Origin of the sequence: Microvirga pakistanensis, from assembly GCF_004458765.1 — a bacterium.
Classification (GTDB): Bacteria; Pseudomonadota; Alphaproteobacteria; order Rhizobiales; family Beijerinckiaceae; genus Microvirga; species Microvirga pakistanensis.
In genome coordinates, this window is record NZ_SPJX01000469.1 from 1 (window position 1) to 115,343 (window position 115,343).

A 115,343-nucleotide genomic window follows, 5' to 3' on the forward strand; every position below is an offset into this window, starting at 1 on the left:
TGCTGCCTCACCGCAGCCAAGGCGCCGCCGCCACAGGCATGATCTCCCGGAGCCCGCGTCGACAGTCCGCCTAAAAGAACCGTGCGCGGGGAGCCGACAGGCTTCTCCCTTTCCACAGCATCGAGCCGGTCCGCTCCTCGCGCCCTCCCTCGATCGCCTCTCCGGTTCAGGCCGCGCGCCACATGGCCCGCAGCCCAATCCCGCTTGCCGTTTTCATTCCATTCCTTGTTTTCACCATTGCCCGAGAACCATCATGATCCAGGACCACGACGTTCCCCTGCTCGACATCCCCGATTGCGACGACATTCTGCGCCGCCTGTCGGACCTGCTCAGGATCCACAAGATCTGCCGCAGGCGCGCGTGCCGCCGCAACGGGCGCTGCCAGGGCGGCTACGGGCCGCCGTGCTATCTGGAGCGGCGCCACTGGTTCGTCGAAGGGCTCGAATACGAGATGGACGAGTGCCGGGCCTATTGGGACGAGATGCGCCTGCAGGCTGCGCTCAAGCGGCCGCGGGCGCGGCCCTGACAGGCGGGCGCCGTCAGGCCGCCGCGGGCGTCATCTCGAAGGCCGCGTCGTGGAACTGCGCGAGGGCGGAGCGGTGGCCGATGCTGCGAATTGGGATCGGCCGAGGCTGCTCTTCAAGCAGGCATCTGCGGCGTGACGACTTTGCCGCCTTGCGGGAAGTCGTAGATCTTGCCGGTCTCCGTCCACGAGGGCAGCGCGAGCTTCACGATGTGCGGGGCCAGATCCTCGGGCGTCTTGAGCGTCAAGGGGTCCTCGCCGGGCATGGCGGCGCGGCGCATGGAGGTCCGCAGGGGGCCGGGGCTCACGAGCATCACCCGGATCGGGGTCGTGACGGTCTCGGCCGCATAGGTCCGCACGAGGGCTTCCAGGGCGGCCTTGGAGATCGCGTAGGTGCCCCAATAGGCATTGCACTTGTGGGCCGCGCCCGATGTCAGGAAGATGGCCCGCCCCGCATCGGAGGCCCGCAGCAGCGGATCGAAGGAGCGGATCAGCCGGTAGTTGGCCGTGACGTTCACGGTCATCACCTCGTCCCAGACCGGCTGGTCGATATGGGTGATCGGCGCGAGTTCGCCGAGCTGCCCCGCATTGCCGAGGAGGATGTCGAGCTTGCCCCAGCGCTCGTGAATCGCGGCGCCGAGCCGGTCGATGGCGTCGAGATCCTTCAGGTTCACGGGCACGAGGGTGGCCGAGGAGCCTTTGGCGCGGATCTCGTCGTCGAGGCTCTCCAGCGCGCCCTGCGTGCGGGCCAGCGCGATGATGTGCGCGCCGGCTTCGGCCAGGGCCAGGGCGGCCGCGCGCCCGATGCCGCGCGATGCGCCGGTGACGACCGCGACGCGGTTGAGAAGGGGCTTGTCCATGGGTTCGAAATGATCCTCAGTCGGCTTCCGCCAGCAGGGCGAGGCGGCGCGGCGTGGCGACGGTAAGGTCCGTCAGCGCCGTCGGGTAGTCGCCGGTGAAGCAATGGTCGGTGAATTGCGGCTGGCCAGCGTTGCGGCTCTTTTCGCCCATGGCCCGGTAGATGCCGTCGATCGACAGGAACGCGAGCGTGTCCGCGCCGATATAGTCCCGCATCTGCTCCAGGTTGTGCGTGGCGGCGAGCAGCTTCTCCTTCTCCGGGGTGTCGATGCCGTAGAAGTCGGGGTGGGTGATCGGAGGGCTGGCGATCCGGAAGTGCACTTCCTTCGCGCCGGCCTCGCGCATCATGCGTACGATCTTCACCGAGGTCGTGCCCCGCACGAGGCTGTCGTCGACGAGAACGATGCGCTTGCCCTCGATGGCCGCGCGGTTCGCCGAGTGCTTCATGCGCACGCCGAGCTCGCGCACCGACTGCGTGGGCTGGATGAAGGTGCGGCCCACGTAATGGTTGCGAATGATGCCGAGCTCGTAGGGCAGGCCGCAGCTCTGGGCGAAGCCCAGCGCCGCCGGAACGCCGGAATCCGGCACCGGGATGACCACGTCCGCGTTGGCCGGGGACTCGTTCGCGAGTTCGCGGCCCATGCCCTTGCGCACCTCGTAGACGCTGCGGCCGTTCACGATGGAATCGGGGCGGGCGAAATAGATGTATTCGAAGATGCAGGGGCGGGCCGGCACCTTGTCGGCGAAGCGGAAGGATTCCACGCCCTCGTCGGAGATCACCACGCATTCGCCGTTCTCGACGTCGCGGACGAAGCGGGCTCCGATGATGTCGAGCGCACAGGTCTCGGAGGTCAGGATGTAGCGGCCGTCGAGTTCACCCAGCACCAGCGGGCGGATGCCCATCGGGTCGCGGGCGCCGATCAGCTTCTTGTTCGTGAGAGCCACGAGGGCGTAAGCCCCCTCGATCTTCTGGATCGCCTCAACGAATCGGTCGACCACCCGGTCCTTGCGGCTGCGGGCGACGAGGTGAACGATCACCTCGGTATCCGTGGTGGACTGGCAGATTGCGCCGTCGCGGATCAGGTTGCGGCGAAGGGTGAGGCCGTTGGTGAGATTGCCGTTGTGAGCCACGGCGAAGCCGCCGCCGTCCAGTTCGGCGAAGAGGGGCTGAACGTTGCGCAGCACGGTCTCGCCGGTAGTCGAGTAGCGCACATGGCCGATGGCGGAGACGCCTTCCAGCCGCTCGATGGTCGCCCGGTCGGAGAAGCTGTCACCGACAAGGCCCAGCTTGCGCTCGGAATGGAACACGCCGCCGTCGAAGGAGACGATGCCGGCCGCCTCCTGCCCGCGGTGCTGAAGGGCGTGAAGCCCAAGGGCGGTGATCGCCGCCGCATCCGGATGACCGTAGATGCCGAACACACCGCATTCTTCACGCAGGGTATCGCCGTCGAGGTCGAGGTCCACCTTCTTAGGGGTGACCTGCCACGTCTCAGACCTGGAAGACATCATGATTTCCTTGGGACCCGCGCCCCCACCGGCGCGGGCCTTATGTAACCATCCTGGGGCCAAACGCCAATGGGTTTTCCTGTCGCTCTTCAAACAGTGAACAGAAGAGGATCAGCCTCGGCGCTGAGGCGCCTGCGGGGCAGGGGCGGCGGGCGCTGCCGGTGCGGGAGCGCGCTGCGGGTCCGGCTCGGCCGGCTCGGCCGGCTCGCCCTCCTGGCCGTTGGGTTTCCTGAGCTTCTGGATCAGGGCTTCCGCGTTTTCCGGCAGCATGGCGATGATGCTGTCGCGGGTGTTCTCCATGGCCGCGCGGGTCTTGGAGGACGTCGCCCATTCGGGCTCCTTGCCCTGAAGCAGCCAGCCCAGGAAAGCCCAGCCGATCACGCAGATCAGGAATCCGCGGGCTGCGCCGAAGAAGAGGCCCAGGGTCCGGTCGAGAGCCCCGATGCGGGAATCGAGGATCAGGTCGGAAATCTGGACGGTGATGATGGATACGATGATCAGGGTCACCACGAAGATTCCCCCGATGGCCGCCACGAGCGCGACGGTGTTGCTGCTGATGTACTGCTGCGCGATGGGCAGCGCGGTTGGATGCAGGTACCAGGCCGCGGCGGCGGCCACGACCCAGGCGACGATGGCCAGAACCTCGCGGGTGAAGCCGCGCACGGCAGCCAGCAGGGCCGAGATCAGGACGATTCCGATGACAACGAGGTCCAGGACAGAAAAGGGCATGAGCCGAGCCTACGCAGAAACAGGGACAAGGGCCGCATTCGCGGGATGAGGCCAGGCTGTATAGCTCCAAGTGACGCTTTCGTCACCCCTGTGGTGGGTCGAGGAGCCGAGACGGGGAGGAGAAACAAAAAGAGACCCCGGCGAAGCCGCCGAGGCCAAGGGAGAGAGGAGGACCTGTGAACTCTTGCGGACGGCAGAAGCGCCGGAAAAGCTCAGATACAAGACCTACAGGATGGCAGGAGAGGGTCAATTAGACCGGATGGTCTATGAACCAAGCTCGGAGCAGGAAACCTTCTACGAAGCCCTGCGCCGCCGGGCCGCGATTCCGGCAACAAGATCAGTGATATGGCTGATCGACGAAGTGACGAGCGGGAGCTTTTCCGGCTTGTTTTTGTCGATGCGCGGGGCGGGGGAGACGGCACTCGAGAAGCCGAGCTTGGCGGCTTCCTTGAGGCGGGCTTGCTCCTGCGCCACCGGGCGGATCGCGCCGGACAGACCCAGCTCCCCGAAATAGACCGTGTCGGGCGGCAGCGGGTTGCCGGACAGGGAGGATACGAGGGCTGCTGCCGCCGCGAGATCTGCGGCGGGCTCGGTGATCCGCAGCCCCCCTGCGACGTTGAGATAGACGTCATGCATCCCGAGCTTCAGGCCGCCATGGGCCTCCAGCACCGCGAGCACCATGGACAGGCGGCTCTGGTCCCAGCCGACGACGGCGCGGCGCGGCGTGCCGAGGGACGAGGGGGCGACGAGCGCCTGGATCTCCACGAGCAGCGGGCGCGTGCCTTCCATCCCGGCGAAGACCGCCGTGCCGGGAGCGGCCAGGTCGCGCCCGGCGAGGAAAAGCTCGGAAGGGTTGGGGACCTCGCGCAGCCCCTGATCGGACATCTCGAAGACGCCGATCTCGTCGGTCGGGCCGAAGCGGTTCTTCATCGCGCGCAGGATGCGGAAATGATGGCCTGTATCGCCCTCGAACGACACCACCGCGTCGACCATGTGCTCGACCACCCGGGGACCGGCGATCTGTCCGTCCTTCGTGACGTGGCCGACGAGAATGACGGCGGTGCCCGTCGTCTTCGCGAACCGGATGAGCGACTGGGCCGAGCCGCGCACCTGCGTGACCGTTCCGGGCGCCGATTCCACGGTCTCGGTCCACATGGTCTGGATGGAATCGATGATCGCGAGCGCGGGCGGCCGGCCCTGGCTCAGGGTCGCGATGATGTCCTCCACATTGGTCTCGGAGGCGAGTTCCACCGGCGCCTGGCCCAGGCCCAGACGCTCCGCCCGCAGGCGCACCTGCGCCACCGCCTCCTCGCCCGAGATATAGGCCACCCGCTCGCCGCGATTGGCGAGAGCGGCGGAGGCCTGCATCAGCAGCGTCGACTTGCCGATACCAGGGTCGCCGCCGAGCAGGATGATGGATCCGTGCACGAAGCCGCCGCCGGTCACCCGGTCGAGCTCCGCGATGCCGGATGGCGTGCGCGGGGCTTCCTTGGTCTCGCCGGAGAGACCCTCGAGCGGGAAGATGCGCCCCTTCGCGCGCGACGGGCGCGTGGCGACCGGGCCCGCCATGGGACTTGCGGAGCCCGCTTCCTCGACGATGGTGTTCCAGCCGCCGCAGGCCTCGCACTTGCCCTTCCAGCGGTTATAGACGGCTCCGCATTCCTGGCAGACGAAGGAGGGATGACGCTTGGCCATCAACCCTGCCTTCCATGATAGGTGCGGGCATAGCGGCGGCCGAGATTGGTCAGGATTTCGTAGCCGATGGTTCCGGCGCGGCGGCCCACTTCGTCGATGGTGAGTGAACCGCCGATCATGGTCACGGTATCGCCGCGCTTGACGTCGTTCTCAGGAATATCGGTGAGGTCCACCGTGATCAGGTCCATGGAGACGTTGCCGGCGAAGGGGCAAGGACGTCCGGCGACGAGCACCTGGCCCGCCAGAAGCTCCTCACCGCTCTTGCCGCGCGCACTCGCGGAGCGTGGGTAACCGTCCGCATAGCCGATGGAAAGCGTGGCGATGCGGCGCCGACCGAGGGCGAGCCAGCGCGCATTGTAGCCCACGGTTTCGTCCTCCTCGACCCAGCGAAGCTGCACGATGCGCGCCTCAAGCCCGACGACAGGACGCATGGGGTTTTCCCGGTCCGGCACCGGGTTGCCGCCATAGAGAGCATAGCCCGGCCGCACGAGATCGAAATGCGGCTTCTCCTCGAGGAAAATGCCGGATGAATTGGCCAGCGAGGCGGGAATCCCGGGCAGCGTTTCGCGAACCGCCTTGAACGCCTCGATCTGACGGAGATTGATCGGATTGCCGGTCTCCTCCGCGCTCACGAAGTGGCTCATGAGAAGCGCAGTCTCGAAATCTTTCAGCTCCGCGCGATCCCTGAGCGTCAGGCCCTGGGAGACCGTCAGACCAAGGCGGTTCATGCCGGTATCGACATGGATGGCGGCGGCATGCCGCCAGCCTTCGGCCCGGCAGAATGCCGCCCATTCCTCGATCTCCTCGAAGGACCCGAGGACGGGCCGCAGCCCGTGCCGGAGGTAGGCGGGAGAGGTTCCAGGGAACAGGCCGTTGAGCACGTAAATCGTGGCGCCTGGCGCGACGGCACGCACCCGGACGGCCTCGCTTAGATGCGCCACGAAGAACGTGCGGCACCCGGCCTGCGCCAGGGCAGGCACGGCCTGCTCGATCCCGGTGCCATAGGCGTCGGCCTTGACCACGGCGGCGGTTTCCGCGCCGCCGGCGGCATTGCGCAGCGTGCGCCAGTTCGATGCGAGCGCGGCAAGGTCGATGTGGAGGAGGCCGCCGGCCGATTCCTGGGAAATGGGAGTGGCGGTGCTTGTCTGTTCGGTCGTGGTCAATCGCCGATCCGTTCGGGAAGTTTGTCTTCGTCTGCGAGGTTGGTGAAGCGGGTGATGTCGGCCTGGAAGGCGAGCTGCACGGTCCCGGTCGGTCCGTGACGCTGCTTGCCGATGATCACCTCGGCCTTGCCGTGGACCTGATCCATCTCCGCCTGCCACTTGAAGTATTCTTCGGTGCCGGGTTTAGGCTCCTTGTTCTTCAGATAGTACTCCTCGCGGTAAACGAACATGACCACGTCGGCGTCCTGCTCGATCGAGCCGGATTCACGCAGGTCCGCGAGCTGCGGCCGCTTGTCGTCACGTGCTTCCACCTGACGGGAGAGCTGGGATAGGGCGATCAGCGGAACGTTCAACTCCTTGGCCAGCGCCTTGAGGCCCGTTGTGATCTCGGTCAGCTCCTGCACGCGGTTTTCGCCCTTCTTCGACGAGCCGGAGAGCAGCTGCAGGTAGTCGACGATGAGCACATCAAGGCCGCGCTGCCGCTTGAGACGGCGTGCACGGGCGGTGAGCTGCGCGATCGAGATGCCGCCGGTCTGGTCGATATAGAAAGGGATCGACTGCATTTCACGGGCGGCTTCGGTGATCTTGTAGAAATCGTCCTCGCGCATATCGCCGCGGCGGATCTTATAAGACGGAACGCCGGACTGCTCCGCGATGATACGGGTGGCGAGCTGCTCCGCCGACATTTCGAGCGAGAAGAAGCCGACGATGCCGCCGTTGACGGTCTTAAGGTTGCCGTCCTGCTGCTTCTCGGCCTTGTAGGCCTTGGCGATGTTGAAGGCAATGTTCGTGACCAGCGAGGTCTTACCCATCGCGGGTCGGCCCGCGAGGATGATCAGGTCGGAGGGCTGAAGGCCGCCGAGTGACTTGTCGAGATCGATCAGTCCCGTCGAGACGCCGGACAAGGCGCCTTCGCGCTTATAGGCGGCAGCCGCCATGTCGATGGCCGAGGTGAGCGCGTCGGAGAAGCGCTGGAAACCACCGTCGGTGCGGCCCGTCTCGGCAATGGAGTAAAGCCGCCGCTCGGCCTCTTCGATCTGGTCGCGGGGCGAGCTGTCGACGGGCGCGTCGAAGGCGGTGTTGACGAGGTCCTCGCCGATTTTGATGAGGCTGCGGCGGATCGCGAGATCGTAGATGGTGCGGCCGTAATCCTCGGCGTTGATGACGGTGGTCGCCTCGGCCGCGAGGCGGGCAAGGTATTGCGAGACGGTGACGCCCCCCAAGTCCTGGTCGCCCAGGAAGGTCTTCATCGTGATCGGTGTCGCGACCTTGCCGGCCTTGATGAGGCCGGTCGCGACCTCGTAGATGCGCCGGTGCAGATCCTCGATGAAATGCTCGGCCTCAAGGAAATCGGAGACGCGGTAATAGGCGTCGTTGTTGACCAGGATCGCGCCCAGCAGGGCCTGTTCGGCCTCGATGTTGCTGGGAGGCGTGCGAAACTGCGGCTCGGCGGTTTCCAAGCGGGCGATCAGGGCATTGGCGCTGGCCATCTGGCGCTCCGAAAACGAGGGAAGGATTGATGGTCATAGACCCGAATTGGTGTCCGAAAGGTTGCTGTTCAGACACAAAGCCGGGGCTTGGGAGCACCTGTCCTCACTGTCCTCAATACTCACATGCACCGAGCTCTCGCGAGTCTTCCGGCTTGACTCTCCGGAGGCCGAGGAACCCTACGAAAAAGCGCTCCCCATCGAATCGATGGAGAGCGCCTATTTTGGAACAAAACATGAACCGGAGCAAGGCTCAGGTTCACGCCTGTCTTAGAGCTCCACGTCGCCGGCGTCGGCAAGGGCGGCGCCGACCTCAAGGCCGAGGTCGTCGAGGTTGGTCTCTTCGCGGGCGGTGACCGCCTCGCCACGAGCCTGACGCTCGGCTTCCTCAGGGCTGCGCGCCACGTTGATCGTCACCGACACCTCGACCTCCGGGTGGAGGGCAACCGGCACGGTGTGCATGCCGAGGGTCTTGATCGGGGTGTTGAGCACGATCTGGTTGCGATCGACCGTGAAGCCGCCCTGGGTCATCACCTCGGCGAGGTCGCGGGTCGAGACGGAACCGTAGAGCACGCCGGTCTCGCCGGACTGGCGGAGAATGACGAAGCTCTGGCCGTTCAGCTTCTCGGCGACGGCCTCGGCTTCCTTGCGGCGCTCGAGGTTGCGGGCCTCGAGCTGGGCACGCTGCTGCTCGAAGTGCTTCTTGTTGGACTCCGTGGCGCGCAGGGCCTTGCCGCGCGGCAGGAGGAAGTTGCGGGCATAGCCCGAGCGAACCTTCACGGTTTCGCCCATCTGGCCGAGCTTAGCGACGCGCTCGAGAAGGATCACTTCCATTGGTTTTCTCCTTTGATGTTCGTGATCAGATTGAAGGGGTCGGTGGTGGTTTCGGCCTGCTGCCGCCGAAGCGACGGCGAAGGCCGAAGATCGTATCGGCGAGACCGAAGAGGGACAGGGCGGTGACCATGATGCCCTGGGTCAGGAACAGCAGTGCATAAAGCACCGCCAGGATGAGCCCGCGCCCTGGCTTGCCCTGCGTGCGTTCATGGATGACGGCGAGGCCCTGCAGGGTGAACGCCATCAGCAGCGCGCCGAAAAGGGCATAGCCGAGCGCGCCGACGAAGCCCTCGAACTGGATCAGGACGAAGGCCAGGGCCGGAGCCCAGAGGACGATGCGCGGCATCGCCAGCTCGGGAACGGGCGACCAGGGACGCGGGAGGCGCCCGGACGCCGAGACGATTTTCCCCGCCAGCCAGAGATAGAGGCCCAGGAAGAAGGTGAAACCGAAGGCGGACAGAGCCGGTGTCATCGTCGCGAGCGTATTCGTCAAGGCTTCCCGGGCTTCCTCGGAGCCTTGCTCGGGAGCATCGAACGCGAGGGCCACGAAGGCCTCGGAGATCTGGCGCGACTTGCCCTGGAAGACGCTGTAATCGCCGCCCGAGGAGATCACGCCCGTGGCCACGATGGTGATTGCGGCCGTGGCGGCGACCCATGCGAGGAGCCGTCCGGTGGGATACCACTCCATCGTGCCGTCGGCGCCCTGGCGTCCGAGCAGAGCCAGATAGGCGAGCCACCAAGCCGGCAGGCCGGTGATGGCCACGAAGCCGATGGCGCTGACGAAGGAGGTGGTGAAGGCGGCAATCGCCAAGCCGCCCGCGAGCGTGGCGACGAGGCCCGAGCGATGGTTCCAGCCGAGCGCGACGATCAGGATGGGCAGCGGAGCAAGCATGGCAAGCAGGACAGCCAGCATGGTCTCCTTGACCACCACGACTGTCAGAAGGGCCGATACGAGGCCCGCGCCGATGCCTGTTACGATAAAGTTCATGGTTCTCGCTGTCCCGCTGCTCGTTGGCAGGGTTAGGGGCACCTTGCCCCAACTGACCCGACGGGTTTTCACCGCCGGGCGAAAGACGAAACGGCGGGCCGCAGGAGAGCGGCCCGCCGAAGGCTTGATTAACGGATCACGTAGGGCAGCAGGCCAAGGAAGCGGGCGCGCTTGATCGCCTGGGCGAGCTCACGCTGCTTCTTGGCCGACACGGCCGTGATGCGCGAAGGAACGATCTTGCCGCGCTCCGAGATGTAGCGGGACAGGAGCTTCGTGTCCTTGTAGTCGATCTTCGGCGCGTTCGGGCCCGAGAACGGGCAGGTCTTGCGACGGCGGAAGAACGGACGACGGCCACCGCCGCCACCACCAGCACCAAATGCCATGATTAAGCCTCCTCGCCTTCGCCGCCGTCAAAGCCGCTGTCGCGCTCGCGGCGCTCGCGGTCCTTGCGCTCGTCACGGTCGCGCTTCTGCATCATTACGGACGGCTCGGTCTCGAGCTCGTCGACCTTGACGGTCATAAAGCGAAGGATGTCTTCGTTGATACGCATCTGACGTTCCATCTCGGCAACCGCGGGGGCGGGAGCGTTGAGGTTGAACATCGTGAAGTGCGCCTTGCGGTTCTTCTTGATGCGGTAGGCGAGGGACTTCACGCCCCACATCTCGGTCTTCTCGACGTTGCCGCCGTTCTGCTCGATAACGCCCTTGTACTGGTCGACCATTGCTTCGACCTGCTGGGGCGTCACGTCCTGGCGGGCCAGGAAGATATGCTCGTAGAGAGGCATAGTGGGCCTTTCTCAGGTTTGAGGATCAGGCCTAAGCACGACTCTGGATGAAGTGTTCAGGCCGGTTTCGCGCGTCCGATCGGCGCCAAGCCCTTCGAGCCTGCAAGGCCCGAGCGGTTGTCGAAGGCGGAGACACGGGACGACGGGGCCGAAACCCCTATGCGGCGAGCCGCACCGTCCGTTCAGCCCCCGGCCGGAGCGAACGCGAAGCGGCGGCTATAGTTGATTTGGACCGGGAAGGCAAGGGATCAGGCGACGAAAGCCACCCGAAAGAGCGACAGCATCGCAAGAAGCAGTGCCAGCCACAGAAACTTTCTTCTCAGAGCGAGGATGAAAGCAGGCAGGGCAAAAGCCAGGACGACAGCAGTCGTTATAGCAATCGTAGCGAAGCCGATACCCATTACGCTGCGTTGCATGACAGGACCGGCAACGACAACCGCCCAAAACCACGCTGCAGTCGCAATACCCAGGACGAACAAGGTGAAGATACGCAGCATTGGGTCGGTTTCCGGAAAATATATACCATATCATCTACGCGACCTGGCTGTTGCAGCACGCGAGTAAGGCTGGAGTCCCCGAGCGGATTCACGAGAAGCTAGGACACAAGCGCCTCCCTGCGCTAAAACACCCTCATGAAAACTCCTCCTCTCCGCCTCGGCGTCAATATCGATCACGTCGCAACCCTCCGGAACGCCCGCGGCGGTGTCCATCCGGACCCGATCCGGGCAGCCCATATGGCCGTGCTGGCCGGAGCCGACGGCATCACGGCCCACCTGCGCGAGGACAGGCGCCATATCCGGGATCAGGACATGGAGCGGCTGAAGCGCCAGCTCTTCGCGCCGCTCAATTTCGAAATGGCGGCGACCCCCGAAATGATCGACGTCGCCACGCGCATCCACCCCCATGCCTGCTGCCTCGTGCCGGAGAAGCGGGAGGAGCGCACGACCGAAGGGGGACTCGACATCATCAGCGGCGCTTCCCATCTGCGTCCGATGATCCAGCAGTTGAAGTCCCAGGGAATTCGCGTGTCGCTCTTCGTCGAGCCGGAGATCGCCGTGATGGATGCCGCCTGCGAGCTGGGCGCACCCGTCGTGGAACTCCATACCGGCACCTATTGCGAAGCCGTGACCGAGGGTGACGAGGCCCGGATTTCCCATGAGCTGGAGCGCCTGCGTCGGGCCGCCGCTCACGGCAGCGGCATCGGCCTCGAGATTCATGCCGGTCATGGTCTGGCGCTCGATTCGGTCCGTCCGGTCGCGGCCATCCCGCAGATCGTGGAGCTGAATATCGGCCACTCCCTCATCGGAGAGGCGATCTTCATGGGCCTCGACGAGGCGGTTCGCGCCATGCGGGCCGCCATGGACGAGGGCAGGGCGCAGGTGGCCGCATGATTCTCGGGATCGGATCCGACCTTTGCGACATTCGCCGGATCGAACGTTCCATCGAACGCTTCGGGGACCGCTTCACCCACCGTATCTACACGCAGGGCGAGCGCGCCCGCAGCGACCGCCGCGCTGCCCGAGCCCCGTCCTATGCCAGGCGCTTCGCCGCGAAGGAGGCCTGTGCCAAGGCGCTGGGAACCGGCCTCAGCCATGGCGTGTTCTGGCGGGACATGGAGGTGGTGAACATGCCCGGCGGCCGTCCCACCCTGCGGCTCACGGGCGGAGCCCTGCAGCGGCTCAAGGCGATGACGCCGGAAGGATACGAGCCGGTCATTCACGTCTCCCTGACGGACGATCCGCCCCTCGCTCAGGCTTTTGTGGTCATCGAGGCCCGCCCCGTCGCCGAGACGGGCGCGTTGCGGCAGCCCTCGCCATAGGTTAGAGCATGGGCCGCGAGCTGGCAGCCACGTCCTGGTGGAAGCGCTGCGGCTTAAATCCATCGAGACCGGTTTGCACTTCCAGACCGAAGTGCAAACCGGTCTCGACCTCGCGACATCCAAAGGGCGGCTTCAAGCCGCCACGTTTCTCAAGCATGGGTCGGTTCAAGTGAGCGACAACGCCAAGCAAAGCATGGGTAGCACCGTGAAGAAAAAGGAAGAGGAAGGCCTCTGGGAAACGATCAAGGTCATCATCCAGGCCCTTCTGATCGCCGTGGTGGTCCGCACCGTTCTGTTCCAGCCCTTCAACATCCCCTCGGGCTCTCTCATCCCGACCCTGTTGATCGGGGATTATCTGTTCGTGTCGAAATATGCTTACGGCTATTCCAAGCACTCCATGCCCTTCAGCCCGCCCCTGTTCTCCGGGCGCATCTTCGGCTCGGAGCCGAAGCGCGGCGACATCGCGGTGTTCAAGCTGCCGAAGGACAACTCCACCGACTACATCAAGCGCGTCGTCGGCCTGCCCGGCGACCGGATCCAGGTGATCAGCGGCGTGCTGCACATCAACGGCCAGCCGGTTCAGCGCGAGCGCGTGGAAGACTACCAGACGCTTGACGAGTACGGCCGGTCCACGGCCGTTCCCCGCTACAAGGAAACCTTTCCTGACGGGAGCAGCCATTTCGTGATCGAGCTGAAGGGCGACCGGGCCTACTGGGACAACACCGAAGTCTATACGGTCAAGCCCGGCCATTACTTCATGATGGGCGACAACCGGGACAACTCGACCGATTCCCGTGACGAGGCCAATGTGGGGCAGGTGCCGGCCGAGAATCTCGTGGGCCGCGCGGAGATCATCTTCTTCTCCATCGACGAGGGAGCGTCCCTGTGGCGCTTCTGGGAGTGGCCGCAGCGCATTCGCTGGAATCGCCTGTTCGAGCGGATCCGGTAAGCCGTGGCCCGCCGCAAGACCAATTACGACGAGTTGCTGAAGAAGCTCGGATACCAGTTTCGGAAGCCTGAACTTCTCGAGGAGGCGCTCACCCATGTGAGTGCTCCCAAGGCCAACGGGCAGAGCTATCAGCGGCTCGAGTTCCTGGGAGACCGGGTGCTCGGCCTCGCCGTCGCCGAGACCCTCTACAAGACGTTCCCCAATGCGCCGGAAGGCGAGCTGTCACGGCGCTTGGCCGAATTGGTTCGCCGCGAGAGCTGCGCCGAGATCGCGATCGCCTGGGATATCGGCCCCTACCTCAAGCTCGGCGCCGGCGAGGCGCATTCGGGCGAGCGCCGCAATCCGACCATCCTGGCGGACGTGTGCGAGGCGATCATCGGTGCCGTGTTCCTCGACGGTGGCTATGAGGCCGCCAAGGGCCTCGTGGAGCGCTCCTTCAAATCCCTGCTCGACGCGCCGCGCCGTCCGCTGCGCGATCCCAAGAGCGCACTGCAGGAATGGGCGCAGGGGCGCGGTCTGCCGCCGCCGACCTACACCATCGCCGAGCAGACCGGACCCGACCACGCGCCCAAGTTCCGCGTCATGGTGAAGGTGACCGGCACGGAAACTGAGTTCGGACACGGCACATCGAAGCGCATCGCGGAACAGGCGGCGGCGCGGCGCCTTCTCCTGAGAGAGGGCGTATGGACGGAGGAAGACCATGGAACATCCTGAGCCGACCAACACCAAGGCGGGTTTCGTCGCACTCATCGGCGCACCCAACGCGGGCAAGTCGACCCTGCTCAATGCGCTCGTGGGTTCCAAGGTGTCCATCGTCTCGCGCAAGGTGCAGACGACGCGCGCCCTGGTGCGCGGCATCGCCCTGGAGGGCGACACCCAGATCGTGTTCGTGGACACGCCCGGCATCTTCAAGCCCAAGCGCCGTCTGGACCGCGCCATGGTCACCTCGGCCTGGGGCGGGGCGGGAGATGCTGACGTGATCGCCCTGCTGCTCGACGTGCGCCGGGGCGTCGACGAGGAAGCGGGAGCGATCCTCGAGAGGCTGCCGGAGCTGAAGCAGCCGAAGGTGCTGATCCTCAACAAGATCGACCTGATCGAGCGCTCGAGGCTTCTGGAACTGGCCGCGAAGCTCAACGAGAAGGTGTCCTTCGCCCATACCTTCATGATCTCGGCCCTCAACGGCGACGGCATCAACACCCTGAAGAGCCAGCTCGCTGCCATGATGCCTGCGGGCCCCTGGCTCTATCCCGAAGATCAGATTTCCGACGCTCCGCTGCGCATGCTCGCAGCCGAGATCACCCGTGAGAAAATCTACGAGCGCCTGCACGAGGAACTGCCCTATCAGTCCACCGTCGAGACCGACCAATGGCAGCAGCGCCCCGACGGGTCGGTGCGCATCGAGCAGACGGTGTTCGTGGAGCGCGACAGCCAGCGCAAGATCGTGCTCGGCAAAGGCGGCCAGACCATCAAGGCCATCGGACAGGCCGCCCGCAAGGAAATCGCCGAGATCGCGGAAGCGCCTGTACACCTCTTCATCTTCGTGAAGGTGCGTGAGAACTGGAGCGACGATCCCGAGCGCTACCGTGAGATGGGGTTGGAATTCCCGAAGGGCTGAGAAGCGGGAGCTTCTCAGGCTCGATAGGCCGTCCTCAGTCCTCCCCAGTGACGCCCGAGAATGCGGATTGGGGCGTCGACCTCCTGCATCATCACGATCTTCCCGCCGCCCATGTCGCGGGCATAGGCCTGCACGATGAAGGGCCGCGTGGAGCGCGCCGCCGTGATGCCCGCGCGATCGTCGAAAATCCGTTTGTTCCGGCAATTCGCGGCGTTCCAGATTGGATCATTCGCACGCTGAGGCTGCGAATAGATCCGGTTGTGAACCGGGATGAAGCCGTTGCGATCGATCGCAAGACAAAAGGCCATCGCCGGATCGGACTCCAGGGTCCTCTCGAGGACCGGCGGCAGGATCTTCTCGAATTGGGAAAGATAGGCGGTGCTGTACTGTGCGGGATTGGTGCCTTGAAGGAGCCGGTAATCCGTATCGAAGACAGCTTCGGGAGAGAGGCTTCCATCCGCGACCGCACGCTCGATGAGGGTCTCGACCTCGCGGGCGGTCTCCTGGGCCAGCAGGATGCGAGGCTTGTAGCTGGCCTCAACCCGGGCGAGGAAGTTCTGAATGCGGGCGCGCGCGTCGGCATCGGGCTGATCGAAGGCGCAATGGAGGCCCATGGCGCTGGCGGCGAGAATCCGAATGCCGATGCTCCCGATTTCAGGCGCCTCGATGTCGGCGCGCTGGCCGGGCACGATTTTGAGGGTGTCGGGCGCCGTCATGAGCACGCCCCCGGAGCTGATATCGATGAGCCGTGCCGTCGTGCTGTTGGCGCCGATCCGGATTGTGGCGGGGCGATCCACGGGAAGCCGGTCGGATTGCCGCCTGTCACCAAGCTCGCTCTGCCGGATGACGGCGACGAAACGCTGACCGAGGGCCCTGGCCAGACCGTCGGCCTGCCTCGTCGCCTGATCGGCCTGGCTCGCCCGCTGGCTCGCGTGGAGAGAGATGGTGTCCACGTTGCCGGCGCGGTCACCGACCTCGCTCACGCTGCTCGACGTGACGCCCGCGAGGCGGGAAACTTCCGCGATGGCGGTATTCTGTTCTGCGACCGCATTCCGAACCGTGTCGAAGACGGGGCGGACGTCCTGAACCATTTCGACGACCGTGCCGACGGCACCCGTGGAAGCCTCCGCGGTTTCCCGCAGGCGGTCGATGCGCTGGCGGATGCTGTCGGCCGCCTTGGCGGTTTCCGTGGAGAGGGTTTTCACCTCGCTGGCGACGACCGCGAAGCCGCGTCCGGCGTCGCCGGCCCGAGCCGCCTCGATCGTGGCGTTCAGGGCGAGAAGGTTGGTCTGTCTCGCGACGGCGGAAATCGTGTCGACGATGCTGACGATTTCGGCAGTTGCCGCCGAGAGCTGGACGATCAGGCTGCTGGCCTTCTGGGCGGCCTGAGTGGCGCCGTCGATCTGCGCGCTCGCCTGGTCCATGGCGCGGCCGATCTCCGATGCGGTCGCCGCCAGTTCGCGGGTCGAGGAGGCCAAGGACGACGTCTCGCCGGAGGCCGAGCGACCGGAGGCGGCAAGCTCTTCTGCGTGGCTCCGGATGTCGGCTAGATCCTTCTCTACCGCGGCCACATCGGCGGCTGCGACGGCAATGGCTTGCGTGACACCCTGAATTGCCTTGAGGACGTCTGTCTCGAGAGCGTTCACGATCTCCAAGTCCCGGCGCCTGTCATGCGCCGCTGGTGGAGACAGGACCGCTGCCGGTACCGGGAGTGAGGCGTCCGAATCTGTATCCTGGGGTATGTGGCGTCGCAGGAGGCCGAGCATTGTTCCGCTCTTGTATGGTGAGTCCTGCCTCTCATTTTGGAGTGCCGAGCCTGCGCGAAGCTGGTGCGACGAACAAAAAGCCCGGCAATGAATGTTTATTGCCGGGCTTTTTGTTCTGGTTCAGCTGAGGAGCAGCGTTACTGCTGGTTCTGTCCCTGCAGCAATGGGGTGATGCGGCGCAGGGTGACGCGGCGGTTCTCCGCCTCAGGACCCTGCGAGTTCACCTTCAGATATTGCTCACCGTAGCCCTGCGTGGTCAGGTTCTCGGCGGGGATCTGGAACTGCTGCGTCAGGATTGTCGCCACAGTTTCCGCGCGACGGTCGGAGAGGGTCAGGTTGTCCTCGTCCGCACCGACCGCATCGGTATGGCCCTCCACCAGGAAGATCTCGTTCGGGCTCCTGGAGATCGCCTGCCGCAGACCCTCCGCGATAACCCGAAGGGCATCGATCTGATCCGGCGGCAGTTCCCAAGAGCCGAACTCGAAGTTGATGGTGTCCAGATCCACCCGGCGCATGCGCTCACGTAGCGGCTGGCTGCGACGAATTTCGTCGAGGGTGTAGGAGCGCTCCACGCGTTCTACGGGAGGAGCCGTGAAGGCTTCGACGATATCGGCTTCCGAGGCGCGCTCCGTCTCGACGATGTACTGTTCCCGCGGGATGCGGACCACCGGTGGCGGCAGCCGCAGGACTTCCTCCTCCACGTAGCCGTAGCCGGGGCGGGATCCGATGCCGCTGCGGCGGTTTTCGATGAGGACGACCTCGCGACCTGCGGGCTCGCGGCGGACGCGACGGATCAGGTTGCCGTATTCGTCGCGGACAGACACGATTTCCGAGCCGTCGGGCCGGCGAACGATCGTCACTTCCTCATTCCCGGCCCTGCGCTCGACGCGCACCTCGTCGGAGCCGTAGATGCGGCGGAAGCGCTCCGACTCGTCGTGACGGATGATCACGGTGTTGCCTTCGCGGATGATCGTGCGGTTGCCGGGCTCCTCGATGATGACCCGGTCGCCCTCCCGGCGCTCGCGCCGCTGGCTGCGCAGGTCCTCGATCCGCACACGCGACGCATCGAGCGGCCGGGCATCGCGAGGAGCGGCCTGCTGCGGCGCAGCGGGTGCGGTCGGTTGTGCGCGAGGTGCGGGCGCGGTCTGCGCTGGAGCGTCCGGAGCGGTCCGCGTGGCCGGGGCGGTAGGCGCAGTGCGCGGGTCCCGGGCGGAGGGATCGGTCTGTGTCCGGTCGCGGTCCTGACCCCGTCTCTGATCGCGTTCCTGCTGCCTGTCGGCGGGACTTGGCACGGATGGGGTCGATCGGGGCTGTCCTGGAGCTGGAGCGGTGGACGGACGTGCCGGGGTGTCCGGTGAGGGACGAGTGGGAGTCTCGGTGGATGGCCGCGTCGGAGAATCCGGGGCCGAACGGGCGGGGGCCTCCCCAGACGGGCGTGCAGGTGTGTCCGGGGCTTGCTGACGCGGACGGTCCCCCTGCTGCCGGTCACGCTGCTGGTCACCTCCCTGCTGCCGGTCACGCTGCTGGTCACCTCCCTGCTGCCGGTCACGCTGCTGGTCACGCTCCTGGGTCGTGGGACGGGCGGGGCGAGCGGGGGTCTCGTCCTGGGGACGCGCCCGCTCCGCGGGAGCCTGGCTCGGCCGGGTCGGTGCGGCACGCTCGGCCGGCTGACGTGGCTCCTGAGTTCTCGGCTCCTGCGTCCGCTGCTCCTGGCGCGGGCGCGGAGCCGTCGGAGCATCGCTGTCGGGGCTGGCGGCACTCGGCCTACGGGGCTGATCCGGGCTGTCCGCGCCGGCGCCGCCACCGCGCTGGGGACGCTGCGGGCCTCCGTCTTCTGCTCCGGGGCGTCCCTGCCGGCGCTGTTGACCTGGAGCGCCGTCCTCGTCCTGGCCTCCGGGTCGCGGCCGGACCCTTGGGGGCTGGTCCCCGGTATCCGCCTGGGCCACGGTGATGGCGGCAGAGGTCTGTGGCTGGAGGGCCGAGGCGTTCGCCGACAGCATCATCAGCGGAATGGCAGTGCTCGCAAGGAGCAGGTTCGCAAACTTCATGATCTTCAATTCACATCTGGAGAAACCGATGTTCGAGAATGCCAAGCTGTCCGTTTTGTTCCCGGTCGGGCTCTTTAGAGTCTTGAAAGCTATCTTAACGTTTTTCTCCGATGCTCTTGGAAAACATGGCGAAAAGCTCTCCCGATGCCTATATCGGAGCTTCAGCCGGCTGGGCTCAGGGAAAGCACCCGCAACCGATGCAATGGACCGATGAAGGCGTCGTTCTCGGCGTCCGCAAACATGGCGAGACGGGCGTCATCCTCGAGCTGATGACGCGCGATCACGGCCGCCATTCGGGCCTCGTCCACGGCGGCCGCTCGAAGAGCCTGCAACCTGTCCTCCAGCCTGGGAATACGGTTCAGGCGACCTGGCGGGCGCGTCTCGACGAGCACCTGGGAACCTTTCAGGTGGAAGGCCTCAAGCTGCGCGCTTCGCGCCTCATGGATTCATCCATGGCGCTCTACGGCCTTGCCACCCTGGCGCACCTCCTGCGCTACGTTCCCGAGCGGGACCCACACTTTGCCCTTTACGAAACCCTGACCGTGCTGGTGGATCACCTGGACGATCCGGACCTCGCGCCCGCGCTCTTCGTACGATTTGAGCTCGCGATGCTGGCGGAGCTCGGATTCGGGCTGGACCTAACCTCCTGCGCAGCCACCGGCAGCGAGCGGGATCTCGTCTATGTCTCCCCCAGGAGCGGGCGTGCCGTCAGCGCGGCGGCAGGGGAGCCCTACAAGGACAGGCTCCTGACGCTTCCAGGCTTTCTGATCGGCCAGACCAGGGCGAACCGGCCCAACGAGAGCGAAATCAGGGCCGGATTTGCACTGACGGACTTCTTCCTGCATCAGAACGTATTCGCGCCGCAGGGCCAGCGAGCTCCGGAGGAGCGTGCGCGTTTCGTCGCACTTGCGACAGCTGGGGACGGGTGAGGTTTGTTTCTGTTATGTTCTCTTTTTGGGTGATAGAGAAGCGATTCGCAGTTGAGGAATTCAAGTAATGGGTAAGCCGGTCAATCCACCCTCTGGCGGCGAGATCGAGAACATCAATCTCAAGGACGCCTTGGAAGAGCGCTATCTGGCCTATGCGCTCTCCACCATCATGCACCGGGCGCTGCCGGACGCGCGGGACGGGTTGAAGCCCGTCCACCGCCGCATCCTGCACGCCATGCGGCTTCTGAAGCTCGACCCCAAATCCGCGCCGAAGAAGTGCGCCCGCATCGTCGGCGACGTGATGGGTCAGTACCACCCGCACGGCGACCAGTCGATCTATGACGCACTCGTCCGCATGGCGCAGGATTTCGCCCAGCGCTACCCGCTGGCCGACGGGCAGGGCAATTTCGGCAATATCGACGGCGACGGCGCCGCGGCCATGCGCTACACCGAGGCCAAGCTGACGGAGGTCGCGCGCCTTCTGCTGGATGGAATCGACGAGGATGCCGTCGACTTCCGGGAGACATACGACCAGGCCAACGAGGAGCCGGTGGTGCTGCCCGCCGCCTTCCCGAACCTGCTCGCCAACGGCTCCCAGGGCATCGCGGTCGGCATGGCCACCTCCATTCCGCCGCACAACGCTGCGGAACTGTGCGATGCGGCGCTGCATCTCATCGCGAAGCCGAACGCCTCGACCGAGCAGCTGATGCAGTTCGTACAGGGGCCGGACCTTCCGACCGGCGGCATCATCGTCGACACGCCGGCATCCATGGCCGAGACCTACAGCACCGGCCGCGGCTCGTTCCGCGTGCGGGCCCGGTGGCGCAAGGAGGATCTCGGGCGCGGCAACTGGCAGATCGTCGTCACCGAGATTCCCTATGCGGTGCCGAAGTCGCGCCTGATCGAGAAAATTGCCGAGCTGCTGCAGGACAAGAAGCTGCCGCTCCTGGCCGATGTTCGCGACGAATCGGCCGAGGACATCCGCGTGGTGCTGGAGCCGCGCGCGAAGACGGTCGATCCAATCATTCTCATGGAGTCGCTGTTCAAGCTCACCGAGCTCGAGAGCCGCATTCCCATGAACGTGAACGTTCTGGCCGGCGGCAAGGTGCCGAAGGTGCTGAGCCTGGGCGAGTGCCTGCGGGAATGGCTAGACCATCGCCGCGAGGTGCTGATCCGCCGCTCGACCTTCCGCCTGTCCGCCATCGACAGGCGACTGGAGATCCTCGGCGGCCTTCTCATCGTGTATCTCGACCTCGACCGGGTGATCAAAATCATCCGCGAGGAGGATGAGCCGAAGGCGGAGCTGATGCGCGTCTTCAAGCTCACCGAGGTTCAGGCGAACGCCATCCTGGACACCCGCCTGCGCTCCCTTCGCAAGCTCGAGGAGATGGAGCTCAAGCGCGAGCAGAAGAACCTGCAGGACGAAAAAGCCCAGATCGAGGAGCTGCTCGGCTCCGAGAAGGTGCAGTGGAAGACCGTTGCGGCCGAGATCAAGGAGGTCCGCAAGACCTTCGGTCCCGACACCGAATTGGGCCGCCGCCGCACCACCTTCGATCAGGCGCCGGACACCTCCGACATCGACTTCGCGGAGGCGATGGTCGAGCGCGAGCCGATCACGGTCATCGTCTCCGAAAAGGGCTGGGTCCGCGCCATGAAGGGGCACCAGGAGGATCTCTCCTCGCTGCAGTTCAGGGGCGACGACAAGCTCAAGACCGCCTTCTTCGCCGAGACCACGTCCAAGATCATCGTGGTGGCGAACAACGGGCGCTTCTTCACGCTCGACGCTTCGAAGCTGCCCGGCGGGCGCGGCTTCGGCGATCCGATCCGCCTCATGGTCGACTTGGAAGAGGGCGCGGACTTCATCGCCGCCTTCCCGTACAAGGCAGGCTCGAAGCTGCTCGTGGTCGGATCGGACGGACGCGGCTTTATCGTGCCGGCCGACGACGTCACGGCGAACACCCGCAAGGGCAAGCAGATCCTCAACCTCGATGCGCCCGCCGCCATGGTGGTCTGCACCGAGGCCGAAGGGGACCACGTCGCGATCATCGGCGAGAACCGCAAGCTCCTGGTCTTCCCGGTCAAGCAGGTGCCCGAGATGACCCGGGGCAAGGGCGTGCGCCTCCAACGCTACAAGGACGGAGGCGTCTCCGACGCCAAGGTCTTCACCCTGAAGGACGGCCTCACCTGGAAGGACACGTCCGGCCGCACCTGGACGGTCGCGAAGGAAGATCTGCGGGACTGGATGGGCGACCGCACCGAAGCCGGCCGACTGCCGCCGAAGGGCTTCCCGAAGTCGAACAAATTCGGGGAGTGACGATGCCGAGACTCGTGCTCTATGGGAACAGAGAGTCAGGATATTCTTACAAGGTGAAACTGGCTCTCACGCTTCTCGGGCTCGAGCACGAGTACCGGCCTGTCGACCTGACGATCGCGCGCAATCATAGGCCTCCCGAATTTCGGGAGGTCAGTCGTTATGGCGAGGTTCCGGTTCTCGTCACGGACGGCGAGGCGCTCGTTCAGTCGAACGCCATTCTCATGCACCTGGCGCGAACCACGGGCCAACTACGCGGCGAGTGCGATCCCGATCGTACGGTCGAGTGGCTGTTCTGGGAGGCGAACCGGATCACCTTCTCCATCTCCAATCTGCGCTTCGCCCGATATTTCACGAACGATACGTCGCCCGATGTGATTGCCTGGCTGGAATCCCGCGCCCGCGCCGACCTCGACCGGCTCGACGAGGAATTCCGGACCAAGGACGCATTCCTGCTCGGCTCGACGATCTCCGTCGCGGATATCGCATGCTGCAGCTATCTCTTCTGGCCTGAGCAGACCGGGATCGACTACAGCGCATGGAGGAATGTGAGGGCGTGGCTCGACCGCATCCGTGCCGTTCCGGGCTGGGCGCCCCCTTATGGGCTCCTCGGTTGAGTGAGGATCGCGGTCGCCCTCGGCGGCACAAATTGCAATTGCCGGGATGCCCCTTGCGAGCCGGGCTTCCGCCTTCCGCAGTCAGCTCTGATCCGCCGTTCCGCCGGTTGTCTCCGTCGGGTTCTGCATGTCGGCAGGCACCGGACCGCGTTCGCCTGCGCCCCGTTCGAGGCGAGCCGCGATCTCCGCCACGTGCCGGCCCTGGAAGCGTGCGCCGCCCAGTTCGTTCTCGCTCGGCTGGCGCGAACCGTCGCCGCCCGCGAGCGTCGTCGCACCATAGGGCGTGCCGCCGGAGATCTCGTCCATCTTCGTCTGTCCGGGATAGGAATAGGGCAGGCCCACGATGATCATGCCGTGATGGAGCAGGGTGGTATGGAAGGACGTGATGGTCGTTTCCTGGCCGCCATGCTGGGTCGCCGTGGAGGCGAACACGCTACCCACTTTGCCGACCAGCGCCCCCTTCACCCATAGGCCACCGGTCTGATCCAGGAAGTTGCGCATCTGCGCCGCCATGTTGCCGTAGCGGGTGGGGGTTCCGAAGATGATCGCGTCGTAATCCGCGAGCTCGTTGGGATTGGCGATCGGCGCGTCCTGGTCGATCTTCATGCCGGACTTGCGGGCAATCTCCTCCGGGACGAGTTCGGGAACGCGCTTGATCGTCACCTCGGTGCCGGGAACCGAGCGTGCACCCTCCGCGATGGCCCGGGCCATGGTCTCGATATGCCCGTAGGACGAGTAGTAGAGAACGAGAATTTTGGCCATCGCACCGTCCGTTGCCTTGAAAGATCACGCAACGAACGAGCGGCTGCCGACCGTTGTTCCGGCTCAGGAAGGAAACACTCGGCCGAATCTTTCATCCCACCCGAACCCAGCCATGGCCGCCCAGACGCTCCTGGGGTGTGAAGCGGGCCTTGTAGCCCATCTTCTTCGAGCCCTCGACCCAGTAGCCTAGATAGAGATAGGGCAGCCCCATCGCCTTCGCGCGACGGATGTGATCAAGGATCATGAAGGTGCCGAGGCTTCGGTCCTGGCGTTCCGGATCGTAGAAGGAATAGACCATCGACAGGCCGTCGCTCATGACGTCCGTGAGAGCGACGGCGACGAGGGCGCCTTCGCCCCTGCCGGTGATGCCGCTGTCGATCCCGCGACGGCGGTATTCGATGAGCAGCGTGTCAACGTGGCTGTCTTCGACCATCATGGAGTAGTCGAGCACAGTCATGTCCGCCATGCCGCCATCGGCATGGCGCGCGTCGACGTAGCGGCGGAACAGGGAGTACTGTTCCGAACTCGGTTTGTTGGGAATCTCGTTGCCGATGAGATCGGCGTTGGTCTTGAGAACGCGCTTCAGATTTCCCGACGCCGCGAACTCGTCGACGAGGACGCGAACCGACACGCACGCCCTGCACGTGTCGCAGGCGGGGCGATAGGCGATCGTCTGCGAGCGGCGGAAGCCACCCTGCGTGAGGATCTCGTTGAGCTCGCGCCCACGCCGTCCGACGATGTGCGTGAAGACTTTCCGTTCTTCCTTGCCCGGCAGGTACGGGCAGGCAGAGGGAGAGGTGAGATAGAACTGCGGTGTGTCGCGGGAGTGACTCGTCAAGCCGGGAAGCCCTGTGGAGAAACCTTGAGCGCTCAATCAACGCTCGAAGCATAACATTGGTGCCCGCGCCGTCCAGGAAAAGAACGGATGAGTCGCAGTCTTTTTATTCGCTTCGGATGATCAGCATTCCCGTGAGCAGGTCGCGGATGAAGCGTCCGTCGCTGCGGACCAAACCCATGATCACGTCGCAGGCCCAGAGCAGGAAGGTCGAGATCGCCACGTAGAAGAACAGAGCGTGGACTGCGGCTGCGAGCATCGACACCCGTCGGCCGGTCGACGGGTCGACCACGCGAAGACCCATCGTGCGCATCCCCACCGTCGCCTGGTGGGGCCCCCCGATGGTGACGGCGTTGTAGACGATGAAGATCAAGGCCGTGAGGGGTAGGGCGAAGAACAGGCCCCAGCCGAGCCCCAGGGTGATCAGTCCCAAGAAGAAGATGCCGATGGAAATCAGCACTACCCAGAGCGCGATCACGAGCAGGTCGATGAGATAGGCCCAGAACCGGCGGGCGATGACGCCCTCGGTCAGGCGGCTGTCGACCTGAAACGCACTGTAGTCGATGGTCGGCGGGTAGGGCCGGTTGACCATGTCCTGATCCTCAATAGGCGGTCTCCGACAGGCCGCGGGAGTCGATCCGCAGCGGTGCGAGACCTTCCGCCTTCAGGGTCTCGTACACCTCCAATGTATGTTGTCTGTCGCGCGTTTCGAGAGTGATGTCGATGGAAACGCCTTTGGCGGGCACGTCGAGGAAGAGGCGGCCGTGGGAAACCTCCAGGATGTTCGCGCCGAGCCCTCCGAGGAGGCTCGCCACGCGACCGAGGAGGCCTGGCCTGTCATGGGAGGTGATGCGGAAGGACGCGATCCGGTCGTCCCGTTCCAGCTCGCGGACCATCACCGAGGCGAGGATACGCGCGTCGATGTTGCCGCCGCACAGCACCAGCCCGACCTGCTTGCCCTCGAAGCGCCGAGGGTCAGCCAGCATGGCGGCAAGGCCCGCCGCGCCGGCCCCTTCGGCCATGGTGCGCTGCAGGGTGGCATAGGCATTGACGGCGCGCTCGATCAGCGGCTCCTCCACCAGGACGATGTCCGAAACGAGATCCCGCACGACGGGCAGCGGCAGTTGTCCGACGGTTTTGACCGCGATGCCTTCGGCCAGCGTCGCGCCGCCGATGGGGCGGTCCTCGCCCCTGATCGCGTTGGTGAAGGATGGATAGAGCGCCGCTTCCACGCCGATGATCTCGATGGACGGCTTCAGGGCCTTCGCGGCAAGGGCGATCCCTGAGATCAGGCCGCCGCCGCCGATGGGCACCACGATCTGGTCGAGATCGGGGGCGTCCGCCAGCATCTCCAGAGCGATCGTCCCTTGGCCTGCCATGACCTTCGGGTCGTCGTAGGGGTGGACGAAGACGAGGCCCTCCGCCTCGGCGATTTCCCGCGCCTTGGACGCGGATTCGTAAAGGGTTTCGCCGAACAGCACCACGCGAGCGCCGTAGGCGCGGGTGTTCTCCGCCTTCACCAGGGGGGCGCTCTCGGGCATGACGATCACGGCCGGGATGCCGAGGCGGCGGGCGTGGTAGGCGACCGCCTGGGCGTGGTTGCCCGCCGACATGGCGATGACGCCGCGCCGGCGCTCCTCGGGGGTGAGGCTTTCCAGCTTGTTCACGGCGCCCCGCTCCTTGAACGAGCCGGTGGGCTGCATGTTCTCGTGCTTCACGCAGACCTTGGCGCCCGTGATCTGGGACAGGCGCGGCGCGGGTACGAGCGGGGTGCGCAGAACCTGACCCTTGATGGTGCCGGCTGCAAGCTCGACGTCCTGAAGGGTAATGGCGTATTCGGCCAAGGCTTCCTCCGGCTTTCTTGTCGTATAGCCCTAAACGGGTCTTGGAGTCGTCTCCTGATAGCCCAGCAATCCGCCGGGCCGGAAGATCAGGAAGACGACGAGGGCGGCGTAGAGCGCGATATCCCGTCCTTCGATGGGTAGATATGCCGACCAGGCGGTTTCGTACAGCCCGATCACGAAACCTCCCAACAGGGCGCCCGGGATGGAACCGATGCCGCCGATGACGGCGCCGATCAGGGCCTTGAGGCCGTATTGAAAGCCGCCTGCGAAGCCCAAGCCCCCGTACTGCAGGACGATCAGCATCCCTGAGAGACCTGCCATCCCGCCCGCCAGCGCGAGGGTCTGGGTGAGGAGACGGGGGCCGTTGACGCCCATCAGGGCCGCCGCGCCCGCATCGTCCGCAGCCGCCCGCCAGGCCCGTCCGAAGCGGGTCGCCCTCATGAGCCAGAGTAGCCCCAGGGCGGCCGTGAGCCCGGTGCCGGCGGTGATGAGGCTGACGGGCGTCAGACTGACCAGGAAATCCGCCGAGCGGGCGAGGGGCCATGCGTCCGACCAGATCGGCGGCAGCCAGATCGTCACGGGGCTCTGCACGAGGCGCAGATACTCCATGAGTGCGAGAGAGAGGCCGACCGTCGCGATGAGGCTCGGCTGGGAACTGCCGGTGCGAATGCGGCTGATGGTGAAGGAGCCGCCGATGGCGCTGTGCATCGCTCCTGCGAACACGGCGCCGAGGAGGCCTGCCGCGATGCCGAGAAGCGGCGAGTTCAAGCCGGAGGCCAGCACGATGGCCACTCCCGTGACGGTCGCGGCCGAACCAATGGCCGCCAGTTCCCCGAACGCCAGATTGACCCGGCCGCTGAGGCCAAAGACCAGCGCGAAGGCGACGGAGAGAAGGGCATAGATCGCTGTGCGGGGGAGGCTCACGAGAATCTGCTGGAGCCAATAGGCGAGAACGGAGGGAAGCTCGACGACAGCCGCATGGGGTGGGCTCCCGGGATCGGCCGCCACGCCCTCCGGGGTGTTGAGGTAGTAATGTTTGAGTATGTAGAGGCTGGCGCCCGAGACCGGCCCTTCCTCGGTGGCCAGGCCGGTCAGCTCGGCCTTGTCAAGGGCAAGGCCCTCGGCCGCGAAGGTGCAGATGGCATAGCGGTCGAGGGGCGGACGGTCCGGGTACTGGGCCGAGTAGAGGATGGTGATGCTTCGCGCGGCGGGACCGTCCTCGATGCGCTGGACGGTAACCGTCGCGCCCGGGTTGAGCGCGGGCAGGGTGGATCGGCACACGCGCGCCTGATCCGCATCTATCGTCAATCCGCAGGCGGCAAGCAGGAAAAGGCCCGCAAGACAGGCGATCGGACGCCATGCCCCGAGGAAGCCTGCCCCTCTCATCGGCGGCCCTGCGCGGTCAGGCTCGGGCCTTCAGCTTCTCCGCGACGCGGGGTGCGAAATAGGTCAGGATTCCGTCGGCGCCGGCCCGCTTGAAGGCGAGAAGGCTCTCCATCATGGCCCGTTCGCCATCGATCCAGCCGTTGTTGGCCGCCCCTTGAATCATCGCGTATTCGCCCGACACTTGGTAGGCGAAGGTCGGGACGGCGAAGGTCTCCTTAACTCGGCAGACGATGTCGAGATAGGGCATCCCGGGCTTCACCATGATCATGTCCGCGCCTTCCTCGAGATCGAGGGCGACCTCCCGCATGGCTTCGTCCGAATTGGCCGGATCCATCTGGTAGGTGCGCTTGTCGCCGACCAGCGTGGCGCTCGTGCCGATGGCGTCGCGGAACGGACCGTAGAAGGCCGAGGCGTATTTCGCCGCGTACGCCATGATCTGCACGTCCTGGAACCCGGCTTCGTCGAGGGCGGCGCGGATCGCGCCCACGCGGCCGTCCATCATGTCCGAGGGAGCGATGACGTCGGATCCCGCCTCCGCCTGGAGAACCGCCTGCCTGGCGAGCAGCGCCACCGTCTCGTCGTTGAGGATCCGCTCGCCGTCCATCACGCCGTCGTGGCCATGGCTGGTATAGGGGTCGAGGGCGACATCCGTGATCACGCCGATCTCGGGGACGGCGCGCTTGATCTCGCGCACCGCGCGGTTGACGAGATTGCGGCTGTTGAGCGCTTCCGAGCCCGTCGGATCGCGAAGCGACGGATCCGTGTAGGGAAAGAGCGCGAGGGCAGGAATGTCGAGGGCTGCGGCGCGCTCGGCCTCCTTCACCACCTCGTCGATCGTCAGACGCTCCACCCCCGGCATGGAGGCAACCGGATGACGCCCGCCCATGCCCTCGACCACGAAGAGCGGCCAGATCAGGTCGTTCGCCGTGAGCACGTTCTCACGCACCAGCCGCCTGGCCCATTCGGCCTTGCGATTGCGTCGCAGGCGGTGGGACAGGTTCAGGGAGGAAGCGGCTTCCTGAGCTGCGGGGCGGGGGAACGGCGACAGTTTCGACATAATCCTCATCCGGCGCCGGCTTCGCTGCGCCAGCGCATGCGGAGAGGGGTAGCACATTTAAATTGCTCTAAAAAAGGGTTCTGCGTCGCATCCGACATATTCCTGCGGGGAAGCCGCACGGGGCAGCCATGCATTGACGGTAACCTTCGGCCCTGTTTAATCGCGGACAGGCTTTCGAGATGAAGCAAGGGAAACGCTCCATGGACGAAAACGCGGACGTCGTTTGCGAGAAGCAGGGAGCAGCCGGTGTCGTCACCCTCAACCGTCCTCGCGCTCTCAATGCCCTGACCCTCACCATGGTGCGCCGGATGCGCGAGGCCCTCGATGCGTGGGCCGATGACCCGCAGGTCACCCGCGTGATCGTTCAGGGCGCGGGCGAGAAGGCCTTCTGCGCCGGGGGCGACATCCGCCGTCTGACCGAGCTTCTGCAGGCAGGCGAGCGCGAGGAGGCGCTCGCCTTCTGGCGTGAGGAGTACAGGCTCAACATCGCCATCAAGCGCTATCCGAAGCCTTATATTTCCCTCATCGACGGCATCGTCATGGGCGGCGGTGTCGGCGTGTCCCTGCACGGCTCCCATCGGGTCGCGGGTGAACGCTATCTCTTCGCGATGCCGGAGGTCGGCATCGGCTTCTTCCCTGATGTGGGCGCGACCTATGCCCTGCCGCGCCTCCCCGGCCAGGCCGGCATGTATCTTGCGCTGACCGGCGAGCGGGTCAAACAGGCGGATGCGCTGGCGCTGGGCCTGGCCACTCACGCCGTGGCAAGCGGTGGCATGGACGCTCTGCGGCAGGCCCTCATTGCCGGCGCGCCGGTCGAGGAAACGCTCGCGCAGGCATCGACCGATCCGGGGCCGGCTCCTCTGGACGCCGAACGCTCCCTGATCGATTCCTGCTTCGCCGCGGAGAGCGTTACCGCCGTTCTCCAGCGTCTCGACGAGGCGGCGGGCCAGGGATCGGAATTCGCCGCCAAGACCGCGGCCGGCATGCGGACGAAATCCCCGACGAGCATGAGCATCGCCTTCGAGCAGGTACGCCGGGGAGCGTCCCTCGATTTCGAGGAGGCCATGAGGACCGAGTTCCGCATCGTCTCCCGGATCGGAGAGGGCAGGGACTTCTTCGAGGGCGTGCGCGCGGTTCTGATCGACAAGGACAACCAGCCTCGCTGGGATCCTGCCTCACTCGACAGCGTGACGCGGGACGCCGTCGACCGTCATTTCGCCAGCCTCGGGCCGCATGAACTGGAGACGGCCTGATGCCTCGCAATGGCAACCACGGGGCACAGCACGACGGTGCAAGGGATTACCTCTCCGACCGCATCGAGGAGCGACCGCCGGCCCCTGCCTCCATGCGCTGGGGCTTCATCCTCACCTGGTTCATGCGGGTGCTCGCCATCGTGTGGATCATGAAGGGCCTCAGCTTCTGGTCCGTGATCCTCGGGATCTGGACGCCCGTCGGGCAGTTCGAGGCCCGCTCCACGGGGTATCAGGCGACGATCATCTACTTCGCCCTGATCGACCTGATCGCCGCCGTGGGCCTCTGGATGGCCAGCACCTGGGGCGGGATCATGTGGCTGCTGGCGGTGATGAGCCACCTGATTCTCGCGGCCTTCTTCCCGGGCATCGTCTCCAGCGGCATCCTGACGATCGTGTTCTTCCTGACGCTCGTGGCGGTCTATATCGCCGTTTCGTGGCTCGCGGCTCAGGAAGAATAGGAAAACACCGTTATATGATAAAGGCTTAAGATGGGACGCCAGGCGCGCTCTCGGGTCTGAGACGAGCCCTCCCGCAGCCGATGCCATGGCGATGGCCGGGAAGCTATGCCTTTCACGGAGAAGTGTATCCTCAAGAACACAGTTTCAGGTTACATGGGGGTAGAGCCCGGTATCGAGGGTCGGAGGCCGTGCGAGGGGCGGTTCTGCCATAAAACGGCCCCGATGTTCTTCGTTTTCGATACCGTTCGTTAATCCAATCCCGGCAGTTTCCGCTGGGAGCGGGAGTGCCTTGGACGATGGTCCTGACGCTTTCCGTTGCCGAGCCACACCTAACCGAGAAGAGCCTGCGCTCATGTTGTCTCGCCGTGCCCTCCTGACAGGATCGCTTGCCTTTGTCCTGACGCCTGCCGCCGCTGCCATGGCCCAAAGCCAGGCCGAATGGTCGCAGAATTACGAGGCCGTATCCCGCACCCGCGTGCAGCGGACCTCGACCCCCATGCTCTCCCAGGAATCCCTGGCCGCCACCGAGCAGATGATCGAGTACTACCGCAACATCGCCGCCCGTGGCGGATGGCAGCCGGTTCAGGGGGTGCAGGGACTGCGCGTCGGCTCCAAGAGCCCGGCCGTGGTCGCGCTTCGTCAGCGCCTCATCATCACGGGAGACCTCGATCCGGCGGCGGGTGAATCGCCGATTTACGATTCTTACGTCGAGGCGGGCGTGCGCCGCTTCCAGGCCCGGCATGGAATCAGCTCCACCGGCACCATGACGGCTCCGACCGTGGCCGCCATGAATGTGCCGGTCGACATCCGCATCCGCCAGCTCGAGATCAACTTAGGCCGCCTGCGCAGCCTCGTGGCCGGCGGCATGCCCAACCGCTATGTGGTCGCCAACATCCCCGCCGCTCTTGTCGAGACGGTGGAGGGCGGGATGGTCCATACCCGCCACGCCGCTGGCGTCGGCAAGATCGACCGACAGTCGCCGCTGCTGAACTCGAAGGTGGTCGAGGTAAATTTCAACCCGTTCTGGACGGCTCCCGCCTCGGTGGTCAAGAAGGACCTCATCCCGAAGATGCAGAAGGAGCCGAACTACCTGACGGAGAACCGGATTCGCATCTTCAACGCGGCCGGCCAGGAGGTTCCCTCCAGCCAGATCAACTGGTTCTCGGACGAGGCGACCCGCTACCGCTTCCGCCAGGATCCGGGCGGCGATCTGAACTCCATGGGCTTCGTGCGCATCAACATCCCGAACCAGCACGGGGTCTACATGCACGACACGCCCTCCAAGGGCATCTTCGGCGACGATTTCCGCTTCGTCTCCTCCGGCTGCATCCGCATCCAGAACGTGCGCGACTACATCGAGTGGCTCCTGAAGGACACGCCCGGCTGGACCCGCGAGCAGATCGACGCCACCTTCAAGTCCGGCGAGCGCATCGATGCCCGCCTTGCCCAGCCGGTCCCGATCCACTGGATCTACATGACCGCCTGGGCGACGCCGGACGGCCTCGTGCAGTTCCGTGACGACATCTACAACAAGGACGGTCTCGGTGCCTCCATCCCGGTGGCGAGCCGCACCCCGACCGAGCCGGATGAGGAAATGTTCCTGCAGAACTGAGGTTTTCAGGCTCCCTCAATCAAAAGGCATCGGTGGATCAGCCGCCGATGCCTTTTCTTCACTGAGACGACAACAGGACAGGTCTGCTGATGACCTGTTCGAACCAAGTCTTAGACGACCAATCCATAGAGAATGCCTGACAGAACGGCACCGAGTACGGCAAAACCGATGTAAGCGAGGAACAGCGGCAAGCGTGCCAAAGCGTAGACGGCAATCGCGGCAGGGATGCTGGTGACTCCTCCCCCCACAAGGAAAGCCATTCCCGCGCCAGGGGCCATCCCCTGTTCAATGAGACCGTTCACCAGGGGCAGTGCGGCATAGCCATTGAGATAGGCCGGAATACCGACAAGGGCCGCGGTCAGGATCGGCATCAAGCCGGTTCCACCTAAAGCCAGGACGATCAGGTCCGCTGGAATATACCTCAGCACCAGGCTTTCGAGCACGAAAGCGAGGACCAGCCATTTTCCAAGGAAGAGAAGATCGCCGGCGGCACTGACCAACCGCCTCGCGTCACAGCCGGGTAAGCATGGATCGTGCGGGTTGGCGGGCTCGGGCTGCCCGTGGTAAAGGCCTGGGCCATCGGGGATCGAGCACCTTTTCAGGCGGGGCTCACAGCAAGGCGAGAACGATCATGAGCGCGAGCGAAGCAGCAAGAAGTCACCTGTCCAACAGCTTTTTCTCGGCCAGCCTTGCCGACAGTGATCCCGAGATCGCCCGTGCCATCGGGCTCGAGCTCGGTCGCCAGCGCGACGAGATCGAGCTGATCGCCTCCGAGAACATCGTGTCCCGCGCCGTCCTGGAAGCGCAAGGGTCGGTGATGACCAACAAGTATGCGGAGGGCTATCCGGGCCGCCGCTACTATGGCGGCTGCCAGTTCGTGGACATGGCCGAGGAGCTCGCCATCGAGCGCGCCAAGCGCCTGTTCGACTGCAAGTTCGCCAACGTCCAGCCCAACTCCGGCTCCCAGGCCAACCAGGGCGTCTTCATGGCGCTTATGAAGCCGGGCGATACTTTCATGGGCCTGGACCTCGCCTGCGGTGGCCATCTGACCCACGGCTCGCCCGTGAACATGTCCGGCAAGTGGTTCAACGTGGTGAGCTACAAGGTCCGCGAGAGCGACCAGATCATCGATATGGACGAGGTCGCCGAACTCGCCCGCACCCACAAGCCGAAGGTGATCGTAGCCGGCGGCTCGGCCTATTCCCGGTTCTGGGACTTCGCCCGCTTCCGCGAGATCGCGGACGAGGTCGGAGCCTTCTTCATGGTCGATATCGCCCACTTCGCGGGCCTCGTGGCGGGCGGCGCCCATCCGTCGCCGTTCCCGCATGCCCATGTGGTGACCACCACCACCCACAAGACCCTGCGCGGCCCGCGCGGCGGCATGATCCTCACCAACGACGAGGACATCGCCAAGAAGGTCAATTCCGCGATCTTCCCCGGCCTCCAGGGCGGCCCGCTCATGCACGTGATCGCCGCCAAGGCCGTGGCCTTCGGCGAGGCGCTGCGCCCCGAGTTCAAGCTCTATGCCCGCTCCGTGGTCGAGAACGCAAAGGTGCTGGCCGACACCATTCTCCAAGGCGGCTATGCCATCGTCTCCGGCGGCACGGACAACCACCTGATGCTGGTGGACCTGCGCCCGAAGAGGCTCACCGGCAAGGCCGCCGAGGCGGCCCTCGGCCGCGCCCACATCACCTGCAACAAGAACGGCGTGCCCTTCGACCCCGAGAAGCCGATGGTCACCTCCGGCATCCGCCTCGGCACTCCCGCCGCCACCTCGCGCGGCTTCGGCGTGGCCGAGTTCCGGAAGGTGGGCGAACTGATCGTCGAGACCCTGGACGGCCTTGCCCAGCATGGCCAGGAAGGCAATGCCCCCGTCGAGGAATCGGTGAAGGCCCGTGTGCACGAGCTGACCCGCCGCTTCCCGATCTACGCCTGATTCCGGGTCGAAAGATGCGTTGTCCCTATTGCGGGAGTCTCGACACCCAGGTGAAGGATTCCCGGCCGACGGACGATTCCTCCTCCATCCGCCGCCGACGCATCTGCCCGGATTGCGGTGGCCGCTTCACGACCTTCGAGCGCGTGCAGCTGCGCGAGCTCACCGTGGTGAAGCGTTCGGGGAGGCGCGTTCCGTTCGATCGCGACAAGCTCCAGCAGTCGGTGGAGGTGGCCCTGCGCAAGCGCCCGGTCGATCCCGAGCGCGTGGAACGCATGATCAACGGCATCGTGCGCCAGCTCGAGAGCATGGGCGACGGCGAGGTTCCGAGCGAAACGGTGGGCGAGCTCGTGATGGAGGGCCTCAAGGCCCTCGACGACGTGGCCTATGTCCGCTTCGCCTCCGTCTACAAGAACTTCCGTGAAGCCAAGGACTTCGAGGAGCTTCTTGGCAAACTGGCGGAGGAGCCGGAGGACACTCCGCGCCTGAAGAAGAAGCCCGCGCAGTCCGAGTGATGAGCTCCACCGGCGCACAGGACCAAGCCTCCGACAGACACGGCCAGGACGAGCGCCTGATGCGCCTCGCCATTGCGCTCGGGGAGCGGCATCTCGGCTTGACCTGGCCCAATCCGTCGGTGGGAGCCGTGGTGGTGGATGAAAGGGAGGACGCTCCCGTCATCGTCGCGCAAGGGGCGACCCAGCCGGGCGGCCGCCCTCACGCGGAGCGCGTCGCGCTGGCGGCGGCCGGTGAACGGGCGAAGGGCGCAACCCTCTACGTATCCCTGGAGCCGTGCTCCCATCATGGCAAAACGCCGCCCTGCGCGGATGCGGTGGTGGAGGCGGGCATTGCCCGGGTGGTTTCAGCCATCGAGGATCCGGATTCCCGGGTCGCGGGGCTCGGCCATGCCCGCCTGCGGGCGGCCGGGATCGAGGTTGTCGCGGGCTGCCTGGAGCCCCTGGCCCGCCGCGCGCATCGCGGGCATATCATGCGCGTCACGAAGGGACGGCCGGCCGTCACCGTGAAGCTCGCCCGCACGACGGAGGGCTTGGCCGGTTCGCGTCAGGGACCGCGCCTGATGATCACAGGGGGGATCGCCAACGGGAGGGTGCACCTGATGCGCGCGCACGCGGACGCCATCATGGTCGGTGTCGGCACCGTTCTGGCGGACGACCCGCTGCTCAATGTCCGCCTGCCCGGTCTTGAGAGCCGCTCGCCGCTTCGGATCGTGCTCGATTCACATCTGCGCACCCCGCCGGCGGCCCGCGTCGTCGCGGGAGCCCGCGAGATCCCGACCTGGATCGTCACCACGCTCGCCGCGCCCGTCGCGGCGGAGCGGGCGCTCGTCGCGCAGGGCGTAGAGGTGCTGCGTGTTTCGTCCGAGGAACGACAGGTGTCGCTGAGCGAGGCTCTCGGCCTTCTCGGCACCCGTGGCCTCACCCGTGTGTTCTGCGAGGGCGGCCCGGGACTGGCGGATGCGCTGGCGCGGGCCGATCTGATCGATGAGCTGGTACTCATCACCGGGCGCTCCGCGCGCGGTCAAGGCGACGTGCCCGCCCTCGGTCTCGCGCTCCAGGACCGCATGGACGCCCTCGATCTTTACGCCGACGAACAGGTCGGCTCCGATCTTTTCATGTTCTGGGAGAAGCCCTGATGTTTACGGGTATCGTCACCGATGTCGGCGAGGTCGTGTCCGCGGAAGGGGCTCAGGGCACCCTGAAGCGCCTGCGCATCCACGCGTCCTACGATCCCGCGACAATCGCCCTCGGCGCCTCCATCGCCTGCGGCGGGCCATGCCTGACCGTGGTGGCTTTCGGCCCCCGCGACGGCGGCTGCTGGTTCGACGTCGACGCGGCGGCGGAAACGCTCGAACGCACGACGGTCGGCGCGTGGAAGCCCGGCACGCGGGTCAATCTTGAGCGCTCGCTCAAGATCGGGGACGAGCTCGGCGGTCATATCGTCACCGGCCACGTGGATGGGCTCGCCACCATCGAGGCCAGGGAGGCGATCACCGCCGGCGACAATCCCTGGGGCCCGACGGCCCGCTTCGTCATCAGGGCTCCGTCAGCGCTTGCGCCCTTCATCGCGGAGAAAGGCTCGGTCTGCCTCGACGGGACCTCGCTGACCGTCAACTCGGTCGATGGCGATCTCTTCTCGGTGCTCATCATCCCCCACACGCTCGCGGTGACCACCTGGGGCGAGCGCCAGGAGGGCGACAGGCTCAACCTGGAGGTCGATCTCATGGCCCGCTACGCCGCACGGCTTGCGGAGGCCCGCCGGGCGGGGTAGGGAACGCCCATCCCATTCGTGTTTCACCCATTCTCGTTCGGCGCCGTCCGCCCGGCGCGAGCCTCTCCGACAAGGGAGAGGATGAAGGACTGTTCCATGGTCTCGCATTCCGCAAAGCCGCAAGGCTCCCGCCCTCCCGTTCCCGGCGCCCGCATTCTGGTCGTCGAGGCGCGATTTTATGACGATATCGCCAACGAGCTGCTGCGCGGAGTCCAGGGAGCCGTCGAGGCGGCCCAGGCCACCATGGACGTGCTGACGCTCGACGGCGCGCTTGAGATTCCGGCGACCGTGGCCATCGCTCTCGACGCCGCCGAGAAAGCGGGAAAGCCTTACGACGCCGTCGTGGCCCTGGGTTGCGTGATCCGTGGCGAGACCGGACACTACGATATCGTGGCGGGTGAGAGCGCCCGCGCGCTGATGGATCTCTCGGTCGCCCGCAAGATCCCGCTCGCCAACGGCATCCTGACCGTCGAGAATGAACAGCAGGCTTGGACCCGGGCGAGCGTGAATGAATTGAATAAGGGCGCGGGTGCGGTGGAAGCGGCGCTCGCCGTTCTGCGCATCAAGAAGAAGCTGGAGGCCTGATCATGACGAAGCCCGCAGAGCGCTCGGCCGCTCGCCTCGCTGCCGTCCAGGCCCTCTACCAGATGGATCTCTCCGGCAAGACCGTTGTGGACGCGCTTGCGGAGTTCGAGGCCTTCTGGATCGGCCGAGAGGTCGAGGGAATCGAGTTCAAGCCGTCCGATATCGAGTTCTTCCGCAACGTGATCTCCGGTGTGGTGCAGAACCAGCGTCCCATCGACGTGAAGATCGACAAGGCGTTGTCCGAGGGGTGGCCGCTGCGCCGCGTCGAGGCGGTCCTGCGCGCCATTCTGCGCGCGGGCGGCTACGAGCTGATGTTCCGCAAGGATGTTCCCGCCCGTGTGGTGATCACCGAATATGTGGACGTGGCCCACGGTTTCTACGGCGAGGACGAGCCCGGTCTTGTCAACGCGGTTCTCGATGCGCTGGCCCGCGACGTCCGTCCCGGCGAGCTCGAGAAGAAGGCGGCAGGGCAGGGCAAGCGCTAGGGTTCCGGATGGTCGGGATCGCCACGCCATGACCGCCCGGGAGCGCCCCAATGAAGACGGGCTGATCGCCCGCTTCTTCGCGCCTCTTGCGGGCGAGGGCGCCCTTGCCCTGAAGGACGACGCCGCCCGCCTGTCCCCCAGGGCCGGGCACGATCTCGTGCTCACCACGGACGCCCTGGTCGAGTCTGTTCATTTCCTGCCCGAGGATCCTCCGGCCTCCATCGCCCGGAAGGCACTGGGCGTGAACGTCTCGGATCTTGCCGCCAAGGGAGCAGACCCGGCGGGGTTCCTCCTCAGCCTCGCCCTTCCCGAGACATGGACCGAGCAATGGCTCGCGAATTTCGCCGCCGGTCTTGGGGAAGCGTCCCGCGACTTCTCGTGCCCGCTCCTCGGCGGCGATACGGTGAAGGCGAGGGGCGCACTCACCCTGTCCGTCACGGCCGTCGGCGAAGTGCCCACCGGAACAATGGTCCGCCGCACGAGCGCCCGCGCGGGTGACGTGATCTGCGTGACGGGCACCATCGGAGACGCCGCCCTGGGCCTGAGGCTCCGGCGGGCGCCCGCCTGGGCCGGGGGTCTCTCGCCCGCCGAGCGGGCGCATCTCGCCGACCGTTATCTTCACCCGCAGCCGCGCCACCGTCTTGCCTCCGCCTTGAGGGATCATGCCCATGCCGCCATGGACGTGTCCGACGGGCTCGCGGGCGACCTTGCCAAGATGATGCGGGCGAGCGGCGTTTCGGCCGTGGTCGAAGCAGCGGCGGTGCCGTTTTCCGCCGCCGTGAGCAGAGCGATCGCGGCCGATCCGGGCCTGTTCGACGTCGCCGTGACGGGCGGAGACGACTATGAGATTCTCTGCACTCTGCCGGAAAAGAAGCTCGACAGCTTCAGAAAACAGGCCGATAGCGTCGGCATCATGGTGTCCGCCATAGGCCGAGTCGTTGCAGGGCATGAACTCCCGGTCTTTCGGATCGAAGGTGCTGAAAGACGTTACGATGCAGGCTCATTCTCCCATTTCTGACGCTCTCGCCAAGCGCAATGCCATCATTCTCGCCGTGGCGACGGCGCTCGGCGGTTCAAGCCCGGCCATCGTGGTGTCTCTCGGTGGCTTGGTGGGGCAGAACCTCGCCGATAACAAAGAACTGGCCACTCTCCCGGTCAGCCTGCTCAATCTCGGCCTTGCCCTCGGAACTATTCCCGCCGCCATACTCATGCGCCGGGCAGGACGGCGCATCGGCTATGTCGTCGGAGCGGGCATCGGGCTGTTCGGCGGCTGCCTGGCGGCCTTCGGCATCGTGTCCACCAGCTTCCTGCTGTTCTGCCTCGGCACTCTGATCATCGGCATGTATGGCTCGTTCAACCAGAGCTACCGTTTCGCCGCGACAGATGCGGCCTCCGAGGCCTTCAAGCCGCGGGCTATCTCCTGGGTGATGACCGGCGGCATCGCGGCTGGCGTCATTGGCCCCCAGACGGTGATCTGGCTGCAGGATGCCTCACCGGCCGCCCCGTTTTCGGGCGCCTTCCTGGGGCAGGGGGCTCTCGCCCTCCTGTCCATGGCGGTTGTCTCCTTCCTCAAACCGGTGCCCGTCAGCGCCGCCCCGAAGGCGGGCGGCAGGCCGTTGCGCGAGATCGTGAGGCAGCCCCGGTTCATCGTCGCGGTGGTGGCGGGTCTCGTCTCCTACGCCCTCATGAGTTTCGTCATGACGGCCGCGCCCGTGGCGATGGTCGGCTGCGGGCATACGATCGGAGACGCAGCCTCCGGTATTCGCTGGCATATCCTCGCCATGTTCGGCCCCAGCTTTTTCACCGGGCGTCTCATCGCCCGTTTCAGCAAGGAGTGGGTGACGGCCGCCGGATTAGGCCTGATCGCCGTGTCCGCTGTCATCGGCCTGTCAGGCGTCGACGTGGGCCATTTCTGGGCCTCGCTCATCCTCCTCGGCATCGGCTGGAACTTCGGCTTCATCGGCGCGACCGCCATGGTGACCGATTGCTATCGTCCGGAAGAGCGTACAAAGGTTCAGGCCGCCAACGACTTCCTGGTCTTCGGATCGGTGGCCGTTGCGTCGTTCTCTTCCGGGAAGCTCCTGAATGAGGGCGGGTGGGAAACTGTGAACTGGATGGTCTTCCCCCCTGTCGCGGCCGCGCTAGTTCTCTTGGCTTGGCAGCAGAGGGCGCGAGCGGCGGTACCCGCATAAAGTCTAAACGGCTTCCTGTGGGTTTGGCGGGAAGTATCGTTGCGAACGGCCCAGTTTTTTGCCACCAAATATGAAGTTCGCTGGGGGTGGAGGCCGTTCAAGGCCGAAGTTCGGGCCTTGATGAGCGGCTTTCTGCTTTCCCATAACAAGGATGGCATGATGGCACTCACCCTTATTATTCTGGGCGGGCTTCTCTCGATTGCGTATGGCTTATGGGCCATCAGCGACGTGATGAAGCGCGACGCCGGTTCTCAGCGCATGCAGGAAATCGCAGGCGCGGTCGCGGAAGGCGCGAAAGCCTATCTCCGCAGGCAATATACGACGATCTCCATCGTGGGCGTGGTGCTGTTCGCTATCATCGCCTATTTCCTAGGCATTCGCGTCGCGATCGGCTTCGCCATCGGGGCGATCCTGTCGGGGGCGGCGGGCTTCATCGGCATGAACGTCTCGGTCAGGGCCAATGTCCGCACCGCGCAGGCCGCCACGCAATCCCTCGGCGGCGGTCTCGACGTCGCCTTCAAGGCAGGCGCCGTCACGGGCATGCTGGTGGCAGGCCTCGCGCTTCTGGGCGTGGCGCTCTATTACGGGTATCTCACCCGCATCGGCGGTCTCAATCCCGCCGACCGCGTGGTCATCGACAGCCTCGTGGCCCTCGGCTTCGGCGCCTCGCTGATCTCGATCTTCGCCCGTCTCGGCGGCGGCATCTTCACCAAGGGAGCGGACGTCGGCGGCGACCTCGTGGGCAAGGTCGAAGCGGGCATCCCCGAGGACGACCCGCGCAACCCCGCCACCATCGCCGACAACGTGGGCGACAACGTGGGCGATTGCGCCGGCATGGCCGCCGACCTGTTCGAGACCTATGCGGTAACCGTGGTCGCCACCATGGTTCTGGCGGCGATCTTCTTCGCGGGACAGGAAATCCTCGATTCGATGCTCATGTATCCGCTCGGGATCGGGGCGGCCTGCATCGTCACCTCCATCATCGGCACCTTCTTCGTGAAGCTCGGGCAGAACGAGTCCATCATGGGCGCGCTCTACAAGGGCCTCATCGTGACGGGCGTCCTTTCCGCCGTGGCGATCGGCCTCGTGACCTGGCAGATGATCGGCTTCGGGCCGATCCAGGGGGCAGACTACACGGGACAGGCCCTGTTCTGGTGCGCGATCATCGGTCTGGCTGTGACCGCCTTCATCGTGGTGATCACCGAGTACTATACCGGCGTCGGCTTCCGGCCGGTGCGCTCCATCGCCCAGTCGTCGGTGACGGGCCACGGCACGAACGTCATCCAGGGCCTCGCGGTCTCGCTGGAATCCACGGCGCTGCCGACCCTTGTGATCATCGCGGGCATCATCGTGGCGTTCAAGCTCGCGGGGCTCTTCGGCATCGCGATCGCCGTGACGGCCATGCTGGCGCTCGCGGGCATGATCGTGGCCCTCGACGCCTTTGGTCCGGTTACGGACAACGCGGGCGGCATCGCCGAAATGGCCGGCCTGCCGAAGGAGGTGCGCAAGTCCACGGACGCGCTCGACGCGGTGGGCAACACCACCAAGGCGGTGACGAAGGGCTATGCCATCGGCTCGGCGGGTCTCGGCGCCCTCGTGCTCTTCGCGGCCTATACGTCGGATCTCACCTACTTCACGCGCAACGCGGAGCAGTATCCGTACTTCCGGGACGTGGCTCCCGACTTCTCGCTCACCAATCCGTACGTGGTGGTGGGCCTGCTGTTCGGCGGCCTCATCCCGTTCCTGTTCGGCGGCATCGCCATGACGGCGGTGGGCCGCGCCGCAGGCGCCGTGGTGGAGGAGGTGCGCCGCCAGTTCCGCGAGAAGCCGGGCATCATGGCGGGCACGGACCGTCCCGATTATGGACGCGCAGTGGACATGCTCACCCGCGCGGCGATCAAGGAAATGATCGTGCCGTCGCTCCTGCCGGTGCTGGCGCCGATCGTCACCTACTTCGTGATCTACTGGGTTGCCGGCAAGTCTCAGGCCTTCTCGGCGCTGGGCGCGATGCTGCTCGGCGTCATCGTGACCGGCCTCTTCGTGGCGATCTCGATGACCTCCGGCGGCGGCGCCTGGGACAATGCGAAGAAATCCTTCGAAGACGGCTTCACGGATGCCTCCGGCACCACGCACCACAAGGGCTCGGACGCGCACAAGGCTTCCGTGACGGGCGACACCGTCGGCGATCCCTACAAGGATACGGCGGGCCCCGCCGTGAACCCGGCGATCAAGATCACCAACATCATCGCCCTGATGCTGCTGGCGATTCTGGCCCATTCCTGACGGAGCATGTAAACGAAGCCTTCAGACCCGCGGCTCAAGCCGCGGGTTTCTTTTTGGCATAAGGACAAAAGAAAAGGCCGGGACGAGAGCCCGGCCTTTCCGCGCGAAATCGGAAAATGTCTTAGCCGCCGAACGGGTTGAAGCTGTTCGTGCCGCGCAGGAGCTGTCCGAGGAAGCTCGTCTCCTGGCCGCCGGACGGGGTGGTGCGGCTGATGAAGTCGAACACCTTGCCGTCCTGGATTCCGTACAGGCCGACGCGCTCGACCCGCAGGTTCTTGTCGAAATACACTGCGGTGACCCGCTGATCGACCACCTGCTCGCCCAGGAACTGGAACGTACGGCGGGAGCGCTGGCTGATGTAGTACCAGCTCCGGTTGCCCACCGTGGAGACCGTCGAAGGCGTGCCGAGGGTCTGAAGCACCTGTTCGGCATTCATGCCCTTCTTGACCTGGTTCACGGCGTTCTCGTCCAGCTGGTATCCGCGGGCGAACTCCTCGCCCATGGTGCAGGCGGCAACGGAGGTGGCCAGGAAAGTCGCAGTAGCCAAGCGTACCAAAAGGGTATGATATCGACGCATCGTACGGTTCTTCCAGGAATGCGGCGCGGTACTTGCGCCTGTGGATCGTGATGGCGTAACCCGAGGTTTCGATTTTGACAAGCTTGGAAGGGCAAAGGCTGTGATATTCAGTCTCTTCCGCAGGAATCCCCGGCGCACGGCCATCGCGGCTCTCTATGCGAGAATCGCCAATGCCTCTCGCAGACCGGGGCTCTATGCGGCACTCGGTATCCCGGACAGTCTCGAGGGGCGCTTCGAATCCCTCTCGCTGCACATGATCCTCTCCTTGAGGGCCCTGCGTGAGCTGCCGCCCCCCGCGGACGAGGTTGCCAAGGACCTGACGGATGCCTTCTTCCGGGACATGGACGCCTCCTTAAGGGAAATGGGTGTCGGAGATACGGTCGTGCCCAAGCGGATGAAGAAGGTGGCAGCGGCATTCTATGGCCGGGCCAAGGCCTATGACCCGGCCTTTGGTTCCGCCGACGAGGCCGAGCTTGCCGAGGCACTGGGCCGGAACGCCCTGGGGAGCGATGCACCTGCCACTCGGCTTGCGCGTTATGCCCTTGCGGCGGACAAGAGCCTTAAAGGCGTCACGCTGGACATGTTACTCGAATCCGGGCCCGCTTTCCCGGCGCCCGAGGCCTTCACCGAGGAGGGAAGCCGATGACCCCTGAAACCGTAGGTCCCCTGTCGCGCCTCGTGGACGTCATGAACATCCCGCCGCGGGGGCAGGAGGTCCGCGTGACGGCGAGCGCCGAGGAGCGCGACGCGCTGGCGAAGGATTTCGGGCTTCCCGGGATCCGGTCCCTTTCGGGCGACTTCAAGCTCACCAGCACCGCCAAGGGCATCCACGTGACGGGCTTGGTGAAGGCTTCCATCACGCAGGTCTGCGTCGTCACCCTGGACTCCTTCGATTCCGATATCGAGGAGGAGGTCGAGGTGGATTTCGCGGAACCCTCCGGAATGCCGGCGGAGCCGCCGACCGACATCAACGAATACGAGCCTCCGGACGAAATCGTGAACGGCCAGGTCGATCTGGGAGCGCTCACGGCCGAGTTCCTGGCCTTGGGGCTGGATCCTTACCCGCGCAAGCCGGGTGTGGATTTCAACTACCGCGACCCCGGGGACGAAAAGGATTCGCCTTTCGCCGCCTTGGGCAGGCTCAAGACGGACAAATAGCGCGCGGTCTGAGGCAGCGATCGCCTACGGGGCTGCGCCCGCTCTCGAGAATGCGGCCCGGAAAGGGTACGGAATTTCGGTTGCGATACCCTCGCAAACCGGTATTTTCCGCCCCCTGTTCAAGCCGAAAGAAAGAACAAGCGGTTATGTCGAAACCAGTGCGTATTTCGCTCGATGCGATGGGAGGGGACCATGGCCCGTCGATCGTCATCCCTGGTGCGGCCCTGGCTCTCGAGCGGCATCCGGACATCCGCTTTCTCATCTTCGGCAACGAGACGGCGATCGCGCCCCTCCTGGACGCTCATCCCAAGCTGAAGGCGGCGAGCGAGCTGCGCCATACCGAGATCTCCATCGCGATGGACGAGAAGCCGAGCCAGGCAATCCGCATGGGGCGGGGCAAGTCGTCCATGTGGAAAGCCGTCCAGGCGGTTCGTGACCGGGAGGCGGATGCCGCGGTCTCGGCCGGGAACACCGGCGCTCTCATGGCGACGGCCAAGATCTGCCTGAAGACCATGGCCCATATCGAACGGCCGGCGATCGCGGCCATGTGGCCGACCATGCGAGGCGAGAGCATCGTGCTCGACGTGGGCGCAACCATCGGGGCGGATGCGGGACACCTGGTGGACATGGCCATCATGGGCGCAGCGATGGCCCGCATCGTGTTCGACCTGGAACGCCCGACCGTGGGCCTGCTCAATGTCGGCACGGAGGAAATTAAGGGAATCGAGGCCGTCAAGGAAGCCGGCCGCATTCTCAAGGAGATGGACGCTCCCTATCTGGAGTATCGCGGCTTCGTGGAAGGCGACGACATCGGCAAGGGAACCGTGGATGTTGTCGTAACGGAAGGTTTTACGGGCAATATCGCCCTGAAGACCGCCGAGGGCACGGCCAAGCAGATCGGCCAGTATCTGCGTTCCGCCATGAGCCGCACCCTGATGGCCAAGATCGGCTATCTCTTCGCGAAACAGGCCTTTAACGCTCTCAAGGACAAGATGGACCCGCGGAAGGTCAATGGCGGTCTCTTCCTAGGTCTCGAAGGCGTGGTCGTGAAGAGCCACGGCGGGACGGACGAGCTGGGTTTCGCGAGCGCCATCGACGTGGCCTACGACATGGCGCATTTTGAATTGATGAACACCATACGGAGCATGCTGGAGCATGATCCGGTCGGGCATGAGGCCTGAGGAAAGCACTATCTTGAAACGCATCCGTTCCGTTGTGCGCGGCGTCGGCTCCTATCTGCCGAAGCGCAAGCTGACCAATCAGGATCTCGAGAAGCTCGTGGACACCACGCACGACTGGATCGTGCAGCGCACGGGCATCGAGGCGCGGCATATCGCCGACGACAGCGAGACCACGTCGGTGCTCGGCATCAAGGCCGCGGAGGCCGCGCTGGCCGATGCCGGGCTGACGGCGCAGGACATCGATCTCATCGTCTGCGCCACCTCGACGCCGGATCATACATTCCCGTCCACTGCGACGATGATCCAGAACGGCCTGGGGATAAGCCACGGCGCCGCCTTCGACCTGCAGGCGGTCTGCACGGGCTTCGTCTACGCAGTCGCCACCGCCGACAAGTTTCTCCAGTCCGGCTCGCACAAGCGCGCCCTGGTGATCGGCGCCGAGACGTTCTCGCGCATCCTCGATTGGAACGATCGGACCACCTGCGTGCTTTTCGGCGATGGCGCGGGCGCCCTTGTGCTCGAAGCGCAGGAAGGCGAGGGGACGTCCGCCGATCGCGGCGTCCTGACGTCGCAGCTGCGCTCGGACGGCCGCTACCGGGACAAGCTCTACGTCGACGGAGGCCCCGGCTCCACCAAGACCACCGGCGTTCTGAAGATGGAGGGCCGGGAGGTCTTCAAATTCGCCGTCGGCATGGTCACGGACGTGGTGCAGGACGCCTTCAAGGCCACCGGCACGTCGTCCGATGAGCTCAAATGGTTCGTGCCGCACCAAGCCAACAAACGCATCATCACCGCCAGCGCCGATAAGCTCGGAATCGCAGCCGAGAAGGTGGTGATCACTGTAGACAGGCACGGGAACACCTCGGCCGCCTCGATCCCGCTCGCTCTCGACGTCGCCCGCAAGGACGGCCGGATCAAGGACGGCGATCTCGTGATGATCGAGGCCATCGGCGGCGGCTTCACCTGGGGCAGCGCGCTCATCCGCTGGTAGGAATAGAAGCCATATAGCCGATTTGGGAATCCCTTGACGGCAAGTCTAAGGTTGACCATACGGAGCCATCTGCATAGCGTCTTAACTGATTGAAAGACCAAAGAACTCATTCTGGGTTGGGGAGCTCAATGGCTGGCAAAACTGTGACGAGAGCGGATCTGAGCGAGGCCGTCTATCAGAAGGTGGGCCTTTCAAGGACAGAATCGGCCGAACTGGTCGAGCGGGTTCTGGCGGAGATTTGCGATAGCCTGGCCGCCGGAGAGACCGTCAAGCTCTCGTCCTTCGGCTCCTTCGTCGTGCGCAGCAAGGGCGAGCGCGTCGGGCGCAATCCCAAGACCGGCGTCGAGGTTCCGATCGATCCGCGCCGGGTCATGGTCTTCAAGCCATCCAACGTCCTGAAAGCCTATATCAACGGCGAAACCGTCGAGCGCGAGGACTGAGCCACGGCATGGCTGGCGGCGCACTGGACAAGAGCCCTGACGCGTTCCGCACCATCAGCGAGGTGGCCGAGGATCTCGATCTGCCGCAGCATGTGCTGCGCTTCTGGGAAACCAAGTTCCCTCACATCAAGCCGCTGAAGCGCGGGGGCGGCCGTCGCTACTACCGCCCCGACGACGTCGACCTCCTCAAGGGTATCCGCCATCTCCTCTACGGGGAGGGCTATACGATCCGAGGCGTGCAGCGGATCCTCAAGGCGGAGGGGGTCCGCTTCGTGCAGGCGGTGGGCCGCGGCGAGGAGAGCGTCGCCGCGCCGAAGCCGGAGCCGAGAGAGGCGCTCGAAGAGGACGAGGACATCATCGCTTCTCCCGACGCAGGCTCCGGTGAGGCCTCCCCCGGCGATGTTCTGCCCGAAGAGACCGTGCGCAAGCTCCAGGCGGCGCTGGACGAGCTGCTTGAGTGCGACCGGGTCCTTCGAACCCTGAAGGCGCCGGCCGACGCGGCCGCATCCGACTAGAGCATTTTTCGGCGAAGTAGACCCGGTTCGCCGTCAAAAATGCGGCACACCTGCGGCACACCAAAGAAAAGAGGTGATTCCACGTAAGTGGAAACAGCTCTAAGCCACGATTCAGGAGCGGAACTGGTCCAGTTCGTTTCCCCTGAACCCTTCGGACAGCTTTTTTGAGAATGATCCGAAAATGCGTGCGGGGAACCGCTTGACAGGGAAGGGGGCGGCCCTTAAACCGCACCCACACCGCTTCGGCGGTCCAATGCGCGGGCGTAGCTCAGTCGGTTAGAGTGCCGGCCTGTCACGCCGGAGGTCGCGGGTTCGAGCCCCGTCGCCCGCGCCACTTCTTCCCCACCAATTCAGATGCGTCGTCCAGGCCCCGTTCATGCGCCCCGTGCAGGAAAGGGCGAAGCGTGGCACTTTTTCGGGCCCTGCGCATTTCCCTCCTTGAATTTCCAGGCCTTCTGCCGCCTCGGGGGCCTGAGTCAGGGTTAGGGCAGAAGGATGATCTCGAAGTATTTCACCAGCTTTTCCAACTGGGTGGCGCAGGTTTCAGGGCGCCCGACCACATTCGCCCTGAGCCTGTCGATCATTCTCCTTTGGGCGCTCAGCGGCCCGCTTTTCGGATTCTCGGATACGTGGCAGTTGGTGGTGAATACCGGCACCACGATCGTGACCTTCCTGATGGTGTTCCTGATCCAGAACACGCAGAACCGCGACGGGGCGGCCATCCAGGCCAAGCTCGACGAATTGATCCGTGCCAGCGCTGCTCAAAACGTGTTCATCGGGATCGAGCACCTTACGCAGGAGGAGCTGGATGAGATTCGGGCCAAATGTGAGGCTAAAGCCAAGGCGGAAAGCGCCGCAAATCAGGCGGAGGTGCAGGCGAACCGCAAGGCGGCCCGTGCGGCGGAGCGGGCGACATCTTAGTTTGGAATGGTTCTTTTTACAGCGCCGCAAACACTTGTCAGGGAAGGGGAACTCGGTTAAGCCTCCGGCCACAAACCGCCGTTTGTCGCAGGACCTTCCTTCGGGCCTTTCTGTGGCTTAAATGCGTGGCATGTCGCCGGCCGTTCCGGTCGCGCTTCGTTCCTTCTGGGTGTCGTATGACGAATCTCCTCGCCGACTACCTGCCTCTCGTGATCTTCATCGGCGTGTCGCTCCTGATCGGGGTGGCGCTGCTCGTGGCGCCGTTCATCGTGGCCTACAGCAAGCCCGATACGGAGAAGCTGTCCGCTTACGAGTGCGGGTTCAATGCCTTCGATGACGCACGCATGAAATTCGACGTGCGGTTCTATCTGGTCGCCATCCTTTTCATCATCTTCGACCTGGAGGTCGCGTTCCTGTTCCCCTGGGCCATCGTGTTCGGGAACCTGGGCTGGTTCGGCTTTCTCTCGATGATGCTCTTCCTCGGCGTCCTGACCGTCGGCTTCGTGTATGAGTGGAAGAAGGGAGCCCTGGAATGGGATTGATCTCCGACAGCCAATCCACCCTGGTGGCCCCCGCCCCGCGCGGCATCCTCGACCCGAATACCGGCAAGCCCGTAGGCTCGACCGACCCCTACTTTGTTTCGATCAGCGACGAACTGTCCGACAAAGGTTTCCTCGTGGCCTCGTCCGAGGAGCTCATCAAATGGGCGCGCACCGGCTCGCTCATGTGGATGACGTTCGGTCTGGCCTGCTGCGCGGTCGAGATGATGCAGATGTCCATGCCGCGCTACGACGCCGAGCGCTTCGGCTTCGCGCCGCGCGCCTCACCGCGCCAATCCGACGTGATGATCGTCGCGGGCACGCTCACCAACAAGATGGCCCCCGCGCTCCGCAAGGTCTATGACCAGATGCCGGAGCCGCGTTACGTCATCTCCATGGGCTCCTGCGCCAATGGCGGCGGTTACTATCACTATTCCTATTCGGTGGTTCGTGGCTGCGACCGCATCGTGCCGGTCGACATCTACGTGCCTGGATGCCCCCCGACCGCGGAGGCGCTCCTCTACGGCGTGCTGCTTCTCCAGAAGAAGATTCGCCGCACCGGTACCATCGAGCGCTGAGCAAAGGTCATCTTCATGAGTGCTGAGCTCCAAGCCCTGAGCGACCACATCGCCTCGTCCCTCGGCGAGGCGATCGAGGATCGCGCCATCGCCTATGGCGAGCTGACGATCGTCGCCCGCCTCGAGGAGATCAAACGGGTGGTGACGTTCCTGCGGGACGATCCGCAATGCCGCTTCGTTTGCTTCATCGACATCTGCGGCGCGGATTATCCGGCGCGGGAGAGGCGCTTCGACGTGGTCTACCACTTCCTGGCGCCCCACCATAACCGCCGCATCCGCGTGAAGGTGGAGACGGACGAGGTGACCCCGGTCCCTTCGATCATCGACCTCTTCCCGGCCGCCAACTGGTACGAGCGCGAAACCTACGATCTCTACGGCGTCCTGTTCTCCGGCCATCCGGATCTGCGCCGCCTCCTGACCGATTACGGCTTCGAAGGGCACCCGCTCCGGAAGGACTTCCCGCTCACCGGCTATGTCGAGGTCCGCTACGACGATGGCCAGGGCCGCGTGGTCTATGAGCCGGTGAAGCTCAGCCAGGAGTTCCGCAATTTCGACTTCCTGTCTCCCTGGGAAGGCACGGACTACGTGCTGCCCGGCGACGAGAAGGCCAAGGCATAAGGCGGGAAGGGCGACCCATGGGCGAGCACAATATCCGCAATTTCACGATCAATTTCGGTCCCCAGCACCCGGCCGCGCACGGCGTGCTCCGCCTCGTGCTGGAGCTCGACGGCGAGGTGGTTGAACGCGTCGATCCGCATATCGGCCTGCTCCACCGCGGCACCGAAAAGCTGATCGAGTACAAGACCTACGTGCAGGCCAATCCCTATTTCGACCGGCTCGACTACGTCGCGCCCATGTCGCAGGAGCATGCCTACTGCCTGGCGATCGAGAAGCTCCTCGGCATCGCGGTTCCGCGCCGGGCCCAGCTGATCCGCGTTCTCTTCGCGGAGATCAGCCGGCTTCTGTCGCACCTCCTCAACGTGACCACGCAGGCGATGGACGTCGGTGCCCTCACGCCGCCTCTCTGGGGCTTCGAGGAGCGCGAGAAGCTCATGATCTTCTATGAGCGCATTTCCGGCTCGCGCATGCATGCCAACTATTTCCGGCCGGGCGGCGTGAGCATGGACATTCAGCCCGAGCTGATCGACGACATCGAGGGCTTCTGCGATCCGTTCCTGAAGGTGCTGGACGATCTCGACACCCTCGTGATGGGCAGCCGAATCTTCAAGCAGCGCAACGTGGATATCGGCACGATCACGTTGGAGGACTGCTGGAAGTGGGGCTTCTCCGGTCCGATCGTGCGCAGCTGCGGCGTGGCCTGGGACCTGCGCAAGTCGCAGCCCTACGAGTGCTACGAGGAGATGGAGTTCGACATCCCCGTGGGGCTCAATGGCGACAACTACGACCGCCAGGTGATCCGCATGGAGGAGATGCGCCAGTCCGTGCGCATCATGCGCCAGTGCCTGGACAAGCTGCGCGCTCCGGACGGGCAGGGACCGGTGAACACGCTCGACGGCAAGATCGCCCCGCCGTCGCGCAAGGACATGAAGCGCTCCATGGAAGCGCTGATCCACCACTTCAAGCTCTACACGGAAGGTTTCCACGTCCCGGCGGGCGAGGTCTATGCCGCCGTGGAGGCTCCCAAGGGCGAGTTCGGCGTGTACCTGGTGTCCGACGGGACCAACAAGCCCTATCGGTGCCACGTCCGCGCTCCGGGCTTCGCGCATCTGCAGGGCATGGATTTCATGTGCCGCGGCCACATGCTGGCTGACGTCGCAGGCGTTCTCGGTTCGCTCGACATCGTGTTCGGCGAAGTGGACCGGTAAGACACAGTCCGGGCTCGGTTGCGGGCCCGACACCACGCCCTGGAAGGCGTGATGGAATGTTCAAGTCGTGAATGGCCGGGTCTTGCCCGGCCATGACGATGAGGAGAAGAGTCAAAATGGCCGTTCGTAAGCTCGCGCCTGAAGAATTGCAGCCCGAGAGCTTCGTGTTCTCGCCCGAGACGGAAGCATTCGCCCAGCAGCAGATTGCCAAATACCCGCCCGGCCGCCAGGCCTCGGCGGTGATCGCATTGCTGGGGAAGGCGCAGGAGCAGGCCGGCGGCTGGCTGCCCCGCAAGGCGATCGAGGCCGTGGCCGCACGGCTCGACATGCCGCCGATCCGCGTGATGGAGGTCGCGACCTTCTACACCATGTTCAACCTGGAGCCGGTCGGAAAGTATTTCATCCAGTTCTGCGGCACCACGCCCTGCATGCTGCGCGGGGCCGGCGACATCAAAAGGGTGCTCGAGAAGCGCGTCGGCGACCAGAACCACGTCACGGCCGACGGTACCTTTTCCTGGCTCGAGGTCGAGTGCCTCGGCGCCTGCTCGAACGCCCCGATGGTGCAGATCAACGACGATTACTATGAAGACCTGACGCCCGAGAATTTCGAGAAGCTTCTCGACGATCTCGCGGCCGGTCGTCCGGTCAGGAAGGGCTCGCAGATCGGCCGCAACCGTTCCGAGCCGCACGAGGCCGTCAACACCCTCCAGGACCCGTCGCTCTACGACGGGTCCGTGGTCGGCGCCTGGCGCAAGCGCTTCGAGGAGCAGGCCAAGCCCGCCGAAACGGGTGAGGCCGAGGCCGCGATCGCCAGCGTTCCGCAGGAAGCCCGGGCTGCGAAGCCGGGAGCGGGGCGCCCCATCGAAAGCGAGGCCGCGGACACGCCCGCGGAGCGCGTCAAGCAGGGCGAGACGCCTTTCAATCCGGTCGATCAGAAGGAGGCCGCGGACCCGTCGGTGGCCACCAAGGGCAAGTCGCACACGGAGGAGGGCGCTCGGTCTGCTCCGCAGAGCAGCAAGTCCTATGTAGCCTCGCCCGGCGCAGGCGCCGTTCCGTCGAGCCCCACGACCCCGAACGCCGGTACGCCTCCAGCGCAGTCCGAGACGCGCCGCGACGGCAGCGAGAGCAAGCCGGGCGTGGTCGTCGACAAAGACAACATGACGTCCTGAGGGGAGTGAAACGAGATGCTTCACGATAGAGATCGCATTTTCACCAACCTCTACGGCTTCCACTCGCCGGACCTTCAGGCCGCGAAGATGCGCGGCGCCTGGGATGGAACCAAGTTCCTGCTCGAGAAGGGCCGCGACTGGATCATCGACGAGATGAAGGCCTCCGGCCTGCGTGGCCGTGGCGGTGCGGGCTTCCCAACGGGCCTGAAATGGTCCTTCATGCCCAAGAAGTCGGACGGCCGTCCGCACTACCTCGTAGTGAATGCCGACGAGTCCGAGCCTGGCACCTGCAAAGACCGTGAGATCATGCGGAACGATCCGCATCTCCTCGTGGAGGGCTGCCTCATCGCCTCCTTCGCCATGGGCGCGCATGCGGCTTATATCTACATCCGCGGCGAGTACGTCGCCGAACGCCACGCGCTTCAGCGCGCGGTGGACGAGGCCTACGAAGCCGGCCTGATCGGCAAGGACAACGTCCACGGCTATCCCTTCGACCTCTACGTCCACCACGGCGCAGGCGCCTATATCTGCGGCGAGGAGACGGCGCTCATCGAGAGCATGGAGGGCAAGAAGGGCATGCCGCGCCTGAAGCCCCCGTTCCCGGCGAACATGGGCCTCTATGGCTGCCCGACCACCGTGAACAACGTGGAGTCGATCGCCGTCGCGGGCACGATCCTGCGTCGCGGCGCCTCCTGGTTCTCGAGCATCGGCCGCCCGAACAACGTGGGCACCAAGCTCTTCTGCGTGTCGGGCCACGTGAACAAGCCCTGCAACGTGGAGGAGGCCATGGGGCTGACCTTCCGCGAGCTGATCGACAGCCATTGCGGCGGCATCCGCGGCGGCTGGGACAACCTGCTCGCCGTGATCCCCGGTGGCTCGTCCGTGCCGCTGGTGCCCGCCGAGCAGATCATCGACGCGCCCATGGATTTCGACACCCTGCGCAATCTGAAGTCCGGCCTCGGCACCGCGGCCGTGATCGTGATGGACAAGTCCACCGACGTCGTCCGCGCCATCACCCGCATTTCGTACTTCTATAAGCATGAGAGCTGCGGCCAGTGCACCCCGTGCCGCGAGGGCACCGGCTGGATGTGGCGCGTTCTCAACCGCATGGCCCAGGGTCGCGCCCAGAAGCGCGAGATCGACATGCTGCTCGAAGTATCGACCCAGATCGAAGGCCACACCATCTGCGCGCTCGGCGACGCGGCGGCCTGGCCGGTCCAGGGTTTGATCCGCCACTTCCGTCACGAGATCGAGAAGCGGATCGACGACTACGCGGCAAACCCGCATTCAGAATCCGTCATGATCGCGGCGGAGTGAGAGTAGAGATGGCTAAGATCATCGTTGATGGCGTCGAGGTCGACGTCCCCGCCGAATACACGCTGCTCCAGGCCGCCGAGGCAGCTGGCGCGGAAGTTCCGCGCTTCTGCTACCACGAGCGGCTCTCGATCGCCGGCAACTGCCGCATGTGTCTCGTCGAGGTGAAGGGCGCGCCGAAGCCGGTGGCCTCCTGCGCGTGGGGCGTGCGCGACTGCCGTCCGGGCCCGAACGGCGAGCCGCCGGAAATCTCGACCAAGTCGCCGACGGTCAAGAAGGCGCGCGAGGGTGTGATGGAGTTCCTCCTGATCAACCACCCGCTCGACTGCCCGATCTGTGACCAGGGCGGCCAGTGCGACCTGCAGGACCAGGCCATGGCCTACGGCGTCGACACCAGCCGCTACCATGAGAACAAGCGCGCGGTGACCGACAAGTATCTCGGCCCGCTCGTGCGTACCTCCATGAACCGCTGCATCCACTGCACCCGCTGCGTGCGCTTCACCGCCGAGGTGGCGGGCGTGCCGGACATGGGCGCCCTGTGGCGCGGCGAGGACATGGAGATCACGAGCTATCTCGAGAAGGCGCTCGGCTCCGAACTGCAGGCCAACATCGCCGATCTGTGCCCGGTCGGCGCGCTCACCCACAAGCCCGAGTCCTTCCACTACCGCCCCTGGGAGCTCACCAAGACCGATTCCGTCGACGTGATGGATGCGGTCGGCTCCTCGATCCGGGTCGATTCCCGTGGCCGCGAGGTCATGCGCATCCTGCCGCGCGTGAACGAGGCGGTGAACGAGGAGTGGATCTCCGACAAGACCCGCCAGATCGTCGACGGCCTGCGACTGCAGCGCCTCGACCGTCCCTTCGTGCGTGAGAATGGCCGCCTGCGGCCCGCTTCCTGGCAGGAGGCCTTCGCGGCCATCGCCGCCAAGGTGAAGGGTACGGACGCGACGAAGATCGGCGCCATCGTGGGCGATCTCGCCGCCGTGGAGGAGATGTTCGCCCTGAAGCTCCTCATGGAGAGCCTCGGCGTGACGAACGTGGACGCCCGCCAGGACGGCACGGTGCTGTCGCCGGCTTACGGCCGCGGCTCCTATCTCTTCAACACGACCATTCCCGGCATCGAGGATGCGGACGCGATCCTGATCGTGGGCTCGAACCCTCGCATCGAGGCGTCGCTCGTCAACGTGCGCATCCGCAAGCGCTGGCGCGCGGCCCCGCCGCCGATCGCGCTGATCGGCGAGAACGCGGACCTGACCTATCCCTACGAATACCTCGGCGCAGGCCCCGACACCCTGACGGAGCTCGCCTCCGGCCGCCACAGCTTCATCGAGACGCTGCGCGGCGCCGAGCGTCCGCTGATCATCGTGGGGCAGGGCGCTCTTGCGCGGCCGGATGGTCTCGCGGTCCTGTCCGCCGTCGCGAAGCTCACCCAGGACGTGGGTGCGGTCACCGACAGCTGGAACGGCTTCTCGGTCCTGCACACCGCAGCCTCCCGCGTCGGTGCGCTGGATCTCGGCCTCGTGCCGGGCGCTGGCGGCCTGAGCGCTCGGCAGATGGCCCAGGGCGGGGTGGACGTGCTGTTCAACCTCGGTGCCGACGAGATCGACATCGCCCCGGGTGCTTTCGTGATCTATCAGGGCACCCATGGCGACCGCGGCGCCCACCGGGCCGACGTGATCCTGCCGGCGGCCACCTACACGGAAAAGTCCGGCACCTACGTGAACACGGAGGGCCGGGTGCAGATGGCCAACCGCGCGGCTTTCGCGCCGGGAGAGGCCCGTGAGGATTGGGCGATCCTGCGCGCACTGTCCGACGTGCTGGGCCGCCGTCTGCCCTTCGACTCGCTGAACGCCTTGCGGGCGAAGCTTTACGCGGCCTACCCGCATTTCGCCGCCATCGAGACGGTCCAGCCGGCCGACGGCACGGCCGCCATCCAGGCGCTCGTGGGCCTCGGCGGCACACTCGGCCGCGAGGCGTTCACGAGCCCGGTGAAAGACTTCTACCTGACCAACCCGATCGCGCGCGCCTCCGGCGTCATGGCCGAGTGCTCGGCACTCGCCCGTGACCTGAAGCTCGAAGCGGCCGAGTAAGAGAGGAGCGGATCATGGAAATGGGAGATATCCTCCTCGCGGTCGCGATCATGCTGGGCAAGAGCCTGCTCATGCTCGTGGCGCTTCTCGTCTTCATCGCGTACGCTCTCTATGCCGACCGCAAGGTCTGGGCCGCCGTTCAGCTGAGGCGCGGCCCGAACGTGGTCGGACCCTGGGGCTTGCTCCAGTCCTTCGCGGACCTGCTCAAGTTCGTCCTGAAGGAGCCCGTCATCCCGGCTCCGGCCAACAAGAGCATGTTCCTTCTGGCGCCGCTCGTGATGTGCACGCTCTCGCTTGCGGCCTGGGCGGTCATCCCGCTCAACGCGGGCTGGGCGATCGCCGACATCAACGTGGGCATCCTCTACATTTTCGCGATCTCCTCGCTCGGCGTGTACGGCGTCATCATGGGCGGCTGGGCTTCGAACTCGAAGTACCCGTTCCTCGGCGCGCTCCGTTCGGCGGCCCAGATGGTGTCCTACGAGGTCTCGATCGGCTTCGTGATCGTGACCGTGCTCATGTGCGCCGGGACCCTGAACCTGTCGGGCATCGTGGAATCGCAGAACACGAGCCTGGGCATCCTCGGCTGGTACTGGCTGCCCCTGTTCCCGATGTTCGTGGTGTTCTTCATCTCGGCCATGGCCGAGACGAACCGCCCGCCCTTCGACCTGCCGGAGGCGGAATCGGAGCTCGTGGCCGGCTACATGGTGGAGTATTCCTCCACCCCGTATCTGCTGTTCATGCTCGGCGAATACGTGGCCATCATGACCATGTGCGCCCTCGGCACGATCCTGTTTCTGGGCGGCTGGCTGTCCCCGATCCCCTTCGCGCCCTTCACCTGGGTTCCGGGCGTGATCTGGTTCGTGCTGAAGGCGAGCTTCCTTTTCATTCTCATCGCCATGGTGAAGGCCCTGGTTCCGCGCTATCGCTACGATCAGCTCATGCGCCTGGGCTGGAAGGTTTTCCTTCCGCTCTCGCTCGCCATGGTGATCATCGTGGCGGCCGTGCTCATGGTGACCGGCCTTGCGCCGGGCATGCGCTAAGGAGATCGACATGAAGATCGGTCAATTCTTCAACGCCCTCCTGCTGAAGGAATTCGTGGCAGGCTTCATCCTGACCACCAAATACTTCTTCAAGCCGAAGGCCACGCTCAACTACCCCTTCGAGATGGGGCACCGGGGGCCGCGCTTCCGGGGCGAGCACGCCCTGCGCCGCTACCCCAACGGGGAGGAGCGCTGCATCGCCTGCAAGCTCTGCGAGGCGATCTGCCCGGCTCAGGCCATCACCATCGAGGCCGGACCGCGCCGGAACGACGGCACCCGCCGCACGACCCGCTACGACATCGACATGGTCAAGTGCATCTATTGCGGCATGTGCCAGGAGGCCTGCCCGGTGGATGCCATCGTGGAGGGGCCGAACTTCGAGTTCTCCGTGGAGACCCGCGAGGAGCTTCTCTACGACAAGGCCAAGCTCCTTGAGAACGGGGAGCGCTGGGAGCGTGAAATCGCGAAGAACATCGCGAAGACCGCGCCCTACCGGTAAGCGGGACATGATGCGGCGGCCGCGATCCGGCCCACCGCATGAATGCGGCTGAAAAGGAGGGGCTGGTCCCGGTCGTCCGGCCAGCTCCGGGCCTCTTTCCCGGTAAAGGGCAGGGGGCATGCATCTCCGGCGGGTTGTTCCCTCCGGATTCGGAATTTATAGACAGGCCATCGGATTCCCACCGGGAACTCCCGGCCACGTCGGAAGGGGCCGCACTCGAGGCGGCTTGTGTATGAGCATGACGGTTACCGCCGCCTTCTTCTATCTGTTCGCGACAGTCACGATCGCATCAGGATTCATGGTGATCGCCTCGCGCAATCCCGTGCAGTCGGTGCTCTTCCTCATCCTGGCCTTCGTCAACGCGGCGGGCCTGTTCCTGATGATGGGGGCCGAGTTCCTTGCGATGATCCTGGTCATCGTCTATGTGGGCGCGGTCGCGGTGCTGTTCCTCTTCGTCGTCATGATGCTCGACGTGGATTTCGCGGCGCTCCGCCAGGGCTTCCTGCAATATCTGCCGTTCGGTGCCCTGATCGGCGTCATTCTTCTGATCGAGCTCATCTTCGTGGTGAGCGCCTATGTGGTCGATCCCGGCCTCATCCGGGCCCCGGCGGTGCCGATCCCGGCCGCCGACGTGATGACCAACACCGAGGCCCTGGGGCATGTGCTCTACACCCGCTACTTCTACTTCTTCCAGGCGGCCGGCCTGATCCTGCTGGTCGCCATGATCGGCGCCATCGTGCTGACCCTGCGGGAGCGCGTCGGCGTGCGGCGTCAGGACATCTCGATGCAGAACGCCCGTACTCAGGAAACCGCCGTCCAGGTTCGGAAGGTCCCCTTCCGCCAGGGCATCTAAGGAGACACGCGATGGTTATCGGACTGGGCCATTATCTCACGGTCGCCGCCGTGCTCTTCACGCTGGGCGTGTTCGGCATCTTCATCAACCGGAAGAACGTCATCGTCATCCTGATGTCCATCGAGCTGATCCTGCTCTCGGTGAACATCAACCTCGTGGCCTTTTCGACCCACCTGAACGACATCGTCGGCCAGGTTTTCGCCCTGCTGATCCTCACGGTCGCGGCGGCCGAGGCGGCGATCGGCCTCGCCATTCTGGTGGTCTTCTTCCGCAACCGCGGCTCCATCGCGGTCGAAGACGTGAACATGATGAGGGGCTAGAGCATGATCCGGAAAAGTGGAGCCCGGTTTTCTGAACAAGATCATGCGGCCATGAGCCAGGTCCTAACGGCTAAGTAAGCGCTATGTACCACGCAATCGTCTTCCTGCCGCTCGTCGGCTTCCTCATCGCAGGCCTCTTCGGCCGCGTCATCGGCGCAAGGCCCTCCGAGATCGTCACCACGGCGCTGCTCGCCGTGTCGGCGGTTCTCTCCTGGGTGTCCTTCATCCAAGTGGGCTTCGGCGAGGAGCCGATGGTCCGGGTCCAGGTGGCCCAATGGATGTCGGTCGGCGACCTCCAGGTCGACTGGGCGTTCCGCATCGATACGCTCACCGCCATGATGCTGGTGGTGGTCAACACCGTGTCGGCGCTCGTGCACCTCTATTCCATCGGCTACATGCACGAGGATCCGCACCGTCCTCGCTTCTTCGCCTATCTGTCGCTTTTCACCTTCGCCATGCTCATGCTGGTGACGGCCGACAATCTGGTGCAGATGTTCTTCGGTTGGGAAGGCGTGGGTCTGGCGAGCTACCTGCTCATCGGCTTCTGGTACAAGAAGGACTCCGCCAACGCCGCCGCCATGAAGGCCTTCATCGTCAACCGCGTCGGCGATTTCGGCTTCCTGCTCGGCATCTTCACGATCTTCGTGCTGTTCAACGGCGTCACCTTCGACTCGATCTTCCCGCGGGTCGCGGAGTTCGCCGACGCCCGGTTCCACTTCCTCGGCATCGAGTGGCACGCGCTCACGATCGCCGGCCTGCTGCTTTTCATGGGCGCTATGGGCAAATCGGCCCAGTTCCTGCTGCACACCTGGCTGCCGGACGCGATGGAAGGCCCGACCCCGGTCTCGGCCCTCATCCACGCCGCCACCATGGTGACCGCGGGCGTGTTCATGGTCGCGCGCCTGTCGCCGGTCTTCGAGTACGCCCCTGCGGCTCTCACCGTCGTCACAATCGTCGGCGGCATCACGGCTTTCTTCGCCGCGACCGTCGGCCTCGTCCAGAACGACATCAAGCGCGTGATCGCGTATTCGACCTGCTCGCAGCTCGGCTACATGTTCGTGGCGCTCGGCGTCGGCGCCTACAGCGCCGGCGTGTTCCACCTGTTCACGCACGCCTTCTTCAAGGCGCTCCTGTTCTTGGGCGCAGGCTCGGTCATCCATGCCATGCACCACGAGCAGGACATGCGGAACATGGGCGCGCTGCGCCGCTACATCCCGCTCACCACGGCGATGATGGCCATCGGCACGCTCGCACTCACGGGCTTCCCGTTCACGGCCGGCTACTACTCGAAGGACGCCATCATCGAGGCGGCCTACGCCTCCCACAGCCGCGCCGGCCAGTTCGCCTTCCTGGCGACCGTGATCGCTGCCCTGATGACCTCATTCTACTCCTGGCGCCTGTTCTTCCTCACCTTTGAGGGCAACGCGCGCTGGTCGAACGCCGACCACCACGCCCACGGCCACCACGAGGGCGTGGAGCACGACGACCACAGCCATGACGTCGAGCCCGCCACCCATGCGGATCACGAGCACGGCCATCATGGGACTCATACCCCTCACGAGAGCCCTCTGGTGATGGTGCTGCCGCTCGTCGTGCTGGCCATCGGCGCGGTCGTTGCAGGCTTCGTGTTCCACGAGGCGTTCCTCGGACACGGCTACCAGGAGTTCTGGAAGGGTGCCCTGTTCACCCGTCCGGAGAACCACATCCTGGAAGAGATGCATCACATTCCGGGCTGGGTGCCGTTCCTGCCCACGGTGATGATGATCCTCGGCTTCCTGCTGGCGGTATACATGTACATCGTCGACGCCAAGAAGCCCGCGCAGCTCGCGGCGGATCACCCGATCCTGTACCGTTTCCTGCTCAACAAGTGGTATTTCGACGAGCTGTACGACGTCATCTTCGTGCGTCCCGCCATGGCCATCGGCCGCTTCTTCTGGCGCACGGGCGACCAGCGGATCATCGACGGGCTCGGGCCTGACGGCATCTCGGCCCGCGTGCTCGACGTGACGCGCGGCGCGGTGCGGCTCCAGTCCGGCTACGTCTACCACTACGCCTTCGCGATGCTGATCGGCGTTGCGGCTCTCGTGACCTTCTATCTCTTCAGGGGAGCTTAACTATGTTCGGCTTCGGCATCCTCTCGGGCCTGCTCATCCTGCCGCTCGTCGGCGCGGCCTTCATCCTGACGCTGCGCGGCGACAGCGAGGCGGCGCGCTCGAACGCGCGCTGGGCGGCCCTCGCCACGACCCTCGCGACCTTCGTGCTCTCGCTGGTCGCCTGGAACCGGTTCGACGCGGCCTCGGCCACGTTCCAGCTGGTGGAAAGCCACACCTGGCTGACGGACACGATCCGGTTCAAGCTCGGCGTCGACGGCTTCTCCATCCCGCTCATCCTGCTCACCACGTTCCTGATGCCGTTCTGCATCCTGGCCTCGTGGGAGTCCATCGGGCACCGCGTGAAGGAATACTACGTCGCGTTCCTGGTCCTCGAGACAACGATGATCGGCGTGTTCTGCGCGCTCGATCTCGTGCTCTTCTACCTGTTCTTCGAGGCCGGCCTCATTCCGATGTTCCTCATCATCGGCATCTGGGGCGGCAAGCGGCGTATCTACGCCAGCTTCAAGTTCTTCCTCTACACGCTGCTCGGCTCGGTGCTGATGCTGCTCGCGATCATGGCCATGTACTGGCAGGCGGGCACCACGGACATCCCGACGCTGCTCGCGTTCAAGTTCCCGTACAACCTGCAGATCTGGCTCTGGCTCGCCTTCTTCGCGTCCTTCGCCGTGAAGATGCCCATGTGGCCGGTGCACACCTGGCTGCCCGACGCGCACGTGGAAGCGCCGACGGCCGGCTCCGTGATCCTGGCGGGCGTGCTCCTGAAGATGGGCGGCTACGGCTTCATCCGAGTCTCGCTGCCGATGTTCCCGGAGGCTTCCGTTTATTTCGCGCCGCTGGTCTTCGCCCTCTCGGTCATCGCGATCGTCTATACGTCGCTGGTCGCGCTGATGCAGGAGGACATCAAGAAGCTCATCGCCTATTCTTCCGTGGCGCATATGGGCTTCGTGACCATGGGCCTGTTCAGCATGAACGAGCAGGGCATCCAGGGCGCCATGTTCACCATGATCTCCCACGGTCTGATTTCCGGCGCGCTCTTCCTCAGCGTCGGTGTGATCTACGATCGGATGCATACCCGCGAGATCAAGGCCTATGGCGGCCTCGTGAACCGAATGCCCATGTATGCGGTGGTGTTCATGATCCTCACCATGGCCAACGTGGCGCTTCCCGGCACCTCGGGCTTCATCGGCGAGTTCCTGACCCTCATGGGCGCGTTCCGCTCCAATACCTGGGTGGCCTTCTTCGCAACGACCGGCGTGATCCTCTCGGCCGCCTATGCGCTCTGGCTCTACCGCCGCGTGGTCTACGGGGAAATCGACAAGCCCGCGCTCCAGACTATTTCGGATCTGAACCGCCGTGAGATCATCACCTTCGCGCCGCTCATCCTGCTGATCATTTACTATGGCGTGCAGCCCGGCCCGATCCTCGACACCTTCGCGGTGCCGACGGATGCGCTCATGCAGAGCGTCCAGGCCGCGCTCTCCACCGTGAAAACGGCGGCTCTCACCGCACATTGAGGTCATGATGAACCCCGTCCTCACCATCCCCGCTTTCGGCCCCGTCCTGCCGGAGATCATCCTCGCAGCGGGCGCTCTCGTCCTGGTCCTGTTCGGCGCGATCCGCGGCGAACGCTCCGGGGAAAGCATGAACGTCATCGCCCTCGCGCTTCTGGCTGTCGCCTTCGTGGCGGTGCTGATGCTGCCGGACGAACCCGTCCAGACCATGTACGGCTCCTTCGTGGTCGACGGCTTCGCCAAGTTCATGAAGGCCCTCACGCTGGTGGCTTCCGCAGGCGGCGTGATCCTGTCGATGGACTACATGCGCCGGGAGGGCATCAGTCGCTTCGAGTATCCCATCCTGATCGTCCTTTCGACGCTCGGCATGATGATGGTCATCTCCGCCAACGACCTGATCGCGCTCTATCTCGGCCTCGAGCTGCTCAGCCTCTCGTCCTACGTGATCGCCGCCTTCGACCGCGATAACGTCCGGTCGACGGAGGCGGGCCTCAAATACTTCGTGCTGGGATCGCTGTCGTCGGGCATGCTGCTCTACGGCGCGTCGCTGGTTTATGGCTTCACCGGAAACGTGTCCTTCCCGGCCATCGCCGGAATCCTGCAGGGGCAGGTGGGCATCGGCGCGATCATCGGCATCGTGTTCGTTGCCGCCGGCATCGCGTTCAAGATCTCCGCCGTGCCGTTCCACATGTGGACTCCGGACGTCTACGAGGGATCCCCGACCCCGGTGACCGCCTTCTTCGCCGCCGCGCCCAAGATGGCCGGCATGGCCATGGCCACCCGCGTGTTCATCGATGCCTTCCCGGGCATCGTCGGCCAGTGGCAGCAGATTATCGTCTTCATCTCCATTGCGTCGATGGCGCTCGGATCGTTCGCCGCCATCGGCCAGCGCAACCTCAAGCGCCTGATGGCGTATTCATCCATCGGCAACGTCGGCTACGCGCTGATCGGCCTTGCCACCGGCACGGTCGAGGGAGTGCAGGGCGTGGCCGTCTACATGGCGATCTATCTGGCCATGACGCTCGGCGCCTTCGCGGTCATTCTCGGCCTGCGCCGCGGCAACGTGATGTTCGACAACATCGAGGATCTGTCGGGCCTCGCCCGCACGCATCCGGTCCTGGCCTTCTGCCTCGGCATGATGATGTTCTCTCTCGCGGGCATCCCGCCGCTCGCCGGCTTCTTTGCGAAGTTCGCGGTGTTCAACGCGGCGATCAACGCCAACCTCGTGGCGCTCGCCATCATCGGCGTCGTGACCAGCGTGATCGGCGCTTACTATTACCTGCGCATCGTGAAAGTGATGTACTTCGACGAGCCGGGTGCCGCCTACGATTCCATGCCGGCCGGCGTGAAGCTGGTGCTCGGACTGTCGAGCGTCTTCGTGGTGCTCTTCGGCATCGTCCCGGCTCCGCTGGTCGCAGCGGCGGGCGCTGCGGCGCGTTCCCTGTTCTGATGGTGGATCTGTCGCCGGAATCCGAGGCCGCCGGTTATCGGCTGATTTCGACCGGGGCGACGGATTCGACCAACGACGATGCCCTCCGGGCGGCGCGCTCCGGCGATCCGGGGCCGCTCTGGATCGTGTCGGCGGAACAGCGCGCTGGCAGGGGACGACACGGCCGGCAGTGGTCGTCCCCGCAAGGCAATCTCTACGCCAGTCTTCTGCTCACGGATCCCTGCGAGGCGCAACATGCCCCGCAGCTCGGGTTCGTGGCGGGTCTCGCGTTGCATGAGGCGGTGGAGGCTGTGACGGGCGTGGGCGCTCCGCGTCTCTCCCTCAAGTGGCCGAACGATCTTTTGCTCGACGGTGCGAAGGTGTCCGGCCTTTTGCTGGAGGGGCACAGAATCGACGGCCACGGCCCGCTGGCGATCGTCATCGGCTTCGGCGTGAACGTGGCTTTCGCCCCGACCGGCACGCCCTATCCGGCGTCGAGCCTTCAGACGGTCAGGCCCGGCCTGAACCGCGAAACGGTGTTCCGGGCTCTTTCCGCTGCCTTCGCGCGGACCTTCTCGGCCTGGCGCAATGGTACCCGCATGAATGCCGCCGATCCCTTCGGGCCGATTCGGCGGCTATGGCTGGAGCGGGCGGCGGGCCTCGGACACGAGGTGACCCTTCGGCTCCCGTCGGGCGAGAAGCGGGGCGTGTTCGAAGGGCTCGATCGGTCCGGCCGCCTTCAGCTGAAAACCGTCTCGGGGGCGGAACTCATCGACGCGGGCGACCTTTATTTTCCTCATCGGCTACACGATATAGCCAAGCCTTAGCGCTGGCATGACAAGGTCTTGAACAAGTATGGCATCCCCTCAGGACGAATTGGTGTTTCTGCCCCTCGGCGGCCTCGGCGAAATCGGCATGAACGCTGCCCTCTACGGCTTCGGGCCGGAGACGAACCGGCAATGGATCCTTGTCGATTGCGGCATGGGCTTCGGCGGCGAGGAGCAGTTGCCGGGGATTGACCTGGTTTATCCGGATCTCCGCTTCCTTGAGGAGGAGCGGCATAATCTTCTCGGCATCTTCATCACCCACGCGCATGAGGACCACATCGGCGCCCTCGTCGAAATGTGGCCGCGCCTGCGCGCGCCGGTCTATGCCACCAGGTTCGCAATCGGACTTCTCGAAACCCGCCGCCTGAGCGAAGCGGATGCTCCGAAGATCGAACTCAACGAGATCGCGCCCGGGCAGCGCCTGAAACTCGGTGCCTTCGACATCGAATACGTGCCGGTCGCCCATTCAATTCCTGAATCGAATGGGCTTGCGATCCGCACGCCGCATGGCCTTGTGGTCCATACGGGCGACTGGAAGCTCGATCCCACCCCGTATCTCGGCAGCCTCACGTCCGAGGAGACGTTCCGGGCGCTGGGAGAGGAGGGGGTTCTCGCCCTCGTGTGCGATTCCACCAACGTGGTGCGTGACGGCGAAAGTCCGAGCGAGGCGGACGTGGCCAGGAACCTCGCCGCGCTCATCAAGGATGCGCCCCATCGCGTCGCCATCACCACTTTCGCGTCCAACGTCGCGCGCATCCGCTCCGTGGCGGAGGCGGCTCGGGAGTGCGGGCGTGAGGTGATCGTGGTGGGCCGCGCCATGGACCGGGTCGTGGAGGTCGCGAAGGAGTGCGGCTATCTCGACGACCTGCCGGAATTCCGCTCGGCCGAGAATTTCGGCTACATCCCGCGCGACAAGGTGGTCGCGGTCCTGACCGGCTCGCAAGGCGAGCCGCGGGCGGCTCTGGCGCGGATCGCCGCCGACGAGCATCCCGATATCGCCCTGACGGCCGGCGATCGCGTGATCTTTTCGTCCCGCGCCATTCCCGGCAACGAGAAGGGCGTCGGTTCCATCATCAACAGCCTGATCGAGCAGGGCATCGAGGTCATCACGGACCGAACGGAACTGGTCCACGTGTCGGGCCACCCGCGCCGGGGCGAACTCGCGAAAATGTACGAGTGGACGAAGCCGCGGATCGCCATTCCGGCCCATGGCGAGCCGCTGCACCTGGCCGAGCACGCCAAGTTCGCGCGTCAGCAGGGCGTCCCGGAGGTGGTGCGGGCGAAGAACGGCACTCTCGTGCGCCTCGCGCCCGGCAAGGCCGAAATCGTCGACACAATTCCGGCAGGCCGGGTGTACAAGGACGGCAACATCGTCATTCCGGCAGGCGAGCGCGCCATCCCGGAGCGCCGCAAGCTCGCCTTCGCGGGCATCGTGACGGTGGCCATCGCCATCGATGATCGCGGCGAGATCGCGGGCGATCCGGTGGTGGACGTCATGGGCCTGCCCGAGAAGAACCGGCAGGGCCGCGACCTGACCGACATCATCGCCGACACGGTCGCTGACCTGCTCGATACATTGCCCAAGGCCAAGCGGCGCGATCCCGAAGCCGTCGAGAACGCCGTTCACCGCGCCGTGCGCGCCGCCGTGAACCAGGAATGGGGCAAGAAGCCCGCCTGTCATGTGCTCGTGATCGAGGTATAAGACGGGCCGTTCTGTCCTGGAGGGGAGCACCATGCTCGGTCGCCTGAACCATGTGGCCATCGCTGTCCGCGACCTCGCGGCGGCCTCCGCGCTCTACCGCGGCACGCTCGGCGCGCAGGTGTCCGAGCCCGCCGCACTGGAGGAGCACGGCGTCACGGTGGTGTTCGTCACCCTGCCCAATACGAAGATCGAGCTGCTCGAGCCCCTCGGCGCGGATTCTCCCATCGCCAAGTTCCTGGAGCGGAACCCGGACGGTGGGATTCACCACGTCTGCTATGAGGTGGACGACATTCTGGCCGCGCGGGACCGGCTTGTTAATTCCGGGGCCAGGGTGCTGGGCTCGGGCGAGCCGAAGACCGGCGCCCATGGGAAGCCGGTGCTGTTCCTGCATCCCAAGGATTTCAACGGAACCCTCGTCGAGCTTGAGCAGGTCTGAGGACAAGCTGTTGATAAGTTTAGTCAGAGCCCTTTCGGCCTCCCTATGGTCCACCTTGATGGCGGTCGCCGTCATCTCCGGAATCGCCGTTGCGGTTGCGGTCAACGGGTTCGCTCTCCGGGTGAGCGGAGGCCTGGCCCTCTACTTCGTCATCTGGTGGATCATGCTCTTCGCAATCCTGCCTTTCGGGGTCCGCAGCCAAATAGAGAGCGGAGACCACGTGGCCGGAACCGAGCCGGGCGCGCCGTCCGTCCATGGGCTTCAGGAAAAAGCCATCTGGACCTCGCTCGTGGCGGCCGTTGTCCTGGTGATCGTGGTCGCCGTGTTCCCCCTGGCGGGGCTGTAGGAGGGGGCTCCTCGGCACCCGGTACCCGGCACCCGTATATGGGGATCATGCCGCGACCGGCAGGCTTCCGGGCTCGCTCCCCGCCGCCTGAGGAAATCCCTCATCGGCCCATCCCGTCATGCCGCCGATCATGACTTTCACCCTGCGACCAAGCCCCGCCAGCCGAAAGGCCGCCTTATCCGTTCCGTTGCAGTGCGGACCCGCGCAATAGACCACGAACAGTGTCTCGGCGGGCCAATCCTGCATCTTGCGTTCGGTCATCTTGCCATGAGGCAGGTTGAGGGCGCCGGGAACATGGCCCTGCGCATAGAGCGACGGCCCCCGCACGTCGAGCAGTACGAAATCTTGCGCACCCTGGCACAGGGCATGGTGGACGTCCCAGCAATCCGTCTCCAGCGCCAGGCGCCTGGCGTAGTGATCCCGTACGGTCTGCGGGTCGGCGGCAGGCACTTCCGTCACGACGTTGGTCATGGTCTTCATCCTCTCAAACGGGTCGATGAAAGCTATGCGAGTGCCTGGGGGCTCGACACTGGCAGGGTTGCCATTTAGCGTTCAGATCATGCCAAACATGCACTCGAATCCTGGACCGCTCGTGGCGGCGCTGGCCTATGACGGGCTCTGCACCTTCGAGTTCGGCGTGACGTACGAAGTCTTCGGCCTTCCGCGTCCCGAGATGGGCGGTGACTGGTACCGCTTTTCCGTCTGCAGAGCCGAGAATGGGCCTTTGCGGGCCGCCGGAGGGCTGACTGTTACTCCCGATTCAGGGTTGTCCCTGCTGGAGCAAGCCGATCTCATCATCGTGCCAGGCTGGCGCGAGCCGGGCGGTGGCGTGCCTGTCCACATCACGGACGCCCTTAGGCTGGCGCACGGCCGGGGCGCGCGACTGGCCTCTCTCTGCTCCGGCGTATTCGTGCTTGCTGCGACGGGACTGCTCGATGGACGGAGTGCAACGACCCACTGGCGCTACGTGGACAAGCTCCGGGCCTGTCACCCGGCCGTGAATGTCGCGCCGGACGTTCTTTATACGGACGAGGGTTCCCTTCTGACGGCGGCCGGGAGCGCCGCGGGGATTGACCTGTGTCTTCATATCGTTCGGGCAGACTATGGGCCCGATATCGCCAACAGCGTCGCCCGCCGTCTCGTCGTGCCGCCCCACCGGGACGGAGGCCAGGCACAGTTCATCGAGCGGCCAGTGCCCCGCCAGCATGAGGGCGCGCGCCTAAGCGTGCTCATCGATTGGATGAGACGGCATCTGAAGGAGGAACTCACGATCAGTGTTCTGGCCGAGCGGGCCGGAATGAGCACACGCACGTTCCAGCGGCGCTTCGAGGAGACCACCGGGCTTCCGGCGGGCGAGTGGATTGTGCAGGAACGGCTCTCATGCGCCCGGGAACTGCTGGAGCGGCCGGAAGGCCTCGCACTTGACAGGATTGCTGAACTCAGTGGTTTTGGCTCGGTCGAAGCCCTGCGGCACCATTTCAGATCCCGACTGAGGACCAGCCCCAGCGCTTATCGAGCCAGGTTCGGGCACCGGGCACCGCAGGCGGCCGCGCAAAGTTGAAATCTTCGGATGGGTTTAACCTAAAGAAAAAGCAAGGCTTTCGCCTTGCTCAACTGCCTTTTTTGGCGTTGTTTTGATCCCTGGCTTTCTGGCACCGGCGCCTCAGCTGGCGCTTGGGGATCGCGTTCCTCCCGAAACTCGGACCGCCGCCTCTGCCTTTTCGAAGGTCTGAGACGTTAACAAAGGTTTATAGTTGGCTTCCGTTGCGGTGTCACTATTTTTAGGCGGGCCCTGATGCATTTTGCGGCACTTATTGTATTGATCTTTGGTCTAATCCATTGCGTCGCAGGGCCGGGCGAGGGAAGGCAGCTTGTCTTTTCGCCGTCGGCTGTGTTGTGTGCTGGAAACGAGTCGTGACTCACCGTTCCACCCCCGATCGAGACTGAAGGCGTCCTATGCGTTTGAGCCGCTATTTCCTCCCCATTCTCCGCGAGACGCCGAAAGAGGCGGAGATCGTCTCCCACCGCCTGATGCTGCGCGCCGGCATGATCCGCCAGGAGGCGGCCGGTATCTATGCGTGGCTGCCGCTGGGTCTGAAGGTGCTCAACAAGGTCAACGCCATCGTTCGGGAGGAGCAGAATCGCTCCGGCGCCATCGAGCTTCTGATGCCGACGATCCAGTCTGCCGATCTCTGGCGGGAATCGGGCCGCTATGACGCTTACGGCAAGGAGATGCTGCGCATCCAGGACCGCCACGAGCGCGACATGCTTTTTGGTCCCACCAACGAGGAAATGATCACCGAGATCTTCCGGGGCTGTGTGCGCTCCTACAAGGACCTGCCCCTGAACCTCTATCACATTCAGTGGAAGTTCCGCGACGAGGTGCGCCCGCGCTTCGGCGTCATGCGCTCCCGTGAGTTCCTGATGAAGGATGCCTATTCCTTCGATCTGGATCAGGCCGGTGCGGTCCATTCCTACAACAAGATGTTCGTGGCCTACCTTCGCACCTTCGCCCGCATGGGCCTGAAGGCGATCCCGATGCGCGCCGATACCGGCCCGATCGGCGGCAACCTGAGCCACGAGTTCATCATCCTGGCCTCTACCGGCGAGAGCGAGGTGTTCTGCCACGCGGATTACCTCGATTACGAGATCCCGCCCGCGAACACGAATTTCGACGACGTTCCCGGCCTGCAGAGCACGGTCGACAAATGGACGTCGCTTTATGCCGCGACCTCGGAAATGCACGATACGGCGGCATTCGACGCCGTTCCCGCCGACAAGAAGATGTCCGCGCGCGGCATCGAGGTCGGTCACATCTTCTATTTCGGCACCAAGTATTCCGAGCCCATGGGCGCGAAGGTCATGGGACCGGACGGGCAGGAGAAGCCGGTCCATATGGGCTCCTACGGCATAGGCCCGAGCCGCCTGATCGCCGCCATCATCGAGGCGAGCCACGACGAGAACGGCATCATCTGGCCGGAAGCCGTGGCCCCGTTCGATGTGGCGATCCTCAACCTGAAGGTGGGGGATTCCGGCACGGACGCGGCGAGCGAGCGCTTGTACCGCGAACTCACCGCCGCCGGTCGCGACGTGCTCTACGACGACCGCGACGAGCGTCCTGGCGGAAAGTTCGCCACCGCGGATCTCATCGGCGTGCCTTGGCAGGTGCTGATCGGCCCGAAGGGCCTGGCCGACGGCAAGGTGGAGTTGAAGAACCGCGCCACCGGCGAGCGCGAGCTTTTGTCGGTCGATGACGTGGCCGCGCGGCTGACGGCTCATAAATAAGCTCCCATGGCCAAAGAAGCACCGACCGGAACCAAGCCTTTCTCGCTCTTCGAGTGGATGCTCGCCGGACGCTACCTGCGCACGCGGCGGCGGGAAGGGTTCGTGTCGGTCATCGCGGGATTCTCCTTCCTGGGCATCATGCTGGGCGTCGCCACGCTCATCGTGGTGCTCTCGGTCATGAACGGCTTCCGCAAGGAGCTGCTCGACAAGATCGTGGGGATCAACGGCCATATCTTCGTGGCGCCCATCGAAAGTCCGCTCACCGATTATCCCGAAGTCGCGGCGCGCATCGCCGCCGTTCCGGGCGTTCGGCGCGCGATCCCGCTGGTGGAGGGGCAGGCCTTCGGGTCCTCCCAATACAACGGCAGCGGCGTTCTCGTGCGCGGCATCCGCTCGAACGACCTGCGCCAGATCGAGCACATCGCCGGCAATCTCCGTCAGGGATCGCTCGATAATTTCGAGGAAGGCGAGGGAGTCGCCATTGGACGGCGCCTCGCCGAGGCCCTTTCGATCCAGGCGGGGGACACGCTGACCCTCATCACGCCCCGCGGCGCGGCGACACCCTTCGGCACGGCGCCGCGCGTGAAGGGCTATCCCGTCAAGGCGGTGTTCGAAATCGGCATGTCCGAGTTCGATTCCACCTTCGTCTTCATGCCGCTCACCGAGGCGCAGAATTACTTCAACCGACAGGGCGACGTGCAGCTGATCGAGGTTTACCTCAACGACGCCGACAGGGTGGATCAGGCCCGGGCCGCCATCGAGGAGGCGGCCGGCAGGCCGATCCTCATGACCGACTGGCGCCAGCGCAACCGCACCTTCTTCGGGGCGCTGGAGGTGGAGCGCAACGTCATGTTCCTCATCCTCACGCTGATCGTGCTGGTGGCGGCACTCAACATCATCTCGGGCCTCATCATGCTCGTGAAGGACAAGTCCAGCGACATCGCGATCCTGCGCACCATGGGGGCCACGCGCGGCGCGGTGATGCGCATTTTCCTTATCACCGGCGCGTCCATCGGTATCGTCGGAACCCTCGCGGGCTTCGGGCTTGGGCTGCTGCTTGCCCTCAACGTCGAGCACATCCGCGATTTCATCTCCCGACTGACCAACACGAACCTGTTTCCGGCGGAGCTTTATTTCCTCAGCCGTCTGCCGGCCGACGTGAATCCGACCGAGGTCGCGACCATCCTCATCATGGCGATGGTTCTGTCGCTGCTCGCGACCCTCTATCCCTCCTGGCGGGCTGCGAAGCTCGACCCCGTCGAAGCGTTGCGTTACGGTTGATCATGGCGCCCGGACAAACCCAGCCCGCCCTCCACCTCTCTCAAGTCGAACGTCGCTATCCTCAAGGGGACACCTTCCTCGAGGTGCTGCGTGGGGCCGAACTCGCGATCTGGCCGGGCGAGATCGTCGCCCTCATCGCGCCGTCGGGCACCGGAAAATCCACGCTGCTGCACGTCGCGGGCCTCCTTGAGAAGCCTGACGGCGGCGAAGTCTATGTCGGCGGAAAGCGGACCTCGCACATGAGCGACAAGGATCGCACGCGCGTTCGCCGCGAGGAGCTGGGTTTCGTCTATCAGTTCCACCACCTGCTGCCGGAGCTGTCGGCGCTCGAGAACGTGGTGATCCCTCAGCTCATTCGCGGCCTGCCGAAGGCGGAGGCCGAGAACAGGGCCAGCCAGCTCCTGACCTTCCTGGGGCTCGGCAAGCGCCTCAAGCACCGCCCCGGCGAGCTCTCGGGCGGCGAGCAGCAACGGGTGGCCATCGCCCGCGCGGTCGCCAATGCGCCGCGCCTGCTGCTCGCAGACGAACCCACCGGCAATCTCGATCCGCACACTTCGGACCGGGTCTTCCAGACCTTGGTCGCCATCGTGCGGGCCTCCCGGCTCGCGGCGCTGATCGCCACGCACAACATGGATCTCGCCGCGCGCATGGACCGCCGGGTCACGATCCGCGACGGGCTGATCGTGCAGTTGCCCTAGAGGATCGGACCCGAGAGTGGAGTTACACTTTTGGAGTCAATCCGATGCTCCGCTCTTAGGAGGGCGCATCGTTTGGTGCGGACCCGAAGGGCCGCGTCAGCGACCCGGACGGCCACGTGAGTGAAAACCGGGTCCACTTTTTCGCACGATGCGCTAGGGGATTTTCGGCCAAGGGAATCCGGTTCACGCTCGACAAGGGCGGCGTTCCCAGGACGAGATGCCGTCTCGCCTGTGGGCATGAATGCAGGGCCTGATCCTTTCTTTCCCATGGCATTCCGACCCCGGGGCGGGCGTCCACGTCTTATCCACCGCTGTCCACAGGTCATCGAAGGGGTGCTCGAGCGCCAGCCGCGACGCGGAAGTCCTGAAGCCTTCAGGCTTCCTTAAGGCTCGATTCACCGTATCTCCACAGCCCGGCCTGCTGCGGCTTTACATGGAACATTCAACGAACATAAATGAACACATAGAGAACAGGAGATCAGACATGCTTCGCATTATCATCGAAACCGCCGCTGAAATCACCTCTCTCATCGTGTTCGGATCAGCCGTGGCAATCTGGGCTCTAGTCCTGGCGCCGGTGGCTTGATAGCCCGGTCCACACTTGTTCACTTAATCCACAGACGGCGGGATTCACAGGAAGCTAGTCCTCACCTGGCCCGCTTAAGGGTTTCCTCCCGAGAATCGTGCCACTATGCGTGCCGTTCGTTGAGTAGAGTTTCATGGCGCGCATTCTCCAAGACATCGGCTTCGTCCATCTGCACGTGCACTCCTCGTATTCACTTCTCGAGGGGGCCCTGAAGGTCGCCCAGCTGGCGAAGCTGGCCATCGCGGACAAGCAGCCTGCGCTGGCCCTCACGGACACCAACAATCTCTTCGGCGCCCTCGAATTCTCCGAGAAGATGGTCGGGTCCGGTATCCAGCCGATTGCGGGCGTTCAGCTCTCCGTCTGCTTCGAGGAAGCGGATCCCGTCGCCCGTGTGGTGCCGCAGCCCGCCAATATCGTCCTGCTCGCACAGACGGAGGAGGGGTATCGCAACCTCATGCGGCTGGTGAGCCACGCCTATTTCGGCGTTCCGCTGGGGGAATCGCCGCGCGTGGCGGCGCCTGTTCTTGCGGCGCACGGCGAGGGGCTCATCGCTCTGACCGGCGGGTTCACCGGCCCGCTCGACTCCGCGTTGCGCAATGGTGGGCGCCATGAGCTCGCTCAGGCGCGCCTCGACATTCTGAAAAACGCCTTCGGTCACCAGCTCTATGTGGAGATCCAGCGCCACGGCCTCGACGAGGAGCGGATGATCGAGGGAGAGCTGATCGCGCTCGCGGACCGCAACGGCCTGCCCATCGTGGCCGCCAACGAGCCGTTCTTCTCCTCGCCGAAGGATTACGAGGCGCACGACGCGCTGCTTGCCATTGCGGAAGGCCAGATCGTCTCCAACGACGATCGCCGCCGCCTGTCGCCCGAGCACTACTTCAAGACGCGCCGACAGATGATGGAGCTGTTTTCCGATCTGCCGGATGCGCTTAATGCCACGGTCGAAATCGCCATGCGCTGCTCGACGCGCGTGCGAACCCGCAAGCCCATCCTGCCGAACTTCGGCACGGGCGCCGATGCCGCAACACTCGATGAGGGCGAAGAGCTGCAGCGGCAGGCCGAGGAGGGACTTGCACAGCGTCTTGCGGCCCACGGTCCCGCACCCGGTCTGACGGAACAGGATTATCACGACCGTCTGGCGTTCGAGATCGGTATCATCCGTAAGATGAAGTTCCCGGGCTACTTCCTGATCGTGTCGGACTTCATCAAATGGGCGAAGCAGCACGACATTCCCGTCGGCCCCGGCCGCGGCTCCGGCGCGGGCTCGCTCGTCGCCTACGCGCTCACGATCACCGACCTCGACCCGCTTCGCTTCAGCCTGCTCTTCGAGCGCTTCCTCAATCCGGAACGCGTGTCGATGCCCGACTTCGACATCGACTTCTGCGTGGAAGGGCGCGAGCGCGTGATCGAGTACGTGCAGAATCGCTACGGCGAGGAGCAGGTCGCGCAGATCATCACCTTCGGTACACTGCTCGCGCGCGGCGTGATGCGCGACGTGGGCCGTGTGCTCGAGATGCCTTATGGCCAAGTGGACAAGCTCACCAAGCTGGTGCCCCAGAACCCTGCCAATCCCGTGACCCTGGCGCAGGCCATCGAGGGCGAGCCGAAGCTGCAGGCCGCCATCGAGGAGGAGCCCGTCGTCAAGCGCATGCTCGACATCGCGCAGAAGCTCGAAGGCCTGCACCGGCATGCATCGACGCATGCCGCGGGCGTCGTGATTGGCGACCGTCCGCTGCAGGAACTGGTGCCGCTCTACCGAGACCCGAAGACCGGCATGCGCGTGACCCAGTTCAACATGAAATGGGTCGAGCAGGCGGGCCTTGTGAAGTTCGACTTCCTCGGCCTGAAGACGCTCACCGTCCTGCGCACGGCGGTCGATCTCATCAAGCGGAAAGGCATCCACATCGATCTGTCGGCGCTGCCGCTGGACGACCGCAAGACCTACGAGATGCTCCGGCGCGGCGAGACGGTCGGCGTGTTCCAGGTGGAATCGGCCGGCATGCGCAAGGCGCTCGTCGAGATGGAGACCGACCGTTTCGAGGACATCATCGCGCTCGTGGCGCTCTATCGTCCGGGCCCGATGGCGAACATCCCGGTCTATTGCGCGCGCAAGCTCGGCAAGGACGAGCACAACAAGCGGGATTGGTATCCGCACGACAAGCTGGAGCCGATCCTGCGCGAGACCTTCGGCATTATCGTCTACCAGGAGCAGGTGATGGAGGTCGCGAAGGTTCTCGCCGGCTACTCGCTCGGCGACGCCGACCTCCTGCGCCGCGCCATGGGCAAGAAGATCAAGGCCGAGATGGATGCGCAGCGCGAGCGCTTCGTGTCCGGCGCCGCCAAGGATGGGCTCGAGAAGGCCAAGGCCAACGAGATCTTCGACCTGCTCGCCAAGTTCGCGGATTACGGCTTCAACAAGAGCCACGCGGCCGCCTACGCGCTCGTCGCGTTCCAGACGGCTTATCTCAAGGCCAATTTCCCGGTCGAGTTCCTGGCCGCGTCCATGACGCTCGATCTCGACAACACGGACAAGCTCTCGGAATTCCGCCGCGAGGCCCAGCGCCTCGGCTTCAAGGTCATTCCGCCTTCGATCAATCGCTCGGGCGTGGTGTTCGACGTGGTCTACGACGAGGAGGGCAAGGGCTCGATTCTCTATGCCCTCGCCGCCGTGAAGGGTGTGGGCCGCCAAGCCATCGAGGCTGTCGTGGAGGCGAGGGGCGCCGAGCCGTTCAAGGACCTTGCCGATTTCGCGCGCCGCATCAATCCGAGGGCAATCAACAAGCGCACGCTCGAGAACCTCATTGCCGCCGGAGCCTTCGACGAATTGGAGTCAGATCGGGCAAAGGCCTGCGCTTCCATTGACGCCATGATGAGCCTCGCCCAGCAATCCTACGAGGCGGCCAACGGTGGCATGGTCGACATGTTCGGCGGCATGGCCTCGGCGGACGTGCAGCTTCGGATTCCACCCTACGAGCCCTGGCCCGCCGCGGAGCGGCTGCAGAGGGAGTACGACGCGGTCGGTTTCTTCCTCTCGGGCCACCCGCTCGACGAATATGGCGATCTCCTGCAGAAGCTCCGCGTGCAGACCTGGGTGGATTTCTGCCGCTCGGTGAAGGCGGGCAACTCGGTCGGCAAGGTGGCCGCCACCGTTCTCGACCGGCAGGAGCGCCGCACCAAGACCGGCAACAAGATGGGCATCCTGACCCTCTCCGATCAGACCGGGCAGTTCGAGGCCATCATCTTTTCCGAAGGCCTCATGCGCCTGCGCGAAGTGCTGGAGCCCGGGACCGCCGTGGTCCTGATGCTCCAGGCGGGCGTCGAGGGCGAGGAGGTGAGAGCGCGCATCGGCATGGCCGAGCCCCTGGAGGAGGCGATCGCCAAGCACCAGAAGGGCATGCGGATTTTCCTGCGCGACGAGCGTCCCATCACCAGCGTTTATGAGCGCCTGAAGGCGAGAGGCGAGGGCGAGGTCTCTCTGGTTCTCATTCTCGACGACGGCGACCGGGAAGTCGAGGTGAAGCTCCCGGGCAAGTACATGGCAACCCCCCAGATCGCAGGCGCCCTCCGGGCCGTGCCTGGGGTGGTGGATGTGCATATGAACTAGCGGCGGGCCAGATGCGTCGGAGGCCATCTGCGCGCGCCGCATGAGGGCCCACGCGTCAGCCCGGACGAAATTGCCGGTTGGGAGACGGTGGGGAGCAGCATCAAGTCTCCTCCCCTCATGCCAAGGTTTAGATCATCTCAGCTTCGCTTTGCTGCCATAGGAAGGCGCGACCGATAAGCAACAAGCTGCACATTTTCCTGGGCTCGGAATTGATCGCGAGAGGTTCCTCGCTCGCCTGGAAAATTTTCCAGGAAAGTACCGGAACCTTGTTTCGTCCCTAGCGTAATCCCATCACGCGAGCCCTCCCGGCCGGGAGCAGGCTCTCCACCAATCTTTAAGTCCATTGAGGTGAACCATGAAGCGTTCATACGCTCTCGCTTTGTCTGCAGCGACCCTGTTCTTGGCCATGTCGGCCGTGTCCCATGCCCAGGTGCTGCGGTCAGGCCAGCAATGCCAGCCTGCGGTTGCGAACCCCTCGATGTACGGCAACTGCCATCTGCGCATCGTCAGAGACAAGGAGGTCTGCCGTTGCGCCATTCTTCCGCAGGCCCTGCGCCGCTCGGGCCCCGGGGATCGGCTTGATCTGACGACGGGATCGATCAGCTCGCCGCGTGCCTCTGATGTGCCGGCCTCCGGTGTCGGCGGCTTTTTCGAAAGCGGTCCCCGCGCGGCCGGCAGTGTCGGGATATCTGCTCCCAGTACAGGCTCGTCTCCCACTGCCGGATCACCATCGGCGGGATCCCGTTCGGCTGGCGATGTCGCGTCCAATGTCTCCGGCGGCAAGAACGGAAATGGCCAGGGGCCTGGCAACAACAACGGCTTGGGTAACGGATCGGAGCCCGCCGACAACACGAGTTCGGATGTGAAAGGCTCCGATCCGTCGAATCCGGGCGGTGGCAATGGCCGGGGCGGTGGCAAGGGTGGCCGAGGCGGCAACGGTAACGGCAACGGCAACGGTGGCGGACGCGGCGGCAGGTCCTAAGTCTCGCGAGTCGCCGGCATGCGGGCCTGAGCGGTTCTCCGGTCGCTCGCCCCAGAAACCAGTGACACCGGAAAGCCCCTGCCTAGCAGAAGGGCAGGGGCTTTCCGCATGGGGACGGCAGGGCTTCGCGAAGATGGCCCAGCCTGCTCGTCCCAACTTGCATTCTGTTCGATTTACCCCTATATGCGCCCGCATTCCACACGCGGAAACCGCCTCGTGAGCCCATGAGGTATCCCGGTGGCCGGAAGGTCCGGCCCACTGTTCCGCGGAGGCTTAACCGGAGAAAAACTATGGCGCTTCCTGATTTCTCGATGCGTCAGCTGCTGGAAGCTGGCGCTCACTTTGGCCACCAGGCCCACCGCTGGAACCCGAAGATGGGTCAATACATCTTCGGAACCCGCAACAACATCCACATCATCGACCTCGCTCAGTCGGTCCCGATGATGCATCGCGCCCTGCAGGCCGTGAGCGACACGGTCGCCAAGGGCGGCCGCGTGCTCTTCGTCGGCACGAAGCGTCAGGCTGCCGACGCCGTGGCCGATGCCGCCAGGCGTTCGGCCCAGTACTACGTGAACTCCCGCTGGCTCGGCGGCATGCTCACCAACTGGAAGACGATCTCCGGCTCGATCCAGCGCCTGCGCAAGGTCGACGAGATCCTCGCCGGCGGCGGCCAGGGTCTCACGAAGAAAGAGCGCCTCATGCTCGCTCGCGAGAAGGAGAAGCTCGAACGCGCTCTCGGCGGCATCAAGGACATGGGCGGCACGCCCGACCTGATCTTCGTCATCGACACCAACAAGGAGCAGCTGGCGATCAAGGAGGCGAACCGCCTCGGTATCCCGGTGGCCGCCATCGTCGATACGAACTGCGATCCGGACGGCATCGCCTTCCCGGTTCCGGCTAACGACGACGCCGGCCGCGCGATTTCGCTCTATTGCGACCTCGTCGCCCGCGCCGCTCTCGACGGCATCTCCCGTGGCGCTGGCGCCATGGGCATCGACATCGGCGAGTCCGAGAACCCGATGGCTGAGGAGCTTCCGGCGAACGACACCGCCGCCTACGAGGGCGAGCAGTTCGAGCGCCTGGCCGCTCCCCGCGGCGCTCCGGACGACCTGACCAAGCTGAACGGCGTTGGCCCGCAGCTCGAGAAGAAGCTGAACGAAGCCGGCATCTTCCACTACTGGCAGCTGGCTGCCATGCAGGCCGGCGACATCGCTCAGCTCGACAAGGACCTGAAGCTGAACGGCCGCCTCGAGCGTGACGGCTGGATCGATCAGGCCCGCTCGATGATCGAAGCCGCTGCGGCGTAAGTGTCCCGGCGCTGCATTCAAGGCGGCGCTTGAACGAATGATTGAGCCCGGCGTTCCATGAGCGCCGGGCTCCCTCTATGCAAGAACCCGTGAAAGGATAAGCCATGGCGAATATCACCGCTGCGATGGTGAAGGAGCTGCGCGAGACGACCAGCGCCGGCATGATGGATTGCAAGGCCGCTCTCGCCGAGACCAACGGCGACATGGAAGCCGCCATCGACTGGCTCCGCAAGAAGGGCCTCTCCAAGGCTGCCAAGAAGGCCGGCCGCGTCGCTGCCGAGGGCCTCGTCGCCGTCGAGTCTTCCGGTCACACCGCCACCATCCTTGAGGTCAACTCGGAGACGGACTTCGTTGCCCGTAACGACCAGTTCCAGGCCTTCGTCCGCGAAGCGGCCAAGATCGGCCTGAACGGCAACGGCACCATCGAGTCGCTCGAAGCCGCCACGTTCCCCGGCTCGCCCACGACCGTGAAGGATCGCCTGCAGGAGCTCATCGCCACGATCGGCGAGAACATGACCCTGCGCCGCATCGCGAAGCTCGAAGTCTCGAAGGGCGTGATCGCGTCCTACGTGCACAACGCCGTTTCCGAGGGTCTCGGCAAGATCGGCGTGCTGGTTGCGCTCGAGTCCGAAGGCGACGTCGAGGCTCTGAGCACGCTCGGCCGCCAGATCGCCATGCACGTGGCGGCGACCAACCCGGTCGCCCTGGACGCTTCGGGCGTCGACCCGGCGACCATCGAACGTGAGAGCGCGATCCTGCGCGACAAGAACGCCGGCAAGCCGGATCACGTCATGCAGAAGATCATCGAGAGCGGCCTGAAGAGCTACTTCAAGGAAGTCACGCTCCTTGAGCAGCCCTTCGTGCACGACCCCTCCAAGACGGTCACCCAGGTGCTCAAGGAAGCCGAATCCAAGGCCGGCAAGCCCGTCGTCCTGAAGGCCTTCGTCCGCTATGCTCTCGGCGAGGGCATCGAGAAGGAAGAGGCACCGGACTTCGCGGCGGAAGTCGCCGCCCAGGCCGGACTCAAGGCCTAAAGAACTCCGAAAGGCAAAACGGCGGCTTCTCAGCCGCCGTTTTCATGAGAGGATCAATCTGGCCAAGAAGGGAGTCCGACAGTGGCACAATTCCGGCGCATTCTGGTGAAGCTTTCCGGAGAAGCCTTGATGGCTCCAGACGGATATTGGCTCGACACCCAGGTTCTTTCGAGCCTCGCTCAGGATCTCGCCAACGCCACCAAGGCCGGCTTCGAGATCGCTGTCGTGATCGGCGGCGGCAACATCATCCGCGGCGCGCGCATGAGCGCCGCCGGCTGGATCGACCGCCCCACCGCCGATTCCATGGGCATGCTGGGCACGGTCATGAACTCGCTCGCCATCGAGACGGCGCTGAACGCCGCGGGCGTGCCCGCCCGCACCATGTCGGCGGTGTCCATGCCGACGATCTGCGAGACCTATGCCCGCCAGCCCGCCCTGCATCACCTGGACAAGGGGCAGGTGGTGGTTCTGGCCGGCGGCACGGGCAATCCGTTCTTCACCACCGACACGGCGGCCGTGCTGCGCGCGGCCGAGCTGAAATGCGATGCGGTGCTCAAGGCCACCCAGGTCGACGGGGTCTATTCCGCCGATCCCAAGAAGGACCCGGGCGCGATGCGCTTCGACCGTCTCACGCACGATGAGGCGATTGCCAAGGACCTGAAGGTGATGGACACCGCCGCTTTCGCGCTCGCGCGGGAAAGCAGGCTCTCGATCATCGTCGGCTCCGTACACGCGCCGAGCTCCGTAACCGATCTTCTCCTTGGAAACGTTCCATCAACGACGGTGGCGCCCTAAGTCCCGCTCACTGGGGATGAGCGGGCGCGGTTCTCCGCATTCATGCCCACGGGCACGGGACGAGATCCGAAAGTGCATTCCCCTTTTGGGTTCGATACTCTAGGGCCTTGATGCGGGACCCCGGGCAGCGTAAGCCCGTTTCTAGAGAGTTCGCGTAAGGAAAAGATCTCATGGCTACGACCTTTGACCTCGCCGATGTAAAGCGCCGCATGCAGGGCGCCATCAACGCTTTCAAGAACGACCTCGCCAGCCTGCGCACGGGACGTGCCTCGCCGAACCTTCTCGATCCGATTCAGGTCGATGCCTACGGCGCCCTGATGCCGATCGCGCAGGTCGCCACCATCAACGTGCCGGAGCCCCGCCTGCTGAGCGTGCAGGTCTGGGACCGCGGCATGGTTGCCGCCGTGGAGAAGGCCATCCGCGAGTCGGATCTCGGCCTCAATCCCCAGACCGAGGGCCAGGTGATCCGCCTGCGCATTCCGGAGATGAACGAGCAGCGCCGCAAGGAGATGGTGAAGGTCGCGCACAAGTACGCGGAAGAGGCGCGCATCGCCGTCCGTCACGTGCGCCGCGACGGCCTCGACCTTCTCAAGAAGCTCGAAAAGGACTCGGCCATCAGCGAGGACGACGCCAAGCGCGACGGCGACCAGGTTCAGAAGGCTACGGATCAGTTCGTGGCGGAAATCGATCAGCTCCTGGTGGCCAAGGAAAAGGAAATCATGCAAGTCTAAGCTTTAGACTTTCTAAGCTGTAGACCTGCATCGGAACCTTGTCATGACCGGCGAAGCCCAGCGGACGGCTCCCATTCTTGCCCGTGAAGCGGCGGGAGAGGGGCTGCCGACCCATGTTGCCATCATCATGGATGGAAACGGCCGCTGGGCCGCTCAGAGGGGCCTGCCTCGCTTCGAAGGACACCGGAAGGGGATCGAGGCGATCCGCCGGGCGGTGCGCACGGCCACCGAGCTCGGAATCCGCTACCTCACGGTCTACAGCTTTTCGGCCGAGAACTGGCGCCGTCCCGAGGAGGAGGTCTCGTTCCTCATGGGGCTTCTCAAGCGCTTTGTGCGGCATGATCTCGCCGAGCTCCACTCCAACAACGTCCGGGTCCGCATCATCGGCGAGCGGGAGGGGCTGCCCTCCGACATCCGCCTTCTGCTCGATGAGGCCGAGCAGCTCACCCGCACCAATACGGGTCTGACCCTGCTGATCGCGTTCAATTACGGCGGTCGCCAGGAGATCGCGAGCGCCGTGCGCGCACTGGCCCGGAAGGTGAAGGAGGGCTTGCTCGACCCGGAGGCCATCGACATGGATACGGTGAGCATGGCCCTCGACACCCGCGATGTCCCGGATCCCGATCTGGTCATCCGGACATCCGGCGAGCAGCGGGTGTCGAATTTCCTGACCTGGCAGACGGCTTATTCCGAGTTCGTGTTCCTTCCGGTTTTCTGGCCCGATTTCGACGAGGCCTCCTTCAAGGCCGCTCTCGACGAGTACCGCCGCCGCGACCGGCGGTTCGGCGGCTTGAGCGCCAAGGCCAGCTGACGATGGCCAGCACGGACGGTCCTGCCTTGGCTCCCAAATCCTCCACAAGTGAATTGAAGACCCGGGTCCTGTCCGCGATCGTCATGATCGTGCTCGCCCTCGCGGCGGCCTATTGGGGCGGCTGGCCCTTCGCCCTGTTCTGGCTGGCCGCCGGCATCGCGATGATGATCGAGTGGTCGGACATGACCGGCATCGAGCCGCGCCGGACCGTCCAGGCGGTGTTCGGGCTGGGGCTCATGGCCTTGACGCTGCTTTACCTTTCAGGTGCGAGCTTCGCGACTGGAGCGGTCACGGGACTGGCCTTCCTCGCCGTTGGATCGCTGCTCGCCAAAGGCTCCCACGATAGGCTCTGGGCGGCCTCCGGCTTCGCCTATGCCGCGGTGATCGTGCTCGTGCCGCCCATGGTCCGGGACTATCCGGGAATCGGCGCTCTCGGGCTGATCTGGATGTTCGCGGTCGTTTGGGCCACCGACATCGCCGCCTATTTCACCGGCCGCACGTTCGGCGGTCCGAAGCTGTGCCCGGCCATCAGCCCGAAGAAGACCTGGTCCGGCTTCATCGGGGGGCTCGTTGCCGCCACCCTCGCGGGTTTCCTCGTCGTGCGGCTGGGCGGGCGCTTCGGCGTGACGCATTCCCTCCCAGCCTGGAGCACGATAGCGCTGTCCATGGTCGCTTCCGTGGCAAGCCAGATCGGCGATCTCGCCGAATCGGCCCTCAAGCGCCATTGCGACGTGAAGGACTCGAGCCATCTTATTCCAGGGCATGGGGGTGTGATGGATCGGCTAGACGGCTTCTGGGCCGTGTCCCTCATCATCGGGATCGTCCTTCTCGCCGCGCACGGAGTTGCTTAGTCCTACATGGCACGTTCTCTCACGATTCTCGGGGCCAGCGGCTCCATCGGCCGCTCCACGGCGGACGTGGTTCTGGCGCATCGGGACGAGTTCCGGGTCGAGGCGGTCGTCGGAGGGCGCAACGTCGAGGCTTTGGCCGAGATCGCCAGGCGTCTGGGGGCCAGGTTCGCGGCCTTGGCCGACGAGACCGCCGGTCCTGCCCTGAAGGAAGCCCTCGCCGGAACGGGCATCGAGAGCGGAGCAGGACGGTCCGCCGTGCTCGAAGCCGCGGAGCGTCCCTCCGACATCGTACTCGCGGCCATCAGCGGGACCGCCGGTCTCGAACCGACCCACGCCGCTCTGAGACCCGGACGGCGCATCGCGCTCGCCAACAAGGAAAGCCTCGTCTGCGCGGGTGCCGCCTTCATGGCCGATGCGCATCGCCTCGGGGTTGAGATCATGCCTGTGGATTCCGAGCACAACGCCCTGGAGCACGCCCTCGCGGCCGGACAGAACCGGGATGTGGAGAAGGCTGTGATCACCGCGAGCGGAGGGCCGTTCCGCATCTGGCCGCGGGAGCGGATCGCCGAGGCCGGTGCCGCGGAAGCGTCGGCCCATCCGGTCTGGTCCATGGGCTCCAAGATCAACATCGACTCGGCCACCCTCATGAACAAGGGCCTGGAACTGATCGAAGCCCACCACCTGTTCGGGCTCGAGGCCGAACGCCTCGATGTGCTGGTGCATCCGGAGGCCATCGTCCACGGGCTTGTGCAATGGACCGACGGAGCCGTCACCGCCGGTCTGGCACTGCCGGACATGAAGGTGCCGATCGCCAATTCGCTCCGCGGCCGGGAGCGCCTTCTCATGGATCTGCCCCGTCTCGACCTTGCCGCGATCGGCCGGTTGACGTTCGAGCGGGCGGACGAGGCGCGGTTCCCATGCCTCGCCCTGGCCAAGGCCGCGCTTCGGGCCGGGGGCGCCGTCCCCACGATCCTGAATGCGGCCAACGAGATCGCGGTGGAGGCCTATATGGCTGGCCGTGTAGGATTTTATACGATATCAGAGATAGTTGAGGCAGTTTGCTCACGTTTCTCCGGGAGCGGGAAAGCCCCCGCGACGGTGGCGGAGGCCCTTGCCGTGGACGGCGAGGCCCGGGTCATCGCGCGGCGGCTCGTTCACGCCAAGCAGATGTGAGGCGCTCCGAAGGAGCGCGGAAGGGACGATAATGGATTGGCTTTCGACAATTGGCGGAGCGACCGGATCTCTGGTCCTGACGCTGTTCGCCTTCCTCCTGGTTCTGTCGGTGGTCGTCTTCATTCACGAATACGGTCATTACTGGGTGGGACGCCGGTGCGGCATCGGGGTGACGGCCTTCTCCATCGGTTTCGGGCCCGAGCTCGTCGGTTGGACGGATCGGAACGGCACCCGCTGGAAGATCTCGGCGATTCCCCTCGGCGGCTATGTGAAGTTCGTGGGCGACATGAACGCCGCGAGCGTTCCGGACGCCCAGGGCGTCCAGCAGATGCCGCCCGAGCAGCGGGCGATCAGTTTTCCCCACCAAAATGTCGCCAAGCGTGCGGCTACCGTGGCGGCCGGACCGCTCGCCAACTTCATCCTGGCGATCGCGATCTTCGCGGGATTCAACTACTTCAGTGGGAAGATGGTCCTGGAGCCGGTGATCGAGAGGGTGATTCCCGGCAGCGCCGCCGAGGCGGCGGGCTTCCAGCCCCACGACGTGATCCGCTCCATCGACGGCGCCCGGATCGAGACCTTCGCCGACATGCAGATGATCGTCAGCTCGAGCTCGGGCGAGGCGCTGAACTTCGAGGTTGAGCGCGGCGGCGAGGCCGTGAATCTCACGGCCATTCCCAAGATCGAGGAGCGGGATACACCCTTCGGGAAGCAGAAGATCGGCCTCCTGGGGGTTCAGGCCCCCCAGGACCGCTCGGCCATCAAGCGCATCTCGTATTCCCCATGGGGAGCCCTGAAGGCCGGCGCCGTGGATACCTGGAATCAGGTCGACCGGACGATCAACTTCGTCCGCCGCCTCGTGTTGGGCCGGGAGTCGATCGATCAGCTTTCCGGGCCGGTCGGGATCGCTCGAATCGCAGGAACCGCCTATGAGCTCGGCGGGATCTACAGTCTGGTGAACCTGATCGGCTTCATGTCGGTGTCGATCGGCCTCATTAACCTTTTTCCCATTCCGCTGCTGGATGGCGGTCACCTTCTGTTCTATGCCATTGAGGCCATCCGAGGTCGGCCTTTGAGCGAGAAGGCTCAGGAGATCGGCTTCCGGATCGGCTTTGCCTTCGTGGCGATGCTGATGCTTCTGGCGACGTGGAGCGACCTGACCCGCTCGTTCGGGTGAGGCCTCGTTCACCTTGTCACCGTTTTTGCAGCCGGCAGAACGTGACAAGGACGCCACGCCGGTTAAAAATCGCTTCTCTGTTTGTACGTGCCGTTTGCAATGACGGCGAAAGTTTGTACAAGCGGGGCAGCACCCCAATAAGGTTGGGACGCGTGTTTCCAGCCCGCGGGCTCGCCTCGCGACGGACAAAGTATAAAGAAACGGGCCAGTTGATGATGTCGACGACCACGCCACGCCGGAAGAAGCCGGCCGCCACCGCAGTGATCGCCATGAGCGCGCTGATGGCCGGCCTTACCGTTGCGGACAGCGCCTTCGCGCAGCAGGGGCCGCAGACGAGGAGCCGCGCTTCCGCCGCCCAGGGTCCCCTGATCAACCGGGTTGCCATCGAGGGCAACAGCAAGGTCGACAAGGCCCTGCTCGAAGGCGTGCTGCAGACCCGGGCCCGGACGGCCGTGAATCAGGCTACCATCGATGCCGACGTGCAGACCATTCTCGAGGTCTACCGCCGCCAGGGCCGCGGCCTGGCCCAGGTGACCCCGCGCCTCGTGGATCTGCCGAATGGCCGCGTCGACGTGGTGTACACGATCGTCGAGGGCGACAAGACGGGCGTGAAGGAGATTCGCTTCGTCGGCAACAACCAGATTTCGTCCGGCCGTCTGCGCAGCGTCATGCAGACCACCGAGACCAACATCCTGAGCTTCCTCAAGAGCACGGACGTCTACGATCCGGATCGCCTCTCCAACGATCTCGAGCTGATCCGCCGCTACTACCTGAAGAATGGCTATGCGGATTTCCGCATCGTCTCCAACGAGGTGACCTTCGACCCCAACGCCGGTGGCTATGTCGTCACGATCGCGGTCGAGGAAGGTGAGCAGTACCGGGTCGGCAATGTCAGCGTCGATTCCCGCGTTCCGGGAGTGAATGCCGAGTCTCTCCGCGGCGATCTGTCGGTCTCCGCCGGCTCCGTCTACAGCGCCGATGCCGTCGAGAAGTCGGTTCAGGCCATGACCCGGACCGTGGCCCGCCAGGGCAATCCCTTCGTGCAGGTCCGCCCGGTCGGCACCCGCGATCCCGCGAGCCGTACGATCAACCTCGGCTACGTGATCGAGGAAGGTCCGCGCATCTACATCGAGCGCATCAACGTCCGCGGCAACACCCGTACCCGCGACTACGTGATCCGTCGCGAGTTCGACCTGGGTGAGGGCGATGCCTACAACCAGGTGATGATCGACCGCGCCGAGCGCCGCCTGAACAACCTGGGCTACTTCAAGCAGGTCCGGATCTCCAACGAGCCCGGCTCATCGGCCGACCGCGTGGTCGTGAACGTGGACGTGGAGGATCAATCCACCGGCTCCTTCTCGGTCTCGGGCGGTTATTCCACGGCCGACGGCTTCATCGGTGAAGTCGCGGTCACCGAAACGAACTTCCTGGGCCGCGGCCAGTTCGTCCGCCTTGCGGGCCAGCTCGGCCAGCGCTCGAATGGCGTCGACTTCTCGTTCACCGAGCCGTACTTCCTCGGCTACCGGATGGCTGCGGGCATCGACCTGTTCTCGAAGTTCAGCGACCAGACCCGGTATTCCCGTTACGAGAACCGCATGACCGGCGGTCAGATCCGCCTCGGCCTGCCGTTCACGGAAGAGTTCACGGTTACGGCCCGCTACTCGCTCTATCAGCAGGATCTCGAGATCCCGAACGACGAGGACAAGCCGTACAACGATTGCTCGATTCCGATCCCCGGAGTCACGACGGCAACCAACTGCTTGACCAACGGCGAGGCATCGCTGGCGATCAAGGAGTCGCAGGGCAAGACGATCACGTCGCTGGCCGGCTTGACGTTCAACTACAATACCCTCGACAGCACCCGTGATCCGCGCAACGGCTTCTACGCCGAGCTGAAGACGGACTTCGCAGGCCTGGGCGGGGACTCGCGCTACTTCCGCGCCACCGGCGACGCCCGCTACTATCGCGAGCTGTTCGAGGATGTGGTGGGTATCGCCCGCGTCCAGGGTGGCCATATCATGGGCCTGGGCAACGATGATGACGGCGCCGACCTGCGTATCGTGGACCACTTCTTCATGGGCCCGTCCCTGGTTCGCGGCTTCGCCACGAACGGACTCGGCCCGCGCGACATCTCGAGCCCTGACGCGAATGCGAATGCCATCGGCGGCACGACGTACTTCGGCGGATCGCTCGAAGTGCAGTTCCCGATCTTCGGCCTGCCCCGTGAGCTGGGCCTGAAGGGTGCCGTGTTCGCGGATGCCGGTACGCTCTTCGGCTACGAGGGGCCGACCCAGTTCAATGTCGGCGGCGGAAGCATCTTCGATCCCGATGGCGGCGCCGTCTGCGAACGGGTTGCAGGGCAGCCCCAGGATTGCATCGAGGTTCTCGACAGCGACAAGATCCGTTCGTCGGTCGGCGCCTCGATCCTGTGGACTTCGCCGCTCGGTCCGATCCGCTTCGACTATGCGTTCGCTCTGTCCAAGGAGGAAGGTATTCTCCAGGCGGATGGGACCCGGATCGGCGGGGACCGCACTCAAGCGTTTCGGTTCTCCGGCGGCACACGTTTCTAATCGGGGAGGGCGCCTCGACGGCGCCCTCGCTTTTATTCATGACAGAAAGCAATTTCTTTCCGCAAAGCCAGACGCTTAACCTGCGTCAGGTCGCGGAGATGGCGCAGATCAAGCTCCCCGACGGCATCGACGGGGAGTTTTTGCTTAAAGGCGTCGCTCCGCTCGAAAGCGCAGGTCCGAGCGACTTGGCCTATATGGACAACCCCGCCTATGTGGGGGTCCTGAGCGCCAGCCGCGCCGGCGCCTGCCTCGTGACCCCTCGGTTTGCCTCCAAGGTACCGGCCCATACGGTCGCTCTCGTGACCCCGCTGGCCTACAGGGTGTTCGCGCAGGTCATGGCCCGGATGTTTCCGACCGCCATGCGGCCGGAATCCTCCTTCGCGGCGACCGGCGTCTCGCCGGGCTCCTTCGTGCATCCCTCCGCTCGCCTTGAGTACGGCGTCAAGGTCGATCCCGGGGCCGTTGTCGGCCCGTATGCGGAGATCGGCGCCGGAACCATTGTGGGCGCCCATACAGTGGTCGGGCCCCATGTGAAGATCGGCCGGGATTGCTCCCTCGCCCCTCATGTCACCGTCTCGAACGCCTTCATCGGCAACCGGGTCATCCTCCATCCCGGGGTGCGCATCGGCCAGGACGGGTTCGGCTTCGCCATGGGCCCGCAGGGGCACCTGAAGGTGCCGCAGATCGGGCGCGTGATCATTCAGGACGACGTCGAGATCGGCGCCAACACGACCGTCGACCGGGGCGCGAGCCGCGACACGGTGATCGGCGAGGGCACCAAGATCGACAACCTGGTCCAGATCGGGCACAACGTCGTCATCGGCCGCCATTGCGTAATCGTGGCTCAGGTCGGCATCGCCGGTTCGAGCACGCTGGAGGATTACGTGGCGCTCGGCGGCCAGGTTGCCGTCAGAGGGCACGTGCGGGTCGGGATGGGCGCCCAGATCGCCGCCACGAGCGGGGTCAACGGCGATGTTCCGGCCGGGGCGCGCTGGGGCGGCGTTCCCGCCCGGCCGGTGCGCGAGTGGTTCCGCGAGATCACCGCCTTGAAAAAGCTTGCATCCAAGGCCGATTCCGACAAAGACGACGGCGCATCGTCCTAACATAGCGAACACTAGGACCATTCGGAGAATTCAGTCATGTCCGAAGCGCCCACCACGCTTCAAACCGCCGACATTCTCGAGATCCTCGAGCTGTTGCCACACCGCTATCCGTTCCTGCTGATCGACAAGATCATCGATATCGACGGCGACAACTCCTGCATCGGCATCAAGAACGTCACCTTCAATGAGCCACAATTCACGGGCCATTTCCCGTCTCGCCCGATTTTCCCGGGCGTGTTCCTCATCGAGGCCATGGCTCAAACGGCGGGTGCCATCTGCGTGAAGGCCAAGATGGCGGAGCAGGCGAAGCCGAAGCAGGTGTTCTTCATGACCATCGATAAGGTGAAGTTCCGCAAGCCCGTCGAACCCGGAGACCGGGTCGAGTTCCACATGAAGAAGCTCAACAACCGCCGCAACATGTGGTGGTACAAGGGCGAGGCGAAGGTGGACGGCGTGCTCGTCTGTGAAGCCGAAGTCAGCGCCATGCTGGTGACCGACTAATGGAAACTGTGATCCACCCGACCGCCATCATCGAGGACGGCGCCAAGATCGGCGCGGGTGCGAAGATCGGCCCGTTCTGCACCGTGGGGCCCGAGGTCGAGCTCGGTGAAGGCTGCCAGCTCATGAGCCATGTGGCGCTGGCGGGCAAGACGAAGATCGGCCCCCGGACCCGGATCTTTCCCTTCGCGTCCATCGGCCATATCCCGCAGGATCTGAAGTATCGCGGGGAGGCTTCAACGCTCGAGATCGGCGCCGATTGCATGATCCGCGAAGGCGTGACCCTGAATCCGGGCACGGAGGGCGGCGGGCTGCGCACGATCATCGGCGACCGTTGCACCTTCCTGGCAGGCTCGCACGTGGGCCACGACACCAAGGTCGGTAACGACTGCATCCTGTCCAACAACGTGATGCTGGCGGGCCATGTGACGGTCGGCAATTTCGTGATCTTCGGCGGCGGCTCCGCCGTCATCCAGTTTGCCCGCGTCGGCTCGCACGCCTTCGTCGGCGGCATGTCGGGCCTCGAGAACGATCTCATTCCCTACGGGATGGCCATGGGCAACCGGGCGCATCTGGCGGGCCTCAACATCATCGGCCTGCGCCGTCGCGGCTTCACCCGCGAGCAGATCCACGATATCCGCCGCGCCTATCGCCTGCTTTTCGCGGACGAGGGCACGCTCTCCGAACGCGTCGAGGACGTGGCGGCCGAGTTCGCCAATCATCCGTTCGTGCACGAGATCCTGGACTTCATCCGCGAGGGCAAGGACCGTTCGATCTGCACGCCCCGGGATCCTGTCAGTTCCGCCGGTTGAGGCTGGATGCAGCCTGAGAGCGATATACCGACGGGAGCCGGCGCTCACGTGCCGGCTCATGCGTCCAGCGGCCCGGTCGCCATCGTGGCCGGGGACGGGCGTCTGCCGATCCAGGTCATTGAGCATCTCGAGCGGACCGGCCAGGATTATCGTGTGCTCGCCTTCCGGGGCTTCGCCGCACGCGAGCTGCGAAGGAAGGCCCACGCGCATGTGGATCTTCTCGATCTCAAGACCATCCTGAGCACCCTCGACGGGTGGAAGCCGCACGCGGTTTCCCTCGTCGGCGCCGTGCGCCGTCCCGGGTTTTCCGCCCTGCTCGGAGCCTATTCGGCCCTGCGCAACATGCAGGAGGTGAAGGAGGTCATCGCCCGCGGGGACGATCAGGTCCTGCGCGGGGCCGTGATGCTCATCGAGGAGCGCGGGCATCGTGTCGTGGGGGCCCACGAACTCGCACCCGATCTCGTCGCATCCCTGTCCTTGAGCGGCTCCCGGCAGCCGGGCGACGACGATCAGCGGGCCATCGCCATGGGGCTCGATCTGCTCGCCTCCCTGTCGGCCTTCGATATCGGACAGGGGGCCGTGATCGCCCGCAACCACGTGCTCGCCATCGAGGGGCCGGAGGGCACGGACCGCATGCTGCGCCGGGTCGGACACCTGCGCCAATCCTGGTTCGGCCTTCGGCGCCGCAAGGAGGGCGGGGTGCTGATCAAGGCCGCAAAACGCGGGCAGGACCTCAGGGTCGACATGCCGACCATCGGACCTCGCACCGTCGCCGAAGCGGCGAGGGTGGGGCTTTCCGGAATCGCGGTCGGCGCGGGCTCGACCTTCGTGCTGGAGCAGGAGGAGACTTTGCGTCTGGCAGATCGCCTCGGCCTCTTCCTCGTCGCCGTCGATCTCCCCTGGATGGAGCGTGCGCATGGATAAGGCGCGGGCGCTGAACATCTGGATCGTCTCGGGCGAGGAATCCGGCGATCAGCTCGGCGCGAAGCTCATGCGGGCGCTGAAGTCGCGGCTGGGAGCGGACAATCTGCGCTTCGGCGGCGTCGGCGGCCATGCGATGGAGGCCGAAGGGCTCGCAAGCCTGTTCCCGCTCCAGGACATCGCCGTCATGGGCATCGTCGCCGTGATCGGACGTTTGCCGACGGTGCTCAGCCGCATCCGCATGACGGCGGATGCGGTGGTGACGGCCGATCCCGATCTCCTCGTCATCATCGACAGTCCCGATTTCACGCATCGCGTCGCCAAGGCCGTGCGCAAGCGCGCGCCGCATATTCCCGTGGTCGATTACGTGAGCCCCTCGGTCTGGGCGTGGCGCCCGGGGAGGGCCGCGACAATGCGCGCCTATGTGGACCAGCTCCTGGCCTTGCTGCCCTTCGAGCCTGACGCTCACAGGCGCCTCGGCGGTCCGCCGACCACCTATGTGGGCCATCCTCTCATCGAACGGGTAGGCGAATTCAGGCCTGCGGCCGGCGAGCGGGACTTTCACAAGAACGGACCGGTCGACCTTCTGGTGCTCCCGGGCAGCCGTCGCACGGAGGTGACCCGATTGCTCGACACCTTCGGCGAGACACTGGAGCTGCTTCGGCAGCGCTCGCCCCGGCCGTTCACGGTCACGATCCCGGCCGTGCCGCATCTTGCGCAGGAGATCAGGGGACGCACGGCCTCATGGGGCATCAAGCCCGCGATCGTGGAGGGCGAGGCCGCCAAGTGGCAGGCCTTCCGAAGCGCCGACGCGGCGCTCGCCGCGTCGGGCACCGTCACCCTCGAACTCGGCCTTTCCGGCATCCCGATGGTGGTGGCCTACAAGGTGTCGAGGATCGAGGCGATCATTTTGCGCCCACTCATCAAGGCGCAGTCCATCGTCCTCACCAATCTCGTCCTGGGCGAAAACGCGATTCCCGAACTCATCCAGGAGGAGTGCACGCCCGAGGCCCTCGTGACGGCGCTTCTGCCGCTCCTGTCCGACACTCCCGAACGGCGACGCCAGGAAGCCGCGCTCCGGCGCCTGGACGAACTGATGCGGATCGGCGACGAGATGCCGAGCGAACGGGCCGCTCGGATTGTCGCTGGCATGCTTTCAAACAAGACTGAACTATGAAGGAATGAAAGATACCGTCTTAGCTCCCATTGCCGCTTATGCTGATTGGAGTGGGCGTGACTGCCTCTTATACCGCAAGACTGCGTCGAGCTGGCGTTCGGGCCTGGGCTCTCCCGATGTACGATAGTGCAGAACGCTTCATTGGCCGCTGCTTCATCGTGCTGATGGGTCCGTACGCGGCGATCCTTCTAGCAGCGGCATTCATGCCCAGGTGGAGCGAACAGCAACATGGCTACACCCAAGCTCTGTGGGTTCTGGGAGTTGTTTTATGGCGCTCGGAGTTGGAATCGTCATGATAGCACAGCTAGAGATGGGCAACTCCTGGCGAGTCCTCATTCCTGACGAGACGCCGTCACTCATCACAGGTGGGCTGTTCAGATACTCAAGAAACCCGATCTTCCTAGGCATGATGCTGATGGCTTTGGGGATTGCCCTGGCCGTTCCTCACACCCTGAGCTGGATGGCTTTCGCGGTCGCATACGTAACGATCTCAGTCCAGATACGTTTGGAAGAAGATTACCTGGGCCGCACTCTCGGGGAAACCTATAAGACTTATCGGGAGCAGATCAGGCGTTGGTTCTGATCCAGCCTTGAACCGGTCACTGAATGACGACTGGATCTGTTCGTAATGAAAAAGGGGCCATTCGGCCCCTTTCTTCTTTCGTTTCCAGATCAGGCTCACCCGCGCTGAGCGACGGTGACGTACTGCCGCTCGGTGGGGCCGGTGTAGAGCTGGCGCGGGCGGCCGATGCGCTGGGACGGATCTTCGATCATCTCGCTCCACTGGGCGATCCAGCCGACCGTGCGGGCCACGGCGAAGAGCACCGTGAACATGGAGGTGGGGAAGCCCATCGCCTTCAGGGTGATGCCCGAATAGAAGTCGATGTTCGGATAGAGCTTCTTCTCGATGAAGTAATCGTCCTTGAGGGCGATCTGCTCGAGCTCCATGGCGACGTCGAGGAGCGGGTCGTCCTTGATGCCGAGCTCGCTGAGCACCTCGTGGGTGGTCTTCTGCATGATCTTGGCGCGGGGATCGTAGTTCTTGTAGACCCGGTGGCCGAAGCCCATGAGGCGGAACGGATCGTTTTTGTCCTTCGCGCGGGCGATGAACTCGGGGATGCGATCCGGCGTGCCGATCTCCTCCAGCATCTTCAGAGCGGCTTCGTTGGCGCCGCCATGGGCCGGGCCCCAGAGGCAGGCGATGCCGGCCGCGATGCAGGCGAAGGGGTTGGCGCCCGAGGAGCCTGCCAGGCGCACGGTCGATGTCGAGGCGTTCTGCTCGTGATCGGCGTGCAGGATGAAGATGCGGTCGAGCGCGCGCGAGAGGACCGGGTTCACCTTGTATTCCTCAGCCGGCACGGCAAAGCACATGCGCAGGAAGTTCGAGGTGTAGTCCAGGTCGTTCTGCGGATACACGAAGGGCTGGCCGATGGAATACTTGTAGGCCATGGCGGCGAGCGTGGGCATCTTGGCGATCATGCGCATGGAGGCGATCATGCGCTGGTGCGGATCGGAGATGTCGGTGGAGTCGTGATAGAAGGCCGAAAGCGCGCCGACGCAGGCCACCATGATGGCCATCGGGTGGGCGTCGCGGCGGAAGCCGGTGAAGAACCGGTTCATCTGGTCGTGCACCATGGTATGGCGCGTGACACGATAGTCGAAATCGGCCTTCTGAGCGGCGGTCGGCAGCTCCCCGTAGAGGAGCAGGTAGCAGGTCTCGAGGAAGTCACCGTGTTCGGCGAGCTGATCGATGGGGTATCCGCGATACAGCAGAACGCCCTTGTCCCCGTCAATGTAGGTGATTTTCGACTCGGTGGCTGCGGTCGAGGTGAAACCGGGATCGTAAGTGAACATCCCGGTCTGAGCGTAGAGCTTCGAAATGTCGATGACGCTCGGGCCGATCGTGCCCTCGTTCACCGCTAGTTCCACGGCCTTGTTGTCGACTGTGAGTGTTGTATTGGAACTCATGGGTCTTCGACCTTTCAGCAGGAGGCCGGGCATAACCTAGAGCAACCAAGTGATCGGAGGAGAGCCCCCGGGCTTGGTCTGCCGGACCGAGGTCAGCCGGTCGGTGGGAGAATGGCCCCTTCGGTAGCTTATCCGTTGGTGAGGAGCAAGCACGTCTAAAGACGGGATGCGCCTGCTATGCAGCAGGCGCACCGCTCAATTGGTCCTGGAGACGCGACAGGGTTTCATCCTTGCCGAGCACCGTCATCACGTCGAAGAGGCCAGGAGAGGTTGCGCGACCCGTCAGGGCCGCACGCAGGGGCTGGGCCACATGTCCGAGCTTCACGCCGATGGCGTCCGCATGCTCGCGCACGACGGCCTCCACGCTCTGGGAGTTCCACTCCGCGACGGTCTCGAGCTTCTCGACAATCCCGGCAAGGCGCGCCCGCCCGTCGGCGAGGAGGCCCGTCGCCTTCTCGTCCAGCTTCAGCGGCCGCTGGGCGTAGAGGTAATAGGCGCTGTCCACAAGCTCCACGAGGTTCTTGGCGCGCTCCTTGAGCCCAGGCATGGCCGCCAGCAGCTTTTGCCGGAGCTCGGGTGAGAACGTGGAGGCGAGGCCCCGCTCGGCGCCGATCTCCGGCAGGATGGCTTCGATGGCCCGCAGCAGGGTGTCGTCGTCCGACAGGCGCATGTAATGCCCGTTGAGATTCTCGAGCTTCGCGAAATCGAAGCGCGCGGGAGACCGGCCGATGTTCTTGAGGTCAAAGGCCTGGATCATCTCCTCGGTCGAAAAGATCTCCTGGTCGCCATGGCTCCAGCCGAGACGCACGAGGTAGTTGCGCAAGGCGACGGGCAGGTAGCCCATGCTGCGATAGGCCTCGACCCCGAGCGCGCCGTGGCGCTTCGACAGCTTGGCTCCGTCCGGCCCGTGAATGAGCGGGATATGCGCCATCTTTGGGACGTCCCAGCCCATGGCTTGATAGATCTGCGTCTGGCGGGCGGCATTGGTCAGGTGGTCGTCGCCGCGGATCACGTGCGTGACGCCCATGTCGTGGTCGTCCACCACCACGGCGAGCATATAGGTCGGCGTGCCGTCCGAGCGCAGCAGCACGAGGTCGTCGAGATCCTTGTTCTGCCAGACCACCCGGCCCTGAACCTCGTCCTCGACGACCGTCTCGCCCTCGGTCGGCGCTTTGAGGCGGATGACGGGCTTCACACCTTCCGGGGCCTCGGACGGATCGCGGTCGCGCCAGCGGCCGTCATAGCGGGACGGACGTCCCTCCTTGCGGGCGGCCTCCCGCATCTCCTCGAGTTCCTGCTGGGTCGCATAGCAGTAATAGGCGCGTCCCTGGGCCAGCAGGGTCTCCGCCACCTCCCGGTGGCGGGCGGCGCGGGAGAACTGGTAGACCACGTCGCCATCCCAATCGAGGCCGAGCCATTTCAGGCCGTCCAGGATCGCCTCGATGGCGGCGTCCGTCGACCGTTCCCGGTCCGTGTCCTCGATGCGCAGCAGCATCTTCCCTCCATGCCGCTTGGCAAAGAGCCAGTTGAACAGGGCCGTGCGTCCCCCGCCGATATGCAGGAAGCCGGTGGGCGAGGGAGCGAAGCGGGTGACAACGGACATCGCAGGGAACCTTACTTGAAATTCCTAAAGGGTCGCGCGGCCTTGGCGGCAGGCTCGCGGTCGTCCGGCTCATCCACAGGGTGGTTTGGGCCGGAGCGCGGGCTCGTCTAGCATGCAACCGACCCCGCGTTAAGCCAAAGCCCATGACGCAAGACAACAAAGGAGAGCCCGGCCCGATCCCGCGCAGCCTCGCGCGGGCCGTTGCGCTGCCCCGTCCATCCAGCCTGGCGCTGGACTGGGGTGCTCTGGGCTGGTCCGATGGGCTGCGGCGATGCCTTGCCCGCGAGATCGATCAGCGGCGGCTCTTCCCCTGGCTCGCGGTCTGCTTCGGATCCGGGGTGCTCCTGTTCTTCCAGGCGGAGAGACCGGCCCTCTGGGCCCCGCTCGGCGCATTGGTGCTTTGTGCGGGTTGCGCCGTGAGGGTGCGCCACAACCTGCTTGCCCTGTCCGTCTGCGTCGGCCTCGCGGCTGCCTTCGCCGGCTTCACGGCAGGCGTGGTCCGCACGCGCAGCATCGCCGCCCCCGTGCTGTCGCGCATGGTGATCGCGCCGGTCGCCGGCTTCGTCGAGGCGGTGGAGGACCGGGAGCAGGGCAGGCGGGTTCTCTTGCGCGTCTCCTCGCTGCAGGGCGTCGCCGAAGCGGAGCGCCCACGGCTCGTGCGCGTGTCGATCCGCAACGGCAACGCCCTTTCCGCGGGACAGTACATCGCCGGCACCGCGCGCCTGCTGCCGCCGCCGCAGCCGGCGTGGCCCGGCGGGTACGATTTCGCGCGCGACGCCTATTACAAGGGGATCGGGGCCGTCGGCTCCTTTACGGGCGCGGTGCGCCAGGTGGAGCCGCCGGCCCCACCCGACTGGTCGTTGCGGCTTGCCGCCCGCGTGGACGAGGCTCGCAACGCGCTCACCCACCGCATCGCATCTTCCATCGGCGGTGCGGCCGGCGGTGTCGGCGCAGCCCTCGTGACCGGAAAGCGAGGGCTCATCGGCGAGCCCACCAACGACGTGCTGCGCGCTGCGGGCATCTATCACATCGTCTCCATCTCGGGCCTGCACATGGTACTGGCGGCGGGCACGTTCTTCTGGCTCGTTCGCGCGCTGCTCGCGCTCAATCCCGGGCTCGCGCTGCTCTGGCCCGTGAAAAAGATCGCCGCCGTCGTAGCGATGGCCGGAGCGACGGCGTATTGCGTTTTCTCCGGTTCGGACGTGGCCACAGAACGTTCGCTCGTGATGACGCTCGTGATGTTCGGCGCGGTGCTGGCGGACCGTCCGGCGCTCAGCATGCGCAATCTCTCCGTCGCCGCCCTCGTGGTTCTCGCCCGCGAGCCGGAGGCGTTGCTGGGACCGAGCTTCCAGATGTCGTTCGGTGCGGTGGCGGCCATGATGGCGCTCGTGCCGCTCATGCAGTGGCACACGACCGAGGTCGCGCAGCGAACCTTGATCGAGAAGGCATTCGCCTGGACCCTGCGCTCGGTTTGCGCCATCATCACCACCACTCTCGTGGCGAGCCTCGCCACGGCGCCTTTCTCGGCCTACCACTTCCAGAGTCTCAATCCCTATGGCCTCGTCGGCAATGCGCTCACCCTGCCGCTCGTGTCGCTCGTGGTGATGCCTGCCGCCGTTCTCGGCGTGCTGGCTTACCCCTTCGGTCTCGACGGACCGATCTGGAAGCTGATGGGGCTTGCCGTCGCGCAGGTGCTCGATGTGTCGACCTGGGTCGGTGCCTTCAGCGGCTCGACCGTCACCGTGCCTGCCTTGAGCATCGGCGCATTGGCTTTGTTGAGTGTGGGCCTCCTCGTCCTGACGATCCCGGCCTCGCACCTGCGATGGCTCGCGCTCGTTCCCGTCGGAGCAGGGCTGGCCCTAGCCGCGACACCGCAGCGCCCCGACATCTACATCGACCGCGACGGCGCCGGAGCCGCGATCCGCAATGCACGCGGAGACCTCACGCTTGTCGGAAAGCCATCCGGCTTCGTCGCCGAGCAATGGCTGCGGGCCGACGGGGACGGACGCAGCGCCGGGGACGCGACGCTCCGGCGGGACACACAATGCGACAGGCTCGGTTGCGTGGTGGACACCGGGGCGCAGCGCGCCGTCGCCTTCGTCCAGGAGTTCGCAGCCTTCGCGGAAGATTGCCGCCGCGCGGCCATCGTCATCACGCGGCTCGATGCGCCCGCGTCCTGCGGAGCGCCCGTGGTGCTCGACCGCGATGCGCTCGATGCGCGGGGCGCCACGGCCATTCGGCTCGGAACAGACGTTGCCGAGATCCGGTCGGTGAGGAGGGGACGGGAGGTCGTGCCCTGGGCAGGCTCGACACAAGCATCGGCTTCTCCCGCTCGGGACAGGCTGCACGCGGCGCAGCCCGCCCTGGACCGGGATTGGCCCGGAGAGGAGATCAGTAGCGGCGAACCAGACTGACGAGCTTGCCCTGGATCTTGACCCGGTCGGGGCCGAGCACGCGCGTCTCGTAGGCCTGGTTGGCGGCTTCCAGCGCGATGGATGAGCCGCGCCGGCGGAAGCGCTTGAGGGTTGCTTCCTCGTCGTCGATCAAGGCCACGATGATGTCGCCCGTATTCGCCGTGTCCTGCCGGCGGATCACCACGAGGTCGCCATCGAGAATGCCAGCCTCCACCATGGAGTCGCCGCGCACCTCCAGGGCGAAGTGATCGCCCTGAGTGAGGAAATCGCCCGACAGGGTGATGGAATGGCTGCGGTTCTGGATCGCGGAGATCGGCGTACCGGCGGCGATCCGGCCCATGACCGGGATCGAGGCGCTGTCGCGATAACGCTCCTCGGCCACAGGCTGCGGCGTGGGCTTCTTCTCCGTGAGCCCGCCCTCGACCACACTGGGCGTGAAGCGGCGCTGGCCCGCGGCTGCGCCGACGGATTCGGGCAGGCGGATCACCTCGAGGGCACGGGCGCGGTTGGGCAGGCGGCGGATGAAGCCGCGCTCCTCAAGCGCCGTGATGAGGCGGTGGATGCCGGATTTCGACTTGAGATCGAGTGCGTCCTTCATCTCGTCGAACGATGGCGGAACCCCGGTTTCACGCAGCCGCTCCTGGATGAAGCGGAGCAATTCGTGCTGCTTGCGCGTGAGCATGACAGACCCTTACTGCTCCCTGGCGGAGCGATTCTGGAAAACAAAGCAGGAACAGGTTAGCTGTTCCCGCTGTGTTCTGCAAGTCCATGCTCAAGGTCACTGGTTCACGGCAGGGTATGATCGATTTGTCTTGCCGGAGGCAGGCGCGGCCGCCGTTCTGTGCGACCGAGCGTAGGCGGGATTGTGGCAGCTGTGCGAGCGCTCACCCGCATCTCTCCTTGTGGTTGATCCTGGGCTCCGGTGCGGATCCTGCGCGTGGGCTGGAACTACGCTGTAGGGCTTCTTTCTTATGCCGCCAGCATCCCCTGAGTGCACAGGATCAGCCTTCATTGCACTCATGCAAAGATATCTTGCATATTTGTTTACTCACGTAGGGAGGAGCAGGGGCGTTGGCTCGAACTTGGCCGTACCCATGGCCCCAGGATGAGGCTGGAGGCCAAGCGACACAAGGATTTTTCGCCTAAGGACTGCGCCTGACACAGCCCATTGGACGAATGCGCGGCTTTGAAGGAAGACACAACGGGAGCGTGAGTCTCGCCCCGTTTCTGTATCTATATACAACCGAAGGTAGATTATCCCGGCACTTTACTGGCCAGGATACTGTCTCCGATTTACCGTATGGTTGATACATCGTTGCGGAACCCAAGCCAGCGTCCTATGATACGTTATGATCTTACAGTGGCGCGTATAAGGGGAAAGCCATGACGAAGCCGATTGCTGCGAACGACCTCAAGCCTCTCCTCCAGGTGGCATCCGGTTCAGAACTGCTGCCTTTGGGCGACGGTTCGTTCCTCGCGGTCCTGAAGCACGCTCGCAAGAGCGAGTCCGGGAGGACCGTCCATCAGTTCGTCGGGCAGATCACCGGTGCTGACGGCATCGCCAAGCCGGGGCACGCGCCTTTCCTCATCGCGGAGGAAAAAGGCCGTTTCGTTGCCTATTCCGGCGCAGCCCAGTCGGACGACGGCCGCATCGTGGTCGCCTGGACCTCGGACGCCAAGAAAGGCGCGCCGATCCTGAAGGCGCGGGCGCTGGATATTCACAGCAAGGCCGTGACGCCGGCCGTCACGGTTGAGAAGGCGGATCCTTCCAGGTCCGCGCTCGAACTTGCGGCAGATGCGCTCGCGCGCATTGCCCTTACCGGAACCTTCAAAGCCGTTTCCTTCGATGTCTCGGATGCGAGTTCTTCCCTGCCTAGGGCCGATGCAGGAAGCTCCGATCCCGTCGCCGCGAACAACTTTGCCGCGTCTTCGGAGCCTGCGGCTTTGGACACGAGTTCCGCCGGAACGTTCACTGAGGGTGGTGAAATTCAGGCAAATGCTCTGCCTGTTATCATAAACGGTGATGGCTCCAGTGAAACAATCGATATGTGGTCGAATGGCAACAACAGCATTTATGTCATCAATGGTAACGGCGGCGATGATTTTATCCGGGGCGGGAACAATTCAATCGGCGACACGATCGACGGCGGAGCAGGCAATGATACGATTTTTGGCGGGAACGGGCCCGATCGTCTAATCGGCGGGAGCGAATTCGATACGCTTGATTATGACTTCGCGTCTGTCGGAAGTATTTTGGTTAATTTCTCCGATATGTCGCGCCTATTCAGGACTGATGGCGGCACCACCGTGCAAGTGGCCGCGTGGCATATACGGGATAGCACCCCCACCGGCAATCAGGATGATGTAGACGCTGCCACATTCGAGAAGATCATCGGAACGAAATCCAACGATCAATTCTACGCGGACGAGTCGGCGCACACCCCAACAAACTGGACTTGGCTGGGAGGAAGAGGCAACGACATCATGCAGGCGGCTGCCGGCCACGATACGCTCGAGGGCGGAGAGGGGAACGATACTCTCATCGGCGGGCGCGGCAACGACTCTCTCACGGGCGGACCCTTCAATGAAGGAACAGATATCCTTTACGGAGGCGACGGAAACGATACCCTGATCGGTGGTTATGGGGACACCCTGATCGGAGGAGACGGCAATAATTATTTCAACGCCATCGGTTCGGTCCTCTATTACAGGGACATCGATGTCGGGGGCGTTCCCTATATCGATCCAGGCTACGCCCGCACGGTCGATTTGAGAATTGGCCAGATCAGGAATGGTCAGTATACGGATACCATCAACGGTACTGCTGCTGTTTATACAGGCAACGGCAACGACACCCTCTACGGCTCCGCCTTTATCGGAGCCTATTTCGATGCCGGCGGCGGTAACGATGAACTCCACGGCAGCGAGGTGAACGATACCCTCTATGGAGGCGCGGGTTACGACGTCTTCTTCGGCTCCAGCGGCAACGATTCCATCTATGGCGGTGCCGATGCCAATGTTGTCGACTACCAGCGCCTGTCCGGACCCATCAGTCTAAATCTGGGCACAAGCTGGGTTGAAAAATACATCAACAACGGTCGTTCTCTCGATCAGCTCTTCGAAATTCGTGATGCTGCGGGGACCGGCCATAACGATACCCTCGTCGGCAGCACGGACAACAACGTCCTGGTCGGCTACGACGGCAACGATCGGCTCGAGGGGCTGGATGGAAACGACACTCTCATAGGCAGCTATGGCGACGATACGGTGGACGGCGGCACCGGCGCCGACCTCATGAGGGAAAATCGCGGCAACGACCATTACTGGGTCGACAATGTCGGTGACCGCATTGTCGCCGATGAAGACGAGGGGGTGGACACGGTCCATATCTGGGGCAACGACATTAAGTCCCATGTGCTGGATGTCTTTATTGAGCACGGCACGATCGAGACCACGAACGGAATCGCGCTGACCGGCAACACTCAACTTGCCAACTATCTGACCGGTCACAGAGGAAATGACACGCTCAAAGGCTCGGTTGGCGTTGATGGCCGGGGCGATACCATGGAAGGCGGAGATGGCGACGACACCTATTATGTCTATGACATCACGGATGACACCAGAGAGTTCAATGGGACAGCGGGCGGCATTGATACAGCCTATATTAACGTCAACTATTACGATGCCCGTAAGCTGGCCAACATAGAAAACTACAAACTCGCCGACGGCTTCGTCCTCAACCATGCACCGGGAACGGTAACGGTGCAGCCAGGTTCGCCGCTCCAGAGCGATGAGAACATGGTCAACGTGGTCGCCACCCTGCACTCGGAGAACCCCGAAGGAGGACCGGGGCCTTTAGTCTACGACGTTCTGACCCATGCCGATAAATTTGCGGTCGTTAACGGCAACCAGCTCAGGTTACTTAATCCAGTGGACTTCGAGACCGACCCCGGGCTGTTGCTTGACGGAAACAGAAAATACTTCTCCGTCCAGGTTCGCGCCAGGGAAAATGGTCAAGGCGGCCTCGAGTCGGGTGTCACCACGCTCAAGGTCTACATCAACGACATCAACGAAGCGCCGAGGGACCTTGCACTGTCGAACAGCAAGATCGACGAGAACAGCGTACAGGGAACGCTGATCGGCACGGTAAGCGCCACCGACCAAGATGCCGGCAGTACTCTCAAGTATTCGATAGTGAACGATCCGGACAGCAAGTTCGTGATCAACGAGAACACGGGCGAACTGCGGCTGCGCCAGGGCGCGACCTTGGACTATGAGACCAAGCGGTTCCACGAGGTCAAGGTCAAGGTGACGGATAACCTGGGAGCAAGCACCGAGAGGCAATTCACGATCAACGTGAACGACCTGAATCCCGAACCCAACCATGCTCCGTCGAGCCTTGCCCTGTCGAACAACAGGATCGGCGAACATAAGATTGCGGGAGACCTGGTCGGAACATTGAGCGCCTACGACCAGGACGGCAGCGACAGGCTGGCCTATACGATCGTGAACGATCCGGACAGCAAGTTCGTGATCGTCAACGGCAACGAGCTGCGGCTGCGCGCGGGCCTGGACTACGAAACCAAGCAGTCGCACCAGGTCACGGTCAAGGTGACGGACAGTGCGGGCGGCACCTACGAGCAAGTGTTCACGGTCAACGTGGACAATGCCAACGATGCGCCGAACGCGCCCACGTGGAGCAATGACTCGAAGAGCCTGCCGGCGGTTAAGGAAAATACGGCTTTCTCCGCTCAGCTGAAGGCCATTGATCCTGATGGAACGACCTCTTTTACTTGGGAGTTCGATCCTGCTCGAGGCGGCGCTACGGGCGCCGCCAGTGCGAACGGTCTTTTCGTCATCAACCCGAACACGGGCCTTGTTACTCTCGCGTCGGGCAAGCCTCTCGATTACGAGAACTCCGTGAACGGACAATACAAGATCTACGTTCGCGTCAAGGACTCCGAGTTTTATAGCGCCGTTCAGGAGCTGACCATCAACGTCACCAACGCCAACGATGCTCCGACCGACATCATGTTGTCGAAAAGCTCGGTCGCCGAGGACAAGCCGGGAGGCTGGGTGATCGGCACGCTGAAGGCTACCGATCAGGATGCCGTCGATACCTTCACCTACAAGATCACGGAGGATCTGGACAGCAAGTTCGAGATAGCCAACGGTAATGAACTACGGCTGCGCGCAGGCCTGGATTACGAAACCAAGCAGTCGCACCAGGTCAAGGTTTTGGTGACGGATGGAGCGGGCGCCACCTTCGAGCGGATGCTCACGGTCAATGTGGACAACGTGAACGAGGCGCCCAACGCGCCGAGTTGGGAGATCGGTGGCCCGGTCGAGGAGAACACGAACGGACAGACCATTGCCGTGTTCTCCGACTCCTACGATCCGGAGGGGCATGAAATTGCCTACGCGTTCCACGACAGCGTCCCCCAGGCATTGCGTGACAAGTTCACCCTGTCCACCAATCCGGATGGTTCGGGCGCGCTCGTGCTGACCAATCTGAACGGCCTCGACTACGAGAGCGCAACCGACGACGGGAACGGCAACAGGTACTATCTTCTCAAGATCGTCTCGAGGGACATCGAAGGGGCGGCTTCGCAGCCTGTAGACATCAAGGTCTACATCAACGACGTGAACGAGGCTCCGGTCCTGTCGACGGACAACGCCACGGTGTCAATCGGGGAACTCGCCAACAACGGCGCCGTGCTCGCGACCTTCGCGGTGGCGGATCAGGATGCGAACGAGCAGTTCGTGTACACGCTCACGGGTTATCCGCCGGGCATGGAAGGCGCTTTCCGTGTGGATGCGACCGACCCGTCGAACCTGAAGATCGTGGTGGCCGACTCGACCAAGCTGGGAGTCGTGAATAACCGGACCTTCGCGCTCACCCTGACGGTGAAGGACAAGAACGGTGCCCAAGGCGTCCATCTGACCGACACCCTCGACTTCACCGTCACCATCAACAACGAAGCCGATCGGGCTCCAGGCAACATTCGGCTCCACGGCGATCCGGTCCCCGAGAATACCGAGGCCGGCTGGGAGATTGCCAATCTGGACGCCATCGATCCTGATGGCGAACCGATCACCCGCTTCGACCTCGTCGATACGAACGTTCCGTTCCGGATCGGGCAAGTTAATGGCCTTTGGTACGTCATAACCGACGGTCCGCTGGACTACGAGAACGCCCCGGGTTCCGATGGCATTGAAGGCGGCCAGCGTTGGTACGATCTCCGGGTCACTGCGACCGCAGGCGGCCTCACGTCTGAGCCGCAGACCGTCAGGATCTACATCACAAACGAGGATGATGCTCCGGTCATCAACATCGACGCGGGCGGACGGACCGTGTGGGATGTCCTGGACACGGATCTCCCTTCGCCGTTCCAGCATCTCTCCGTCTTCGACGAGGATACCGATCCTGCGACCGGCACGGTCACGGTGAGGATCACTCTCGACGATCCCAGCAGCGGCGAGCTGCTCAACTTCATCCCTTGGGTCGACTACACCTACAATCCGCAGCATGGCATCTATACCGTCACAGGCACCATGCAGCAGGTGAACGATGCCATCCGGGCGCTGCAGTTCAATCCGGCGGATCAGATGGAAGGTGCGCCTCCTCGCAGCACGGGCTTCACCATCCGGGTCACCGATGATGACGGATTGTCCTCCAATCCGCTCGTGGTGACGGTCAATGCCACACCTGGAAACCAGGCTCCGACCTTGACGGTCCTGGACGGCCAGTCGTCGTTCAACGCGTTTGACAACGGTCCTGCGGTGAATCCTTTCGTGGGCCTGGATCTCGGCGACGCCGAGGGGAACCAGATCACACTGGTGATCTCCTTCAGGGACGACGATGGCACCTTGGGCCTTCCGAGCGGCGGCAACGTCATCGTGACCGACAATGGGACGGACAATGGCCTCCGGTCGTTCCAGTTCACTGGTTCCGCGGCGAACTTGGAAGATTTCCTGGACCATGTGACCTTCGATCCGAGAAACGACTCGGCCAGTCAAGGGTCCGTGACGACGCAGTTCAACGTCATGCTGTGGGACGACTACCACAGCGGCACCATCTATCGAAATGCCGTCCGCGTGGTGACGAGTCATGGCAATGGGAACCGCGCCCCGAGGATCACGGACGTGTCGGCGGTGGGCTTGGGCAGGGAAGAGGGGGGCCTGATCGTGGTCGACGAGAATGTCGGCATTGCTACGATCTTCGATGTCGACGCGGAGGATGGCGACGGCGATCCAATCGAATATGCGCTGGCGAATACCTACAACGGCGCGTTCTCGATTGATGCGGAGGGCACGGTCAGCGTCAACACGGCGTTGCTGGGACGGATCTTGCAAACCAGAGATTTTCCGATCGAGGTTCGGGTATCGGACAACAATGGCGGTATGACCGTGCATCAACTCGTCGTGCGTGTCAGAGACCTGCCGAACGAGGCGCCGGTGATCACGAACGTGTCGGCGGAAGGCTCCGGCACGATGGGCACTGAAGGAAACGAGGCCGGCAAGATCCTGGTGAACGAGAACGCTGGTTCCGTACTGATCGGCGACGTCGATGCCATGGATCCGAACGACGACCCGATCTCTTATGCGCTGCTCACCACCCATAACGGCGCGTTCTCGATGGACCAGACCACTGGTGAGCTGCGGATCAATACGGATCGCCTGCCGCCAATCGCCTATGACAGAGATTTCGAGTTGACGTTCCAGGTGGCAGATGACATGGGCGGCGTGAGGCGTGATACCATCACGGTGCGGGTCAAGAACAACGTGAACGAGGCGCCGAGGGACATCACCCTGTCGAACAACACGATTATGGAGAACAGCCTTGGCGGCACCGTGATCGGGGTTCTCGGCGCGGTGGACGATGGCCCTGCGGGCGAACTCACCTTCGAATTGCAGGACCCCAGCGGCAAGTTCGAAATCGTTCCGTCCGGGACGCAGTGGGTGCTGCGCCTGAAGGAGAATGCCTACGTCGATTACGAGGACGATGCGGGCAACGTCTTCAACGTCGTGGTGACGGTCCGGGACCGGAACGGCGGCCCTGGTTCGCAGTCCCGCACGGAGACCTTCACCATCGAGGTCCAGAACCAGGACCCGGAGGTTAACGATCCCCCGCAGAACCTGCGTCTCGAGAATGCCACGCAGGTGGTCATTGACGAGAACACGAGCTTCTCGGGCACCTTGACCGCTTATGACCGCAATGGCGACGATCTGACCTTTAGGTTCGCTGCGAATGGCGGCACGACTGATCCAAGAGGCCTGTTCAAGATCGTGGACAACCAGCTCCAGATCGTCTCGCCGTCCGGCCTCGATTACGAGACCGCGGATGACCTCGGCAACGGAATCAGGGGCTACCGGGTCGAGGTGGAGGTCTCCGATGGCCGCGACGGCACCACCCGGGAGATCTTCACCATCGTGGTCGAGGATGACGAAGAAGAGGGTAACCTTCCACCAACGGATCTCACGATCTCCAACAATTGGGTTCGCGAGTGGGCATTCAACGGGGCAACTATCGGCTCGCTTGCTCCAGTGGATCCAGATGGCTCGTCAGGACCGTACTCGTTCAAGTTCGTGCTGGGCACGGATGGCGCAGGCAATCCCATCCTGTCGGATCAGGATGCTGACGGCCGGTTCATCATCGTGGGCAACGAGTTGAAGGTACTTGATGGTACCAAGATCGATTTCGAGGCGGCTCGCTCGCACCAGTTTGTGATCCAAGTGTCGGACGCTTCCGGAGCTTTCCAGAAGGAAATGAGTATCGTGGTGCGAGACTGGCTGAACGAGAATGGCTCGGGCAGACCGGTGGGGGAAACCCTCAAGGGAGGTGCAGGAGACGACATATTCGATGCCGGAAACGGCAACGATGTCATATACGGCGGCTACGGCTTCGACGATCTGACGGGCGGAGAAGGCCAGGATGCCTTCGTGTTCAACACGGACCCGATCAACGGCGAGTTCGACATGATCCAGGATTTCGCTGCTGGGGAGGACAAGACTCATCTTGGTGCCGATAACTTCCAGCTGTGGGGCCTTGAGGGCGGCGAGCTGACGGATGAGGTGTTTGTGGTCGGATCCGCGGCGACCTTGGACTCCCATCGGATCATCTACGACGCCGAAACGGGGACCCTTTACTATGATGAGGATGGTTCAGGAGCGGCAGAAGCAGCGATGATCGCAATCTTCGCCAATCAAGTCAGTCTGAACAAATCGGATTTCCTCGTAATCTAACACCACAAGGGCCGGGACATGAAATATCCTGGCCTATTTTGCCGACTGGACAAGATCCAATCCTCTCTATAACGTTACAACGACGCAAGAGATCAAAGCCTTAGGCTCATCCTGCTTGCGATAGCCTAGCCTGATCATCGCGCAATGGAGTGTTCCTATGCCGTTATTCTATAATCTTACAATCGACCCGATCCCGGGAGTATCGACCCGGCCAGGGGCAGATGATGCCGCACTGAACTTCGATGAAAATCCCACGGCAGGCCTTGTGATTGGCAAGATTAGCGGCTTCCAGCCCGGGGAAGATGCTACCAAAGCAATATTCATGCCGAATACCGAGCCGGGATCCCCCGGCAACGATTCTGGACGTTACGCCATCAGGTGGGATGCAGGCCACAATGGTTGGGTCCTCTATCTGGTGCAGCCGGACCCTCAGGTTCCTATGTCCACGTATTTCAATGCCGAAGATAGGAATGGCCCACAGAATCTCTGGAGGAATCTCGTTAACTTCAATGTCTCGTTTGAGCCCGGCTACACGCCTCTTGCGGAATATGCTGCAAGCTATGCGCTTAACATCGTAAACGTGAACGAAGCGGTGAGAGCGATTAATTTCACTAATGCGCAGACGATCACGGCAGGGTCGACAGGCGCCGGTGCAAACGTCGTCAAATCGACCTGGGATGACCCCGATCTTCTGACAACCTTTAAAAACAACAAATATGCATTCTTGGTTAATGGCCAACTGGTTCTCCAAGATGGGAAGTTCTCCATCCATGACACCACCGGCCAAGTGACCACGAATGACTCGATCACGGCGGCGGATGGAGCATTCAAGGACTTGACGATTGTCGCATATGATGTCGGCAACAATACATTGCAGTTCCAGCGGGCCTATCGTGTCGATATCGTGCAGCAGACCCAAACCCCGGTGGTGCAGTTCTCGACGGCGAACCCGAGCGTGACCCTGGCCGAGGGCAGCGGGACCGGGTTCACGGACTTCACCTACACGCTGACGCGCGACACCACCAACGGCCCCTCGACGGTGACCTGGACGGTGGCGGGCACGGGCACCAACCCGGCGAACGCGGCGGATTTCGAGGTGCTGACGGGCACGGCGGTGTTTGCGGACGGGGCGGCGACGACTACGATCACGGTGCGGGTGCGCCATGATGCGAACTTCGAGCCGACCGAGAACTTCTCGGTGACGCTGAGCCCGGCGACGGGCGGCAACGCCACGATCGGCACCAACAACACGGCCACCGGCACGATCACCAACGACGACCCGGCACCGGTTCCGGTGGTGCAGTTCTCGACGGCGAACCCGAGCGTGACGCATGACGAAGGCGGCACGGGCACGACGGTGACGTATACCTATACGCTGACGCGCACCGGCGACCTGTCGCAGTCTTCGATCGTGGCGTGGTCGGTGGCGGGCGCGGGCACCAACCCGGCGAACGCGGCGGACTTCGGCGGCACCTTCCCGAGCGGAACGGTTCAATTCCCGGCCGGGGAAGACGAGGTTCAGATCGTGGTGACGGTGCACGGCGACGGCACGGTCGAGCCGACCGAGAACTTCACGGTGACGCTGAACCAGACCGGCAGCACCAACGCGACGGTCGGCACCAACAACACGGCCACCGGCGTGATCACCAACGACGATCAGCCGCCCTCCGGCCAGACCCTCGGTCTCACGGTGGAGGGGGCTACGACCTTCGATGCCACGGATTCAGGTCCGAGTGTCCCGGCCTTCGATGGTATTGTGATTACCGGAAATGGTACGCTCACTCTTACCATCGCTTTCAATGACTTGCATGGTGTGCTTGAGAATTATGGGAGCGCCGTCATCACTCGCGGTGGCGGGCAGATCAAATACACCTTCACGGGAAACAAGGAGAGCCTGGAGCTTCAGCTCAGCAACCTGAAGTTCAACCCCTTCAACCGAGCCATGGCGTCCGATACGCCGGTGACGACGAATTTCGAGATCACCTTGGATGATGGTGATCCCGGGACCAACAATGCGGTCACAAACGAAGCGATCGATGTCGTCACCGAGATCCTCGGCAACCATGCGCCGGTCGTGACGATCCCGAACGGCGACGACGTGACCAAGATCGTCGATACGGGGCCTGATGTCCGTCCGCTACAGGGGCTCAACCTCTTCGATGATGAGCATGACACCCTGACTCTGAAGGTAAAGTTCCTGAAGAGCCATGGCGATTTGATCCTGCCTCCGGGCCTCGACAACGTGACTAAAACCTTAGTAGCGGAGAACGGCCAGCCCGAGTATTGGGAATACACCTTCACTGGTCTGGCCCCGGCGCTGGAGGTGATGATGGACGTCATCAAGTTCGACGCATCGCCTGTCGACGGAGGGCCGGGCACCATCCGGGAAACGGACTTCAACATTACCGTCACCGACGGCGCGCTGGGACGTCAGCTTGTGGTCGAGGAGGTTCAGGTGAAGACGCTTGTGGGCAAGGCTGCGCTCACCGCCGCGCCGATCCGGGAGCTCTCGGCAGCCGGCGCCCCGGTCGGCACCCTCACGGCCAAGGATGCAGAAGACAAAGCCTTCTCGTACCAGATCGTGCTGGCGGACGGCAGCGTGGCCAACACCGACGGCCGCTTCAAGATCGGCGCCGACGGCCGCTCCATCGAGGTGGCCGACGGGTTCAAGCTCGACTACGAGCAGGCCCGCAGCCACGGGCTCAGGCTCAAGGTCACGGTCGAGAACGGCGACACCGATCTCTCGTTCCTGCAGGACGTCACGATCCAGGTGTCCGACTGGGCCAGCGAGACCGCCGCCGGCACGGTCGGCCACGACCGGATCCTGGCCAATGCGGGCAACGACCGCCTGAGCGGCGGCGACGGCAACGACACCCTCATGGGCGGGGCCGGCACCGACCGGCTGACGGGCGGCAACCACAACGACTGGCTCTATGGCGGAGCCGGCATCGACACGCTCTACGGCAACCATGGCAAGGACATCTTCGTGTTCAACACAAAGCCGAACAGCCGGAGCAACCGCGACGGGATCAAGGACTTCAAGCCCAAGGACGACAGCATCTACCTGGACAACGCGATCTTCAAGAAGCTGGGCGCGGGCACGGTGACGAAGCCGAAGCAGCTCAGCAGCAAGTTCTTCACCGACAGCGGCAAGGCTGGCGATAAGGACGACTACATCATCTACAACAAGAAGACGGGAGCGCTTTTCTACGATGCCGACGGCAGCGGCCGGGGGGCGGCGGTGCAGTTCGCGACCCTCTCGACGAAGCCCGGGATAACCTACAAGGACTTCTTCGTCATCTAAGTATTTCCAGTGGACCCGGCTCGCCGCTCGAAACGCGGAGAGCCGGACGAGAGCTGTTTCCATGTAAGTGGAAACAGCTCTTAGCGATCACGAAGGATCCTGTCGGCGAGATTACTCCTGTGCGTTGTCAGCCAGGACGGAGATACATGCCGCAGCTGGCCAGCGGGTCGGCCATACTGCTGCCGAGGTTAAAATTCGTAGGGTGCAGACCGCGACCCGCAACAGGAATGCTCATCAGCAACCCCGGGGATGCGGTCAAAACATCTTGAGCAATGGGAGGCATCCTGGTTGTGTGAGGGCAGGGGCAGAAGGACTATGGCTTTCCCTGCTGCCAGGGGAGATCGGCAACGGTCTGAACAGAGCCTCCGGCGGTTCGCGAAACCGCCCACGGATCCCCTCTTGTACGTTTCGAAGCGGAGGTGTTTCTTTGTCGGCTTCGCTCCTCGGCCGACTATAGGTTCATAGATTCAACAGAACCGCTCCAGCCGGATGATCCGGCAGGGCTCGCCGGCCTGAGCCGCGGGCGCGTGCGGTGGCCTGACGAGCAAGGCCTGCGAGCGTTCGAGGATGCTCAGCATGGACGAATCCTGGATCATGTGCGGCATGGCTACCGGCAGCAGCATGCGGCTGACCCCTTGCGAGAGAGCGATCTCGAATTCCTCGCAGGCGAGGGAAGCGCGCATGTAATCCTGCCTCGGGCCGTTGGCGGGCAGGTCCGCGCCGAGAACAGCGTCCTCCGCCGGATCCGCGTCCGGTCGAGCATCTCCGAGCAGGGCGCGAATAGCCGGAACGAGAAAAAGGACGGCGCAGACGAGCGATGAAACCGGATTGCCCGGAAGGCCGAGCAGGAGCATCCCGTCGAGCCGCCCATGCATCAGCGGCTTGCCCGGGCGCAGGGCGACGCGCCAGAAGCCGAGTTCCATCCCCTGACGCCCCAGCGCATTCTGCACAAGGTCGTGCTCGCCCACGGAAGCACCGCCGAGCGTCACGAGAATGTCCGCGTCGGTGTCGCGGGCCGCCTGAATCCGCTCTTCCAGGGATTCGAGCGTATCGCAGGCGATGCCGAGATCGATGGCCTCCGCTCCGGCCTTCTCCACCATGACGATGGTGGCGGGAAGGCTCGATGCGGTGATCTGATCGGGACCGGCGGATTCACCCGCCCGCACCAGCTCGTCGCCTGTGGCCAGAATGGCAACACGGGGCTTGCGGCGTACGGGGAGCGTTCCATGACCCATGGCAGCCGCGAGGGCGATATGGCGGGCATCGAGGCTGAGCCCCGCCTGCAGCAGCACGTCGCCGGCCGCGAAGTCGAGTCCGCTTTGCCGGATGTGCTGGCCGTGGCGCGGACTTTCGTTCACGGTCACCCGGTCGCCGGAAGCATCGGTGTCCTCCTGGATCACGACAGTGTCGGCGCCGTCGGGCAGGGGCGCGCCCGTGAAGATGCGTACGGCCTGTTGGGGCCCCACCGTGCCGGGAAAGCGCTGCCCCGCAGCGCTCGCGCCGATCACCTGGAGCGTCGCGGGGACCTGTGCCGCATCGGCGCTGCGCATGGCATAGCCGTCCATGGCGGAGGCCGGGAAAGGCGGCTGGTCGCGAAGCGCGCTCACGTCGTCGGCCAGCACGCGTCCGGCACAGGCAGACAGGGGCACGTGCTCGGTGGGCACCGGCCGCTCGACACTTGCCAGCACACGGGACAGAGCATCTTCGACCGGGATCAGGCTCATCATGACGCCTCGTATGTTCCTGAGCGTCCTCCGCTTTTCATGCGAAGGCGGATGTTCTCGATCCGCATGCCTTTGTCGGCGGCTTTGACCATGTCGTAGATCGTCAGGCACGCGACCGAGACGGCCGTGAGCGCTTCCATCTCGACCCCGGTCTGACCGGAGACCTTCACCTCCGCGCTCACGCGCACGCCCGGGAGGGCGTCATCCAGGGCGCAATCCACCTTCACCTTGGACAGGAGAAGCGGATGGCAGAGCGGGATGAGCTCATGGGTGCGCTTCGAGGCCATGATGCCTGCGAGCCTGGCGGTCCCGAGCACGTCGCCTTTCTTGGCGTCCCCGTGGCGGATCAGGTCGAGTGTCTCCGGCTGCATGACCACGCATCCCTCGGCGATGGCAGTCCGGCTGGTGATGTCCTTCCCGGAGACATCGACCATGTTGGCCTCGCCGCTCGCGTCGAGATGCGTGAGCTTGGTCATGCCGCCTCGCCGAACAGGAGACGCCGGGTCGCCGCCGCGACATCAGCCTGACGCATCAGGCTCTCGCCGACCAGAAACGTGCGGATGTCGACCTTCTCGAGACGCTCGATGTCCGCGAGCGTGAAGATGCCGCTCTCGCCCACGATGATGCGGTCGGAGGGGATCGACGGAGCAAGCTCCTCGCTCACCGCGAGCGAGACCTCGAAGGTGCGCAGGTTCCGATTGTTGATGCCGATCAGCCTCGTGTCGAGCGGAATGGCGCGCTCCAGCTCCGCGCGGTCATGCACCTCGACCAGCACGTCCATGCCGAGATCGTGCGCGGTGTCGATGAGCGCGCGGGCCTCGTCGTCCGAGACGCTCGCCATGATGACGAGAATGCAATCCGCTCCCCAGGCGCGCGCCTCGTAGACCTGATAGGGCTCGAACAGGAAATCCTTGCGCAACGCAGGCAGGCCTGAGGCCTCTCGGGCCTGGTTCAGGTATTCCGGCCGGCCCTGAAACGAGGGCTCGTCGGTGAGCACGGAGAGGCAGGTCGCGCCGCCCTCCGCATAGGCCCGGGCGAGGCTCGGCGGATCAAAATCGGCGCGGATGAGACCCTTGGACGGGCTCGCCTTCTTGACCTCGGCGATCAGCGCGGGACGATTCTCGGAAAGGTGCAGCTCGATGGCCTTCGCGAATCCGCGCGGAGGAGGGGCTTGCCGCGCAAGACGCTTCATCTCCTCCGGAGGAACGGCCGCTTTCGCAGCCGCGATCTCCTGACGCTTATAGGCTTCGATTCTGCTGAGCACGTCGGTCATCGGTCGGCCTCACGCATTCGAGACTTTGACGAGGCGTTCCAGCGTGCCCTTGGCCGCGCCGCTGTCGAGAGCCTGCGAGGCGCGCTCGACACCGTCGCGCAGGTTGGCGGCCGCGTCGGCGATCACGAGGGCGGCCGCAGCATTGAGCAGGGCCACGTCGCGATAGCCGTTGCGCGCGCCCTCGAGCACGGCCCGGAGGGCACTCGCGTTGTGCGCGGGATCGCCACCCTTGAGGTCTTCCGGTCGCGAGACCGGAAGGCCGACCTCTTCCGGGGTGACCGTGAAGCGGCGCACCGCGCCGTTTTCGAGCGCCGCCACGAAGGTGGGGCCCGTCGTCGTCATCTCGTCGAGACCGTCGGATCCGTGAACCGTCCAGACACGCCGGGAGCCGAGCTCCTTCAGAACATGGGTGAGGGGCTCCAGCCAGACCTCCGAGAACACGCCGAGAAGCTGGTTCCTTGCACCCGCGGGATTGGCGAGGGGCCCGAGAAGATTGAAGATCGTCCGTGTGCCGAGCTCGACACGCACGGGAGCCACATGGCGCATCGCGGCATGATGCGTCTGGGCGAACATGAAGCAGAGTCCTGCTTGTTTCAGGCAGCGCTCCAGCCCGTCCGGATCGAGACCCAGCTTCACCCCGAGCGCGGACAGCACGTCGGCCGTGCCCGATTTCGACGATGCCGCGCGGTTGCCGTGCTTGGCGACCGGCACGCCACAGGATGCGACGATGATCGAGGCGAGCGTCGAGATGTTGTAGCTGCCGGAATGATCACCGCCCGTCCCGACGATATCGATGGCATTCTCGGGAGCCTGCACCGGCAGCATGCGTCCGCGCATCGCCGTGACCGCTCCGACGATCTCGTCGAGGGATTCGCCGCGAACGCGCAACGCCATCAGGAACGCGCCGGCCTGCGCCGGAGTCACCTCGCCGGAGAGGAGATCATCAAACGCCCATCGCGCCTCGTCCCGGGTCAGAACGGCGCCGGTTGCGGCTTTAGCGAGATAGGATTTGAAGGATTCCATAGGGTCAATGCCTTGTTCAGCGGCGGTTTCAGCCGGCACTCGCGCCGTTCGGGCGAGGTCTGGCGTTCCAATCGGCCGCTAGATCGAAGAAGTTGCGCATGATCGTCACCCCATGCTCGGACAGGATGCTCTCGGGGTGGAACTGCACGCCATGGATAGGCAGCGAACGGTGCGACAGACCCATGACGAGGCCGTCGGCCGTCTCGGCCGTGACGGCGAGTTCGTCCGGGCAGGTTTCCCGATCCACGATCAGGGAGTGATAGCGGGTCGCTTTGAAGGGGCCGTTGATGCCTCGAAACACGGCTTCGCCGCGGTGCTCCACCTCGGAGACCTTGCCGTGCATCGGCAGCGGCGCCCGGGAGACCGTTCCTCCGAACACCTGGCCGATGGCCTGAAGGCCGAGGCACACGCCGAAGGTGGGGATCTCAGGCGAGGCGCGCCTCACCAGATCGAGGCAGATGCCCGCCTCGTTGGGGGTGCAGGGCCCGGGCGAAAGCACGATGGCGTCGGGCCGCGAGGCCAGCACTTCGTCCGTGGTCAGGGCGTCGTTGCGCACGACGTCCACGGAGGTCGCGAGGGGGGCGAGCAGATGCACCAGGTTCCAGGTGAAACTGTCGTAGTTGTCGATGACGAGAACACGGGTCATGGCGCACCGACGTTCGCGTATGCGGCGGGTCCGGTCAAGGGAGGCGTTGCCGCTGCGACGGTCATTGGCCGATCCTTGCCTGACTTGCGAATCGCACGGCCTCTTCCGCCGCCCGGAACAAGGCCTTTGCCTTGTTGATGCATTCCTGCTGCTCCGAGGCGGGATCGGAATCGTAGACGATGCCGGCACCCGCCTGAACGGCCATGCGCCCGTCCTTCACCACGGCGGTGCGCAGCACGATGCAGGTATCCATCTCGCCGTTGGCGCCGAAATAGCCGATGCAGCCGGCATAAGGTCCGCGCTTGTCCTTCTCCAGCTCGTCGATGATCTGCATGGCGCGCACTTTCGGCGCACCGGAAACGGTACCCGCGGGAAAACCGGCCACGAGGGCATCGAGGGCGTCGAACGACGGGTCCAGGCGGCCTTCCACGTTCGAGACGATGTGCATCACCTGGCTGTAATATTCGAGGAAGAAGGAATCCGTGACCTGCACGGTGCCCATCTCCGCCACGCGCCCCACATCGTTGCGGCCGAGATCGAGCAGCATGAGGTGCTCGGCGCGCTCCTTCGGATCGGCGAGCAGGCTCTCCGCATGGGCTCGATCCTCGGCCGCCGTCTTGCCGCGCGGGCGGGTGCCGGCGATCGGACGGATCGTGACCTTGCCGTCGCGCGCCCGCACCAGGATCTCCGGTGACGAGCACACGATTTGGAATTCCTCGAAGTCGAGATAGCAGAGGAACGGAGCCGGATTGACCCGCCTCAGCGAGCGGTAGAGCGC

Annotated in this window: 102 protein-coding genes and 1 tRNA gene (1 of these 103 running past the window's edge); 71 read left to right on the forward strand and 32 right to left on the reverse strand. The window is 64.5% G+C overall.

Annotated elements, in window-relative coordinates; genetic code table 11:
• Positions 1-253: 253 nt before the first annotated feature.
• On the forward strand, positions 254-526 hold the full coding sequence (locus tag E4K09_RS20315; RefSeq protein ID WP_134499526.1) for a hypothetical protein: 273 nt from the start codon (positions 254-256) through the stop codon (positions 524-526).
• Between the two features lie 113 nt (positions 527-639).
• Here E4K09_RS20315 and E4K09_RS20320 read toward each other — a convergent pair whose 3' ends face one another.
• The 11 genes from E4K09_RS20320 to E4K09_RS20370 form a co-directional block, all read right to left on the reverse strand.
• A complete protein-coding gene (locus tag E4K09_RS20320) occupies positions 640-1,383 on the reverse strand; it encodes an SDR family NAD(P)-dependent oxidoreductase (RefSeq protein WP_134499527.1) in 744 nt (247 codons plus the stop codon).
• Between the two features lie 16 nt (positions 1,384-1,399).
• Positions 1,400-2,887: an amidophosphoribosyltransferase gene (gene purF / locus E4K09_RS20325; protein ID WP_134499528.1), complete on the reverse strand. Its 1,488-nt coding sequence runs from the start codon at positions 2,885-2,887 to the stop codon at positions 1,400-1,402.
• A 111-nt stretch (positions 2,888-2,998) separates the two neighbouring features.
• A complete protein-coding gene (locus E4K09_RS20330) occupies positions 2,999-3,616 on the reverse strand; it encodes a CvpA family protein (protein WP_134499529.1) in 618 nt (205 codons plus the stop codon).
• Between the two features lie 294 nt (positions 3,617-3,910).
• Complete coding sequence (gene radA / locus E4K09_RS20335) at positions 3,911-5,311, reverse strand: DNA repair protein RadA (RefSeq protein ID WP_134499530.1); 1,401 nt, start codon at positions 5,309-5,311, stop codon at positions 3,911-3,913.
• Entirely contained in the window at positions 5,311-6,474 is a 1,164-nt protein-coding gene (gene alr, locus E4K09_RS20340) for an alanine racemase (protein ID WP_244610610.1), read from the reverse strand. The genes radA and alr overlap by 1 nt, the downstream gene beginning before the upstream one ends.
• Positions 6,471-7,964, reverse strand: a complete 1,494-nt coding sequence (locus tag E4K09_RS20345) for a replicative DNA helicase (RefSeq protein ID WP_134499531.1) — start codon at positions 7,962-7,964, stop codon at positions 6,471-6,473. Before E4K09_RS20345 ends, alr begins: the two co-directional genes overlap by 4 nt.
• Positions 7,965-8,231: 267 nt before the next feature.
• Positions 8,232-8,795 carry a 50S ribosomal protein L9 gene (rplI, locus tag E4K09_RS20350; RefSeq protein ID WP_134499532.1) on the reverse strand — a complete coding sequence of 188 codons (564 nt, stop codon included), beginning with the start codon at positions 8,793-8,795 and terminating at the stop codon, positions 8,232-8,234.
• 25 nt (positions 8,796-8,820) lie between these two features.
• Positions 8,821-9,783, reverse strand: a complete 963-nt coding sequence (locus E4K09_RS20355) for a DUF2232 domain-containing protein (protein WP_134499533.1) — start codon at positions 9,781-9,783, stop codon at positions 8,821-8,823.
• A gap of 128 nt (positions 9,784-9,911) precedes the next feature.
• A complete protein-coding gene (gene rpsR / locus E4K09_RS20360) occupies positions 9,912-10,166 on the reverse strand; it encodes a 30S ribosomal protein S18 (protein ID WP_134499534.1) in 255 nt (84 codons plus the stop codon).
• Between the two features lie 2 nt (positions 10,167-10,168).
• Positions 10,169-10,567, reverse strand: a complete 399-nt coding sequence (gene rpsF / locus E4K09_RS20365) for a 30S ribosomal protein S6 (protein WP_134499535.1) — start codon at positions 10,565-10,567, stop codon at positions 10,169-10,171.
• 248 nt (positions 10,568-10,815) lie between these two features.
• Complete coding sequence (locus tag E4K09_RS20370) at positions 10,816-11,064, reverse strand: hypothetical protein (RefSeq protein ID WP_134499536.1); 249 nt, start codon at positions 11,062-11,064, stop codon at positions 10,816-10,818.
• Positions 11,065-11,199: 135 nt separating this feature from the next.
• Between E4K09_RS20370 and E4K09_RS20375 the strand changes: the two genes are divergently transcribed.
• The 5 genes from E4K09_RS20375 (at position 11,200) to era (ending at position 14,950) form a co-directional block, all read left to right on the forward strand.
• A complete protein-coding gene (locus tag E4K09_RS20375; protein WP_134499537.1) occupies positions 11,200-11,958 on the forward strand; it encodes a pyridoxine 5'-phosphate synthase in 759 nt (252 codons plus the stop codon).
• Positions 11,955-12,386 carry a holo-ACP synthase gene (gene acpS, locus E4K09_RS20380; RefSeq protein ID WP_134499538.1) on the forward strand — a complete coding sequence of 144 codons (432 nt, stop codon included), beginning with the start codon at positions 11,955-11,957 and terminating at the stop codon, positions 12,384-12,386. Before E4K09_RS20375 ends, acpS begins: the two co-directional genes overlap by 4 nt.
• 193 nt (positions 12,387-12,579) lie before the next feature.
• A complete protein-coding gene (lepB, locus tag E4K09_RS20385) occupies positions 12,580-13,335 on the forward strand; it encodes a signal peptidase I (protein ID WP_134499539.1) in 756 nt (251 codons plus the stop codon).
• A gap of 3 nt (positions 13,336-13,338) precedes the next feature.
• Complete coding sequence (gene rnc, locus E4K09_RS20390; protein ID WP_134499540.1) at positions 13,339-14,049, forward strand: ribonuclease III; 711 nt, start codon at positions 13,339-13,341, stop codon at positions 14,047-14,049.
• On the forward strand, positions 14,036-14,950 hold the full coding sequence (gene era / locus E4K09_RS20395) for a GTPase Era (RefSeq protein WP_134499541.1): 915 nt from the start codon (positions 14,036-14,038) through the stop codon (positions 14,948-14,950). Before rnc ends, era begins: the two co-directional genes overlap by 14 nt.
• 14 nt (positions 14,951-14,964) lie before the next feature.
• Here the strand turns inward: era and E4K09_RS20400 are convergent, their stop codons facing one another.
• Both E4K09_RS20400 and E4K09_RS30400 read right to left on the reverse strand, forming a co-directional pair.
• Positions 14,965-16,596: a methyl-accepting chemotaxis protein gene (locus E4K09_RS20400; RefSeq protein WP_166802423.1), complete on the reverse strand. Its 1,632-nt coding sequence runs from the start codon at positions 16,594-16,596 to the stop codon at positions 14,965-14,967.
• 257 nt (positions 16,597-16,853) lie between these two features.
• Positions 16,854-18,764: an OmpA family protein gene (locus tag E4K09_RS30400; RefSeq protein WP_244610611.1), complete on the reverse strand. Its 1,911-nt coding sequence runs from the start codon at positions 18,762-18,764 to the stop codon at positions 16,854-16,856.
• A gap of 197 nt (positions 18,765-18,961) precedes the next feature.
• Between E4K09_RS30400 and recO the strand changes: the two genes are divergently transcribed.
• The 3 genes from recO to E4K09_RS20420 all read left to right on the forward strand — a co-directional run bounded on the left by recO (position 18,962) and on the right by E4K09_RS20420 (position 22,621).
• Positions 18,962-19,693: a DNA repair protein RecO gene (recO, locus tag E4K09_RS20410; protein WP_134499818.1), complete on the forward strand. Its 732-nt coding sequence runs from the start codon at positions 18,962-18,964 to the stop codon at positions 19,691-19,693.
• Positions 19,694-19,760: 67 nt separating this feature from the next.
• The gene (gene parC, locus E4K09_RS20415) at positions 19,761-22,007 is read left to right on the forward strand and encodes a DNA topoisomerase IV subunit A (protein WP_134499543.1); all 2,247 of its coding nucleotides are present in this window, start codon (positions 19,761-19,763) and stop codon (positions 22,005-22,007) included.
• Positions 22,008-22,009: 2 nt separating this feature from the next.
• Complete coding sequence (locus E4K09_RS20420; protein WP_134499544.1) at positions 22,010-22,621, forward strand: glutathione S-transferase family protein; 612 nt, start codon at positions 22,010-22,012, stop codon at positions 22,619-22,621.
• Positions 22,622-22,702: 81 nt separating this feature from the next.
• On the opposite strand, the gene wrbA is transcribed toward E4K09_RS20420, so the two are convergent.
• The 6 genes from wrbA to hemB all read right to left on the reverse strand — a co-directional run bounded on the left by wrbA (position 22,703) and on the right by hemB (position 28,505).
• Positions 22,703-23,383 carry an NAD(P)H:quinone oxidoreductase gene (gene wrbA, locus E4K09_RS20425; RefSeq protein WP_134499545.1) on the reverse strand — a complete coding sequence of 227 codons (681 nt, stop codon included), beginning with the start codon at positions 23,381-23,383 and terminating at the stop codon, positions 22,703-22,705.
• Positions 23,384-23,474: 91 nt separating this feature from the next.
• Positions 23,475-24,221: an arginyltransferase gene (locus tag E4K09_RS20430; protein ID WP_134499819.1), complete on the reverse strand. Its 747-nt coding sequence runs from the start codon at positions 24,219-24,221 to the stop codon at positions 23,475-23,477.
• 103 nt (positions 24,222-24,324) lie between these two features.
• Positions 24,325-24,810 (reverse strand): RDD family protein, encoded by a 486-nt coding sequence (locus tag E4K09_RS20435; protein ID WP_134499546.1) that lies wholly within the window; start codon positions 24,808-24,810, stop codon positions 24,325-24,327.
• Between the two features lie 10 nt (positions 24,811-24,820).
• Complete coding sequence (locus E4K09_RS20440) at positions 24,821-26,062, reverse strand: threonine ammonia-lyase (protein WP_134499547.1); 1,242 nt, start codon at positions 26,060-26,062, stop codon at positions 24,821-24,823.
• 30 nt (positions 26,063-26,092) lie between these two features.
• A complete protein-coding gene (locus tag E4K09_RS20445; protein WP_134499548.1) occupies positions 26,093-27,448 on the reverse strand; it encodes a branched-chain amino acid ABC transporter permease in 1,356 nt (451 codons plus the stop codon).
• A 16-nt stretch (positions 27,449-27,464) separates the two neighbouring features.
• Positions 27,465-28,505 (reverse strand): porphobilinogen synthase, encoded by a 1,041-nt coding sequence (hemB, locus tag E4K09_RS20450; RefSeq protein ID WP_134499549.1) that lies wholly within the window; start codon positions 28,503-28,505, stop codon positions 27,465-27,467.
• Between the two features lie 200 nt (positions 28,506-28,705).
• Here hemB and E4K09_RS20455 point away from each other — a divergent pair, with 200 nt between their 5' ends.
• The 3 genes from E4K09_RS20455 (at position 28,706) to E4K09_RS20465 (ending at position 31,828) form a co-directional block, all read left to right on the forward strand.
• Entirely contained in the window at positions 28,706-29,758 is a 1,053-nt protein-coding gene (locus E4K09_RS20455) for an enoyl-CoA hydratase/isomerase family protein (RefSeq protein WP_134499550.1), read from the forward strand.
• Positions 29,758-30,216 carry a DUF6163 family protein gene (locus E4K09_RS20460; protein WP_134499551.1) on the forward strand — a complete coding sequence of 153 codons (459 nt, stop codon included), beginning with the start codon at positions 29,758-29,760 and terminating at the stop codon, positions 30,214-30,216. Before E4K09_RS20455 ends, E4K09_RS20460 begins: the two co-directional genes overlap by 1 nt.
• 352 nt (positions 30,217-30,568) lie before the next feature.
• Positions 30,569-31,828: a L,D-transpeptidase family protein gene (locus E4K09_RS20465; RefSeq protein WP_134499552.1), complete on the forward strand. Its 1,260-nt coding sequence runs from the start codon at positions 30,569-30,571 to the stop codon at positions 31,826-31,828.
• 110 nt (positions 31,829-31,938) lie between these two features.
• On the opposite strand, the gene E4K09_RS20470 is transcribed toward E4K09_RS20465, so the two are convergent.
• Positions 31,939-32,328, reverse strand: a complete 390-nt coding sequence (locus E4K09_RS20470) for a permease (RefSeq protein ID WP_244610613.1) — start codon at positions 32,326-32,328, stop codon at positions 31,939-31,941.
• A 131-nt stretch (positions 32,329-32,459) separates the two neighbouring features.
• Here E4K09_RS20470 and glyA point away from each other — a divergent pair, with 131 nt between their 5' ends.
• The 9 genes from glyA (at position 32,460) to E4K09_RS20515 (ending at position 41,592) form a co-directional block, all read left to right on the forward strand.
• Positions 32,460-33,764 (forward strand): serine hydroxymethyltransferase, encoded by a 1,305-nt coding sequence (glyA, locus tag E4K09_RS20475; protein ID WP_134499554.1) that lies wholly within the window; start codon positions 32,460-32,462, stop codon positions 33,762-33,764.
• A gap of 14 nt (positions 33,765-33,778) precedes the next feature.
• Positions 33,779-34,276 carry a transcriptional regulator NrdR gene (gene nrdR / locus E4K09_RS20480; protein ID WP_134499555.1) on the forward strand — a complete coding sequence of 166 codons (498 nt, stop codon included), beginning with the start codon at positions 33,779-33,781 and terminating at the stop codon, positions 34,274-34,276.
• Positions 34,276-35,412 carry a bifunctional diaminohydroxyphosphoribosylaminopyrimidine deaminase/5-amino-6-(5-phosphoribosylamino)uracil reductase RibD gene (gene ribD / locus E4K09_RS20485; protein WP_134499556.1) on the forward strand — a complete coding sequence of 379 codons (1,137 nt, stop codon included), beginning with the start codon at positions 34,276-34,278 and terminating at the stop codon, positions 35,410-35,412. Before nrdR ends, ribD begins: the two co-directional genes overlap by 1 nt.
• Positions 35,412-36,047 (forward strand): riboflavin synthase, encoded by a 636-nt coding sequence (locus E4K09_RS20490; protein WP_134499557.1) that lies wholly within the window; start codon positions 35,412-35,414, stop codon positions 36,045-36,047. The genes ribD and E4K09_RS20490 overlap by 1 nt, the downstream gene beginning before the upstream one ends.
• A 96-nt stretch (positions 36,048-36,143) precedes the next feature.
• Positions 36,144-36,632 carry a 6,7-dimethyl-8-ribityllumazine synthase gene (ribH, locus tag E4K09_RS20495; RefSeq protein WP_134499558.1) on the forward strand — a complete coding sequence of 163 codons (489 nt, stop codon included), beginning with the start codon at positions 36,144-36,146 and terminating at the stop codon, positions 36,630-36,632.
• Positions 36,633-36,634: 2 nt separating this feature from the next.
• Entirely contained in the window at positions 36,635-37,117 is a 483-nt protein-coding gene (gene nusB, locus E4K09_RS20500; RefSeq protein WP_134499559.1) for a transcription antitermination factor NusB, read from the forward strand.
• A 28-nt stretch (positions 37,118-37,145) separates the two neighbouring features.
• On the forward strand, positions 37,146-38,135 hold the full coding sequence (gene thiL / locus E4K09_RS20505) for a thiamine-phosphate kinase (protein WP_134499560.1): 990 nt from the start codon (positions 37,146-37,148) through the stop codon (positions 38,133-38,135).
• Positions 38,110-39,309 (forward strand): MFS transporter, encoded by a 1,200-nt coding sequence (locus tag E4K09_RS20510; protein WP_134499820.1) that lies wholly within the window; start codon positions 38,110-38,112, stop codon positions 39,307-39,309. Before thiL ends, E4K09_RS20510 begins: the two co-directional genes overlap by 26 nt.
• 156 nt (positions 39,310-39,465) lie before the next feature.
• Positions 39,466-41,592, forward strand: a complete 2,127-nt coding sequence (locus tag E4K09_RS20515) for a sodium-translocating pyrophosphatase (RefSeq protein WP_134499561.1) — start codon at positions 39,466-39,468, stop codon at positions 41,590-41,592.
• Between the two features lie 121 nt (positions 41,593-41,713).
• Here E4K09_RS20515 and E4K09_RS20520 read toward each other — a convergent pair whose 3' ends face one another.
• The gene (locus E4K09_RS20520) at positions 41,714-42,169 is read right to left on the reverse strand and encodes an outer membrane protein assembly factor BamE (RefSeq protein WP_134499562.1); all 456 of its coding nucleotides are present in this window, start codon (positions 42,167-42,169) and stop codon (positions 41,714-41,716) included.
• Between the two features lie 100 nt (positions 42,170-42,269).
• On the opposite strand from E4K09_RS20520, the gene E4K09_RS20525 reads away from it, so the two are divergent.
• The 26 genes from E4K09_RS20525 (at position 42,270) to E4K09_RS20650 (ending at position 65,968) form a co-directional block, all read left to right on the forward strand.
• Positions 42,270-42,815, forward strand: a complete 546-nt coding sequence (locus tag E4K09_RS20525) for a ubiquinol-cytochrome C chaperone family protein (RefSeq protein ID WP_134499563.1) — start codon at positions 42,270-42,272, stop codon at positions 42,813-42,815.
• Complete coding sequence (locus tag E4K09_RS20530; RefSeq protein WP_134499564.1) at positions 42,812-43,327, forward strand: YceD family protein; 516 nt, start codon at positions 42,812-42,814, stop codon at positions 43,325-43,327. The genes E4K09_RS20525 and E4K09_RS20530 overlap by 4 nt, the downstream gene beginning before the upstream one ends.
• A 146-nt stretch (positions 43,328-43,473) precedes the next feature.
• Positions 43,474-44,508, forward strand: a complete 1,035-nt coding sequence (gene plsX / locus E4K09_RS20535; RefSeq protein ID WP_134499565.1) for a phosphate acyltransferase PlsX — start codon at positions 43,474-43,476, stop codon at positions 44,506-44,508.
• 13 nt (positions 44,509-44,521) lie between these two features.
• Entirely contained in the window at positions 44,522-45,499 is a 978-nt protein-coding gene (locus E4K09_RS20540) for a beta-ketoacyl-ACP synthase III (protein ID WP_134499566.1), read from the forward strand.
• A gap of 128 nt (positions 45,500-45,627) precedes the next feature.
• Positions 45,628-45,939: an integration host factor subunit alpha gene (locus tag E4K09_RS20545; protein WP_091134929.1), complete on the forward strand. Its 312-nt coding sequence runs from the start codon at positions 45,628-45,630 to the stop codon at positions 45,937-45,939.
• 8 nt (positions 45,940-45,947) lie between these two features.
• Entirely contained in the window at positions 45,948-46,454 is a 507-nt protein-coding gene (locus E4K09_RS20550) for a MerR family transcriptional regulator (RefSeq protein ID WP_134499567.1), read from the forward strand.
• Between the two features lie 257 nt (positions 46,455-46,711).
• Positions 46,712-46,788: transfer RNA gene (locus E4K09_RS20555), tRNA-Asp, on the forward strand.
• 161 nt (positions 46,789-46,949) lie between these two features.
• Positions 46,950-47,375: a low affinity iron permease family protein gene (locus tag E4K09_RS20560; RefSeq protein ID WP_134499568.1), complete on the forward strand. Its 426-nt coding sequence runs from the start codon at positions 46,950-46,952 to the stop codon at positions 47,373-47,375.
• A gap of 176 nt (positions 47,376-47,551) precedes the next feature.
• Positions 47,552-47,917, forward strand: a complete 366-nt coding sequence (locus tag E4K09_RS20565; protein WP_134499569.1) for an NADH-quinone oxidoreductase subunit A — start codon at positions 47,552-47,554, stop codon at positions 47,915-47,917.
• Positions 47,908-48,492 (forward strand): NuoB/complex I 20 kDa subunit family protein, encoded by a 585-nt coding sequence (locus tag E4K09_RS20570; protein WP_134499570.1) that lies wholly within the window; start codon positions 47,908-47,910, stop codon positions 48,490-48,492. Before E4K09_RS20565 ends, E4K09_RS20570 begins: the two co-directional genes overlap by 10 nt.
• A gap of 15 nt (positions 48,493-48,507) precedes the next feature.
• Positions 48,508-49,110, forward strand: coding sequence for an NADH-quinone oxidoreductase subunit C (locus E4K09_RS20575; protein ID WP_134499571.1), 603 nt, complete (start codon positions 48,508-48,510; stop codon positions 49,108-49,110).
• A gap of 17 nt (positions 49,111-49,127) precedes the next feature.
• Positions 49,128-50,318, forward strand: a complete 1,191-nt coding sequence (locus E4K09_RS20580; RefSeq protein WP_134499572.1) for an NADH-quinone oxidoreductase subunit D — start codon at positions 49,128-49,130, stop codon at positions 50,316-50,318.
• Positions 50,319-50,434: 116 nt separating this feature from the next.
• The gene (gene nuoE / locus E4K09_RS20585; RefSeq protein ID WP_134499573.1) at positions 50,435-51,487 is read left to right on the forward strand and encodes an NADH-quinone oxidoreductase subunit NuoE; all 1,053 of its coding nucleotides are present in this window, start codon (positions 50,435-50,437) and stop codon (positions 51,485-51,487) included.
• 15 nt (positions 51,488-51,502) lie between these two features.
• A complete protein-coding gene (gene nuoF, locus E4K09_RS20590) occupies positions 51,503-52,804 on the forward strand; it encodes an NADH-quinone oxidoreductase subunit NuoF (protein ID WP_134499574.1) in 1,302 nt (433 codons plus the stop codon).
• Positions 52,805-52,812: 8 nt separating this feature from the next.
• Positions 52,813-54,891 carry an NADH-quinone oxidoreductase subunit NuoG gene (gene nuoG / locus E4K09_RS20595; RefSeq protein WP_134499575.1) on the forward strand — a complete coding sequence of 693 codons (2,079 nt, stop codon included), beginning with the start codon at positions 52,813-52,815 and terminating at the stop codon, positions 54,889-54,891.
• Positions 54,892-54,905: 14 nt separating this feature from the next.
• A complete protein-coding gene (gene nuoH, locus E4K09_RS20600; RefSeq protein WP_134499576.1) occupies positions 54,906-55,931 on the forward strand; it encodes an NADH-quinone oxidoreductase subunit NuoH in 1,026 nt (341 codons plus the stop codon).
• A 10-nt stretch (positions 55,932-55,941) separates the two neighbouring features.
• On the forward strand, positions 55,942-56,430 hold the full coding sequence (gene nuoI, locus E4K09_RS20605; protein WP_134499577.1) for an NADH-quinone oxidoreductase subunit NuoI: 489 nt from the start codon (positions 55,942-55,944) through the stop codon (positions 56,428-56,430).
• Between the two features lie 238 nt (positions 56,431-56,668).
• Positions 56,669-57,283, forward strand: a complete 615-nt coding sequence (locus E4K09_RS20610; protein WP_134499821.1) for an NADH-quinone oxidoreductase subunit J — start codon at positions 56,669-56,671, stop codon at positions 57,281-57,283.
• An 11-nt stretch (positions 57,284-57,294) separates the two neighbouring features.
• Positions 57,295-57,603, forward strand: coding sequence for an NADH-quinone oxidoreductase subunit NuoK (gene nuoK / locus E4K09_RS20615; RefSeq protein WP_134499578.1), 309 nt, complete (start codon positions 57,295-57,297; stop codon positions 57,601-57,603).
• A gap of 83 nt (positions 57,604-57,686) precedes the next feature.
• Positions 57,687-59,717, forward strand: a complete 2,031-nt coding sequence (gene nuoL / locus E4K09_RS20620) for an NADH-quinone oxidoreductase subunit L (protein WP_134499579.1) — start codon at positions 57,687-57,689, stop codon at positions 59,715-59,717.
• Between the two features lie 2 nt (positions 59,718-59,719).
• Positions 59,720-61,231, forward strand: coding sequence for an NADH-quinone oxidoreductase subunit M (locus E4K09_RS20625; protein WP_134499580.1), 1,512 nt, complete (start codon positions 59,720-59,722; stop codon positions 61,229-61,231).
• 7 nt (positions 61,232-61,238) lie between these two features.
• Positions 61,239-62,678, forward strand: coding sequence for an NADH-quinone oxidoreductase subunit NuoN (nuoN, locus tag E4K09_RS20630; protein WP_134499822.1), 1,440 nt, complete (start codon positions 61,239-61,241; stop codon positions 62,676-62,678).
• Positions 62,678-63,484, forward strand: coding sequence for a biotin--[acetyl-CoA-carboxylase] ligase (locus tag E4K09_RS20635; protein WP_134499581.1), 807 nt, complete (start codon positions 62,678-62,680; stop codon positions 63,482-63,484). Before nuoN ends, E4K09_RS20635 begins: the two co-directional genes overlap by 1 nt.
• Before the next feature lie 28 nt (positions 63,485-63,512).
• Positions 63,513-65,186 carry a ribonuclease J gene (locus E4K09_RS20640; RefSeq protein WP_134499582.1) on the forward strand — a complete coding sequence of 558 codons (1,674 nt, stop codon included), beginning with the start codon at positions 63,513-63,515 and terminating at the stop codon, positions 65,184-65,186.
• A gap of 31 nt (positions 65,187-65,217) precedes the next feature.
• Positions 65,218-65,622: a methylmalonyl-CoA epimerase gene (mce, locus tag E4K09_RS20645; RefSeq protein WP_134499583.1), complete on the forward strand. Its 405-nt coding sequence runs from the start codon at positions 65,218-65,220 to the stop codon at positions 65,620-65,622.
• Positions 65,623-65,680: 58 nt separating this feature from the next.
• The gene (locus E4K09_RS20650; protein WP_244610614.1) at positions 65,681-65,968 is read left to right on the forward strand and encodes a DUF1467 family protein; all 288 of its coding nucleotides are present in this window, start codon (positions 65,681-65,683) and stop codon (positions 65,966-65,968) included.
• 45 nt (positions 65,969-66,013) lie between these two features.
• Here E4K09_RS20650 and E4K09_RS20655 read toward each other — a convergent pair whose 3' ends face one another.
• Complete coding sequence (locus tag E4K09_RS20655) at positions 66,014-66,439, reverse strand: rhodanese-like domain-containing protein (RefSeq protein WP_134499584.1); 426 nt, start codon at positions 66,437-66,439, stop codon at positions 66,014-66,016.
• A gap of 88 nt (positions 66,440-66,527) precedes the next feature.
• Between E4K09_RS20655 and ftrA the strand changes: the two genes are divergently transcribed.
• The 14 genes from ftrA (at position 66,528) to rseP (ending at position 84,283) form a co-directional block, all read left to right on the forward strand.
• The gene (ftrA, locus tag E4K09_RS20660; RefSeq protein ID WP_425293867.1) at positions 66,528-67,529 is read left to right on the forward strand and encodes a transcriptional regulator FtrA; all 1,002 of its coding nucleotides are present in this window, start codon (positions 66,528-66,530) and stop codon (positions 67,527-67,529) included.
• A 395-nt stretch (positions 67,530-67,924) separates the two neighbouring features.
• A complete protein-coding gene (gene proS, locus E4K09_RS20665; protein WP_134499585.1) occupies positions 67,925-69,253 on the forward strand; it encodes a proline--tRNA ligase in 1,329 nt (442 codons plus the stop codon).
• A gap of 6 nt (positions 69,254-69,259) precedes the next feature.
• Positions 69,260-70,534 (forward strand): lipoprotein-releasing ABC transporter permease subunit, encoded by a 1,275-nt coding sequence (locus tag E4K09_RS20670; RefSeq protein WP_134499586.1) that lies wholly within the window; start codon positions 69,260-69,262, stop codon positions 70,532-70,534.
• Between the two features lie 2 nt (positions 70,535-70,536).
• Positions 70,537-71,232, forward strand: a complete 696-nt coding sequence (locus E4K09_RS20675) for an ABC transporter ATP-binding protein (RefSeq protein WP_134499587.1) — start codon at positions 70,537-70,539, stop codon at positions 71,230-71,232.
• 719 nt (positions 71,233-71,951) lie between these two features.
• Positions 71,952-75,425, forward strand: coding sequence for a DNA polymerase III subunit alpha (dnaE, locus tag E4K09_RS20680; RefSeq protein WP_134499588.1), 3,474 nt, complete (start codon positions 71,952-71,954; stop codon positions 75,423-75,425).
• Positions 75,426-75,780: 355 nt separating this feature from the next.
• Entirely contained in the window at positions 75,781-76,407 is a 627-nt protein-coding gene (locus tag E4K09_RS20685) for a hypothetical protein (protein WP_134499589.1), read from the forward strand.
• Between the two features lie 290 nt (positions 76,408-76,697).
• Positions 76,698-77,714 carry a 30S ribosomal protein S2 gene (locus tag E4K09_RS20690; protein WP_134499590.1) on the forward strand — a complete coding sequence of 339 codons (1,017 nt, stop codon included), beginning with the start codon at positions 76,698-76,700 and terminating at the stop codon, positions 77,712-77,714.
• 104 nt (positions 77,715-77,818) lie between these two features.
• Positions 77,819-78,748, forward strand: coding sequence for a translation elongation factor Ts (gene tsf, locus E4K09_RS20695; RefSeq protein ID WP_134499591.1), 930 nt, complete (start codon positions 77,819-77,821; stop codon positions 78,746-78,748).
• A gap of 81 nt (positions 78,749-78,829) precedes the next feature.
• Positions 78,830-79,543: a UMP kinase gene (gene pyrH / locus E4K09_RS20700; RefSeq protein WP_134499592.1), complete on the forward strand. Its 714-nt coding sequence runs from the start codon at positions 78,830-78,832 to the stop codon at positions 79,541-79,543.
• A 170-nt stretch (positions 79,544-79,713) separates the two neighbouring features.
• Positions 79,714-80,274, forward strand: a complete 561-nt coding sequence (frr, locus tag E4K09_RS20705; protein WP_134499593.1) for a ribosome recycling factor — start codon at positions 79,714-79,716, stop codon at positions 80,272-80,274.
• Between the two features lie 43 nt (positions 80,275-80,317).
• Complete coding sequence (locus E4K09_RS20710) at positions 80,318-81,085, forward strand: isoprenyl transferase (RefSeq protein ID WP_134499594.1); 768 nt, start codon at positions 80,318-80,320, stop codon at positions 81,083-81,085.
• 2 nt (positions 81,086-81,087) lie between these two features.
• Positions 81,088-81,936, forward strand: a complete 849-nt coding sequence (locus tag E4K09_RS20715; RefSeq protein ID WP_134499595.1) for a phosphatidate cytidylyltransferase — start codon at positions 81,088-81,090, stop codon at positions 81,934-81,936.
• A 6-nt stretch (positions 81,937-81,942) separates the two neighbouring features.
• Positions 81,943-83,109, forward strand: coding sequence for a 1-deoxy-D-xylulose-5-phosphate reductoisomerase (dxr, locus tag E4K09_RS20720; RefSeq protein ID WP_134499596.1), 1,167 nt, complete (start codon positions 81,943-81,945; stop codon positions 83,107-83,109).
• A gap of 31 nt (positions 83,110-83,140) precedes the next feature.
• Positions 83,141-84,283: an RIP metalloprotease RseP gene (gene rseP, locus E4K09_RS20725; protein ID WP_134499597.1), complete on the forward strand. Its 1,143-nt coding sequence runs from the start codon at positions 83,141-83,143 to the stop codon at positions 84,281-84,283.
• A 16-nt stretch (positions 84,284-84,299) separates the two neighbouring features.
• Here rseP and E4K09_RS29330 read toward each other — a convergent pair whose 3' ends face one another.
• Positions 84,300-84,554, reverse strand: coding sequence for a hypothetical protein (locus tag E4K09_RS29330; protein WP_166802422.1), 255 nt, complete (start codon positions 84,552-84,554; stop codon positions 84,300-84,302).
• On the opposite strand from E4K09_RS29330, the gene bamA reads away from it, so the two are divergent.
• The 7 genes from bamA to E4K09_RS20760 all read left to right on the forward strand — a co-directional run bounded on the left by bamA (position 84,496) and on the right by E4K09_RS20760 (position 91,947).
• Positions 84,496-86,853: an outer membrane protein assembly factor BamA gene (gene bamA / locus E4K09_RS20730; RefSeq protein ID WP_134499598.1), complete on the forward strand. Its 2,358-nt coding sequence runs from the start codon at positions 84,496-84,498 to the stop codon at positions 86,851-86,853. The two genes, E4K09_RS29330 and bamA, sit on opposite strands and share 59 nt — an antisense overlap.
• Positions 86,854-86,891: 38 nt before the next feature.
• Positions 86,892-87,956, forward strand: coding sequence for a UDP-3-O-(3-hydroxymyristoyl)glucosamine N-acyltransferase (gene lpxD / locus E4K09_RS20735; RefSeq protein ID WP_134499599.1), 1,065 nt, complete (start codon positions 86,892-86,894; stop codon positions 87,954-87,956).
• A 36-nt stretch (positions 87,957-87,992) separates the two neighbouring features.
• Positions 87,993-88,457: a 3-hydroxyacyl-ACP dehydratase FabZ gene (gene fabZ / locus E4K09_RS20740; RefSeq protein ID WP_134499600.1), complete on the forward strand. Its 465-nt coding sequence runs from the start codon at positions 87,993-87,995 to the stop codon at positions 88,455-88,457.
• The gene (gene lpxA, locus E4K09_RS20745; protein ID WP_134499601.1) at positions 88,457-89,266 is read left to right on the forward strand and encodes an acyl-ACP--UDP-N-acetylglucosamine O-acyltransferase; all 810 of its coding nucleotides are present in this window, start codon (positions 88,457-88,459) and stop codon (positions 89,264-89,266) included. Before fabZ ends, lpxA begins: the two co-directional genes overlap by 1 nt.
• 6 nt (positions 89,267-89,272) lie before the next feature.
• Entirely contained in the window at positions 89,273-90,190 is a 918-nt protein-coding gene (locus E4K09_RS20750; protein ID WP_134499602.1) for an LpxI family protein, read from the forward strand.
• Entirely contained in the window at positions 90,183-91,364 is a 1,182-nt protein-coding gene (gene lpxB, locus E4K09_RS20755; protein ID WP_134499603.1) for a lipid-A-disaccharide synthase, read from the forward strand. Before E4K09_RS20750 ends, lpxB begins: the two co-directional genes overlap by 8 nt.
• Positions 91,365-91,632: 268 nt before the next feature.
• The gene (locus E4K09_RS20760) at positions 91,633-91,947 is read left to right on the forward strand and encodes a methyltransferase family protein (RefSeq protein WP_134499604.1); all 315 of its coding nucleotides are present in this window, start codon (positions 91,633-91,635) and stop codon (positions 91,945-91,947) included.
• 95 nt (positions 91,948-92,042) lie between these two features.
• On the opposite strand, the gene gltA is transcribed toward E4K09_RS20760, so the two are convergent.
• Positions 92,043-93,332: a citrate synthase gene (gene gltA / locus E4K09_RS20765; RefSeq protein WP_134499605.1), complete on the reverse strand. Its 1,290-nt coding sequence runs from the start codon at positions 93,330-93,332 to the stop codon at positions 92,043-92,045.
• Positions 93,333-93,507: 175 nt separating this feature from the next.
• Entirely contained in the window at positions 93,508-94,935 is a 1,428-nt protein-coding gene (gene gltX, locus E4K09_RS20770) for a glutamate--tRNA ligase (protein ID WP_134499606.1), read from the reverse strand.
• 143 nt (positions 94,936-95,078) lie between these two features.
• Between gltX and E4K09_RS20775 the strand changes: the two genes are divergently transcribed.
• The gene (locus E4K09_RS20775; RefSeq protein WP_134499607.1) at positions 95,079-97,349 is read left to right on the forward strand and encodes a ComEC/Rec2 family competence protein; all 2,271 of its coding nucleotides are present in this window, start codon (positions 95,079-95,081) and stop codon (positions 97,347-97,349) included.
• On the opposite strand, the gene lexA is transcribed toward E4K09_RS20775, so the two are convergent.
• The gene (gene lexA, locus E4K09_RS20780; protein ID WP_134499608.1) at positions 97,327-98,031 is read right to left on the reverse strand and encodes a transcriptional repressor LexA; all 705 of its coding nucleotides are present in this window, start codon (positions 98,029-98,031) and stop codon (positions 97,327-97,329) included. The genes E4K09_RS20775 and lexA overlap by 23 nt on opposite strands.
• A 701-nt stretch (positions 98,032-98,732) precedes the next feature.
• Here lexA and E4K09_RS20785 point away from each other — a divergent pair.
• Complete coding sequence (locus E4K09_RS20785; RefSeq protein ID WP_134499609.1) at positions 98,733-106,595, forward strand: cadherin domain-containing protein; 7,863 nt, start codon at positions 98,733-98,735, stop codon at positions 106,593-106,595.
• 835 nt (positions 106,596-107,430) lie between these two features.
• On the forward strand, positions 107,431-109,899 hold the full coding sequence (locus E4K09_RS30755) for a Calx-beta domain-containing protein (RefSeq protein ID WP_166802424.1): 2,469 nt from the start codon (positions 107,431-107,433) through the stop codon (positions 109,897-109,899).
• Positions 109,900-110,366: 467 nt separating this feature from the next.
• Here E4K09_RS30755 and E4K09_RS20795 read toward each other — a convergent pair whose 3' ends face one another.
• The 6 genes from E4K09_RS20795 to trpE form a co-directional block, all read right to left on the reverse strand.
• Complete coding sequence (locus E4K09_RS20795; RefSeq protein ID WP_134499611.1) at positions 110,367-111,626, reverse strand: molybdopterin molybdotransferase MoeA; 1,260 nt, start codon at positions 111,624-111,626, stop codon at positions 110,367-110,369.
• Positions 111,623-112,099, reverse strand: a complete 477-nt coding sequence (gene moaC, locus E4K09_RS20800) for a cyclic pyranopterin monophosphate synthase MoaC (RefSeq protein WP_134499612.1) — start codon at positions 112,097-112,099, stop codon at positions 111,623-111,625. Before moaC ends, E4K09_RS20795 begins: the two co-directional genes overlap by 4 nt.
• A complete protein-coding gene (gene trpC, locus E4K09_RS20805) occupies positions 112,096-112,896 on the reverse strand; it encodes an indole-3-glycerol phosphate synthase TrpC (RefSeq protein ID WP_134499613.1) in 801 nt (266 codons plus the stop codon). Before trpC ends, moaC begins: the two co-directional genes overlap by 4 nt.
• A gap of 9 nt (positions 112,897-112,905) precedes the next feature.
• Entirely contained in the window at positions 112,906-113,919 is a 1,014-nt protein-coding gene (gene trpD / locus E4K09_RS20810) for an anthranilate phosphoribosyltransferase (protein ID WP_134499614.1), read from the reverse strand.
• Between the two features lie 28 nt (positions 113,920-113,947).
• Positions 113,948-114,565: an anthranilate synthase component II gene (locus tag E4K09_RS20815; RefSeq protein WP_134499615.1), complete on the reverse strand. Its 618-nt coding sequence runs from the start codon at positions 114,563-114,565 to the stop codon at positions 113,948-113,950.
• A gap of 61 nt (positions 114,566-114,626) precedes the next feature.
• On the reverse strand, positions 114,627-115,343 hold the end of the coding sequence (trpE, locus tag E4K09_RS20820) for an anthranilate synthase component I (RefSeq protein WP_134499616.1). It continues 804 nt past the right edge of the window; 717 of the gene's 1,521 nt are visible here — the last part of the coding sequence; its start codon lies off the right edge, out of view — the gene reads right to left on this strand; it ends in the stop codon at positions 114,627-114,629.

What these genes read in the sequence shown, in the direction of transcription:
- rpsF (WP_134499535.1), bottom strand. Translation starts at nt 10,567, where the DNA reads ATGCCTCTCTACGAGCATATCTTCCTGGCCCGCCAGGACGTGACGCCC.
- E4K09_RS20570 (WP_134499570.1), top strand. Translation starts at nt 47,908, where the DNA reads ATGGGATTGATCTCCGACAGCCAATCCACCCTGGTGGCCCCCGCCCCG.
- ribH (WP_134499558.1), top strand. Translation starts at nt 36,144, where the DNA reads ATGGTCTCGCATTCCGCAAAGCCGCAAGGCTCCCGCCCTCCCGTTCCC.
- frr (WP_134499593.1), top strand. Translation starts at nt 79,714, where the DNA reads ATGGCTACGACCTTTGACCTCGCCGATGTAAAGCGCCGCATGCAGGGC.
- nuoI (WP_134499577.1), top strand. Translation starts at nt 55,942, where the DNA reads ATGAAGATCGGTCAATTCTTCAACGCCCTCCTGCTGAAGGAATTCGTG.
- E4K09_RS20465 (WP_134499552.1), top strand. Translation starts at nt 30,569, where the DNA reads ATGTTGTCTCGCCGTGCCCTCCTGACAGGATCGCTTGCCTTTGTCCTG.
- nusB (WP_134499559.1), top strand. Translation starts at nt 36,635, where the DNA reads ATGACGAAGCCCGCAGAGCGCTCGGCCGCTCGCCTCGCTGCCGTCCAG.
- nuoN (WP_134499822.1), top strand. Translation starts at nt 61,239, where the DNA reads ATGAACCCCGTCCTCACCATCCCCGCTTTCGGCCCCGTCCTGCCGGAG.
- E4K09_RS20420 (WP_134499544.1), top strand. Translation starts at nt 22,010, where the DNA reads ATGCCGAGACTCGTGCTCTATGGGAACAGAGAGTCAGGATATTCTTAC.
- E4K09_RS20670 (WP_134499586.1), top strand. Translation starts at nt 69,260, where the DNA reads ATGGCCAAAGAAGCACCGACCGGAACCAAGCCTTTCTCGCTCTTCGAG.
- recO (WP_134499818.1), top strand. Translation starts at nt 18,962, where the DNA reads ATGCAATGGACCGATGAAGGCGTCGTTCTCGGCGTCCGCAAACATGGC.
- proS (WP_134499585.1), top strand. Translation starts at nt 67,925, where the DNA reads ATGCGTTTGAGCCGCTATTTCCTCCCCATTCTCCGCGAGACGCCGAAA.
- E4K09_RS20560 (WP_134499568.1), top strand. Translation starts at nt 46,950, where the DNA reads ATGATCTCGAAGTATTTCACCAGCTTTTCCAACTGGGTGGCGCAGGTT.
- lpxB (WP_134499603.1), top strand. Translation starts at nt 90,183, where the DNA reads ATGGATAAGGCGCGGGCGCTGAACATCTGGATCGTCTCGGGCGAGGAA.
- E4K09_RS20760 (WP_134499604.1), top strand. Translation starts at nt 91,633, where the DNA reads ATGGCGCTCGGAGTTGGAATCGTCATGATAGCACAGCTAGAGATGGGC.
- trpD (WP_134499614.1), bottom strand. Translation starts at nt 113,919, where the DNA reads ATGGAATCCTTCAAATCCTATCTCGCTAAAGCCGCAACCGGCGCCGTT.
- trpC (WP_134499613.1), bottom strand. Translation starts at nt 112,896, where the DNA reads ATGACCGACGTGCTCAGCAGAATCGAAGCCTATAAGCGTCAGGAGATC.
- E4K09_RS20370 (WP_134499536.1), bottom strand. Translation starts at nt 11,064, where the DNA reads ATGCTGCGTATCTTCACCTTGTTCGTCCTGGGTATTGCGACTGCAGCG.
- E4K09_RS20355 (WP_134499533.1), bottom strand. Translation starts at nt 9,783, where the DNA reads ATGAACTTTATCGTAACAGGCATCGGCGCGGGCCTCGTATCGGCCCTT.
- E4K09_RS20490 (WP_134499557.1), top strand. Translation starts at nt 35,412, where the DNA reads ATGTTTACGGGTATCGTCACCGATGTCGGCGAGGTCGTGTCCGCGGAA.
- rseP (WP_134499597.1), top strand. Translation starts at nt 83,141, where the DNA reads ATGGATTGGCTTTCGACAATTGGCGGAGCGACCGGATCTCTGGTCCTG.
- wrbA (WP_134499545.1), bottom strand. Translation starts at nt 23,383, where the DNA reads ATGGCCAAAATTCTCGTTCTCTACTACTCGTCCTACGGGCATATCGAG.
- lepB (WP_134499539.1), top strand. Translation starts at nt 12,580, where the DNA reads ATGGGTAGCACCGTGAAGAAAAAGGAAGAGGAAGGCCTCTGGGAAACG.
- E4K09_RS20320 (WP_134499527.1), bottom strand. Translation starts at nt 1,383, where the DNA reads ATGGACAAGCCCCTTCTCAACCGCGTCGCGGTCGTCACCGGCGCATCG.
- E4K09_RS20690 (WP_134499590.1), top strand. Translation starts at nt 76,698, where the DNA reads ATGGCGCTTCCTGATTTCTCGATGCGTCAGCTGCTGGAAGCTGGCGCT.
- E4K09_RS20795 (WP_134499611.1), bottom strand. Translation starts at nt 111,626, where the DNA reads ATGATGAGCCTGATCCCGGTCGAAGATGCTCTGTCCCGTGTGCTGGCA.
- purF (WP_134499528.1), bottom strand. Translation starts at nt 2,887, where the DNA reads ATGTCTTCCAGGTCTGAGACGTGGCAGGTCACCCCTAAGAAGGTGGAC.
- E4K09_RS20655 (WP_134499584.1), bottom strand. Translation starts at nt 66,439, where the DNA reads ATGACCAACGTCGTGACGGAAGTGCCTGCCGCCGACCCGCAGACCGTA.
- E4K09_RS20635 (WP_134499581.1), top strand. Translation starts at nt 62,678, where the DNA reads ATGGTGGATCTGTCGCCGGAATCCGAGGCCGCCGGTTATCGGCTGATT.
- dnaE (WP_134499588.1), top strand. Translation starts at nt 71,952, where the DNA reads ATGGCGCGCATTCTCCAAGACATCGGCTTCGTCCATCTGCACGTGCAC.
- rplI (WP_134499532.1), bottom strand. Translation starts at nt 8,795, where the DNA reads ATGGAAGTGATCCTTCTCGAGCGCGTCGCTAAGCTCGGCCAGATGGGC.
- E4K09_RS20575 (WP_134499571.1), top strand. Translation starts at nt 48,508, where the DNA reads ATGAGTGCTGAGCTCCAAGCCCTGAGCGACCACATCGCCTCGTCCCTC.
- nuoL (WP_134499579.1), top strand. Translation starts at nt 57,687, where the DNA reads ATGTACCACGCAATCGTCTTCCTGCCGCTCGTCGGCTTCCTCATCGCA.
- E4K09_RS20515 (WP_134499561.1), top strand. Translation starts at nt 39,466, where the DNA reads ATGATGGCACTCACCCTTATTATTCTGGGCGGGCTTCTCTCGATTGCG.
- E4K09_RS30400 (WP_244610611.1), bottom strand. Translation starts at nt 18,764, where the DNA reads ATGAAGTTTGCGAACCTGCTCCTTGCGAGCACTGCCATTCCGCTGATG.
- E4K09_RS20460 (WP_134499551.1), top strand. Translation starts at nt 29,758, where the DNA reads ATGCCTCGCAATGGCAACCACGGGGCACAGCACGACGGTGCAAGGGAT.
- nuoH (WP_134499576.1), top strand. Translation starts at nt 54,906, where the DNA reads ATGGAAATGGGAGATATCCTCCTCGCGGTCGCGATCATGCTGGGCAAG.
- E4K09_RS20435 (WP_134499546.1), bottom strand. Translation starts at nt 24,810, where the DNA reads ATGGTCAACCGGCCCTACCCGCCGACCATCGACTACAGTGCGTTTCAG.
- fabZ (WP_134499600.1), top strand. Translation starts at nt 87,993, where the DNA reads ATGTCCGAAGCGCCCACCACGCTTCAAACCGCCGACATTCTCGAGATC.
- era (WP_134499541.1), top strand. Translation starts at nt 14,036, where the DNA reads ATGGAACATCCTGAGCCGACCAACACCAAGGCGGGTTTCGTCGCACTC.
- nuoG (WP_134499575.1), top strand. Translation starts at nt 52,813, where the DNA reads ATGGCTAAGATCATCGTTGATGGCGTCGAGGTCGACGTCCCCGCCGAA.
- hemB (WP_134499549.1), bottom strand. Translation starts at nt 28,505, where the DNA reads ATGTCGAAACTGTCGCCGTTCCCCCGCCCCGCAGCTCAGGAAGCCGCT.
- E4K09_RS20685 (WP_134499589.1), top strand. Translation starts at nt 75,781, where the DNA reads ATGAAGCGTTCATACGCTCTCGCTTTGTCTGCAGCGACCCTGTTCTTG.
- thiL (WP_134499560.1), top strand. Translation starts at nt 37,146, where the DNA reads ATGACCGCCCGGGAGCGCCCCAATGAAGACGGGCTGATCGCCCGCTTC.
- ftrA (WP_425293867.1), top strand. Translation starts at nt 66,528, where the DNA reads ATGCCAAACATGCACTCGAATCCTGGACCGCTCGTGGCGGCGCTGGCC.
- E4K09_RS20675 (WP_134499587.1), top strand. Translation starts at nt 70,537, where the DNA reads ATGGCGCCCGGACAAACCCAGCCCGCCCTCCACCTCTCTCAAGTCGAA.
- radA (WP_134499530.1), bottom strand. Translation starts at nt 5,311, where the DNA reads ATGGCCAAGCGTCATCCCTCCTTCGTCTGCCAGGAATGCGGAGCCGTC.
- nuoK (WP_134499578.1), top strand. Translation starts at nt 57,295, where the DNA reads ATGGTTATCGGACTGGGCCATTATCTCACGGTCGCCGCCGTGCTCTTC.
- bamA (WP_134499598.1), top strand. Translation starts at nt 84,496, where the DNA reads ATGATGTCGACGACCACGCCACGCCGGAAGAAGCCGGCCGCCACCGCA.
- E4K09_RS20315 (WP_134499526.1), top strand. Translation starts at nt 254, where the DNA reads ATGATCCAGGACCACGACGTTCCCCTGCTCGACATCCCCGATTGCGAC.
- E4K09_RS20375 (WP_134499537.1), top strand. Translation starts at nt 11,200, where the DNA reads ATGAAAACTCCTCCTCTCCGCCTCGGCGTCAATATCGATCACGTCGCA.
- E4K09_RS20345 (WP_134499531.1), bottom strand. Translation starts at nt 7,964, where the DNA reads ATGGCCAGCGCCAATGCCCTGATCGCCCGCTTGGAAACCGCCGAGCCG.
- moaC (WP_134499612.1), bottom strand. Translation starts at nt 112,099, where the DNA reads ATGACCAAGCTCACGCATCTCGACGCGAGCGGCGAGGCCAACATGGTC.
- lpxA (WP_134499601.1), top strand. Translation starts at nt 88,457, where the DNA reads ATGGAAACTGTGATCCACCCGACCGCCATCATCGAGGACGGCGCCAAG.
- E4K09_RS20510 (WP_134499820.1), top strand. Translation starts at nt 38,110, where the DNA reads ATGCAGGCTCATTCTCCCATTTCTGACGCTCTCGCCAAGCGCAATGCC.
- E4K09_RS20650 (WP_244610614.1), top strand. Translation starts at nt 65,681, where the DNA reads ATGGCGGTCGCCGTCATCTCCGGAATCGCCGTTGCGGTTGCGGTCAAC.
- gltA (WP_134499605.1), bottom strand. Translation starts at nt 93,332, where the DNA reads ATGAGTTCCAATACAACACTCACAGTCGACAACAAGGCCGTGGAACTA.
- E4K09_RS20520 (WP_134499562.1), bottom strand. Translation starts at nt 42,169, where the DNA reads ATGCGTCGATATCATACCCTTTTGGTACGCTTGGCTACTGCGACTTTC.
- E4K09_RS20750 (WP_134499602.1), top strand. Translation starts at nt 89,273, where the DNA reads ATGCAGCCTGAGAGCGATATACCGACGGGAGCCGGCGCTCACGTGCCG.
- dxr (WP_134499596.1), top strand. Translation starts at nt 81,943, where the DNA reads ATGGCACGTTCTCTCACGATTCTCGGGGCCAGCGGCTCCATCGGCCGC.
- E4K09_RS20445 (WP_134499548.1), bottom strand. Translation starts at nt 27,448, where the DNA reads ATGAGAGGGGCAGGCTTCCTCGGGGCATGGCGTCCGATCGCCTGTCTT.
- E4K09_RS20545 (WP_091134929.1), top strand. Translation starts at nt 45,628, where the DNA reads ATGGCTGGCAAAACTGTGACGAGAGCGGATCTGAGCGAGGCCGTCTAT.
- E4K09_RS20580 (WP_134499572.1), top strand. Translation starts at nt 49,128, where the DNA reads ATGGGCGAGCACAATATCCGCAATTTCACGATCAATTTCGGTCCCCAG.
- acpS (WP_134499538.1), top strand. Translation starts at nt 11,955, where the DNA reads ATGATTCTCGGGATCGGATCCGACCTTTGCGACATTCGCCGGATCGAA.
- E4K09_RS20815 (WP_134499615.1), bottom strand. Translation starts at nt 114,565, where the DNA reads ATGACCCGTGTTCTCGTCATCGACAACTACGACAGTTTCACCTGGAAC.
- gltX (WP_134499606.1), bottom strand. Translation starts at nt 94,935, where the DNA reads ATGTCCGTTGTCACCCGCTTCGCTCCCTCGCCCACCGGCTTCCTGCAT.
- E4K09_RS20625 (WP_134499580.1), top strand. Translation starts at nt 59,720, where the DNA reads ATGTTCGGCTTCGGCATCCTCTCGGGCCTGCTCATCCTGCCGCTCGTC.
- mce (WP_134499583.1), top strand. Translation starts at nt 65,218, where the DNA reads ATGCTCGGTCGCCTGAACCATGTGGCCATCGCTGTCCGCGACCTCGCG.
- E4K09_RS20710 (WP_134499594.1), top strand. Translation starts at nt 80,318, where the DNA reads ATGACCGGCGAAGCCCAGCGGACGGCTCCCATTCTTGCCCGTGAAGCG.
- E4K09_RS20565 (WP_134499569.1), top strand. Translation starts at nt 47,552, where the DNA reads ATGACGAATCTCCTCGCCGACTACCTGCCTCTCGTGATCTTCATCGGC.
- E4K09_RS20550 (WP_134499567.1), top strand. Translation starts at nt 45,948, where the DNA reads ATGGCTGGCGGCGCACTGGACAAGAGCCCTGACGCGTTCCGCACCATC.
- lpxD (WP_134499599.1), top strand. Translation starts at nt 86,892, where the DNA reads ATGACAGAAAGCAATTTCTTTCCGCAAAGCCAGACGCTTAACCTGCGT.
- ribD (WP_134499556.1), top strand. Translation starts at nt 34,276, where the DNA reads ATGAGCTCCACCGGCGCACAGGACCAAGCCTCCGACAGACACGGCCAG.
- E4K09_RS20775 (WP_134499607.1), top strand. Translation starts at nt 95,079, where the DNA reads ATGACGCAAGACAACAAAGGAGAGCCCGGCCCGATCCCGCGCAGCCTC.
- E4K09_RS20330 (WP_134499529.1), bottom strand. Translation starts at nt 3,616, where the DNA reads ATGCCCTTTTCTGTCCTGGACCTCGTTGTCATCGGAATCGTCCTGATC.
- E4K09_RS20715 (WP_134499595.1), top strand. Translation starts at nt 81,088, where the DNA reads ATGGCCAGCACGGACGGTCCTGCCTTGGCTCCCAAATCCTCCACAAGT.
- nrdR (WP_134499555.1), top strand. Translation starts at nt 33,779, where the DNA reads ATGCGTTGTCCCTATTGCGGGAGTCTCGACACCCAGGTGAAGGATTCC.
- E4K09_RS20610 (WP_134499821.1), top strand. Translation starts at nt 56,669, where the DNA reads ATGACGGTTACCGCCGCCTTCTTCTATCTGTTCGCGACAGTCACGATC.
- rpsR (WP_134499534.1), bottom strand. Translation starts at nt 10,166, where the DNA reads ATGGCATTTGGTGCTGGTGGTGGCGGCGGTGGCCGTCGTCCGTTCTTC.
- E4K09_RS20785 (WP_134499609.1), top strand. Translation starts at nt 98,733, where the DNA reads ATGACGAAGCCGATTGCTGCGAACGACCTCAAGCCTCTCCTCCAGGTG.
- nuoE (WP_134499573.1), top strand. Translation starts at nt 50,435, where the DNA reads ATGGCCGTTCGTAAGCTCGCGCCTGAAGAATTGCAGCCCGAGAGCTTC.
- parC (WP_134499543.1), top strand. Translation starts at nt 19,761, where the DNA reads ATGGGTAAGCCGGTCAATCCACCCTCTGGCGGCGAGATCGAGAACATC.
- E4K09_RS29330 (WP_166802422.1), bottom strand. Translation starts at nt 84,554, where the DNA reads ATGGCGATCACTGCGGTGGCGGCCGGCTTCTTCCGGCGTGGCGTGGTC.
- glyA (WP_134499554.1), top strand. Translation starts at nt 32,460, where the DNA reads ATGAGCGCGAGCGAAGCAGCAAGAAGTCACCTGTCCAACAGCTTTTTC.
- E4K09_RS20455 (WP_134499550.1), top strand. Translation starts at nt 28,706, where the DNA reads ATGGACGAAAACGCGGACGTCGTTTGCGAGAAGCAGGGAGCAGCCGGT.
- E4K09_RS20530 (WP_134499564.1), top strand. Translation starts at nt 42,812, where the DNA reads ATGACCCCTGAAACCGTAGGTCCCCTGTCGCGCCTCGTGGACGTCATG.
- lexA (WP_134499608.1), bottom strand. Translation starts at nt 98,031, where the DNA reads ATGCTCACGCGCAAGCAGCACGAATTGCTCCGCTTCATCCAGGAGCGG.
- E4K09_RS20640 (WP_134499582.1), top strand. Translation starts at nt 63,513, where the DNA reads ATGGCATCCCCTCAGGACGAATTGGTGTTTCTGCCCCTCGGCGGCCTC.
- tsf (WP_134499591.1), top strand. Translation starts at nt 77,819, where the DNA reads ATGGCGAATATCACCGCTGCGATGGTGAAGGAGCTGCGCGAGACGACC.
- plsX (WP_134499565.1), top strand. Translation starts at nt 43,474, where the DNA reads ATGTCGAAACCAGTGCGTATTTCGCTCGATGCGATGGGAGGGGACCAT.
- nuoF (WP_134499574.1), top strand. Translation starts at nt 51,503, where the DNA reads ATGCTTCACGATAGAGATCGCATTTTCACCAACCTCTACGGCTTCCAC.